This is a genomic window from Micromonospora sp. SD12 (assembly GCF_052068495.1).
In the GTDB taxonomy this organism is placed as follows: Bacteria; Actinomycetota; Actinomycetes; order Mycobacteriales; family Micromonosporaceae; genus Micromonospora; species Micromonospora echinofusca.
The window spans coordinates 340491-453740 of record NZ_JBQHDF010000003.1 but is presented as its reverse complement, the minus strand read 5'-3'; the positions used below and the strand labels follow the sequence as shown (position 1 = coordinate 453740).

The 113250-nt window shown below is 72.1% G+C and carries 108 protein-coding genes and 1 other RNA gene (2 of these 109 running past the window's edge); 63 read left to right on the top strand and 46 right to left on the bottom strand.

What is annotated here, in order from left to right:
- The 5 genes from ACTMS2_RS09055 to ACTMS2_RS09035 all read left to right on the top strand — a co-directional run.
- On the top strand, positions 1 to 754 hold the end of the coding sequence (locus ACTMS2_RS09055; protein ID WP_441174999.1) for a DUF1800 domain-containing protein. 1295 nt of this gene lie to the left of the window's left edge; the window shows 754 of its 2049 coding nt (coding positions 1296-2049); the start codon falls outside the window, past its left edge; it ends in the stop codon at positions 752 to 754.
- Positions 755 to 774: 20 nt separating this feature from the next.
- Positions 775 to 2142, top strand: a complete 1368-nt coding sequence (locus tag ACTMS2_RS09050) for a DUF1501 domain-containing protein (RefSeq protein WP_250100959.1) — start codon at positions 775 to 777, stop codon at positions 2140 to 2142.
- Positions 2143 to 2187: 45 nt separating this feature from the next.
- Positions 2188 to 3516, top strand: a complete 1329-nt coding sequence (locus ACTMS2_RS09045) for a ferredoxin reductase family protein (RefSeq protein WP_441174998.1) — start codon at positions 2188 to 2190, stop codon at positions 3514 to 3516.
- 10 nt (positions 3517 to 3526) lie between these two features.
- Positions 3527 to 4117, top strand: a complete 591-nt coding sequence (locus ACTMS2_RS09040; RefSeq protein ID WP_441174997.1) for an FMN-binding protein — start codon at positions 3527 to 3529, stop codon at positions 4115 to 4117.
- Positions 4118 to 4202: 85 nt separating this feature from the next.
- A complete protein-coding gene (locus ACTMS2_RS09035) occupies positions 4203 to 4925 on the top strand; it encodes an FAD:protein FMN transferase (RefSeq protein WP_441174996.1) in 723 nt (240 codons plus the stop codon).
- Between the two features lie 245 nt (positions 4926 to 5170).
- Here ACTMS2_RS09035 and ACTMS2_RS09030 read toward each other — a convergent pair whose 3' ends face one another.
- Positions 5171 to 5842, bottom strand: a complete 672-nt coding sequence (locus ACTMS2_RS09030; protein WP_441174995.1) for a bifunctional DNA primase/polymerase — start codon at positions 5840 to 5842, stop codon at positions 5171 to 5173.
- Between the two features lie 243 nt (positions 5843 to 6085).
- On the opposite strand from ACTMS2_RS09030, the gene ACTMS2_RS09025 reads away from it, so the two are divergent.
- From ACTMS2_RS09025 to mctP, 7 genes are all read left to right on the top strand, one after another.
- Entirely contained in the window at positions 6086 to 7315 is a 1230-nt protein-coding gene (locus ACTMS2_RS09025; protein WP_441174994.1) for a helix-turn-helix domain-containing protein, read from the top strand.
- Positions 7316 to 7331: 16 nt separating this feature from the next.
- Complete coding sequence (locus ACTMS2_RS09020; RefSeq protein ID WP_441174993.1) at positions 7332 to 7904, top strand: flavoprotein; 573 nt, start codon at positions 7332 to 7334, stop codon at positions 7902 to 7904.
- Positions 7905 to 8040: 136 nt separating this feature from the next.
- On the top strand, positions 8041 to 8907 hold the full coding sequence (locus tag ACTMS2_RS09015) for a Nif3-like dinuclear metal center hexameric protein (RefSeq protein ID WP_441174992.1): 867 nt from the start codon (positions 8041 to 8043) through the stop codon (positions 8905 to 8907).
- A complete protein-coding gene (locus ACTMS2_RS09010) occupies positions 8904 to 9641 on the top strand; it encodes a zinc ribbon domain-containing protein (RefSeq protein WP_441174991.1) in 738 nt (245 codons plus the stop codon). The genes ACTMS2_RS09015 and ACTMS2_RS09010 overlap by 4 nt, the downstream gene beginning before the upstream one ends.
- A gap of 3 nt (positions 9642 to 9644) precedes the next feature.
- On the top strand, positions 9645 to 10865 hold the full coding sequence (locus ACTMS2_RS09005; protein ID WP_441174990.1) for a bifunctional RNase H/acid phosphatase: 1221 nt from the start codon (positions 9645 to 9647) through the stop codon (positions 10863 to 10865).
- Positions 10866 to 11024: 159 nt separating this feature from the next.
- A complete protein-coding gene (locus ACTMS2_RS09000; protein ID WP_441174989.1) occupies positions 11025 to 11306 on the top strand; it encodes a DUF3311 domain-containing protein in 282 nt (93 codons plus the stop codon).
- A complete protein-coding gene (gene mctP, locus ACTMS2_RS08995) occupies positions 11306 to 12961 on the top strand; it encodes a monocarboxylate uptake permease MctP (protein WP_363901193.1) in 1656 nt (551 codons plus the stop codon). Before ACTMS2_RS09000 ends, mctP begins: the two co-directional genes overlap by 1 nt.
- A gap of 255 nt (positions 12962 to 13216) precedes the next feature.
- On the opposite strand, the gene ACTMS2_RS08990 is transcribed toward mctP, so the two are convergent.
- Positions 13217 to 13711 (bottom strand): GyrI-like domain-containing protein, encoded by a 495-nt coding sequence (locus ACTMS2_RS08990; RefSeq protein WP_441174988.1) that lies wholly within the window; start codon positions 13709 to 13711, stop codon positions 13217 to 13219.
- 154 nt (positions 13712 to 13865) lie between these two features.
- Here ACTMS2_RS08990 and ACTMS2_RS08985 point away from each other — a divergent pair, with 154 nt between their 5' ends.
- Positions 13866 to 14675, top strand: coding sequence for a phytanoyl-CoA dioxygenase family protein (locus ACTMS2_RS08985; RefSeq protein WP_441174987.1), 810 nt, complete (start codon positions 13866 to 13868; stop codon positions 14673 to 14675).
- Positions 14676 to 14677: 2 nt separating this feature from the next.
- Positions 14678 to 15496, top strand: a complete 819-nt coding sequence (locus tag ACTMS2_RS08980; RefSeq protein ID WP_441175145.1) for a TrmH family RNA methyltransferase — start codon at positions 14678 to 14680, stop codon at positions 15494 to 15496.
- Between the two features lie 247 nt (positions 15497 to 15743).
- On the opposite strand, the gene ACTMS2_RS08975 is transcribed toward ACTMS2_RS08980, so the two are convergent.
- Entirely contained in the window at positions 15744 to 16505 is a 762-nt protein-coding gene (locus ACTMS2_RS08975) for a sulfite exporter TauE/SafE family protein (RefSeq protein ID WP_441174986.1), read from the bottom strand.
- 103 nt (positions 16506 to 16608) lie between these two features.
- Between ACTMS2_RS08975 and rnpB the strand changes: the two genes are divergently transcribed.
- Positions 16609 to 17025, top strand: an RNA gene (rnpB, locus tag ACTMS2_RS08970) — RNase P RNA component class A.
- 607 nt (positions 17026 to 17632) lie between these two features.
- Here rnpB and ACTMS2_RS08965 read toward each other — a convergent pair.
- Positions 17633 to 19369 carry a DNA methyltransferase gene (locus ACTMS2_RS08965; RefSeq protein ID WP_441174985.1) on the bottom strand — a complete coding sequence of 579 codons (1737 nt, stop codon included), beginning with the start codon at positions 19367 to 19369 and terminating at the stop codon, positions 17633 to 17635.
- Between the two features lie 64 nt (positions 19370 to 19433).
- On the opposite strand from ACTMS2_RS08965, the gene ACTMS2_RS08960 reads away from it, so the two are divergent.
- From ACTMS2_RS08960 to ACTMS2_RS08950, 3 genes are all read left to right on the top strand, one after another.
- The gene (locus tag ACTMS2_RS08960) at positions 19434 to 19676 is read left to right on the top strand and encodes a helix-turn-helix domain-containing protein (RefSeq protein WP_441174984.1); all 243 of its coding nucleotides are present in this window, start codon (positions 19434 to 19436) and stop codon (positions 19674 to 19676) included.
- Positions 19673 to 20326, top strand: a complete 654-nt coding sequence (locus ACTMS2_RS08955; RefSeq protein ID WP_441174983.1) for a hypothetical protein — start codon at positions 19673 to 19675, stop codon at positions 20324 to 20326. Before ACTMS2_RS08960 ends, ACTMS2_RS08955 begins: the two co-directional genes overlap by 4 nt.
- Positions 20327 to 20856: 530 nt before the next feature.
- Complete coding sequence (locus ACTMS2_RS08950) at positions 20857 to 21777, top strand: hypothetical protein (RefSeq protein ID WP_441174982.1); 921 nt, start codon at positions 20857 to 20859, stop codon at positions 21775 to 21777.
- Here ACTMS2_RS08950 and ACTMS2_RS08945 read toward each other — a convergent pair.
- Positions 21764 to 22084 carry a hypothetical protein gene (locus ACTMS2_RS08945; protein WP_441174981.1) on the bottom strand — a complete coding sequence of 107 codons (321 nt, stop codon included), beginning with the start codon at positions 22082 to 22084 and terminating at the stop codon, positions 21764 to 21766. The genes ACTMS2_RS08950 and ACTMS2_RS08945 overlap by 14 nt on opposite strands.
- 393 nt (positions 22085 to 22477) lie before the next feature.
- On the opposite strand from ACTMS2_RS08945, the gene ACTMS2_RS08940 reads away from it, so the two are divergent.
- Positions 22478 to 22672, top strand: a complete 195-nt coding sequence (locus ACTMS2_RS08940) for a helix-turn-helix transcriptional regulator (RefSeq protein WP_244164556.1) — start codon at positions 22478 to 22480, stop codon at positions 22670 to 22672.
- A gap of 101 nt (positions 22673 to 22773) precedes the next feature.
- Here the strand turns inward: ACTMS2_RS08940 and ACTMS2_RS08935 are convergent, their stop codons facing one another.
- Both ACTMS2_RS08935 and ACTMS2_RS08930 read right to left on the bottom strand, forming a co-directional pair.
- Complete coding sequence (locus tag ACTMS2_RS08935; RefSeq protein WP_441174980.1) at positions 22774 to 23463, bottom strand: HAD family hydrolase; 690 nt, start codon at positions 23461 to 23463, stop codon at positions 22774 to 22776.
- Positions 23460 to 24302, bottom strand: coding sequence for a winged helix-turn-helix domain-containing protein (locus ACTMS2_RS08930; protein ID WP_250100972.1), 843 nt, complete (start codon positions 24300 to 24302; stop codon positions 23460 to 23462). The genes ACTMS2_RS08935 and ACTMS2_RS08930 overlap by 4 nt, the downstream gene beginning before the upstream one ends.
- A gap of 136 nt (positions 24303 to 24438) precedes the next feature.
- Here ACTMS2_RS08930 and ACTMS2_RS08925 point away from each other — a divergent pair, with 136 nt between their 5' ends.
- The 9 genes from ACTMS2_RS08925 to ACTMS2_RS08885 all read left to right on the top strand — a co-directional run bounded on the left by ACTMS2_RS08925 (position 24439) and on the right by ACTMS2_RS08885 (position 31806).
- Positions 24439 to 24834 (top strand): transcriptional regulator, encoded by a 396-nt coding sequence (locus tag ACTMS2_RS08925; RefSeq protein ID WP_151453817.1) that lies wholly within the window; start codon positions 24439 to 24441, stop codon positions 24832 to 24834.
- Positions 24835 to 25138: 304 nt separating this feature from the next.
- On the top strand, positions 25139 to 26731 hold the full coding sequence (locus tag ACTMS2_RS08920) for an FtsK/SpoIIIE domain-containing protein (protein ID WP_441174979.1): 1593 nt from the start codon (positions 25139 to 25141) through the stop codon (positions 26729 to 26731).
- Complete coding sequence (locus ACTMS2_RS08915; protein ID WP_441174978.1) at positions 26728 to 26982, top strand: hypothetical protein; 255 nt, start codon at positions 26728 to 26730, stop codon at positions 26980 to 26982. Before ACTMS2_RS08920 ends, ACTMS2_RS08915 begins: the two co-directional genes overlap by 4 nt.
- Before the next feature lie 5 nt (positions 26983 to 26987).
- Entirely contained in the window at positions 26988 to 27179 is a 192-nt protein-coding gene (locus ACTMS2_RS08910; protein ID WP_357562773.1) for a hypothetical protein, read from the top strand.
- A complete protein-coding gene (locus tag ACTMS2_RS08905) occupies positions 27176 to 27733 on the top strand; it encodes a DUF2637 domain-containing protein (RefSeq protein ID WP_441174977.1) in 558 nt (185 codons plus the stop codon). The genes ACTMS2_RS08910 and ACTMS2_RS08905 overlap by 4 nt, the downstream gene beginning before the upstream one ends.
- Complete coding sequence (locus tag ACTMS2_RS08900; protein WP_441174976.1) at positions 27730 to 29484, top strand: replication initiator; 1755 nt, start codon at positions 27730 to 27732, stop codon at positions 29482 to 29484. The genes ACTMS2_RS08905 and ACTMS2_RS08900 overlap by 4 nt, the downstream gene beginning before the upstream one ends.
- Positions 29481 to 29663, top strand: a complete 183-nt coding sequence (locus tag ACTMS2_RS08895) for a helix-turn-helix transcriptional regulator (RefSeq protein ID WP_250100979.1) — start codon at positions 29481 to 29483, stop codon at positions 29661 to 29663. Before ACTMS2_RS08900 ends, ACTMS2_RS08895 begins: the two co-directional genes overlap by 4 nt.
- On the top strand, positions 29663 to 30868 hold the full coding sequence (locus ACTMS2_RS08890; RefSeq protein WP_441174975.1) for a tyrosine-type recombinase/integrase: 1206 nt from the start codon (positions 29663 to 29665) through the stop codon (positions 30866 to 30868). The genes ACTMS2_RS08895 and ACTMS2_RS08890 overlap by 1 nt, the downstream gene beginning before the upstream one ends.
- 131 nt (positions 30869 to 30999) lie before the next feature.
- The gene (locus tag ACTMS2_RS08885; protein WP_441174974.1) at positions 31000 to 31806 is read left to right on the top strand and encodes a hypothetical protein; all 807 of its coding nucleotides are present in this window, start codon (positions 31000 to 31002) and stop codon (positions 31804 to 31806) included.
- A gap of 339 nt (positions 31807 to 32145) precedes the next feature.
- On the opposite strand, the gene ACTMS2_RS08880 is transcribed toward ACTMS2_RS08885, so the two are convergent.
- Complete coding sequence (locus tag ACTMS2_RS08880; protein WP_441174973.1) at positions 32146 to 32619, bottom strand: hypothetical protein; 474 nt, start codon at positions 32617 to 32619, stop codon at positions 32146 to 32148.
- 220 nt (positions 32620 to 32839) lie between these two features.
- Between ACTMS2_RS08880 and ACTMS2_RS08875 the strand changes: the two genes are divergently transcribed.
- Positions 32840 to 33400, top strand: coding sequence for an NUDIX domain-containing protein (locus ACTMS2_RS08875; RefSeq protein WP_441174972.1), 561 nt, complete (start codon positions 32840 to 32842; stop codon positions 33398 to 33400).
- A gap of 85 nt (positions 33401 to 33485) precedes the next feature.
- The gene (locus tag ACTMS2_RS08870; RefSeq protein ID WP_441174971.1) at positions 33486 to 34094 is read left to right on the top strand and encodes a class I SAM-dependent DNA methyltransferase; all 609 of its coding nucleotides are present in this window, start codon (positions 33486 to 33488) and stop codon (positions 34092 to 34094) included.
- 85 nt (positions 34095 to 34179) lie between these two features.
- On the opposite strand, the gene ACTMS2_RS08865 is transcribed toward ACTMS2_RS08870, so the two are convergent.
- The gene (locus tag ACTMS2_RS08865) at positions 34180 to 34446 is read right to left on the bottom strand and encodes a helix-turn-helix domain-containing protein (protein ID WP_357659457.1); all 267 of its coding nucleotides are present in this window, start codon (positions 34444 to 34446) and stop codon (positions 34180 to 34182) included.
- Between the two features lie 89 nt (positions 34447 to 34535).
- On the opposite strand from ACTMS2_RS08865, the gene map reads away from it, so the two are divergent.
- From map to ACTMS2_RS08845, 4 genes are all read left to right on the top strand, one after another.
- Positions 34536 to 35354, top strand: coding sequence for a type I methionyl aminopeptidase (map, locus tag ACTMS2_RS08860; protein WP_441174970.1), 819 nt, complete (start codon positions 34536 to 34538; stop codon positions 35352 to 35354).
- A 169-nt stretch (positions 35355 to 35523) separates the two neighbouring features.
- Positions 35524 to 36198: a phosphotransferase gene (locus ACTMS2_RS08855; RefSeq protein WP_441174969.1), complete on the top strand. Its 675-nt coding sequence runs from the start codon at positions 35524 to 35526 to the stop codon at positions 36196 to 36198.
- Between the two features lie 142 nt (positions 36199 to 36340).
- On the top strand, positions 36341 to 36802 hold the full coding sequence (locus tag ACTMS2_RS08850; RefSeq protein WP_441174968.1) for a hypothetical protein: 462 nt from the start codon (positions 36341 to 36343) through the stop codon (positions 36800 to 36802).
- A 167-nt stretch (positions 36803 to 36969) separates the two neighbouring features.
- The gene (locus ACTMS2_RS08845) at positions 36970 to 37836 is read left to right on the top strand and encodes an AraC family transcriptional regulator (protein WP_088999097.1); all 867 of its coding nucleotides are present in this window, start codon (positions 36970 to 36972) and stop codon (positions 37834 to 37836) included.
- Here ACTMS2_RS08845 and ACTMS2_RS08840 read toward each other — a convergent pair.
- The 3 genes from ACTMS2_RS08840 to ACTMS2_RS08830 all read right to left on the bottom strand — a co-directional run bounded on the left by ACTMS2_RS08840 (position 37826) and on the right by ACTMS2_RS08830 (position 40593).
- Entirely contained in the window at positions 37826 to 38683 is an 858-nt protein-coding gene (locus tag ACTMS2_RS08840) for a nucleotidyltransferase domain-containing protein (RefSeq protein ID WP_441174967.1), read from the bottom strand. The genes ACTMS2_RS08845 and ACTMS2_RS08840 overlap by 11 nt on opposite strands.
- A complete protein-coding gene (locus ACTMS2_RS08835) occupies positions 38676 to 39173 on the bottom strand; it encodes an NUDIX hydrolase (RefSeq protein ID WP_441174966.1) in 498 nt (165 codons plus the stop codon). The genes ACTMS2_RS08840 and ACTMS2_RS08835 overlap by 8 nt, the downstream gene beginning before the upstream one ends.
- 361 nt (positions 39174 to 39534) lie before the next feature.
- Positions 39535 to 40593, bottom strand: a complete 1059-nt coding sequence (locus tag ACTMS2_RS08830) for a hypothetical protein (RefSeq protein ID WP_441174965.1) — start codon at positions 40591 to 40593, stop codon at positions 39535 to 39537.
- A gap of 74 nt (positions 40594 to 40667) precedes the next feature.
- Between ACTMS2_RS08830 and ACTMS2_RS08825 the strand changes: the two genes are divergently transcribed.
- Both ACTMS2_RS08825 and npdG read left to right on the top strand, forming a co-directional pair.
- The gene (locus ACTMS2_RS08825; protein ID WP_441174964.1) at positions 40668 to 42101 is read left to right on the top strand and encodes an RNB domain-containing ribonuclease; all 1434 of its coding nucleotides are present in this window, start codon (positions 40668 to 40670) and stop codon (positions 42099 to 42101) included.
- A 196-nt stretch (positions 42102 to 42297) separates the two neighbouring features.
- The gene (gene npdG, locus ACTMS2_RS08820) at positions 42298 to 42996 is read left to right on the top strand and encodes an NADPH-dependent F420 reductase (RefSeq protein ID WP_441174963.1); all 699 of its coding nucleotides are present in this window, start codon (positions 42298 to 42300) and stop codon (positions 42994 to 42996) included.
- Positions 42997 to 43130: 134 nt separating this feature from the next.
- Here the strand turns inward: npdG and panB are convergent, their stop codons facing one another.
- Positions 43131 to 43976 (bottom strand): 3-methyl-2-oxobutanoate hydroxymethyltransferase, encoded by an 846-nt coding sequence (panB, locus tag ACTMS2_RS08815; RefSeq protein WP_441174962.1) that lies wholly within the window; start codon positions 43974 to 43976, stop codon positions 43131 to 43133.
- A gap of 135 nt (positions 43977 to 44111) precedes the next feature.
- Entirely contained in the window at positions 44112 to 45872 is a 1761-nt protein-coding gene (locus ACTMS2_RS08810; protein WP_441174961.1) for an NAD+ synthase, read from the bottom strand.
- 188 nt (positions 45873 to 46060) lie between these two features.
- Here ACTMS2_RS08810 and glnA (ACTMS2_RS08805) point away from each other — a divergent pair, with 188 nt between their 5' ends.
- The 5 genes from glnA (ACTMS2_RS08805) to ACTMS2_RS08785 all read left to right on the top strand — a co-directional run bounded on the left by glnA (ACTMS2_RS08805) (position 46061) and on the right by ACTMS2_RS08785 (position 52538).
- Positions 46061 to 47410, top strand: coding sequence for a type I glutamate--ammonia ligase (gene glnA / locus ACTMS2_RS08805; protein ID WP_357723539.1), 1350 nt, complete (start codon positions 46061 to 46063; stop codon positions 47408 to 47410).
- A gap of 89 nt (positions 47411 to 47499) precedes the next feature.
- Positions 47500 to 47925 carry a DUF350 domain-containing protein gene (locus ACTMS2_RS08800; protein ID WP_101412099.1) on the top strand — a complete coding sequence of 142 codons (426 nt, stop codon included), beginning with the start codon at positions 47500 to 47502 and terminating at the stop codon, positions 47923 to 47925.
- Positions 47926 to 47961: 36 nt separating this feature from the next.
- The gene (locus ACTMS2_RS08795) at positions 47962 to 48657 is read left to right on the top strand and encodes a helix-turn-helix transcriptional regulator (RefSeq protein ID WP_441174960.1); all 696 of its coding nucleotides are present in this window, start codon (positions 47962 to 47964) and stop codon (positions 48655 to 48657) included.
- Between the two features lie 71 nt (positions 48658 to 48728).
- A complete protein-coding gene (locus ACTMS2_RS08790; RefSeq protein ID WP_441174959.1) occupies positions 48729 to 52118 on the top strand; it encodes an NACHT domain-containing protein in 3390 nt (1129 codons plus the stop codon).
- A gap of 42 nt (positions 52119 to 52160) precedes the next feature.
- A complete protein-coding gene (locus ACTMS2_RS08785; protein WP_363625676.1) occupies positions 52161 to 52538 on the top strand; it encodes a VOC family protein in 378 nt (125 codons plus the stop codon).
- Between the two features lie 58 nt (positions 52539 to 52596).
- Here the strand turns inward: ACTMS2_RS08785 and ACTMS2_RS08780 are convergent, their stop codons facing one another.
- A complete protein-coding gene (locus tag ACTMS2_RS08780) occupies positions 52597 to 53073 on the bottom strand; it encodes a hypothetical protein (RefSeq protein ID WP_441174958.1) in 477 nt (158 codons plus the stop codon).
- A gap of 208 nt (positions 53074 to 53281) precedes the next feature.
- On the opposite strand from ACTMS2_RS08780, the gene ACTMS2_RS08775 reads away from it, so the two are divergent.
- Positions 53282 to 54166, top strand: a complete 885-nt coding sequence (locus tag ACTMS2_RS08775) for a Vgb family protein (RefSeq protein WP_441174957.1) — start codon at positions 53282 to 53284, stop codon at positions 54164 to 54166.
- An 18-nt stretch (positions 54167 to 54184) separates the two neighbouring features.
- Here the strand turns inward: ACTMS2_RS08775 and ACTMS2_RS08770 are convergent, their stop codons facing one another.
- Positions 54185 to 55060 (bottom strand): S66 peptidase family protein, encoded by an 876-nt coding sequence (locus tag ACTMS2_RS08770; protein WP_441175144.1) that lies wholly within the window; start codon positions 55058 to 55060, stop codon positions 54185 to 54187.
- 299 nt (positions 55061 to 55359) lie between these two features.
- On the opposite strand from ACTMS2_RS08770, the gene ACTMS2_RS08765 reads away from it, so the two are divergent.
- Positions 55360 to 56127, top strand: coding sequence for a type 1 glutamine amidotransferase (locus tag ACTMS2_RS08765; RefSeq protein ID WP_441174956.1), 768 nt, complete (start codon positions 55360 to 55362; stop codon positions 56125 to 56127).
- Positions 56127 to 59213, top strand: coding sequence for a bifunctional [glutamine synthetase] adenylyltransferase/[glutamine synthetase]-adenylyl-L-tyrosine phosphorylase (locus tag ACTMS2_RS08760; RefSeq protein ID WP_441174955.1), 3087 nt, complete (start codon positions 56127 to 56129; stop codon positions 59211 to 59213). Before ACTMS2_RS08765 ends, ACTMS2_RS08760 begins: the two co-directional genes overlap by 1 nt.
- Before the next feature lie 21 nt (positions 59214 to 59234).
- Here ACTMS2_RS08760 and ACTMS2_RS08755 read toward each other — a convergent pair whose 3' ends face one another.
- A complete protein-coding gene (locus ACTMS2_RS08755; protein ID WP_441174954.1) occupies positions 59235 to 59936 on the bottom strand; it encodes an SAM-dependent methyltransferase in 702 nt (233 codons plus the stop codon).
- A gap of 159 nt (positions 59937 to 60095) precedes the next feature.
- Here ACTMS2_RS08755 and ACTMS2_RS08750 point away from each other — a divergent pair, with 159 nt between their 5' ends.
- From ACTMS2_RS08750 to ACTMS2_RS08735, 4 genes are all read left to right on the top strand, one after another.
- Complete coding sequence (locus ACTMS2_RS08750; RefSeq protein WP_441174953.1) at positions 60096 to 61790, top strand: hypothetical protein; 1695 nt, start codon at positions 60096 to 60098, stop codon at positions 61788 to 61790.
- Between the two features lie 86 nt (positions 61791 to 61876).
- The gene (gene mptB, locus ACTMS2_RS08745) at positions 61877 to 63277 is read left to right on the top strand and encodes a polyprenol phosphomannose-dependent alpha 1,6 mannosyltransferase MptB (RefSeq protein WP_441174952.1); all 1401 of its coding nucleotides are present in this window, start codon (positions 61877 to 61879) and stop codon (positions 63275 to 63277) included.
- 152 nt (positions 63278 to 63429) lie between these two features.
- Positions 63430 to 64839 carry a polyprenol phosphomannose-dependent alpha 1,6 mannosyltransferase MptB gene (gene mptB, locus ACTMS2_RS08740; RefSeq protein ID WP_441175143.1) on the top strand — a complete coding sequence of 470 codons (1410 nt, stop codon included), beginning with the start codon at positions 63430 to 63432 and terminating at the stop codon, positions 64837 to 64839.
- 118 nt (positions 64840 to 64957) lie between these two features.
- A complete protein-coding gene (locus ACTMS2_RS08735) occupies positions 64958 to 65707 on the top strand; it encodes a phosphotransferase (RefSeq protein WP_441174951.1) in 750 nt (249 codons plus the stop codon).
- Here ACTMS2_RS08735 and ACTMS2_RS08730 read toward each other — a convergent pair.
- From ACTMS2_RS08730 to glnA (ACTMS2_RS08720), 3 genes are all read right to left on the bottom strand, one after another.
- Positions 65699 to 66769, bottom strand: a complete 1071-nt coding sequence (locus ACTMS2_RS08730) for a hypothetical protein (protein WP_441174950.1) — start codon at positions 66767 to 66769, stop codon at positions 65699 to 65701. The genes ACTMS2_RS08735 and ACTMS2_RS08730 overlap by 9 nt on opposite strands.
- Positions 66766 to 67125: a PadR family transcriptional regulator gene (locus ACTMS2_RS08725; RefSeq protein ID WP_441174949.1), complete on the bottom strand. Its 360-nt coding sequence runs from the start codon at positions 67123 to 67125 to the stop codon at positions 66766 to 66768. Before ACTMS2_RS08725 ends, ACTMS2_RS08730 begins: the two co-directional genes overlap by 4 nt.
- A 290-nt stretch (positions 67126 to 67415) precedes the next feature.
- Entirely contained in the window at positions 67416 to 68840 is a 1425-nt protein-coding gene (glnA, locus tag ACTMS2_RS08720) for a type I glutamate--ammonia ligase (RefSeq protein ID WP_088999117.1), read from the bottom strand.
- Positions 68841 to 69141: 301 nt separating this feature from the next.
- On the opposite strand from glnA (ACTMS2_RS08720), the gene ACTMS2_RS08715 reads away from it, so the two are divergent.
- Entirely contained in the window at positions 69142 to 69543 is a 402-nt protein-coding gene (locus tag ACTMS2_RS08715; protein ID WP_392567291.1) for an RDD family protein, read from the top strand.
- 59 nt (positions 69544 to 69602) lie between these two features.
- On the opposite strand, the gene ACTMS2_RS08710 is transcribed toward ACTMS2_RS08715, so the two are convergent.
- The gene (locus tag ACTMS2_RS08710) at positions 69603 to 70292 is read right to left on the bottom strand and encodes a DUF4191 domain-containing protein (RefSeq protein ID WP_101412071.1); all 690 of its coding nucleotides are present in this window, start codon (positions 70290 to 70292) and stop codon (positions 69603 to 69605) included.
- Between the two features lie 1280 nt (positions 70293 to 71572).
- Complete coding sequence (gene lipA, locus ACTMS2_RS08705) at positions 71573 to 72628, bottom strand: lipoyl synthase (protein ID WP_441174948.1); 1056 nt, start codon at positions 72626 to 72628, stop codon at positions 71573 to 71575.
- A gap of 386 nt (positions 72629 to 73014) precedes the next feature.
- Here lipA and aspS point away from each other — a divergent pair, with 386 nt between their 5' ends.
- Positions 73015 to 74301 (top strand): aspartate--tRNA(Asn) ligase, encoded by a 1287-nt coding sequence (aspS, locus tag ACTMS2_RS08700; RefSeq protein ID WP_250100991.1) that lies wholly within the window; start codon positions 73015 to 73017, stop codon positions 74299 to 74301.
- A gap of 41 nt (positions 74302 to 74342) precedes the next feature.
- Here aspS and ACTMS2_RS08695 read toward each other — a convergent pair whose 3' ends face one another.
- The 3 genes from ACTMS2_RS08695 to ACTMS2_RS08685 all read right to left on the bottom strand — a co-directional run bounded on the left by ACTMS2_RS08695 (position 74343) and on the right by ACTMS2_RS08685 (position 77296).
- On the bottom strand, positions 74343 to 74741 hold the full coding sequence (locus tag ACTMS2_RS08695; protein WP_441174947.1) for a VOC family protein: 399 nt from the start codon (positions 74739 to 74741) through the stop codon (positions 74343 to 74345).
- A gap of 3 nt (positions 74742 to 74744) precedes the next feature.
- The gene (gene lipB / locus ACTMS2_RS08690) at positions 74745 to 75386 is read right to left on the bottom strand and encodes a lipoyl(octanoyl) transferase LipB (RefSeq protein WP_441174946.1); all 642 of its coding nucleotides are present in this window, start codon (positions 75384 to 75386) and stop codon (positions 74745 to 74747) included.
- An 89-nt stretch (positions 75387 to 75475) separates the two neighbouring features.
- Positions 75476 to 77296 carry a DUF3488 domain-containing protein gene (locus ACTMS2_RS08685; protein ID WP_441174945.1) on the bottom strand — a complete coding sequence of 607 codons (1821 nt, stop codon included), beginning with the start codon at positions 77294 to 77296 and terminating at the stop codon, positions 75476 to 75478.
- 162 nt (positions 77297 to 77458) lie between these two features.
- Here ACTMS2_RS08685 and ACTMS2_RS08680 point away from each other — a divergent pair, with 162 nt between their 5' ends.
- Positions 77459 to 78688: an extracellular catalytic domain type 1 short-chain-length polyhydroxyalkanoate depolymerase gene (locus ACTMS2_RS08680; protein WP_441174944.1), complete on the top strand. Its 1230-nt coding sequence runs from the start codon at positions 77459 to 77461 to the stop codon at positions 78686 to 78688.
- Between the two features lie 4 nt (positions 78689 to 78692).
- Here the strand turns inward: ACTMS2_RS08680 and ACTMS2_RS08675 are convergent, their stop codons facing one another.
- Positions 78693 to 79703: a helix-turn-helix transcriptional regulator gene (locus ACTMS2_RS08675; protein WP_441174943.1), complete on the bottom strand. Its 1011-nt coding sequence runs from the start codon at positions 79701 to 79703 to the stop codon at positions 78693 to 78695.
- A 63-nt stretch (positions 79704 to 79766) separates the two neighbouring features.
- On the opposite strand from ACTMS2_RS08675, the gene ACTMS2_RS08670 reads away from it, so the two are divergent.
- Together ACTMS2_RS08670 and ACTMS2_RS08665 are read left to right on the top strand one after the other, a co-directional pair.
- Positions 79767 to 80885 (top strand): epoxide hydrolase family protein, encoded by a 1119-nt coding sequence (locus tag ACTMS2_RS08670; protein ID WP_441174942.1) that lies wholly within the window; start codon positions 79767 to 79769, stop codon positions 80883 to 80885.
- Positions 80882 to 82057, top strand: coding sequence for a winged helix DNA-binding domain-containing protein (locus ACTMS2_RS08665; protein ID WP_441174941.1), 1176 nt, complete (start codon positions 80882 to 80884; stop codon positions 82055 to 82057). The genes ACTMS2_RS08670 and ACTMS2_RS08665 overlap by 4 nt, the downstream gene beginning before the upstream one ends.
- Positions 82058 to 82104: 47 nt before the next feature.
- On the opposite strand, the gene ACTMS2_RS08660 is transcribed toward ACTMS2_RS08665, so the two are convergent.
- The 3 genes from ACTMS2_RS08660 to ACTMS2_RS08650 all read right to left on the bottom strand — a co-directional run bounded on the left by ACTMS2_RS08660 (position 82105) and on the right by ACTMS2_RS08650 (position 87145).
- Positions 82105 to 83004, bottom strand: coding sequence for a TIGR01777 family oxidoreductase (locus ACTMS2_RS08660; protein WP_441174940.1), 900 nt, complete (start codon positions 83002 to 83004; stop codon positions 82105 to 82107).
- Positions 83005 to 83111: 107 nt separating this feature from the next.
- Positions 83112 to 83627, bottom strand: a complete 516-nt coding sequence (locus tag ACTMS2_RS08655) for a M23 family metallopeptidase (protein WP_441174939.1) — start codon at positions 83625 to 83627, stop codon at positions 83112 to 83114.
- Positions 83628 to 83731: 104 nt separating this feature from the next.
- On the bottom strand, positions 83732 to 87145 hold the full coding sequence (locus ACTMS2_RS08650) for a DEAD/DEAH box helicase family protein (RefSeq protein ID WP_441174938.1): 3414 nt from the start codon (positions 87143 to 87145) through the stop codon (positions 83732 to 83734).
- 362 nt (positions 87146 to 87507) lie between these two features.
- Between ACTMS2_RS08650 and ACTMS2_RS08645 the strand changes: the two genes are divergently transcribed.
- From ACTMS2_RS08645 to ACTMS2_RS08635, 3 genes are all read left to right on the top strand, one after another.
- Positions 87508 to 88035 (top strand): DUF6244 family protein, encoded by a 528-nt coding sequence (locus ACTMS2_RS08645; RefSeq protein ID WP_441174937.1) that lies wholly within the window; start codon positions 87508 to 87510, stop codon positions 88033 to 88035.
- Positions 88036 to 88211: 176 nt separating this feature from the next.
- On the top strand, positions 88212 to 88622 hold the full coding sequence (locus ACTMS2_RS08640; protein ID WP_441174936.1) for a hypothetical protein: 411 nt from the start codon (positions 88212 to 88214) through the stop codon (positions 88620 to 88622).
- An 11-nt stretch (positions 88623 to 88633) separates the two neighbouring features.
- Positions 88634 to 89086, top strand: coding sequence for a SitI3 family protein (locus ACTMS2_RS08635; RefSeq protein WP_441174935.1), 453 nt, complete (start codon positions 88634 to 88636; stop codon positions 89084 to 89086).
- Positions 89087 to 89210: 124 nt separating this feature from the next.
- Here ACTMS2_RS08635 and ACTMS2_RS08630 read toward each other — a convergent pair whose 3' ends face one another.
- Both ACTMS2_RS08630 and ACTMS2_RS08625 read right to left on the bottom strand, forming a co-directional pair.
- Positions 89211 to 89459, bottom strand: coding sequence for a flavin reductase (locus ACTMS2_RS08630; RefSeq protein WP_088999129.1), 249 nt, complete (start codon positions 89457 to 89459; stop codon positions 89211 to 89213).
- Complete coding sequence (locus ACTMS2_RS08625) at positions 89456 to 89752, bottom strand: hypothetical protein (RefSeq protein ID WP_441174934.1); 297 nt, start codon at positions 89750 to 89752, stop codon at positions 89456 to 89458. The genes ACTMS2_RS08630 and ACTMS2_RS08625 overlap by 4 nt, the downstream gene beginning before the upstream one ends.
- 384 nt (positions 89753 to 90136) lie before the next feature.
- Between ACTMS2_RS08625 and ACTMS2_RS08620 the strand changes: the two genes are divergently transcribed.
- Positions 90137 to 90901, top strand: a complete 765-nt coding sequence (locus ACTMS2_RS08620) for a DUF5753 domain-containing protein (protein WP_441174933.1) — start codon at positions 90137 to 90139, stop codon at positions 90899 to 90901.
- Positions 90892 to 91083 (top strand): DUF397 domain-containing protein, encoded by a 192-nt coding sequence (locus ACTMS2_RS08615; RefSeq protein WP_441174932.1) that lies wholly within the window; start codon positions 90892 to 90894, stop codon positions 91081 to 91083. Before ACTMS2_RS08620 ends, ACTMS2_RS08615 begins: the two co-directional genes overlap by 10 nt.
- A gap of 193 nt (positions 91084 to 91276) precedes the next feature.
- Here ACTMS2_RS08615 and ACTMS2_RS08610 read toward each other — a convergent pair whose 3' ends face one another.
- A complete protein-coding gene (locus tag ACTMS2_RS08610; RefSeq protein ID WP_441174931.1) occupies positions 91277 to 92488 on the bottom strand; it encodes a restriction endonuclease subunit S in 1212 nt (403 codons plus the stop codon).
- Positions 92485 to 94023, bottom strand: a complete 1539-nt coding sequence (locus ACTMS2_RS08605) for a type I restriction-modification system subunit M (protein ID WP_441174930.1) — start codon at positions 94021 to 94023, stop codon at positions 92485 to 92487. The genes ACTMS2_RS08610 and ACTMS2_RS08605 overlap by 4 nt, the downstream gene beginning before the upstream one ends.
- Before the next feature lie 188 nt (positions 94024 to 94211).
- Here ACTMS2_RS08605 and ACTMS2_RS08600 point away from each other — a divergent pair, with 188 nt between their 5' ends.
- Positions 94212 to 95180, top strand: a complete 969-nt coding sequence (locus tag ACTMS2_RS08600) for a restriction endonuclease (RefSeq protein WP_441174929.1) — start codon at positions 94212 to 94214, stop codon at positions 95178 to 95180.
- Positions 95181 to 95195: 15 nt separating this feature from the next.
- Here ACTMS2_RS08600 and ACTMS2_RS08595 read toward each other — a convergent pair whose 3' ends face one another.
- From ACTMS2_RS08595 to lpdA, 7 genes are all read right to left on the bottom strand, one after another.
- Positions 95196 to 96113, bottom strand: coding sequence for an LLM class flavin-dependent oxidoreductase (locus ACTMS2_RS08595; protein ID WP_441174928.1), 918 nt, complete (start codon positions 96111 to 96113; stop codon positions 95196 to 95198).
- 67 nt (positions 96114 to 96180) lie between these two features.
- On the bottom strand, positions 96181 to 96663 hold the full coding sequence (locus tag ACTMS2_RS08590) for a hemerythrin domain-containing protein (RefSeq protein ID WP_441174927.1): 483 nt from the start codon (positions 96661 to 96663) through the stop codon (positions 96181 to 96183).
- Between the two features lie 108 nt (positions 96664 to 96771).
- Positions 96772 to 97188, bottom strand: coding sequence for a type II toxin-antitoxin system VapC family toxin (locus ACTMS2_RS08585; RefSeq protein WP_441174926.1), 417 nt, complete (start codon positions 97186 to 97188; stop codon positions 96772 to 96774).
- A complete protein-coding gene (locus ACTMS2_RS08580) occupies positions 97178 to 97447 on the bottom strand; it encodes a type II toxin-antitoxin system Phd/YefM family antitoxin (protein ID WP_366641959.1) in 270 nt (89 codons plus the stop codon). Before ACTMS2_RS08580 ends, ACTMS2_RS08585 begins: the two co-directional genes overlap by 11 nt.
- A 73-nt stretch (positions 97448 to 97520) precedes the next feature.
- Positions 97521 to 98852 carry a low temperature requirement protein A gene (locus ACTMS2_RS08575; protein WP_441174925.1) on the bottom strand — a complete coding sequence of 444 codons (1332 nt, stop codon included), beginning with the start codon at positions 98850 to 98852 and terminating at the stop codon, positions 97521 to 97523.
- A gap of 277 nt (positions 98853 to 99129) precedes the next feature.
- On the bottom strand, positions 99130 to 100965 hold the full coding sequence (sucB, locus tag ACTMS2_RS08570) for a 2-oxoglutarate dehydrogenase, E2 component, dihydrolipoamide succinyltransferase (RefSeq protein WP_441174924.1): 1836 nt from the start codon (positions 100963 to 100965) through the stop codon (positions 99130 to 99132).
- Between the two features lie 66 nt (positions 100966 to 101031).
- On the bottom strand, positions 101032 to 102462 hold the full coding sequence (gene lpdA, locus ACTMS2_RS08565) for a dihydrolipoyl dehydrogenase (protein WP_441174923.1): 1431 nt from the start codon (positions 102460 to 102462) through the stop codon (positions 101032 to 101034).
- A 141-nt stretch (positions 102463 to 102603) separates the two neighbouring features.
- On the opposite strand from lpdA, the gene ACTMS2_RS08560 reads away from it, so the two are divergent.
- Complete coding sequence (locus ACTMS2_RS08560; RefSeq protein ID WP_088999141.1) at positions 102604 to 102933, top strand: hypothetical protein; 330 nt, start codon at positions 102604 to 102606, stop codon at positions 102931 to 102933.
- A gap of 73 nt (positions 102934 to 103006) precedes the next feature.
- Here ACTMS2_RS08560 and ACTMS2_RS08555 read toward each other — a convergent pair whose 3' ends face one another.
- Positions 103007 to 104578 carry a leucyl aminopeptidase gene (locus ACTMS2_RS08555; protein ID WP_088999142.1) on the bottom strand — a complete coding sequence of 524 codons (1572 nt, stop codon included), beginning with the start codon at positions 104576 to 104578 and terminating at the stop codon, positions 103007 to 103009.
- A gap of 161 nt (positions 104579 to 104739) precedes the next feature.
- On the opposite strand from ACTMS2_RS08555, the gene gcvT reads away from it, so the two are divergent.
- Entirely contained in the window at positions 104740 to 105864 is a 1125-nt protein-coding gene (gene gcvT, locus ACTMS2_RS08550) for a glycine cleavage system aminomethyltransferase GcvT (RefSeq protein WP_088999143.1), read from the top strand.
- A 138-nt stretch (positions 105865 to 106002) separates the two neighbouring features.
- On the opposite strand, the gene ACTMS2_RS08545 is transcribed toward gcvT, so the two are convergent.
- From ACTMS2_RS08545 to ACTMS2_RS08525, 5 genes are all read right to left on the bottom strand, one after another.
- Entirely contained in the window at positions 106003 to 107298 is a 1296-nt protein-coding gene (locus tag ACTMS2_RS08545; protein WP_088999144.1) for a DUF2314 domain-containing protein, read from the bottom strand.
- Between the two features lie 66 nt (positions 107299 to 107364).
- Positions 107365 to 108138: an adenosylcobinamide-GDP ribazoletransferase gene (gene cobS / locus ACTMS2_RS08540; protein ID WP_088999145.1), complete on the bottom strand. Its 774-nt coding sequence runs from the start codon at positions 108136 to 108138 to the stop codon at positions 107365 to 107367.
- The gene (locus ACTMS2_RS08535; protein ID WP_441174922.1) at positions 108128 to 110083 is read right to left on the bottom strand and encodes a bifunctional adenosylcobinamide kinase/adenosylcobinamide-phosphate guanylyltransferase; all 1956 of its coding nucleotides are present in this window, start codon (positions 110081 to 110083) and stop codon (positions 108128 to 108130) included. Before ACTMS2_RS08535 ends, cobS begins: the two co-directional genes overlap by 11 nt.
- A gap of 98 nt (positions 110084 to 110181) precedes the next feature.
- Positions 110182 to 111966 carry a protein kinase domain-containing protein gene (locus ACTMS2_RS08530; protein ID WP_441174921.1) on the bottom strand — a complete coding sequence of 595 codons (1785 nt, stop codon included), beginning with the start codon at positions 111964 to 111966 and terminating at the stop codon, positions 110182 to 110184.
- Positions 111967 to 112003: 37 nt separating this feature from the next.
- Positions 112004 to 112204, bottom strand: a complete 201-nt coding sequence (locus ACTMS2_RS08525; protein WP_089003310.1) for a hypothetical protein — start codon at positions 112202 to 112204, stop codon at positions 112004 to 112006.
- Positions 112205 to 112404: 200 nt separating this feature from the next.
- Between ACTMS2_RS08525 and ACTMS2_RS08520 the strand changes: the two genes are divergently transcribed.
- Both ACTMS2_RS08520 and ACTMS2_RS08515 read left to right on the top strand, forming a co-directional pair.
- Positions 112405 to 112605 carry a hypothetical protein gene (locus tag ACTMS2_RS08520; protein ID WP_088999148.1) on the top strand — a complete coding sequence of 67 codons (201 nt, stop codon included), beginning with the start codon at positions 112405 to 112407 and terminating at the stop codon, positions 112603 to 112605.
- Positions 112605 to 113250, top strand: the 5' portion of a protein-coding gene (locus ACTMS2_RS08515) for a site-2 protease family protein (protein WP_441174920.1). The gene runs 152 nt beyond the window's last position; only the first 646 of its 798 coding nucleotides appear in the window; its start codon is at positions 112605 to 112607; its stop codon lies off the right edge, out of view. The genes ACTMS2_RS08520 and ACTMS2_RS08515 overlap by 1 nt, the downstream gene beginning before the upstream one ends.

The following is a 113250-nucleotide window of genomic DNA, read 5'->3' as shown; positions in this document are numbered from 1 at the left end:
CAACTCGAAGGACCCGAAGAAGGCCGAGGCGGCCATCGACGCGTACCTGACGTACATCGCGCTGCACCCGTCGACCGCGAAGTACGTGGCGCAGAGCCTGGCCACCCGGTTCGTGTCGGACACCCCGCCGAAGTCCCTGGTGGAGCGGCTGGCGAAGTCGTACAGCATGAACAAGGGCATGATCAAGCCGGTGCTGATGACGCTGTTCAGCTCCTCGGAGTTCTGGGCGGCGGTGGGCCAGAAGGTACGCCGGCCGATGGAGTACCTGGTCGCCACGTACCGGGCCCTGGGCGTGTCCCCGGAGGCGTCGCCGAGGCACGACAACGGCGACAGCAAGCGCACCCCGTACGCCCGGGGGCTGCGGCAGGTCCACGACAAGATGCGCGAGCTGGGCCAGTACCCGATGGGCCAGCCCACCCCCGACGGCTACCCGGACGTCTATGTGGCCTGGACCTCCGCCGGCACCATGGTCAACGGCTGGAACGAGGCGGGCGAACTGCTCGCCGGCCGGCGTACCGTCTTCACCTACACCCCGCCGGAGAAGCTGGTGGCCCGGCCGCCCGCCACCGCCGGCGCGTACGTGGACGCGCTGGCCCTGCGGCTGGTGGGTCAGAAGCTGAGCGCCAGGGAGCGGTCCCTGATCCTCGGCGTGGCCGGCGTGTCGGCCGGCGACAGGGTCGACGCCACGTTCGACGGGGCCGTCACCGCCGTAGCGCGGGCGATCCTCGCTTCCCCCCAGCACCACCTCCGGTGAGGCACCCGATGGAGAAGACTGTGCACACGTTTCCCCTGCACCCCGAATGCCCCGACCTGCGGCGACTGGCCGACGACCCGGCCGAGGCGCTGCTGCGGGCCGAGGCCGACATCGTCGCTGCCGAGAACGCCGCCGAGGCCGACCGCTACCGGCGGCTGGAGGACCTGGAGGAGGCCCAGCAGGACGGTCGCGGCGTGACCCGGCGGACGTTCGTGGCCGGCGCCGCCGCCACCGCCACCGCCCTCGCGACGGCACAGTTCGTCACCACCTCGGCCTCGTTCGCCGCCACCAAGACCGGCACGCTGATCCACGTCTTCCTCTACGGCGGGCTGGACGGGCTGAGCCTGGTCGCCCCGGCGGACGACCCGGTGCTCGCCAAGGCCCGCCCCGACCTGCTGCTCGGCGACGACTCCCTGGCGGTGGGGCGCGGCTTCAAGCTGACCAGCGCGTTCAAGCCGCTGGAGAAGTGGCTGAAGAGCGGCAACCTCGGCTTCGTCCCGGCGGTCTCCGACGAGCGGCTCTCGCGCAGCCACTTCCAGGCCGCGGACGCCTGCAACCTCGGCGGCCTGCCCGGCGAGACCGGCGGCCGGGGCTGGCTGGACAGCCTGGTCGACGCGCTCGGCACGGGCACCGCGTTCCGCAGCGTCGGCATCGGCAGCACGCTGCCCCGCTCGCTGGTCGGCAACAACGGCGCGCTCTCCCTCAACAACGTCGGATCGCTGCGGCTCAACGGCGACGACCGGTACCGGGCCGCGACCGAGAAGGCGATCAAGGGGCTCTTCACCGGGATCAACCACCCCGTGCAGGAGGCCGTGCAGGACGGCCTGGGGGCGCTGGCCACCGCGCAGCGTCTCGCCGCGAAGCCGTACCAGGCGGCCGAGGGCGTCGAGTACAAGGGCGTCGGCAACGCGTTCCAGCAGCTCGCCCAGCTCATCAAGGGCGGGGCGAACGTCCGGGTCGCCACCGTCGGAATGGGCGGCTACGACACCCACGAGAACCAGGGCACCCGCGACGGCGGTCAGCTGCACCGGCGGCTCAACGAGCTGGCCAGCGCCATGGCGGCGTTCTTCACCGACCTCGGGGAGAAGTCGGCCGACGTGACCATCATGGTCTCCAGCGAGTTCGGCCGGCGGGTCGCCTCGAACGGCGGCGGCACCGACCACGGCCACGGCGGCGTGGTCACCGTGCTCTCCGGCCGCAAGCTCGCCGGCTCGCTGCTGGGCACCTGGAACGGCCTGGACGACCTGGACTCCGGCGACGTGCCCGAGTACAACAACATGTTCAACGTCTACGGGGCCGTCGCGCAGGGCCGCTTCGGGCTCACCAATGCGGAGGTGGACAAGATCTTCCCCCGGCAGAAGTACCGCCCGATGAAGCTGTACGCGTGACGTACCCGCGCACCCACGCCGCCGGCCGCGGACGTACGCCCGCTGGTGCCGCCGCGACGCGGACCCGGCGGCCGGCGGCTGCTGGCCGCGTTGCTCGTCGTCGGCCTGCTCGCCAGCGTGCTGCCCTGGTGGCTGGACACCCCGCCCGGATCGCTGCGCACGACGGCCGCCACCCTCACCGCCGCCGGCCGGATCACCGGACTGGTCGCCGGCTACCTGCTGCTCGTGCAGGTGCTGATGATGAGCCGGCTGCCGATCCTGGAGCGGTGGGCCGGCGGCGAACGCATCGCCCGCTGGCACCGCGACGTCGGGGCCACCCTGCTGGTCGCCGTGCTCGCGCACGCGTCGCTGATCCTCGTCGGCTACGCCGACCTGGAGGACAACCCGGTGCTCACCGAGGCCGGCGTGCTGCTGCGCGACTACGAGGACATGGTCTCCGCGTTCGCCGCCGCCGGGATCCTGGTGCTGGTCGGCCTCACCAGCGTGCGGGCGATCCGGAGCGCGCTGCCCTACGAGCTGTGGCACGCCCTGCACCTGTCGAGCTACGCGGTGCTGCTGCTCGGCTTCGCCCACCAGTTCAGCAACGGCGCGCAGCTGTTCCGGCCCGGTCCGGTCCGCACCGGTTGGATCGCGATGTACGCGCTGGTGCTCGCCGCCCTGCTCTGGGGCCGGGTGCTCGCGCCGGTGGCGTTCAACCTGCGGCACCGGCTGCGGGTCGCCGACGTGGTCGCCGAGAGCCCGGACACGATCTCGATCTACCTGACGGGGGAGCGGCTGGAGCGGCTGGAGCTACTGGGTGGGCAGTTCTTCCGCTGGCGCTTCCTCGCCCGGGGCTGCTGGTGGCAGGCGCACCCGTTCTCGGTCTCCGCCGCCGTCAACGACCGCTGGCTGCGGCTCACCGTCAAGGTGGTCGGCAGGCACACCGCCGACCTGCGCGATCTCGAACCGGGCACCCGGGTCTGGGCGGAGGGCCCGTCGGGCACCTTCACCGCCGCCCACCGCACCCGCGAACGGGCCCTGCTGATCGCCGGCGGCAGCGGGATCACCCCGATCCGGGCGATGCTGGAGGAGTTGCCGCCCGGCGCCGCGCTGATCTACCGCGCCCGTACGCCGGCCGACGTGCTGCTGCACCGCGAGTTGGACTGGCTCGCCGAGGCCCGGGACACCGCGATCTGGTACGTCGTCGGTTCCCGCCACGACCCTGGCCCCCGCCAGGTCATGAGCCCGGACGGGCTGCGCCGGCTGGTCCCGGACGTCGCCCGGCGCGACGTCTACCTCTGCGGGCCGCCCGGCCTGGTCGAGCAGTCGCTGCGGGTGCTCCGCGAGGCCGGCGTGCCCCGCCGGCAGATCCACCTCGCCACGTTCGAGCTGTAGGAAGGCTGCCATGCGTCGCGCCCTGCTCGCCATCACCGGCCTGGCGGCCGGCACCACCGCGATGGTGGTGCTGAAGGGCTCGCCGGGCACCAGCCCGGTCGCCCAGGACCTGCCGGCGGCGCCCGTGCCGGTGACCCCCGCGCCGGCCGGCCCGGCCCCGACCGGCGGCGAGGTCTCCGCCGCGCCGTCGCCCAGCCGCACCGTCGCGTCCCCCCGGCCCGGCCGCACCGTCACCCGGCCCCCGGCGAGCCGGCCGAGTCCCACCACCCGGGCGCCCTCCGCGCCGCGCACCACCACCAAGCCGCCGCCCGCGTCGACCACCCGCACCGTCACGGGGCCGGTCGTGGAGAACGAGTACGGCAACGTCCAGGTGCAGATCACCCTGCGCGGGACGCGGATCGTCGACGTGGTGGCCCTGGAGCTGCCCGAGGAGACCGCCCAGTCCGACCAGCGCAGCGAGCAGGTCGACGGCCGCTACAGCGGCACCTCGGGGCTGGTGGTGCAGCGGCAGAGCGCCGACGTGGACACCGTGTCCGGGGCGACCGCCACCAGCACCTCCTACCGGCAGTCGTTGCAGGCCGCGATCGACCGGGCGAACTGACGTGCCGGTGTCGGCGGCGGGGTGGCGCGGGCCGGGCGGGTGTCCACCGGCGACCAGGCCGGGGCTGCGCCGGGTCGAGCAGGTCATGGGTACCGCCATCAGCCTCGACCTCGCCGACGACCTGCCCGTCGCCGAGCTGGACGGGCTGGCCGGGGACGCGTTCGCCTGGCTGCGCGAGGTCGACGCCCGGTTCAGCACGTACCGGGCCGACAGCGAGGTGTGCCGCCTCGACCGGGGCGAGCTGCCGCTCTCCGCGGCCGGCGCCGACCTGCGGGACGTGCTGGCGCGCTGCGCCGAGCTGTGGAGGGTCACCGACGGCTTCTTCGACGCGTACGCCACCGGGCGGCTCGACCCGTCCGGCTACGTCAAGGGCTGGGCGGTGCAGGTCGCCTCGGACCGGCTGCTCGCGGCCGGGGCGGCGAACCACTGCCTGAACGCCGGCGGCGACGTGCGGGTACGCGGCCGCTCCCACACCGGGCGACCCTGGCGGATCGGCGTGCGGCACCCGTGGGACGCGATGTCCACCTGTCTCGTGCTGACCGGCACCGACCTGGCCGTTGCCACGTCCGGCGTCTACGAGCGCGGCCACCACGTGCTCGACCCGCGCCGGGGTGTGCCGGCCCGGGGGCTGCGTTCGGTCACCGTGGTCGGGCCGGATCTCGGGCTGGCCGACGCGTACGCCACCGCGGCCGTCGCGATGGGTCCGGCCGGCGTCGGCTGGCTGGACGGCCTGCCCGGCCACCAGCACGCGGTCGTCACCGACGACGCACGGCTGCTGCACTCCACCGCCCTGCCCCTGGCCGGCTGAGGGTCAGCGGAAGGGGCGGGTGGTGGCGGGTCGGGAGCCGAGGGGCCGGGGGCGGCCCGGTCGGGAGCCGGCGGGCCGGGTGACCGGCCAGCGGCGGTGCGGCCGGTGGTGCCGTGGTGGCGGCTCCGTGCCGTCCGGCTGGCGCGCGGTGTCGTCGGTGGACATGTAACCCCCGCTCCCGGCGCGGGTGCGCCGTCGCCGTACCCAACGAGCGCCGGCCCTCCGGCGTCGCTGTCGAGCCGCCGTCACATGCCCCGGCGCGGCAGCGGCAGGTGCCCGGGGATCAGGTCGGAGGTAACCGTGACGCCGGTGGCCCGCAGGGCCTCGATCAGCGCGTTCTGCACCAGGTAGGAGTCGGGCAGTTGCCAGCGGGCCTGTTCGGGCGCGACCGCCCAGCGCACGGTGCCCTCCGGCAGCCGGGTCGGCGGGGCGGGGATCCACGAGCCCGGGCCGTGCCGGACCACGTGGAAGCAGTGGTCGAGTTCGGGGCGCAGCGGGTCGCCGGGGCGGACCAGGAACATCCAGCGGCCGGTCGGGGTCACCAGCACCGGCCCGCGTACGCCGACGCCGGCCGGGTGCGTGCGGACCGCGTCCAGCACGTGCCGGCCGAGGTGCGTGGGCACCTCCAGCACGTCGAACGCCCGCCCGGTGGGCAGCAGCACGCCGTGGGGTCGGGTGCGCCACCAGGTCGCGACGCGCGCCGGGTCGGCGCTGGCCGCGTGCTCCCAGTTCTCCAGCGCGGGATGGCAGCCGACCGTGGGGCAGCCGGCCCGCCCGCACACGAAGCGGCTACGGGCCAGGCAGGCGCCGGGGGTGACGGCCCAGCCGTGCAGGGCGTACCGCACGGCCACCCGCCGCAGCCGCACCCGCTCCAACGGGGACAATTGAACGACGCGCGGCGCGACATTTCCCCACATGTGCCATCTCCCCTCGCCGGACCCCGGCCGGTGCCCAGGTCGCATGTCGAGCACCGTCACTGCCGTAACCCGCGATCGTTGAGCTGACGAACGGCTGATGCAACTTGCACGAAAACTACGAGGACTGGCTGTATGGCTGACGCACACGCTGTGCGACCAGCGAAACCTGAGGCGTACGGATCGCCACGCCGGGCGACCGGCCGGCACGCCCGCTCGAGCAGGCACAAGGGGAGGCACGGGTAGATGGACGAATTACCCATCGGGCGACGGGTGGCCTACTGGCGGGGGCGGCGCAAGATGTCGCAGCAGGTCTTCGCGGACCGCCTGGGCAAGTCGAAGAGTTGGGTGGACAAGGTCGAGCGCGGGGTGCGCCGGCTGGACAAGTTCTCCGTCCTCTACGAGATCGCCGACATCCTCCAGGTCGACGTGCAGCTGCTGCTCGGCAAGGACCCGGAGCGGCGTACGGACGCGCTGAACTGCATCGACCAGGTGGAGGTGCAGGAGATCCGGGCGGCACTGGAGCGGTACGACTCGATGAGCGCGTACTTCGACGCCGCCCCGTACCCGCCGCCCCTGGCCGACATGCGCAAGGCCGTCAACCACGCCTGGCTCACCTACCAGTACGGCCGGTACGGGATGCTCACCCGGGCGCTGCCGAAGCTGCTGCGCGACGCCCAGGCCGCCGACGCCGGTCACGCCGGCGATCCGGCCCGCGAGGCGGCCCACCTGCTCGGGCAGGTCTACCAGATCGCCTCGTCGGTGCTGCGCAAGCTGGGCGAGTGCGAGCTGGCCTGGCTGGCCGCCGACCGCTCGATGGCGGTCGCCCAGCGCGCCGACGACCCGCTGCTGGCCGGCATCGCCACCACCCGGGTCTGCAACGCGCTGGTGGCCATGGGCCGGCCCCGCCCCGCCCTCGAACTGAACGTCACCATCGCCAACCGGCTCGCCCCCGGCGGCGGCAACGAGGCGTCCCCGGCCCTGCTGTCGGTGTACGGGATGCTGCTGCTCCAGGGGGCGATGGCCGCCGCCCGGATCGGCGACTGCGCCACCGTCGACGACCTGATCAACGGCGCGCAGGAGGCGGCCACCCTGCTCGGTGGCGACCACAACCACTACTGGACCTCGTTCGGGCCGACCAACGTGGAGCTGCACCGGGCCGCGGCGGCGGTCGAGCTGGGCGACGGCGGCCGGGCGGTGGAGGTCCACCGGAACCGGATCCAGGAGCCGGCGTTCAACGCGCTGCTGCCGGAGCGCCGGGCCCACCACCTGCTCGACATCGCCCGGGGCTTCGCCCACGTCGGCGACGTGGCCAACGCCGGCGAGATGCTGCTGCGCGGCGACCGCCTCGCCCCGTCCGAGATCCGGTGCCGGCCGATCGCCCACGAGGTGATGTCGGACATCCTGCGTCGCACACGTGGTGCGCCGCCTTCTCCGATTGCGGAGTTGGCTGAGCACATGGGAGTAGGGGTATGAGCGCGGAGCCGGCCTGATGACCGGCCCGCACCCGAGCAGCGAGCGCCGCGAGGTGCTCTACGTCATCGCCTGCGGTTCGCCGCTGGCCCGCCACGTCGGCCGGCTCGTCGAGCTGGCCCACCAGGACGGCTGGGACGTCTGCGTGGTCACCACGCCGGACGGCGCCAAGTTCGTCGACCGGGCCGCGCTGGCCCGGCAGACCGGCCATCCGGTCCGCACCCATTACAAGAACCCGGGCGACCTCGACGTGCTGCCGCAGGCGGACGCGATGATCGTCTGCCCGGCGACGGTCAACACCGTCAACAAGTGGGCGGCCGGCATCACCGACACACTGGCCCTCGGGCTGCTGGTGGAGGCGCAGGGCATGGGCGTGCCGGTGGTGGCGGTGCCGTACACGAACGTGGCGATGGCGGCCCACCCGGCCTTCCAGGCCGGCATCGCCCGGCTCGCCGAGTGGGGGGTGACGGTGCTGTTCGGCGATCACGTCATCCCGTTGCACCCGCCCGGCACCGGCGAACGGCACGTGGCCGCCTTCCCGTGGGCCCTGGGCCTGGCGGCCGTACGGGAGCGGCTCTGCCCCGTCGCCTGACGCGCGCCGGAAGGTCCCGGGTCGACGCACGGCGTCGGCACGGGACCCTCCGGCGCGCCCGGGGAGCGGCGGGACACGCCGCCGCGTCGGTGGGGGAGGGCCCCGGCCACGTCCCGCGCCGGTAAGCTGGCCCGCCGTGAGCACCAACGCAGCCCCGCCGACCGTCGCCGACGTCGTCGCCGAGCTGGAGCGGCGCTATCCGCCGGCCTGGGCCGAGGACTGGGACCGCGTCGGGCTGGTGCTCGGCGAGCCGTGTGCCCCGGTACGCCGGGTCCTCTGCGTGGTCGACGTGGTGCCGGAGACGGTCGCCGAGGCGCTCGACGCCGGCGTCGACATGATCGTCGCCCACCATCCGCTGCTGCTGCGCGGTGTCTCCTCGGTGGCCCCCACGACCTACAAGGGCCGCATCGTCCACCGGCTCATCAAGTCCGACGTGGCGCTCTACGTCGCGCACACCAACGCCGACGTGGCCGCCCCGGGCGTCTCCGACGCCCTCGCCGCCCGGTTCGGGCTGACCGGGCTGCGCCCGCTGCACCGTCCCGCACCCGGCTCGCCCGCGCAGGGCGACGGCCGGGGGATCGGCCGCATCGGCGAACTGCCGGAGCCGATGACGCTCGCGGAGCTGACCCGGCACGCCGCCGCCGTGCTGCCCGCCACCACCTGGGGAGTTCGCGCCGCCGGGGATCCCGGGCGTATGGTTCGTACCCTCGCGGTCAGCGGCGGCGCGGGGGACGGCTTCCTCGCCGACGCGACCGCGGCCGGGGTGGACGCGTACCTCACCGCAGACCTGCGTCACCACCCGGCCGGCGAGCACCTGGCCGCCGACGGCCCGGCCCTGCTCGACGCCGCCCACTGGGCGACGGAACGACCGTGGCTGGACGACCTGGCCGCTCTCCTCCGGGAGGCGACGGGTGTCGAGACGCTGGTGTCCGACCTGGCCACCGACCCGTGGACCGTACACGCCGCCCCACCTGCGGTGGACGACAAGGAGCCCCGACCGTGAAGGCTGACCCCAAGGTCCAGCGCCGCCTGCTCGACCTCCAGGCCATCGACACCTCCCTCGCCCAGCTCGCCCACCGCCGCCGCGCGCTGCCCGAGCGGGCCGAGCTGGACGCGCTGGCCCGGGAGCTGTCCGCGCTGGAGGACGAGCGGGTCCGCGCCCAGGTGGCTGTCGACGACCTGGACCGGGACATCGCCCGCATGGAGAAGGACGTCGACCAGGTGCGGGCCCGCAAGGCCAAGAACGAGGCCCGGCTGGCCGCCGGCACCGGCCCGGCCCGCGAGCTGGAGGCCCTCCAGCACGAGCTGGTCTCGCTCAACCGCCGCCAGGGCGACCTGGAGGACGCCGAGCTGGAGCTGATGGAGCAGCGGGAGACGGCCCAGGGCGTGCTGGACGGCGTGGAGAAGCGGCTCGCCGAGGTGCGGGAGAAGCGTGACGACGCCGAGCGCCGCCGCGACGAGAGCCTGGCCGAGATCGCCAAGGAGGAGGAGTTCAAGCGCGGCGCCCGCCAGCCGCTCGCGGCCGACCTCCCGACCGACCTGCTGGGGCTGTACGACAAGATCCGCGAGGACACCGGGCTCGGCGCGGCGCTGCTGACCGCCGGGCGCTGCGGCGGCTGCCGCCTGGAGCTGTCCGGCGCCGACGTGGCCCGCATCCGCAAGACCGACCCGGACGAGGTCGTCCGGTGCGAGGACTGCCGTCGGATCATGGTCCGCACCAACGAGTCCGGTCTCTAGCCCGTGGCGCCGCGCGTGGTCGTCGTCGAGGCCGACGGCGGGTCCCGGGGCAACCCCGGCCCGGCCGGCTACGGCGCGGTGGTCCGCGACCAGGACACCGGTGAGGTGCTGGCCGAGCGGAGCGAGTCGATCGGCGTCGCCACCAACAACGTCGCCGAGTACCGGGGGCTGATCGCCGGGCTGGAGGCCGCCGCCGAGCTGGGCGCCGCCGAGGTCGAGGCCAGGATGGACTCGAAGCTGGTGGTCGAGCAGATGTGCGGCCGCTGGCAGATCAAGCACCCCGGGCTGCGCCCGCTCGCCGCGCAGGCCGCCGGGCTGGCGAGCCGCTTCGCCGCCGTCCGCTACCAGTGGATTCCCCGCGACCGCAACCGGCACGCCGACGCCCTCGCCAACGCCGCCATGGACGCCGCCGCCGGCAAGGCGCCGGCCCGGGCCGCCGTCGCGCCGCCGCGCGTCGTGGAGCCGCCGCGTGAGGTCGCCGCCCCCGACTCGCCGGCCCGGGCGAGGGCCCGCGAGGTGGCGGCCCGCGCCGCGTCGGCGACGACCACCGGCACCGACCCGGCCACCGCGCCCGCCTCCTGGGAGCCGCGGCCGAGCTTCACCGCCACCCGGCTCGTCCTGGTGCGGCACGGCGAGACCGCGTACACCGAGCAGCGCCGCTACTCCGGCCGCGGCGACGTGCCGCTGTCGGAGCGCGGCCGGGCCCAGGTCCGGGCCACGGCCGCCCGGGTGGCCCGGCTGGCCCCGACCGTCGCGGCCGTGGTCAGCTCGCCCCTGTCCCGGTGTACGGCGACCGCCGAGGCGATCGCCGGTGCGCTCGGCGGTGTGCCGGTGCGCCGCGAGGACGACCTCGTCGAGTGCGACTTCGGGGCCTGGGAGGGGCGCACCTTCGCCGAGGTCCGCCAGGAGTGGCCGGGCGAGATGGACGCGTGGCTCGCCTCGACCCGGGTGGCCCCGCCGGGCGGCGAGTCGTTCGCCGACGTCGCCGAGCGCTGCCGTCGCGCCGTCGACGGGCTGTGCCGGGCGTACCCCGGGGAGACCGTGGTGGTGGTCTCGCACGTCTCGCCGATCAAGCTGGTGCTGCGCGACGCCCTCGCGGCCGGTGACGGCTTCCTGCACCGGCTCTTCCTGGATGCGGCCGGCATCTCGGTGCTCGACACGTGGCCCGACGGCGGCGTCGCCGTCCGTGCGGTCAACGACACCGCCCACCTCGCCGAGATCTGAGCCCGGAGCCGTCCGTCCGGCCGCCCGGCGCGGCCGTTCGGCGCATCCCGTCCGCCGTTCGGCGCAGCATCCTCCTCCCATCGAACGTGACCCCCGTCACAGGGTCGTAGCCTCCGGCCGTCATCAGTGCCGATCTACGACACGCGGAGGTATGTCGCCATGGCCGCACCCGAACCGGAGGCGCCCACCGCGGCGCGGTCCCGGGCGAAGGACCACAGCCCCTGGAACTGGTTGCTCTTCATCCCCATCGTGGTGCCCCTGATCCCCGTCTTCTTCAACGCGGACTCGCCCCGGTTCCTCGGCTTCCCGCGCTTCTACTGGCTCCAGCTCGCCTACATCCTGCTCGGCGTGGCCACCACCACGCTGGTGTACCAGATGACGAAGAAGCGGGCCGACGGCCCGTCGGAGGAGCCGGCCGGTACGGATGCGGGTGGCCGCTGATGTGGCGCGACCACCTCACCGAGATCATCGTCTTCTCGGTGCTCTTCCTGCTGGTCAGCGCGATGGGGTTCGTGGCGGCCCGGTGGCGGGCCCCGAAGGACATGGCCCACCTGGACGAGTGGGGACTGGGCGGGCGCAACTTCGGCGGCTGGATCACCTGGTTCCTGGTCGGCGGTGACCTCTACACCGCGTACACCTTCGTGGCGGTGCCGGCGCTGATGTTCGGTGCCGGCGCGGCCGGCTTCTTCGCCGTCCCGTACACCATCGTCATCTACCCGCTGGTGTTCCTGGTGCTGTGCCGGCTCTGGTCGGTCTCGCACCGGCACGGCTTCGTCACCCCGGCGGACTTCGTCCGCAAGCGGTTCGACTCGCCGGTGCTGGCGCTGCTCGTGGCGATCACCGGCATCGTGGCGACGATGCCGTACATCGCGTTGCAACTGGTCGGCATCGAGGCGGTGCTCAAGACCATGGGGGTGACCGGCGAGAGCACCCTGGCCCGGCACCTGCCGATCATCGTGGCGTTCGCGATCCTCGCCGCGTACACGTACCAGTCGGGGCTGCGCGCGCCGGCGCTGATCGCGTTCGTCAAGGACACGCTGATCTACATCGTGATCCTGGTGGCGGTGCTCTACCTGCCGTACAAGCTGGGTGGCTGGGGCGAGATCTTCGACGCGGCGGACGCGAAGTTCGACGCGTCACCGAACCCCAACGACGGGGTGCTGCTGAACGCCAACAACCAGCTCCAGTACGTCACGCTGGCGTTCGGCTCGGCGCTGGCGCTGTTCCTCTACCCGCACAGCATCACCGGGGTGCTGGCCAGCCGGAACCGCGACGTGATCAAGCGGAACATGTCGGCGCTGCCCGCGTACAGCCTGCTGCTCGGGCTCATCGCGCTGCTCGGCTTCATGGCCATCGCCGCCGGGGTGAAGCCGCTGCCCGGGTCGAAGGAGGGCACCGTGGACAGCAACACGGTGGTGCCGGTCCTGTTCGACCAGCAGTTCCCCGACTGGTTCGCCGGCGTCGCGTACGCGGCCATCGGCATCGGCGCGTTGGTGCCGGCGGCGATCATGTCGATCGCGGCGGCGAACCTGTTCACCCGCAACATCTACAAGGAGTACCTGAAGCGCGACGCCAGCCCCGCGCAGGAGGCGAACGTCTCCAAGATCACTTCGCTGGTGGTGAAGGTCGGCGCGGTCGCCTGCATCGTCTTCCTCGACCCGCAGTTCTCCATCGACCTCCAGCTCATCGGCGGCGTGATCATCCTCCAGACGCTGCCGGCGGTCGCCCTGGGCCTCTACACCCGCTGGTTCCACCGGGGCGCGCTGATCGGCGGCTGGATCGCGGGCATGGGGCTGGGCATGTGGATGCTCTACCAGATCCCGAACGCCGCGACCGGCCGCAAGCACTTCGGCGGCTCGGCGTTCCCGCTGGCCGACTTCGGCTTCGACACCCCGAAGACGATCTACGTCGGAATCGTGGCCGTGCTGGTCAACCTCGCGGTCGCGGCGCTGCTCACGGTGGTGCTGCGGGCGGCGAAGGTGCGCGACGGCGGCGACGGCACCACGTCGGACGACTACTTCGCCGACGAGGGCGACCCGCGCGTCGTGCCCGGCCCGCGCCGCGACGCCGACGCCGCCCCGGAACCGGTCGCCTGAGCCCATCGGGGACCGCGTCGCCCCCGGCCCCCTGCGGCCGGGGGGCGACGCGGGGTACGTTCCCTCTCGGGCGAGCCGTGCGGCCGCGCGCCGGTGGCTACACAGCCGGGCGTACGACGGGGCGAACCCGGCCACGCGGTGGCGGACCGCCTTCCTGGACGTCGAGCACCGGACGCTCTTCTTCACGCGACCGGATCCGGACGGGTACGGGCCTGCCACCGTCGGGCCTGGGCACCCGGATATTCCACCCCGTCGCTACGCCGGCTCGACGGGCAGCCAGAGCTCGCGGGTCGCGGTGCTGAGGTCGTCCGTCGGCTCGGGCACCGCGACGATCTCCGGGCCCGGCCGCAGCCGCCACGGGTTGAAGGGAAACCACTCGGCTGCGGCTGCGGACCAGGTCTTCTGCAGGGTCTGCGGATGCGGCCCCACGGCCCGGATGACCACCCAGCGGCCCGCCGGGACCTCGATGACCTCGAGATCGCCTCGGACCGGCGTGCTCGGGGACACGGCGACCCCGTGCAGGTAGGTCAGCTCGCTGCCTTCGTCGTAGTCCGCGTCGAAGCCATCGAAGACCGCGAGCAGGCCGCTCGGCTCAGTGTCGCCGAGTGCCTTCAGGCGCAGGTGCTCCTCTGCCGGCAGCGCGGCGATGTGCTGCTGGATGTACGGGTTGACGCCCTCGTGGATCAGTGGAACCCGGGCAGCGTGCCCCACGAGCCGGAACGCGGGACGGTCGACGATGCGGGTTTCCATGCGTTCGCTCCCTTCGGCAGTTGGGCGGAACCTGAATCTGAAGTGCTGTGCGACAGTGCCTCCGTATCGTGACCGGCTCTGTTGCGGCACACCCGACGGAAGCGGAGCGGAAAGTGTCGGGTGATCGGGATCGGTGCCGCCACACGATGGGGGCATGGACGACACGACACTGGTATCCCGCTTCCTTCGCGACGGCTTCGTGAAGTTGGCGGGCGCCGTCGCACCGCGCGTGGCCGCGGACTGCGCGCGGCTGCTGTGGCGGGAGACGGGCTGCGACCCGGACGACCCAGCCACCTGGACGCAGCCCGTGCACTGGGTGCCCGGCATGGCGCAGGGGCCGTTCGCCGCCGCACCCAATTCACCGTTCCTCCACCACGCGTACGACCTGCTCGTCGGCGCGGGACGCTGGGAGCCGCGTTACTCGCTGGGCACGTTCCCGTTGCGCTTCCCGCACCAGGACGAGCCGGACGACGTGGGCTGGCATATCGAGGGCAGCTATCTACCGGAGGGTGCAAGCTGGTACTTCACGAATGTTCGCTCCCGGGGCAGGGCGCTGCTGTTGCTGTTCCTGTTCAGCGAGGTCGGTGCGGAGGACGCCCCGACCCGGATCCGGGTCGGCTCACACCTCGACGTGCCGAAGGTGCTGGAGAAGTACGGGGAGGACGGGGCGAGCGGGCTGGACCTCGCGCCCGAGTTGGTGGCGGCGTCCGACCACCGGCCACTCGCCCTGGCCACCGGGTCCCCGGGCGATGTCTTCCTGTGCCATCCGTTCCTGGTGCACGCGGCGCAACCGCACCACGGGACGCGGCCGCGCTTCATGGCCCAGCCGCCGCTGATGCCGGCCGCGCCGTACGAACTGGAACGGGCCGACGGTGCGTACTCGCCCGTGGAGATCGCGATTCGCCGAGGACTCGGGCAGGACACCCTCGTTCCTGAGGTACGGGGGAGACGGGGACAACGGTGAGGGTGCGGGTGAGTGGCCGCAATGCGCGATTCCAGCAGTGGGAGGCTCTGCTCCGCAATCGGACCAAGCGGCAGCGTCGCGGCGAGTTCCTCGTACAGGGCGTGCGCCCGATCGCCATGGCCATCGAACACGGCTGGCAGGTCCGAGAGCTGCTCTACGACGCCGACGTCCAGCTGTCCGGCTGGGCACGCAAGGCCCTGGACACCGTCAGGGCCGAGAGGTTCGCCGTCTCCCGTGAACTGATGCACGAGCTGGGCGGCAAGGCGGACACGGTTCCGGAGCTGCTGGCCGTGGTCGCGCTGCCGGAGGACGACCTGTGCCGCATCCCGGCCGGGCCGACCATGCTCACCGTCGTGTTCGACCGGCCCACCAGCCCTGGCAACATCGGAACGCTCATCCGGTCTGCAGACGCCTTCGGCGCGTCCGGCGTCATCGTTACCGGCCATGCCGCCGATGTGTACGACCCGAAGACGGTGCGGGCGAGCACCGGCTCGCTGTTCTCTCTGCCCGTGGTCCGGGCGCCCTCACACCAGGCCGTGCTGTCCTGGGTCGCCGACGTGCGCGCCGACGGCGTCGGCATCGGCATCGTGGGTGCCGATGAGCACGGCGCACTGGATGCCGCCGAGTACGACTTCACGCAACCCACGCTGACCCTGATCGGCAACGAGACCACCGGTCTCAGCGTCGGCTGGCGTGAGGCCTGCGACCAGCTCGTCCGGGTCCCGATGTCCGGGGCCGCCAGCTCGCTGAACGCGGCGGCCGCCGCGACCGTCGTGCTCTACGAGTCGGCACGTCAGCGCAGCGCTGCCGCCCGCCGGTAGCGCACTGATCACACTGGTGGGCTGATCACCCTGGGCCGCGTTTCAGAGGCTGGGCGGCGCGGTGACAGCCCGCAGTTCATCCCCGTGCTGGCCGGTATCCGGGTGCCCAGGCCCGACGGTGGCAGGCCGCGTACCCGACCATCCCGACCAAGGCCGATCAGGCGGCCAGCCGGCGGAGGAAGGGTTCCAAGGGCGGCCGGCCCCCGGTCTTCGACCCGATCACCTACCCGCAGAGGCGCGCCGTGGCTCAGCGCAGCGCGCGCCAGAGCAGGTAGAGCCCGATCGACGTGCCGAAGACCACGATCAGCACCTTGAGCACCACCGACGGCAGCCGGCGCACCAGCCGCGCGCCGGCGTACCCGCCGACCAGCGTCGCCGGCGCGACCACCGCGACGGCCGCCCAGTTCACCGGCCCGAACAGCGCGAACACCACGAGGGTGGTCAGCCCGACCAGGGCGGAGAGCAGGTTCTTGAGCGCGGTCACCCGCGCCAGCGTCGCGTCCAGCACCAGGGCCAGTCCCGCCACCAGCATCACCCCGAGCGCCGCGCCGAAGTAGCCGCCGTACACCGCGCCGACTGCGACCATGGCCTGCACGGTGACCGTACGGCGGCGCGGCGGCAGGTCGCGCGGATGCCCGACCAGCCGGCGCAGCGGATCCTGGAACGCCAGCACCGCCGTGGCCCCGAGCACCAGGAACGGCACCACCAGCTCGAACGCCCGGGCCGGGGTGGCCAGCAGCAGCAGGGCGCCGGCGATCGTACCGACGATGGCGGTGGGCACCAGCGCCGCCAGCGTCCGCCGGGGCGGCAGATCCTGCCGACTGCCCGCCACGCTCGCCACGTACCCCGGGAAGACCGCCACCGAATTGCTCACGTTGGCCGGCACCGGCGGCAGGCCCACGGCGATCATCGCCGGGAACGTGATGAGGGACCCTCCGCCGGCCACCGCGTTGACCGTGCCCGCGGCGAGCCCGGCGGCGAGCAGCAGCGCGGCGTCGGAGACATCCATGGTCACCAGAGGCTAGTACGCGCCCACGGCGCGACGGGTGGCCGGTCGGCCCGGGGCGGCAATAGACGCGGCCGTGGCGTCGTTAGGATGGGTGCGCGACGGACGAGTCGACCGGGCGGTCGCGTCGGCGGGCCCCGGCCCGCCGCCGAGGAACGTCCGGACTCCACAGGGCAGGGTGGTTGCTAACGGCAACCCGGGGCGACCCGCGGGACAGTGCCACAGAAAACAGACCGCCGGCCCCATCGGGGACGGTAAGGGTGAAACGGTGGGGTAAGAGCCCACCAGCACCCCGGGTGACCGGGGTGGCTCGGTAAACCCCACCCGGAGCAAGGCCAAGAAAGGGCCGTCGACCAGCAGGACGACGACCCGCGCAGACGCTTGAGGGCGGCCCGCCCGATGTCTGCGGGTAGGCCGCTCGAGCCTGCCGGCAACGGCAGGCCTAGATGGATGGCCGCCGCCGGCGCGAGCCCCTCGGGGCGCGTGCCGGTCACAGAATCCGGCGTACAGGTCGACTCGTCCGTCGCCCACCAGCTCAGAGCCCCGATCAAGGCTCTGAGCTGGTTCTATGTCCGGGTGTCGATGGTCGTTCTTGGTCAACTTTGGCCGACGTTTGACGCCCTGCGGACGCCCCGACGCCCTGGAGACGCCCTGAGTGCGGGCTCAGTTGACCTTCTTCGGACCGGGCCGGCTGTGCCGTCGTGGGGGCCTTTCCGGGGTTGGCGTTCGGGTCCGGAATGGGGCCGGCGGTTGCGGGGGGAAGGTCGGGCACGTCCTGGCGGTGGAGCTGGTGCCGCGACCCGGTGACCCGGTGGCAAGCCAGTCCTGGGGTTGGACTGGCGCGGCAGTCGGAAGCCCCGACCACTCGACCAGGTCGACCCGTCGGCTTCCGTCACGGCCTTGCTGGGGCTGGTTCCTAAGGTCTGGTGGGGGGCGGGGTCCCGGCGGCCGTCGGTGGCTTCCCGCCCCGGCGCCGAAGGCGACCGGGGCGGCTTGCCGCCGGCCGGGCTTGCCGCCCCGCACCGCGCGGAGCGCGGTGCCTTGATCCAAAAGAGAGTAGTTCGGCAGCAGGTGTGATTAGGGCAGTGTGATTAGGGCACTCTCCGGCTAGGGCGCCGCGGCTAAGGAGTTCACCAAAGCTCACCACCTGCGACTGCATCGCCCCTGCTTAGGCGTCCAGTTTTGGGATCGATATCCCAGCCGTCCGCAATTAGGGCTGCGGTGACGTCGCGCAGGTCAAGCTTGTCGAGTTCCCAGCCATCCCGGATACCGGTACGAAGAAGTTCAAGATAGAGATGGCTCGGCGTGGCCGGGCTGACGTTCGCCAGCTTCTGAATCGTTGCGGCAACAGTTTTCCTGTCAACCGCCTTGAGCGTCGCTGGAACGCCGCCGTCCGCGTTGCGCATCGTGATCACGAGGTCAAGGGTTGCAACGTCCTCAAAGCCTGACGCCAACCCTTTGACCGAGCGCTGCCCCTTGTTCAGGACGACGAGCTTGTCCGGATCAATCATAAGTCCCGCGTTCGCAATGGATCGCTGGATCAGCGCCCATACGCTGCCCGAGGAGTTGCCGAAAACCATGCTGATGTGACCACCGGAGCGCAAGACGCGATTGCACTCGCGAAGGGCATTGGTTAGCAAAGCCTCGTATCGCTCCGCAGTCCGCTTGCCGCTCTTGCTGCGATCGATTACCGCTTCTTGATCGACATCAGTAAAACCATCCAACCATGCTTCCTGAAACAGCGCCATATCTGCATAGAAGAGGTTTGAGCCAAAGGGCGGGTCGGTGAAGATGTAGTCGACACTGCCTGTCTCAAGGGCGATGTCGTCGGCGCTCCCAATGCTGTACTTGACGTCCGGAGCATCTAGGTCCGCCAGTGCAACGCGACTCCTGCGAGCTGTCCGGACGTAGTTGTCTGACTTCAGTACAGCCTTGATCTTCCGGGAGAAGAGGTCATAGACGTTCCACTCGTAGAACACGGCGGCGACGTAGTAGTTAGCGTTGGCCGCATTGAGCGGGCGCTGTCGAGACCATTGGTAGCGCTTTGATGCACGGGTAAGACAAGCAGTGAAGGCAAACAGGAGCTTGCTGCGAATCGCTGGATCCTCGACCTTGGCGATGTGCTTGCGCAGGGTGGCAAGGACGGCAAGGTTCCGATCTGAATAAAACGAAGCAATCGTGGTTAAGCCGCTTTTGCCCAAGGCTGACGCCTTGTACATCTGACGATCTGGCGTAATTTCAACCCTCGGGTAATCAATCTTTGCCAAATCGATATGAGTCAACCTCGCCGTTGGCTCCTGGTCGCGCTGGGTGGCGGTGCATTGCGAGCTGATGGAATCGAGCACCGGCTCCTCGCCAACACGCCGATTGCGGCTACTGACGGGGGTCTGACATTTGTCGCAGATCATGTCAGGCTTCCGCCATCCGGCGGCCTCCATCGACCGGTAGTAGTTGACCGGCTGAGTGCATCCCGGACACTCGACAACGATGGACCAGACGGTTTTGGCTAGGGTTCCTTCATGGCCGCAAGCGGTGCATTCGACGGCGTAGACGTCGCCTAGATCAGCCTGGGTCGCACGAACAACTTCTTCGGCATGCTTTGCGAACTGTTCTGGATTGACTAGGTTCACGAAGTTTCGGCCGATGTGTTGACCGAGCACGCTGATGTCGGAGAGGTGTGCTTTACGGCCCATCATGGCGGCGGCGACCCCCGTCATGCCAGATCCCGCGAAGGGATCGGCCACAACGCCGCCAGGGGGCGAGTAGGCATCGATGAAGGGCTGGATCGCAGGCACCGGCACTTTGGTCAGGTAGGCGTGTGCCATGTAGGCGGGATCGCCACGTCCGACACTGAGCTCTTCGGGCACCTGGTCGATGTTACTCATAGTCTGTAGCCCCATAGTCTGCGTCCATCCTAGCGTCGTCGTCATCATGCCCGAGCGGAACGACGGCGAGCTGCGCGCCCAGCATCTCAGGTTCGGCCAGCGTGTCCGAGATCTCCGCCAGGCGCGCCGGCTGTCTCAGGAAGAGCTGGCGGAGTTGGCGGGCGTCCACCGCACCTATGTGTCGAGCCTGGAGCGCGGGCAGCGCAACGTAGGACTGGACAACATCCTGGCGATCGCTGCCGCTCTCGGCGTTCCCGCGTCCAAGCTCTTCACGGAGGAGACCCCGTGACGCTCTTCGATGCCAACGATCCGGCGCTCTTTGGTGAGCGGGGCCTGCCGCTACCTGAGCCGGACATCGGCCGAGGGGTCTCGCCGGACGGGACGCATCTTCCTGTCCTTGAGCCGACCGGCGATATCGATCACCTGCTGGCGCAGGGCACCGAGATCCAGGCGGCAGCAACCCTCCGAGGTATTCACAACGTCTTTGATGACGGTGGGTACAAGGAGCTGCTTATGCTCAGCCTCTTCAACCTGCGAAAGCTCCACCGTGAGGGCGACGACGCTGAGGACGCGGAGGGCCGCCGCTACGAGATGAAGACGGTTGCACGCGTCAGCTCCTCGGGCAAGCGCAAGACAAGCCTGTCCGTCACGACTGAGCACACTCTTACTCAAGCCAATATCGAGCGTTACAGAGCAACGTTCCTTTGGATTGTCGCTGTATTTGACCAGTCGGTTCCAGAGGTAATTTACGAGATTCCACCTGCGAAGCTGGAACCCTATTTTGCTTCTTGGGAGGCCAAGCTTGCTTCGCAAGGCCAGTTACCTGGTGGGGCACCTAACCATCTAAATAACCCGAAAATTCCGCTTAAATGGATCGCTCTTCATGGCGCTCAAGTGTGGCCTAAGATTGGTCGGGCGAACCTGGTTGGCGGTTGGTAGTGGGGCTTAAGGAAGATGCTAAGTTTGTTCGAAACATAACCATGGGTGCGCTTGGTGCGCGCCGGGTGGCTGAGGATCTCTCTGAACGCGGGCATGAAATAATTGAATTAGAGCGCTACGCCATGGCGAATAAGCGGTGGGCCACACGAATTAAGCGTCTTCGGCTGGTGGATTTGCTTTGCGTCTCCTGTGGGCGGCGGTTTGAGTCTAAGGCTAAGGCCAAGATGCAGGTAGTGTTGAGCGATAGCAAGCAAGCGGGCCGCGGATGGAGTGACGGTATGCGGCCTGATGATGTATTTGCATTTCTCGCGGTAAAGCTAGATGGCGCCGGCTTGCCGTTGGAAATTGGTAATCCAATTTATCTAGAGACAGCTTCCCTTTCTCGGGTTACTCCGAATCCTGGTCAGCTAAAGAGTGCTAGAGATGGGTCAGAGCGTGACGTTTTTTGGCCGATTTCGGTTGCGACTTGCCCCGGCCGTGTAACCCAGGTTCGAGGAGGCAGGGTAACGATTAAGCCAGAGGGTGCGCGGGTGCGCACGCTGGGTTCTGAAAAATATAGCTCGCTGGTCAGCGAGGGTGACTGGGTCGAAGAAGGTGCAGTCCTCGCTTCGGCTGCGGCCACGGCTCGCGAAATAAAGTGCGCTGGCCCTGTGTGGGATCTCCACGAAGCCATTCGCAGCGACGATCAAGTCGAAGTTTTCGGCGCAGTCAAGGCGGCTGGCATTCTGGGAGAAGGGAGCATGGGCGGCGAGATTCGGGCCATTGTCGATGACGATCTACGAGACATGCGGTTGCGAGTTGAGGCGCTGGGTGCTCTCGCACGGCTTGGCGACCGAGGCGCTGTCGGCCGGCTGGCAGACCTAGATGATGGCGACGGCGAGCTTGAGATGCAGATGGAGCGCGTCCTCGTGCTGTCCGAGCTTGTTGAACTAAAGGCTGCGACCGTTTCTCTTGCCCAGATCGCCCGAGAAATGAGTCGTCCAGACGAAATCCGTGCAGCGGCCGTCTGGGGACTAGGTGCTACGTGGCACAATCAGTTCAGCGAGTGCTGGTCGTTCGCATTCGACGAGAGTGAAAATGTTCGACGCCACGCCCAGGCTGGCCTCGGAAGTCCCGGCCCGGCGCAGTTTCCCCTCTTGGTGGCGGGGCTAGGGAAGGCGGATCAGGCCCCACTTGCAGCCGCAGTGCTAGCGCGTACCGGATCTGTCCCAGAGCTAATCGCGGCTCTGTCTGAGGTCCATAGTCGTGACTGGGCACTTCAGGCGCTGGGTCAAATTGATCCGGCCGAAGTGATGCCATTGCTTGCTGAAGTTTCCGCCGAAGATGCAGGGGTGCTTGACGCCCTTTGGAGGCGGAACTTTTATGACTTTTACAATGAGCCGGAGAACTTGACCGAAATTCGGTTTATTGCTCGTCAATCGTTGCGAGCGCCTGAACTTATTTCCGACTGATTTTTAGCGGGGCCTTCGTTGCGGTGCGTTGGGGTCGTGTGCGTAGAATGCCTGCCTTAAATACGAATAGTTCTCTGCGGCTGGTGGCTTCGCCTTTCCCGTCGAGCTGGTAGCCGTCCAGCCATGTCCAGCCGTCATAAGTGTGGAGGTCTGCGCGGACCTTGATGAGGCGGAAGAATATCGGCCGTGCGAACTGAGGGCTTGCCGCGCGGGTCAGATGCAGCACGTCACCGGCCTTCACGTCGGCTCTTCCTGTCTCGCCAGGCGCGTAGGGTCTCGCCGGCCGCCAATAGGCGCGGGCATCCATCGTCCGAGCACTGCGAGCAGGTAGCGCGGTTGTGGAAGTCGACGACGTTGCCGGCCATCAGGACGAGGAACGGGGGCTCTGGCTGCCACTGCGGGATCGACATGGCCTACCTCTGGTCGAAGCGTGTCGTGGCGTTCCTGGAGCGCCAGAGGCCTGCCTTGGTCGTCAGGGGAGGCTCTGGTGCGGGGACGGCGGCGCGACCGGTCCATCTCTGCGGCTCCCGGTCGCGCCTGGACGGCGCAGGCTTGCCGGCTACGTAGTCGACAGGTTGGTCGGGGCGTTGGAACCACTTGAACCTAGTCATGCGTAAAGGGTAAACGACTAGTGGCAGCGCTAACTAGGTGTCCAGCAACTTGACTCACGCCTAGTCGGCGTGTGCCTAGCGTCAGCGTCATGGGCAGGAAGCTGCGGTTGGTGGGTTCGGGGGAGATCCGGACCATGCTCGGTGGCGTCTCGCGCCAGCGCGTCTACCAGATCACCAACCGGCGCGACTTCCCTGAGCCCGTAGCCACGCTCCAGATGGGCAACGTCTGGCTTGCCGAAGACGTGGAGGCGTGGATCGCTGCCAAGCGCGGGGACCTGGACTAGCTCCAGGGTGGCTCCACCGCGACCTCGGTCGGGGGTGAACAGACGACACGAGAAACGCCCCGGTGACGATCTCCCGGGGCGCTCGTGTGCGAAGTGTGGTGCTACAGCTCGTCGACGGCGAAGGCAGTCACCAGTTCGGCCATGCTGTCGATGACGACATCGGCGGCGGCGAACCGTTCGCGCTTGCCGGGCTTGTTGGCGTATCCGATGGCGGCGACTCCGGCGGCGTGGGCGGCCTCGATGTCGCTGACCGAGTCACCGACCAGGACGCATTCCGCCGGCTCGGCGCCCAGCTCCCGCACGGCAGCCAGCACTGGGAACGGGTCCGGCTTCATCCGCTCGGGCGCGGCTTCGGGGCGGCCGATGACCGGGTGCACGTACGAGGTGAGTCGGCGGGCGCTCAGGTAGGCGTGGACGGAGTTGGCCGAGTTGTTCGACACCACGGCGACCCGGCGGCCGGTCTGCTGGGCGGCGACGATGACTTCCCGGCCGTACGGGGTCGGTTCAGCGGTGCGGGCCGCGGTGACTTCCTCGCGGGTCATGGCCTCGTCGACGAGGCGGACGACGGTGGGGCGCCCAAGGGTGGCGGTGAAGCGGAGCACGGCAAGCGGGTCGCGTTCGGCCAGGATCTCGGGCGGCAGGGTGACGGCCTGGTCGACGAGCAGCCGCCGCAACGCATGGGCGACGGTGGACGCGGAATGTTGGGCGAAGATGCTGCACACGGGGCCGTCGAAGTCGAGCAGGATCACTCGGGCGCGGTCGATCACCTTGGCCAGGCCGGCGGCGGTCACGAGGCGTACTCGCGGGCGATGGTGCCCCACATGCTGTCGAACCAGGCGCGGGCCTGCTCGACGTAGAGGGCGTCGTTGCTGGCGTCTTCGTCGCTGGGTGTGAACGGGAAGAGGATCGCGTCCTTGCCCATCGCGTCGTAGATCGCCATCGGCTTGCCGTCGACGGAGACGGTGTGCTCGACGACCGGGTAGAAGCCGAAGAAGGCTTCCTGCTCGTTGATGATGAAGAGCTTGAACAGCGGTGCGGCTCGGTGGACGCGTACCTCGGTGGTGGCGGTCTTGACCAACCCGAGGTCGGCAAGTTCCTGGACGGCGTCGGTGAGGGCGTGGATCGAGCGGTCGGTGATGCGGCGGGCTCGGGCGCGGATGCCGGGGTCGTCGGCCTGGTCCTCGGCGCGGCAGGGGATCGCCATCGGTGCGGTCATGTCGGAGATCAGGACGCGGACCCGGATCGACTCCGGGGTGAGGCGCCCGATGCGGACCTTGTCCAGGGTCTCCTGGATCGCGTTGTACATCGTCTCTCCGGAGAAGCCGGCGAAGTCGATGGTGACGTTCGTGGCCTCAAAGGCTCGTTCGATGTGGGGCCGGAGTCCGACCGGGCGTTCCGTGTTGGCGCGGACGAAGGTGCCGCTGCCCTGACGGGTGACGATCAGGCGCTCATCTTGCAGCTTCCGTAGGGCTGCCTTGATCGTCTCGCGGGCGACGCTGAACCGCTCGACGAGGTCGTGTTGCGACGGCAACTTCTCGCCCGGCGCGAACTTCCCTGTCTTGATCTCTGCGCGAAGTGTGGCCGCGATCTGTTGCGACGGCGTGCGCGGGTCGTCTGGGTCAAGAGCCATGAAGGGACGGTACCGCTGACTAGCCAGGCTAGGAAAGTTTCGACACTGTCGTTGACATGACTAGCCAAGCCGGCCTACCTTTGATCCACACCACCTGACTAGTCAGGACAGTCAGGTGAAGTCAGGAGGTCGAGCTATGGCTCTGCGTGGCGGTACGAGGTTCGCCGTGCGTTGTGAGGACGTGTTCCCGGCGGGGTGCGCGTTGGTGCCCGAGTCGCTGGGTGAGGTGGAGGACTACGACGAGAAGACGGGGCGGCGCTCGCCGGCGAAGGACAAGCTGACCGGCCAGCGGGTGTGGCAGGTCCGCGTGATGGATCTGGACCCGGAACTCGGGAAGCGGTCGCGGGAGACGACGGTGAAGATCTCGGCGGACTACCAGCCGGTGCCGCCGACGGGTGCCCCGTTCGAGGCGGTGGAGTTCGAGGGCATGACGGTCACGCCGTACGTGTCGAACAACGGTCGGATGGCGTACTCGCTGCGGGCGACCGGGATGCGTGCCCCGGCGGGCGTGGCCGGTAAGGCGGCGGCGTAGCTGCTTCGAGTGTGGGCGGGGCTGTCTGATCTTGGCGGACGGCAGCCCCGCCCTTCTCTGTCTCTTCCCCCTGCTCTGTCGAGAGAGGTAGTGACGTGTCCAAGGGTAGGCGTCGGGCTGGCCGTGGCTGGCCCCGGTGTGGTGTGTGTCAGGTCCGATTCGATCCGGTCAGCGGTGCTGACGGCCGCTGTGATCTCTGCGTCGGGCAGCTCGTTCTTCCGTTCCCTCCGGTCCGTGACGCGTCGGGACGGTTCGTGTCGCTGCGGGGTGCCAAGTGATCGGTCGGCCTCGCGGTGAAGTGGTGATGACCTCGGCCGGGGATTTGCTGGTGATCCGGCCCAAGCGGTTCGAGTTGCCAGTCTGGGCGGCGCTGCTCTGGCTGGTGCTGCGTTGGTCCGGGCGGGTGCTCTGGTGGTGCCTGCGTCACCCGGTGGCCACCGTCTCGGCCGTGCTGGCGCTCTGGCTGTACGCCGAGTTCGGCTGGTCCGGCCTGGTGGTGCCGCTCGTCGTGGCGTCGGCGGCCTCGGCGGTATGGCGCTGGCGGGACGAGTCGTCCTGGTGGGCCTGGTTGGCGGGTCCACTGCTCGGTTCGTTCCGGCGGGTGTTCGTCTACCGGCGGGTCTGGCGTGAGGCCATGACGCTGTGCGGGCTCGCCGAGACGTACGACCACCGAAAGGTTCTGCCCGAACTGCTGCGGGTCCGCTCGGACCAGGCGCTAGACGTGCTGACCGTCCGCATGGTGCGGGGGCAGACGCCGGAGCAGTTCCAGAAGGCGAGTGCCCACCTGGCGTACGCCTTCGGCCGGCGGCACGCCCGGGTCTACGCGGAACGTCCCGACGAGGCGCCGACCCGGACCGGTCGGGGTGCCTGGCTGCTTCGGCTCGTCGACCGGGTGCGGTACCGGGACCGTCCGACCGTCGTCTACCTGGCGTTGGTGCGTACCGATGCGCTGCGCACGGTGGTTCCGCCGTTCCCGGTCCCGGCTGTGCCGGAGTTCACCGCGCTGCCGCTGGCCCGGCGGGAAGACCTGCGTACCTGGTCGCTTCACCTGCTCGCGACTCACGTCCTGGTCGGCGGTGCCACCCGGTCGGGAAAGGGCTCGGTGCTCTGGTCGCTCGTCCGGGTCCTCGGCGGCGGGATCGCCTCCGGACTGGTGCGGCTCTGGGTGATCGACCCCAAGGGCGGGATGGAGTTCGCGCTTGGTCGGCCGATGTTTGCCCGGTTCGCCTGCAAGTCGTTCGAGGCCATGGCGGATCTGCTCGACGAGGCCGTGACCGTCCTGCGTGAGCGTCAGACCCGGTTGGCCGGAACGGTCCGGGTGCACACCCCGACTGAGGCTGACCCCCTGGTCGTGGTCGTCGTCGACGAGATGGCGGCGTTGACGGCGTACCTCCAGGATGTCGACCTGCGAAAGCGCATCGCGTCCTCGCTGGGGCTGCTGCTGTCGCAGGGTGCCGGCGTCGGGGTCCTGGTCGTGGCGGCGTTGCAGGACCCGCGCAAGGAGGTGCTGCCGTTCCGGGACCTGTTTCCGACCCGCATCGCGCTCGGGCTCACTGAGGCGTCGCAAGTCGACCTGGTCCTTGGCGACGGTGCCCGCAACCGGGGCGCGCTGGCCGACCAGATGCCCCGATGGGCCAAGGGCGTCGGGTACGTGATCCTCGACGGCACCCCCGACCCGATGCGGGTCCGGTTCTCGTACATCAGCGACGACGACATCCGCGACATGGCGCGGCAGTACCCGGCGCCGGTCGACGCGTCGGACATCCTCGCCCAGGTCGGTCGGGAAACCGCCCCCGAACCGGTACGCCTTCCGCTGCCCCGCAAGCCGTCCGGGCCGCTGCTGCCTGATGCGCTGCGGAACCTGCTCGACCGTGACGGCGGGGGTGATCCGCGGTGACCGCCATCCCGAACGGCCGCCGGTTCTACCGGCTCCGTACCCCCGAACCGACTACCGCCGTCTCCGTCCGGGTCGACCCCGAACGGCCTGACCCGTACCCGGTCTATCTGGCGGTCGGTGCGGGCCGGCGGCGGATGTCCCTGACCCCGGACGAGGCGTGGGCGCTGTGGCGCTGCCTCTCCGAAGCGGTCGCCGCGCTCGGCACCCCTCCCGACTACATCCGCACCGACATCCGACCGGCTCGGAGGTAACCGCCGTGACCCCCCTCATCCGCCTGACCAACCGCCTTCGGCGTCCGCTCCACATCCAGCTCGTCGGGCCGGCCGACCAGACCGCCGCCGCGCTGCGCGGGCTCGCGCACTTCATCAACCGTCGCCGCGACATGGACGGCCGGCGCATCCGGATCGACGTGACCATCCGCGAGAAGCCGAAGGGGGAGCAGCGATGAGCCAACGAACCGAGTCCGCCGTACGCCTGGTGATCCTGCTCGCCATCGGCACGATGGCCGGCGCCGCCGCCTTCACCCACGTTCACGACCTCTCCGTGGCCCACGGCCAACCGCACTGGATCGGCTGGGCCAACGCCGTAGCGGTCGAGCTGATGGCGATCTACCTCGGCCTGGAGATCCGCGCCCGGCGGCGTGCCAATCGGCCCGTCGGCCTGGTCGGCTCGCTCCTGGTGGCGTTCGCGCTGCTGTCGCTCGCGGCCCAGGTTGCGGAAGCCGAGCCGTCGGTGTGGGGCTGGATCGTGGCAGCGGTGCCGTCGCTGGCATTCCTTGCCCTGGTGAAGGTTGTCCTGTCCAACGCTCCGGTTACCCCGCAGGCTCCCGAGCCGGACCAGCCAACCGCGTACCAGTACGAGGAAACAACGCCTGCGACCGAGGTCGAACCGATTCGCCCGGCTAACCCGACGCCGTCCGTCGTCCCCGCCCCGGCGGCGATCCTGCCTCCGCGTGGCGTCGTCCAGTCCAACCGGCCGCACGTTGTCGGGATCATTCGATGACTGCGCCGACCCTGCCCGGCCTCGCGCCGGCCGCCCCGACTCCGATTGCTCCTCGGCCGGGGTCGCGGGCGGCCCGCATGGCGCTTCCTCGCTCGGTCGACGTGCTGAAGGAGATCGCGGCCGAGTACGGCGTCTGCGTCCGGCCGCTCGCCATGCGGCGTACGGATCTCGACACCGGCCGTACCGAGGTCATCGACCTGCCCTGCGGCGCGACGCGGGAGGACAAGTGCGCGCCGTGCGCCAAAAAGAATCGGCGGCTGCGGCAGGCCCAGATCCGCGAGGGATGGCACCGAGACGACGAGCCGCTACCGCCCCCCGAACCCGCGACCGAGGAACAGAAGGCGCTGATCTTGCTGCGCGGGCACCTGGAATTCTCCCGCGACGAGGCGTCTCGTGCGTGCGAGTGGGACCAGGTCGCCGACCTCGACGAGGCGATCTCGGAGGTGGAAGAGGCGATTACGGCTGAAGGTCTGCGGGGCCGGGTCGCGCCGCCGCACTCGATCGATGACGAGGACCAGGGCGACGAGGACAACGGCCGGCGGCGCAAGCGGTCAACGAAGCGGCGTCAGGACGCCCCGGACCTGCCTCGGCGCACGGTCGAGCGGCGCACGGTCGGCAAGACGTACACCGCCCCGGACGGGTCGACCTACCGGCCGTCGATGTGGCTGACGCTGACGCTCGACTCGTACGGGCCGGTCCGTCCCGACGGCACTCCGGTCAACCCTGACCGGTACGACTACCGGCGGGCCGCCAGGGATGCGGTGCACTTCCCCCGGCTGCTCGACCGGTTCTGGCAGAACCTGCGGCGGTGTGAGGGCTGGAACGTCCAGTACGCGGGCTGCGTCGAGCCTCAGCGCCGTCTCGCCCCACACGCTCACTTCGCCATCCGGGGCACCATCCCCCGGGACATCCTGCGCACCGTTGCGGCGGCGACGTACCACCAGGTGTGGTGGCCCTCGGTCGACGTCCAGCAGTACACCGCCGACCGGCCGCCGCTATGGGACGAGGACGCTTCGGCGTGGGTCGACCCGGACACCCGCCAGCCGTTGACCACCTGGACGGAAGCGCTCGACGCGATTGATGAGGACCCGGACGCCGAACCGGTGCACGTGGTCCGCTTCGGCGCCCAGGTCGACGCGCGCGGTGTCATGCCCGGCACCGAGGACGCGGAACGCACGATCAGGTACGTCACGAAGTACATCACCAAGCACACCGGCGACTGCCACAAGGCGACTACCTCCCGGCAGCGTGCCCACCTCGACCGGCTGTGGCAGGAACTGCGCGTCACCCCGTGCACCGATCGCTGCGCGAACTGGCTGCTTTACGGAGTCCAGCCGAAGAAGGCACACGCCAAGCTCAGGCCGGGCCGCTGCAAGGGCAAGGTGCACCAGCGCGACACCCTCGGCATCGGCGGCCGGCGCATCCTCATCTCGCGTGACTGGTCGGGCAAGACGCTGACCGACCACAAGCACGACGTACGGGCCTGGGTGCGGGCGCTGCTCGGCGTCACCGTCGGCCTGGATGGCGTCGACGACCAGGGCGCCACCGCCGAACCGGTCCGGCACGCCTGGGAACTCGCCCGGCCCGACGATCCCGACGTGCCTGCCATGGCGCACCGGCTCCTGCGGTCGATCAGCGAACGCGCCCGCTGGCGTTCCGAGCTGCTCGCCGCGAAGGACCGGGCCGCACAGCCGCCGTCGAGCACAACACCGGACGGAACGATGCACGACACGGGGGAGGGGCAGCAATGAAGACGGTCGACGAGCTGTGGACGATCCGGGACGTGTCGGCGTACCTGCGGGTGCCCGCTGAGACGCTGTACCGCTGGCGCAAGGTCAAGTACGGTCCGCCGGCGGCTCGGGTCGGTCGACACCTGCGGTACGAACCGGATTCGGTCCGGGCGTGGGTACGTGAGCAGGCGGCGGCCTGATGGGGCACGTAGAAGATCGCTGGTACAAGACGCTGCGCCATCCGAACGGTCGGCCGGAGCGAGTCAAGACGGAACTGTTCGGCAAAGGGCTGCGCTACCGCGTGCGCTACATCGGGCCGGACGGCAGGGAACGCAAGAAGTCCTTCCCGGACCGGGCCAAGCGTGATGCTGAGGCGTTTCTTGTCTCGACGGAGACGGACAAGCTTCGAGGTTCCTACGTCGACCCGCTCGCCGGCCGGATGACTTTCGCCGAGTACGCCGAAACCTGGCTTCGCACACGCTCCTTCGACGAGTCGACCCGGGAGAGCACGGAGTTTCGGGTACGGAAACACCTGCTCCCGTTCTTCGGCTCTCAGCAACTGGCGTCGATCAAGCCGGGCCACATCCGGGAGTGGGACGCCGCGATGGTCGGCAAGCTGGCTCCGGCGACCCGGGCCGTCGTGTTCGCGCACCTGCGGACGATCCTCGGCGCGGCGGTCGACGACGAACGGATTGCAAAGAACCCTTGTTCGGCAAAGTCGGTCAAGCCGCCGCGACCGGTCCAACGTCGGGTGGTGCCGTGGCGGTACGACCAGGTTTCGGCAATCCGCGGTAGCCTCGCCCAGCGGTACCGCCCGATGGTCGACCTCGGCGCGGGGTGCGGGCTGCGGCAGGGGGAGATCCTTGGGCTCGGCGTCGACGACATCGACTTCGACGCGGGCTGGGTGCATGTCTCGCGTCAGGTCAAGCTCGTCCGGTCCCGGCTGGTCTTCGGGCTACCCAAGAACGACCGTGACCGCCGGGTGCCGCTGCCTGACTCCGTGGCCCTGGTGCTGCGGCAGCACGTCGACGACTTCGCCCCGATGTCGCTCACCCTGCCGTGGGAGAACCCGGCCAGCGACGAACGGGTCACGGTTCCGCTGCTGTTCACCACCACCCGGCGGGGTGCGATCAACCGGCGCACCTTCGACAACAAGAGTTGGCGACCGGCTGTCATGGCGGCCGGCATCACGCCGACCCGGGCCACCGGGATGCACGCGCTTCGCCACTTCTACGCCTCGTCGCTGCTCGACGCAGGGGAGAGCATCAAGGCCCTCGCGTCGTACCTCGGACACGCCGACCCCGGCTTCACGCTCCGGGTTTACACGCACCTGATGCCGGCCAGCGAGGAACGCACCCGCAACGCGATCGACGACCTATACCGCAGCGGAACAGCCAAGCCGTGACTAGCCACGCGGGCCTCCCAGTCGGAGTGGCGGGCCGTGAGTGTGGCTCGCATGAGGTACACAGTCGACTGAAGCGGCGTCGTCGGCCAGAAGACGGCTTGGCCGCAGGGGTCATTGGAAAGGTTTGATGAATGGGTGAGCGCGGAGAGTCCACTCGGTATGCGTACTGGTCTAATCGACGAGTTCGCGCTATTGCGGATGAAGAGGGTATCAGTATCGCCGCTCGGTGGCGCTCAAGGTTTGTGCTTAGCCTCCCTTTTCTGCCTTTCGAGTGGGAGTTTGGGCGGGAGCCGCGTTCCCTATACAAGAACGAGATTGTAGAGAGGGTCGAGCGCTCCATCGGAAGTCTTGCCGTTGAGGACTTCGTCACGCCTCCGCGGGTTCGGTATGCGAAAGGGATTGGGCGAGTGGAGTTCTCCCACTTCGTAACCTATGAGGATGGTCGGGTCGTCCTCGGCGCGCGCTCCATTGCGTCGGACGGCACTCGCGTCGCCGTTTGCCTTTTTGGTAGCAAAGACAATGTTGCCGGCTTTATGGGGCCGAATGATCCTGTGGCGGTGGGGTGGAGTTCCTCCGCCATGGTTTCGATCAGCGAGTGGCTGGCGACTAGATGCGTAGAAAACAACTCGCAGTGGGATGACCCGCAGTCGATCTCTGTTGAAGCCATGAAAATTGCATTCGAGCAAGGGCTTACGAGGGAGTCCAGCGAAAGTCCCGATCGGCCATGGAGGCGGGGCTACACGTTCGGTGATACTTCCGATTCAGAGTGGTTTGCGGAGATTTACAGTGATGTGGTTCTTGATCAAGAGCGATGGGATCTGGACGAGCCCGTAGATCGGATCCTTGTCGGTGCGCCTGTGTGGGTGAGAACTCCTAGGGCTGCTGCACGGAGGTACATCGACTATCGGAGGGATATGAACGTCCGGCGTTACCGGTGACCACAGTTGGCCGTGTCGTCACCGAGCAGATGGGGGCTACGAAGCCCTGACGCCCTGGCGACGCCCTGAGCGGGTGTCAGGCGAACGAAACGCCTGCTCAGGGCGCGAATCAACTTCATAATCCGGCGTACAGGTCGCCTCGTCCGTCGCCCACCAGCTCAGAGCCGCGATCAGGCTCTGATCTGGTTCTACGTCCGGCTGTCGATGGTCGTCATAAATCAATTTGGCCGGCGTGCTAACTCGCACTGAGGGCCTGGACGGCGGATTCGCGGGCTTCTGCGCGGTGCCATCGGCTGTTGCGACCCGTCGGCTTCCATGCCGCCGTGCCATCGACTGCCTTCAGCGCAGGTAGGCCAGTTCATCGATGATCTGGGGTGGTTCGGTCAGGAAGATCTCGACAGGCACGGGACCATGGGCGATGTTCAGCGTGTCCAGGCGATAGAGCCAGTCTCCGGTGCAGTGACTGGTGAAGCGGTAGTTGATCTGCCAGCGCACCCACTGGCCTCGGGCGAGGCGTACGGCTGGAGGGCGGCGGTGTCGGCGGGGCATGCCCCAAGCCGTCGGGACCAGCTCGACGCGGACCCGCTCTTCGGCGTAACGGAGCTGGACGGCTTCACAGGAAGGTGCACCGACGCGCAGGGAGGGGCGTGGTTGGAACCCGTCGCGCTCGTGCATCGTGACTTCGTGGGTGAGGGGTAAGCGGTTCTCTGGCAGCGCGAACGCCATAGGCAGGGCGTTGCGGCGGGCGGCGTGGGGGCCTCCACGTGACTGCTTGGTCCAGGAGACGCGGACCCACTGAGCGACGATGTCCACCCGGTGGATGCTTCAGGCCGCCTGATCGCCTGGCAATCCGATACCGCTTCCTCAGGGAACCAGCCCTCACGGTCGGCGACACGAGCGCGTAGCGCGGCCTGGCCGAGCCGCCGGCGATGGGCTGCCACGCCGCGTAGCGGTTGGATCGCGGCAGATCCGGACGTCTGCGCGTCCCCTTCGGCTTGTCGAGCTTGTCCTATCCCTGTGCTCTACTCCCGTCATGCAGGTTGTCGTCACGGGCGCACTCGTTGAAAACGGCGCGGTCCTGCTGGTGCACCGCAGGCCGACCAAACGGGTATACCCAGATGTCTGGGATCTGCCCGGGGGGCTGGTCGAAGCGGGTGAGTCGGAACTACAAGCCCTCGCGCGTGAGATGCACGAGGAGCTCGGTGTTCACATCGCGGCGGAGTCCGCTTCACGGTTGGGCGTCTTGCATACCGGCAGTGGTGAGGATGCCGTTCACGTGGGCGTCTGGCACATCGGAGACTGGGTTGGCTCTCCGACCAACCGTGCACCTGACGAGCATGACGACATCGCATGGGTCGGGATCAGCGAGTTGGGCGGCCTTCCCCTCGTGCATGGCGTCTTGGCGGCAATGGTCCGTTCTCTGCCTGAGTTTGAGCACCGAGGAGTCAAGGCTGGCTGTCGTGCATGTACTGGGACGGATTCGTCAAGCATCAGGCACGCCGACCCCGGGACCGCGCCGGTGTCGTGCGGCTACGCGACGAACCGGCCGGTGCTGCCAAGCCCCGCAACTCGATCGGATCGGTCATGGTCGTGACGGTAGTGCCGCTGACGGCCACGCGCGGCCCGGCCGCCGGTCCCGAGCTTGCTTCTCCACACCCGAGAGCTCATATAGTCGTGCGGTGAACGTCGAGCAGGTTCGTCAGGCGTACGGCTCGGTCGCGGAGCTCTACATCGAGCTGTTCGGCACGAGTCAGCAGGTGGACCCCGGCGACCTGGCCTTCATCGGCCGGCATCTGGCCGGCCGGCCCGGCCCGGTGCTCGATCTGGGCTGCGGGCCCGGCCACATCACCGGCTACCTGCGTTCGCTGGGCGTCGACGCGACGGGCATCGACATCGTCCCCGAGTTCATCGCCCACGCGCGGGCGGCCCACCCGGACGGTCGGTATCGGCTCGGGTCGATGCGCGACCTCGACGTCGTCGACCACTCCGTCGCCGGCATCCTGGCCTGGTACTCGGTGATCCACGTACCGCCGCAGGATCTCGACGGCGTGCTCGCCGACTTCCGGCGGGCGATGTCCCCGGCCGGGACGTTGGTGCTCGGCTTCTTCGACGGCGAAGAGGTGGCCGCGTTCGACCACAAGGTCGTGACCGCCTACCGGTGGCCCGTCGACGAGGTCTCCGAGCGACTGACGCGAGCCGGCTTCAAGGAGGTCGAGCGCGTACGGCGGCCCAGCGATGGCACTCATCGGCCGCACGCCGCCATCGCGGCAACCGCCACCGAAGGGTGAGCGCACCCGTGCTCGATCGGCGGCGTGACCGCTGCCCGTCGGCTGAGAGGCGCGTACCGAAGCGCCTGCCCTGGGCGGCTGGCCCCTAGGACGCCTGGCGGACGGGCGTGTCGGCCAGCCAGACGTCGGCCAGGTCGCTGAGGGGAATGTCGAGGGCCTGGCTGAGGCCGACCACGGTGCCGAACGCCGGTGCGGGGAGGCGGCCCGCCTCGATCTTGCGCAGAGTCTCGGGGGAGATGCCGGCTGCCAGGGCCACCTCGACGAGGCTGCGGCCGGCCCGCGCGGCCCGCAGGGCGCCTCCGAGGCGCTGGCCCGCGGCGATCTGTTCGGCGGTGAGTGGTTGGCGAACCATGCCAGCAGGATATCCCTCCGGGACGCCCCGACCAGGCGTGGTATAAAAATACCGGTATAGAAATACCGTACGTGGAGGGGGAGGCTGTCGTGATCGAGCTCAAGTCCGCCGAGGAGATCGGCCGGATGGCGGTGGCCGGCCAGTTCGTCGGCGAGTTGCTCGCCGAGTTGGGTGGTGTCGCCGCGGTTGGCGTCAACCTGATGGACCTTGAACACCACGCCCGTCGCCGGATCGCCGAGCGCGGCGCCGAATCCTGCTACTGGGACTACGCGCCGTCGTTCGGCCGGGGCCCGTTCCGCAACGTGCTGTGCCTGTCGGTCAACGACGCGGTGCTGCACGGCCTGCCGCACGACTACGTGCTGCGCGACGGCGACCTGCTCAGCATCGACATGGCGCTCGGCATCGACGGCTGGAACGCCGACTCCGCGCTCTCCGTCGTCGTCGGCACCCCCGACCCGGCCGACCTGAAGCTGATCGAGGCCACCGAGGTTGCCCTGGAGGCCGGCATCGCCGCCGCCCAGCCCGGCGGCCGCCTCGGCGACATCTCCGCCGCGATCGGCGCGGTCGCCCACTCCTACGGCTACAGCGTCAACGGCGAGTTCGGCGGCCACGGCATCGGGCGCACCATGCACGAGGCCCCGCACGTCGCCAACAGCGGCCGCGCCGGCCGTGGCATGAAACTGCAACCCGGCCTCACCGTCGCCATCGAGCCCTGGTTCTGCCGCTCCACCAACAAGATCAAGTTCGACGGGGACGGCTGGACGATCCGCTCCGCCGACGGCTCCCGCACCGCCCACTCCGAACACACGGTCGCCGTCACCGCCTCCGGCCCCCAGGTCCTGACCCGCCGTCCCACTGACGGCGGCACCCCGGCCGACCCCACCATGAGGCCGGCCTCAGCCTGCTGACCACTGCCTGCCGTCGGGGCGACTCAGGGCATTCCGGGCCTGCCTTGGCCGAGAAGGGTGCGCGGATCATGACGGCGGCGCGCAACGTCGGCTCGCTGCCGCGCCAGCTTCCGGTTCCGCCCCCGGCCCGCAGCCCCGATCAAGAGCGTCGCCGGATTCGAGATCCCTGATGACTGGGTACTGTCGCGGTATGGAATCGGCCCCTCTGGCGTCGGGTCGAGACGCTGACGTCTTCGTCATCGACGATCGACGCGTCCTCCGCCGTTACCGCGAGGGTGGGGACGTTGCGGCTGAGGCCGTAGTCATGGCGTACGTGGCGAGTCTTGGCTTCCCTGTGCCCACGGTCCACCGGGCACAAGGGGCCGATCTCGTCATGGAACGACTGGACGGGCCCACCATGCTGTCGGCATTCCTCGCCGGCGAGCTCGACGCCGTGGAAACGGCCAGTTGCCTGGCGGATCTGCATCACCGACTGCACGCGTTGCCGCCCCGGCTCAGCGACGGCGGGGACGTCCGGATCCTGCACCTCGACCTGCACCCGGAGAACGTCATGCTGACGTCACGCGGGCCGGTCGTGATCGACTGGCGCAACGCGGCCGAGGGGCCGGCAGACCTCGACGTCGCGCTCACCGCGGTCATCCTCGCCCAGGTGGCCGTCGAGGGGGCGCATCCTCTGGCGTCGTCGGCCGCGACCCTGCTGGACGCCTTCCTGGAATGCGTCGGCGGCAGTGCGCTGACCGCGCTGGACCAGGCCGTAGCCAGACGGCGGACCGATCCGGCACTCACCGGCACTGAGCGGGAGCGGCTCGACGCCGCTGCCGCTCTCATCACTGGTCGCCGGTGAAGCCGGCAGCCGAGAGGCGCTGACGGGCAGCGCCGGAAGCTGCCGCGAGCAACGGGAGGGCGCCGCCGACGAGGCGTACGGTCGCACGTCCGCCTGCGATCGGTCGCCGCACCCCGGTCGGTCGGGAGCATAGGATCCGGCAATGATCGACGAGTCGTTGGATCACGGCGCGCCGCCCGATGGGCGGGAGCCGCTGCGACGGCCGCCCGCGATCGTCGTGAGCACGCTGCTGCTGGCGTTCTGGTGGGCGTACACGCTCGCCGTGGACGTCGCGCTGCTCGGCGAGGTCGGTGGCGTCGGGAACTGGTTCGCCCTGGTCTGTTGCACCGGTGCGGTCGCAGTCGTGCTCCGTGGGCTCTGGCGCGGCGGCCCGACGGCGTGGCGGGTGGTGCACAGGTTCGCCGCGCCGGTCGCCCTCGCGTTCCTGACCGGGGCCGGAATCATGCTGCTCTTCGGACCGCGCCTCGGGTCGCTGATCACGGCTCCGGTCGATCCGGCCCTCATCGCGGCGCTGGCGGGCGGGCTGTTGGCGGTACTGGCGCTGGCGGCGAGCGGACTCCTGGTCCGCACCACGCCGGCCCGTGCCTGGTGCGGCCGCCGCTGAGGCCTCGAACCGCGTAGCGACGTCGCCCCTCAGGCGCACCGTCACGGTCAGTCCCGGCGGGGCCCGTCCGGACGGCCGGCGGGACCGACCGATCCGGGCACAGCATGTCGGGTCGGGCACCCTCCCGCGCGCCTAGCGTTGCTGATCGGAAAGGGAAGGAGAACCGGGTGCTGGAGCGGCTCAACCAGGCCATGGAGCACATCGAGCGGCACCTCGACCAGCAGATCGAGGTGGCCGAGCTGGCGCGGATCGCGGTGACGTCGGAGTACCACTTCCGCCGGCTCTTCTCCGCGCTGGCAGGCGTGGGCCTGTCCGAGTACGTCCGGCGTCGGCGGCTCACCGTCGCCGGCGGGGAGGTGCTCGCGGGAAGACGGACGCTGCTCGACATCGCCGTCCGCTACGGCTACGGCTCCACCGAGGCGTTCGCCCGGGCGTTCCACGCCGTGCACGGCGTGGGCCCCGGCGAGGCCAGGCGTACGGGGGCGGCGCTGCGCTCCCAGCCCCGGATGTCCTTCCGACTCGTCGTCGAAGGGAGCAGCAGCATGCGATACCGGATCGTGCAGAAGGACGGGTTCCAGCTGGTGGGCCGCAAGGCCCGGGTGCCGCTGGTGCACGAGGGGATGAACCCGGCGATCGTCGCCTTCGTCAAGGGCATCCCCCCGGAGACCGTACGCCGGATCGAGGCCCTGTCCGACCAGGAGCCGCAGGGCATCGTCAACGTCAGCGCCAACGTGGCCGACGGTCGGGCGGAGGGCACCGAGCTGGACTACTGGTACGGCGTGGTGACGGGCGCGGACGCGCCGGAGGACCTGGACGCGCTGGCCGTGCCGGCGGGCGCCTGGGCGGTCTTCGAGACCTCCGGGGCGTTCCCGCAGGCGGTGCAGTACCTGTGGCGCGACGTGTTCACCCAGTGGTTCCCGTCCAACCCGTACCGCAGCCGGCCGGGGCCGGAGATCTCCCGCACCCGCCTGTCGGCGGACGGCACGGAGGCCGACGCGGAACTCTGGATCCCGGTGGAGCCCGTCACCGGCTGATCTCGTCCAGCACCCGGCGCTGGAAGGCGCGGGCCTCGGGTCCGCTCGGCGGGGGCCCGCCGGCCCGCGCCGCGATCGACCGTTCGATCACGCCCACGGCCCCGCCGTCACCGATCACGCCCACGGCCCCGCCGTCACCGGCCGCGTAGGCGGGTTGCCCGGCGGCGGTCGGTGCGGCCAGCCGGGCGTCGGCGACCAGCCGGCGGCCGGCGTCGACCTTCGACAGCCAGACGCCGTGGCGGACCCTGACCAGGGAGCGGCAGGCACCGAGCACCGCGTCCTCGGCCCCCGGGGCGGGACCGTCGCCGGGCGGGGTCGGCAGCGCCAGCCACCAGCGCAGCGCGTCGGTCAGCAGGCGACGCAGGTCGGCGGGGGAGAGGTCGGCGAAGGCCTCGGCCGCAGGCGGCCCGAGCAGGGCGAGCCCGCTCTGGTGCAGGATGCTGCGGTCCAGGCCGTACCAGAACAGGCCGTCCTCGACGGGCCGGTCGGCGGCGGCCCACGTCGCCCGGAACGGCATCCGCGCGCCGGTGTTCAGCTCGACCTCGAAACCAGGCTCCGGCGTGCCGGAGCGGGCGACCTCCCGTCGGTAGACGACCAGCTCCAGCCCACGCGCGGGGCAGGGCAGCGCCTCGTGCCGCAGCCGTGCCACCAGCTCCCGCCTGCGCCCGGCGTCGAGGGCGTCGGCGCAGACCAGCGCGACGTCGACGTCGCTGCGCCCCGGTTGGTACGCGCCCAGCCCGACCGAGCCGGCCGCGTACGCCCCGACGAGGTCGTCGCCGAGGACGTCGCGGGCGGCGGCGACCAGGTCGGTGAGGTAGCGGCGCAGGGGCGGGTCGAGGTCATTCATCGGACTCGGCCCAGGCCGTCCCGGCGGGCAGGAACCAGGCGGTCGGCTCCGCGTCGAGGGCGTGCGCGACGGTCAGCCGGGCGTGCCGGTCCAGCGGGGGCAGCCGGTCCGGGTGGAACCACTCCACGGCCACCGACTCGTCGTCGTTGACCCGGGCGGTGCCGGCGACCAGCCGGCAGTGGAAGCCGAGGTTGAAGAACTCGCAGCGGTCGCCGTTGGGATAGGTGTGCGGATGCGACACGACGCTGCTCAGGCGGACCGGCTCGACCTCCAGGCCCGTCTCCTCCCGCACCTCGCGCACCACCGCCGTGGCCGGCTGCTCGCCCGGCTCGACGATGCCGCTGACCACCGACCAGCGCCCGTCGTCGGCGCGCCTGCCGAGCAGCAGTTCGCCGGCGTCGTTGCGCACCACCGCGCTCACGCTCGGCAACAGCAGCAGGTCGTGGCCGACGCGTTCGCGCAGCCGCAGGATGTGGTCCGGAACGCCCATCCGGCGACCCTAACCGGCCCCGGGACGGCGGAGCGGGCCGCGTCGCCCCGACAGGCTGATCTCCCGGGCCGCCCGCGCGTACTCCTTCGCCAGCTCGGCGTCGACGCGGGCCCCCCGGGGTGCTCGGCAGGCACCGGCGACCCTGTTTCCGCAGTTCCAGCCCCTGCCGGCGGGAGCACGTCTACTGTGGAGAACATCGGCGACTTGTGGTGTTCCGGTGGCGGCCGGGTGGTTCGCGGTGCACAGTGATCCCATGAGCGACAGCGGAAACGGTGGGCACTTCTACTGGTGCACCCGTCACCACCGGGTCGAGACCGATGCCGACGTGTGCCCCGCCAGGCACGTTCTCGGGCCGTACGCCTCAGCCGCCGACGCGGAGAACGCCCTGCAGACGGTGCGGGAGCGCAACGAAGCGTGGGAGGCCGAGGACGCCCGCTGGGCCGGGGAGGACAGATAGTCGGCGCGGGACGGCCCGCGCCGAGGTACGCGGTGCTCCGCGAGCGCGAGAGCACGTCCCCAGGAAGGGAACCGAGATGGCCGAAGCACAGCAGGCCACCACCCGCCCGGCCGCCAGACGCACGACCGCCAGGAAGACCGCCGCGGCGGAGCGGACCGCGGGTACGACGCGGACCGCGCGCCCGGCCGCCACGTCCACGGCGGCGAAGAAGGCGCCCGCGACGAAGGCGGCGGGCGGTGCGGGGCGGGCCCCGGCGAAGAAGACCACCGCCGCGAAGGCGCCCGCGAAGAAGGCGCCCGCGAAGAAGGCGCCCGCGAAGAAGGCGGCGAGCAGGACCGCCACGGCGGCGAAGAAGACGACGGCCGCGGCGAAGAAGGCGACCACCAACGCCGCGAAGAAGGCCCCCGCCGCGGCGAAGCGGACGACGGCGGCGGCCAGGAGCACGACGGCGAAGAAGACGACGTCGGCGAAGACGCCCGCCCGGCAGGCGGCGACGAAGGCCGCGACCACGGCGAGGAAGACCACCGCGCCGGCGAAGAAGGCCCCCGCCAGGACCACCGGCAAGGTCGCCTCGGCGACGAAGAAGACCACCACGGCGGCGAAGGCCCCCGCGAAGAAGGCCACGACCGCCGCGAAGGCCCCCGCGAAGAAGGCCACGACGGCGGCGAAGGCCCCCGCGAAGAAGGCCACCGCCAAGAAGACGACGCCGGCCAGGAAAACGGCCACCACCCGGCCCACCGGCGGCGCCCGCAAGGCCGCCGCGACGAAGGCCCCCGCCAGGAAGGCCACGGCGACCTCCTCGGCGACCACCCGCAAGGCGGCGGCGAAGAAGGCCCCGGCGAAGCAGACGACCGTCGCCAAGGCGCCGGCCAAGAAGGTCACCGCCCGCAAGGCACCCGCCCCGGCGACCCCGGCGCGGGCCACCGCCCCCCGGGGCGTACGGGCGAGCGCGCGCCGGGCCACCGGCTGACCGTGACGCGGGACGGGCGGCGCTCGTCGGGAAGCGGATCATCCGCCACACTGTCAGGATTGACCCCGTGGTGATCCGACGCGTACTCGCACCCCGCATCGACTTCGGCGCGCTGCGCCGCGAACTGGGTCTGCCCGAGGGGTTCCCAGCCGCGGCGCAGCGCGAGGCCGACGCCGCGGCGGCCACGCCGCCCCGGCCCGCCGCCGACCGCACCGAGGTGCCGTTCGTCACCCTCGACCCCGAGGGCTCCCGCGACCTCGACCAGGCCATGCACCTCGCCCGCCGCCCCGGTGGCGGCTTCCGGGTGACGTACGCCATCGCCGACGTCGCCGCGCACGTGCGCCCCGGCGGGGCGCTGGAGGAGGAGACCTGGCGGCGCGGGCAGACCGTCTACCTGCCCGACGGCACCGTGCCGTTGCATCCCGAGACCCTCAGCGAGGGCGCGGCGAGCCTCCTGCCGGACGTCGACCGCGCCGCCGTCGTGTGGACCGTCGACCTGGACGGCGACGGCGGCACCGTCGGGGTCACGCTGGAACGCGCGCTGGTCCGCAGCCGGGCCAAGCTGGACTACATCGGCGTGCAGGCGGCCGCCGACGCCGGCCGGCTGCCCGACCCGATCGCCCTGCTGCCCGAGATCGGGGCCCTGCTCACCGCCCGTGGCCTGCGCCGGGGCGCCATCAACCTGCCGCTGCCCGAGCAGGACGTGGAGGCCGAGGGCGACGGCTGGCGGCTGGTGCTGCGCGGGCCGGTGCCGATGGAGGAGCACAACGCCCAGATCTCGCTGCTGACCGGGATGGCCGCCGCCGACATCATGCTGGCCGGGGGGATCGGTCTGCTGCGTACGATGCCGGCGCCGAAGCCCGAGGCGGTGGCGCGGCTGCGGGCCGCCGCCGCCCCGCTGGGCGTGCGCTGGCCGGACGGCGCCGGCCCCGGCGAGGTGATCGCCGGGCTGGACCCGTCGCAGCCCCGGGCCGCCGCCTTCGTCGACCAGGCCGCCGAGCTGATGCGGGGCGCCGCGTACACGGCCTTCGACGGCTCGCCGCCCGAGCAGCGGGAGCACGGCGGGGTCGCGGCCGCGTACGCCCATGTCACGGCGCCGCTGCGGCGACTGGCCGACCGGTACGCCACGGAGGTCTGCCTGGCCCTGCACGAGGGCCGTGCGGTGCCCGACTGGGCCCGCGCGGCGCTGCCCCGGCTGCCGGAGGTGATGGCCACGACCGACCGGGTGGCGTCGACGGCCACCCGGGGCGCGATCGAGCTGGCCGAGGCGGTGCTGCTGGAGCACCGGGTGGGCGAGACCTTCGACGCGGCGGTGCTCGACGTCGACGCGTCCCCGGACGGCAAGGCCCGCCCGGGCCGCCGGCCCGGTGGCACCGTGGCGCTGGACGACCCGCCGGTGCGCGCCCGCTGCCTCGGCGACCTGCCGCTCGGTGAACGGGTCCGGGTCCGCCTGGTCACCGCCGACCCCGCCACCCGCGCGGTGGCCTTCGAACTGGCCTGATCCCGCCGGCCCGCTCGCCCCCTGCGCGGGTGGCTGCCAGGCGGGGCCCGATCCCGGGGCCCGCTCGCCCCCTGCGTGGTGGCCGCCGGGCTGGTCCGGTTCCCGCCGATGGCGGCTGCCCGGCACTGCTGCGGCAGCGGGGATTGTCACAGCGCCCGCCGCTGCCGCCGGCCTGCGGGTTTGCGAGGATGACGGCATGGCTTACGACGCGAGCACGCTGCCCGACGTGTCCGGGCTGACCGTCGGCATCATCGGCGGCACCGGCGACCAGGGGAGGGGCCTCGCCTACCGGTTCGCCCGGGCCGGCCAGTCCGTGCTGATCGGGTCCCGTACCGCCGATCGGGCCGTCCAGTCCGCCCAGGAGATCGCGGCCCTGCCCGGCGTGCCCGCCGAAGCCCGGGTGACCGGCGCCGGCAACGAGGAGGTGGCCCGGCGCAGCGACGTGGTCATCATCGCGGTGCCGTGGGACGGGCACGCCGCCACCGTCGCCGCCCTCGCCGAGCCGCTCGCCGGCAAGATCGTCGTCGACTGCGTCAACCCGCTCGGCTTCGACAAGCAGGGCCCGTACGCCCTCGCCGTGCCGGAGGGCAGCGCCGTGCAGCAGGCCGCCGGGCTGCTGCCCGACTCGCGGGTCTGCGCCGCGTTCAACCACGTCAGCGCCCCGCTGCTGGCCGACCCGGAGATCGACCGGATCGACCTCGACGTGCTGATCTGCACCGAGGACCGCGAGCTGGTCGGCGTGGTCGCCGCGCTCGCCGCGCGGATCCCCGGCATGCGCGGCATCTACGCCGGCCGGCTGCGCAACGCCCACCAGATCGAGGCGTTCACCGCCAACCTGATCGCCATCAACAAGCGCTACAAGGCGCACGCGGGCATCCGCGTCACCGACCTCTGACGACACCCGCCTGCCCGCACGCCTCGCCTCGCCTCGCCTCGCCTCGCCTCGCCCGAGATCTTGGTAGGAAACGGCCCCCTGAGGGGCCATCCCATACCAAGATCTCGGGCGAGTGGGGCCGCCCGTCGAGCGGCTCAGAAGGTGTGCTCGGCGGCGGGGAAGTCGCCGCCCCGGACCTCGTCGGCGAAGCGCCGGGTCGCGTCGGTCAGGGCACCCGCCAGGTCGGCGTAGCGCTTCACGAAGCGCGGCGCCCTGCCGGTACGCAGGCCGGCCATGTCCTGCCAGACCAGCACCTGCGCGTCGGTGTCGGCGCCGGCGCCGATGCCCACGGTCGGGATCGGCAGCTCCGCCGTGATCCGCTTGGCCACCTGCCCTGGCACCATCTCCAGCACCACGGCGAACGCGCCCGCCTCGGCGACCGCGTGGGCGTCGGCGATCACGTCGTCGGCCGTGTCGCCGCGCCCCTGCACCCGGTAGCCGCCGATGGCGTGCTCGCTCTGCGGGGTGAAGCCGACGTGCGCCATCACCGGGATGCCCGCGCCGGTGATGGCGGCGATCTGCGCCGCGCAGCGCCGGCCGCCCTCCAGCTTCACCGCGTGGCAGCCACCCTCCTTCATGAACCGCACGGCGGTACGCAGCGCCTGCGTGGGGCCCTCCTCGTACGAGCCGAACGGCAGGTCGCCGACGACCAGCGCGTGCCGGGTCGCCCGGACCACCGCGCGCACCAGCGGGAGCAGTTCCTCGGCGGTCACCGGCACCGTCGTCTCGTAGCCGAAGACGTTGTTCGCCGCCGAGTCGCCGACCAGCAGCACCGGGATGCCGGCCTGGTCGAAGATCGAGGCGGTGTACTGGTCGTACGAGGTCAGCATCGGCCACCGCTCGCCGCGCTCCTTGGCGGCGATCAGGTCGCGGGTGCGTACCCGCCGGGTGGCCGGGCCGCCGTAGAGGGCGGTCACCTCGGACGGGGTGGACTCCACCATGACTCTCTCCTTCCTCGAGGCCGCGTACGCGGTCCCCGGGTTCCGCCGCGATCGTCGCACCCGACGACCGGCCGGCGGCAGAGCGCAGTGGAGGATGTCACTCCCGGGCCGCCGCCGGCCCGGGAGCGACCCGGCTCAGCCGTCCTCGCGCCACCGGTTCGTGATCGGCAGCCGCCGGTCCCGCCCGAAGGCCTTCATCGAGATCTTCGCGCCCGGCGCGGACTGGCGGCGCTTGTACTCGGCGGTATCCACCATCCGCAGCACCCGGTCGACGACGGCCGGGTCGTGGCCGGAGGCGACCAGCCCGTCGCGGCCCAGGTCGCCGTCGACGTAGCCGATCAGGATCGGGTCCAGCACGTCGTAGTCGGGCAGCGTGTCGCTGTCGAGTTGGCCCGGGCTCAGCTCGGCGCTCGGCGGCTTGCCGATGGAGTTCTCCGGGATCGGCGGGGTCTCGCCCCGGCGGGCAGCATCCGCGTTGCGCCACTTCGCCAGCCGCCACACCAGCGTCTTCCAGACGTCCTTGACCGGGTTGAAGCCGCCGACCGAGTCGCCGTAGAGGGTGGAGTAGCCGACCGCCAGCTCGCTCTTGTTGCCGGTGGTCAGCACCAGGTGCCCCTCCTGGTTCGACAGCGCCATCAGGATCACCCCGCGTACCCGCGCCTGGAGGTTCTCCACGGAGACCCCGGAGAGCGACATGTTCGCCAGGAAGGTGTCCACCATCGGCTGGATCGGCTCGACCCGGTAGTCCAGCCCGGTCCGCTTCGCCAGGTCGGCCGCGTCCTCCCGGCTGTGCTCCGAGGAGTGCTGGCTGGGCAGCGACACGCCGACCACCCGGTCGGGCCCGAGCGCGTCGACGGCCAGCGCGGCCACCACCGCCGAGTCGATGCCGCCGGAGAGGCCCAGCACCACCGAGGGGAACCGGTTCTTGTTCACGTAGTCGCGCAGGCCCAGCACGAGCGCCTGCCACACCTCGGCCTCGTCGGCGACCGGGGCGATCGTCCCGCCGGTGACGGCGGGCCCGGTGGGCGCGGGCGGGATGTCGCCGGCCTCGGCGCGGACCACCCGCATCCCGTCCGCCAGCACCTGCTCCGGGGCGCCCTGCTCCCCGGCCGCGGGCAGCTCCACGTCGTGCACCAGCAGGTGCTCGACGAACTGCGGGGCCCGCGCCAGCAGTTCGCCGTCGGCGGCCACGATCATCGAGTCGCCCTCGAAGACCAGCTCGTCCTGGCCGCCGACCATGTTGACGTACGCGATCGTCGCCCCGGCCTCGGCGGCCCGGCGCTGGACCAGCGGCAGCCGGACGTCGTCCTTGTTCAGCTCGTACGGCGAGCCGTTGACGCACAGGACCAGGCCGACGCCGGCCTGACGGGCGGCGGCGAACGGACCGCCGGCCTGCCACAGGTCCTCACAGATGGTCAGCGCCACGTCAACCCCGCCCACGCGCGCGACGCTCAGGGCGTCGCCGGAGACGAAGTAGCGGTCCTCGTCGAAGACGCCGTAGTTGGGCAGGTGGTGCTTGAAGTAGGTGGCGACGATCCGACCGTGGTGCAGCAGGGCAGCCGCGTTGCGGGCCCCGCGTCCGGGCTCGGCGTCGCCGCTGACCTGCGGCGGGCCGTCGGCGTCGAGGTAGCCGACCAGCACCGGCAGCGCGCCCAGCCCGTCGGCGTCGAGATCGGCGGCGAGGCGCTCCAGCGCGGCCTTCGACGCGGCGACGAAGGACCGGCGGAAGACCAGGTCCTCGACCGGATAGCCGGTCAGCATCATCTCCGGGAACGCGACGATCTGGGCGCTGGCGTCGGCGGCCCGGCGGGTCCAGTCACGGACCAGGCCGGAATTGCCGGCGAGGTCGCCGACGGTCGGGTTGACCTGGCACAGGGCGAGACGCAGGGTGGGCATGTCCTCATCTTGCCCCAGCCGGTCGGACCCGACACGGCGGGCGGCGTGCCACGGCGGGAGCCGCGGGACAGGACGGGACGCCGGCCGGCCGGTCGCGTAACGTCGGCGTAACGAGGCGGGTGGACACTGGTCGGTCAGGCCGGGTCAGCCCCGGCCGCAGGTGCGCAACGGTGTCGCGAGGGGTGGAAGTGGACCGTCAGCAGGAGTTCGTCCTCCGTACGCTGGAAGAGCGGGACATCCGGTTCGTCCGGCTGTGGTTCACCGACGTGCTGGGCACGCTCAAGAGCGTGTCGGTGGCCCCCGCCGAGCTGGAGGCGGCCTTCGAGGAGGGCATCGGGTTCGACGGCTCGGCGATCGAGGGCTTCGCCCGGGTCTTCGAGTCCGACATGGTGGCCATGCCCGACCCGACCACCTTCCAGGTCTTCCCGTTCGAGGGCGGGGTCAGCGGCGAGAGCGCCCGGATGTTCTGCGACATCCTGCTGCCCGACGGCGGCCCGTCCTGGGCCGACCCGCGCCACGTGCTACGCCGGGCGCTGTCGAAGGCCGCCGAGAAGGGCTTCACCTTCTACACCCACCCCGAGATCGAGTTCTTCCTGCTCGAGAACGGTCCGCTGGACGGCTCGGTGCCGGTCCCGGTCGACACCGGCGGCTACTTCGAGCACACGACCCACGCCGTGGCACGCGACTTCCGCCGCCAGGCCGTGCTGGCGCTGGAGCGCATCGGCATCTCGGTGGAGTTCAGCCACCACGAGGTGGCCCCCGGGCAGCAGGAGATCGACCTGCGCTACGCCGACGCGCTCACCACGGCCGACAACATCATGACGTTCCGGCACGTGGTCAAGGAGGTGGCGCTCTCCACCGGCGTGCAGGCCACCTTCATGCCGAAGCCGTTCACCGACCAGCCGGGCAGCGGCATGCACACCCACCTGTCGCTGTTCGAGGGGGAGCGCAACGCGTTCCACGACGCCGGCGACCCGATGAAGCTGTCCAAGGTGGCGCGGGCGTTCATCGCCGGGCTGCTGGTGCACGCCCGGGAGTACACGGCCGTCACCAACCAATGGGTCAACTCCTACAAGCGGCTGTTCCCGCAGGCGCTGCCGGACCGGGTGACCGAGAGCCCCGCGTACGTCTGCTGGGGTCACCTGAACCGGTCGGCGCTGGTCCGGGTCCCCGCCTACGGCAAGCCGAACTCGGCCCGGGTGGAGGTCCGCTCGCCGGACTCGGCGGCGAACCCCTACCTGGCCTTCGCGGTGCTGCTCGGCGCCGGGATGAAGGGCATCGAGGAGGGCTACGAGCTGCCGCCGGGCGCGGAGGACGACGTGTGGTCGCTGACCAGCGCCGAGCGTCGGGCGATGGGCTACGAGCCGCTGCCGGAGAACCTCGCCGAGGCGATCGACGTGATGGCCGGCTCCGAGCTGGTCGCCGAGGTGCTCGGCGAGCACGTCTTCGACTTCTTCCTGCGCAACAAGCGGGCCGAGTGGGAGCAGTACCGCCGCGAGGTCACCCCCTACGAGCGGCAGCGCTACCTGTCGCTGTAGGGCGAGGGCTGCCGTGCTGGCGCGGTGCCGCTATCGTCTCGGTCACCGCGCCGGCATCCCCGCCGGGCGCAGAGTTCGGGAGGCAGTCGGTGCTGGAAGACCTGCTCAGCGGAGCATGGCAGAGCGTGGTGTTCGGGGTCGTCGGGGTGGCCCTGATGGCGGCCGGGTTCGGGCTGGTCGACATGCTCACTCCGGGCCGGCTGCGGGAGCTGATCTGGGTACGCCGTAACGGCAACGCCGCGCTGCTGCTCGCCGCCAACCAGCTCGGCATCGCCGGGATCGTGTTCACCGCGATCCTGACCAGCTACAGCGACTTCGCCAAGGGCCTCGCCTCGACGGTGGTCTTCGGCCTGGTCGGCCTGGCCATCATGGCACTGGCGTTCTTCGTGCTGGACCTGCTGACCCCGGGCAAGCTCGGCGAGATCATCTGCTCGGACGAGCCGCACCCGGCGGCCCGGGTCAGCGCCGCCACGCACTTCGGCGCCGCGCTGATCGTCTGCGCCTGCATCGCCTGAGCCGCTCCCGTCACACCCGCGTCGTAGGTTGCGGGGGTGAACCGGACGGACCGTCTCTACGCCCTGGTCGAGGAGCTGCGCGCCGTGTCACCACGGCCGCGCAGCGCCCGCTGGCTCGCCGACCGCTTCGAGGTGAGCACCCGCACGATCGAGCGTGACATCGGCGCCCTCCAGGAGTCGGGCGTGCCGATCTGGGCCGAGCCGGGCCGCACCGGCGGCTACGCGCTCGACCGGGCCCGCACCCTGCCACCGGTCAACCTCACCCCCGTCGAGGCGGTCGCCATGGCGGTGGCGTTGCACCGGATGCGCGGCACGCCGTTCGCCGCCGCGACCGGCACCGCCCTGCGCAAGCTGATCTCCGTGATGCCCGCTGCCGACGCCGCCGAGGCGCACCGGCTCGCCGCCCGGGTGCACCTGATCGGCGATGGGCCGGTGGCACCCGTCCCGGCCGCCGTCGCCGACGCGGTGCGTGCGCGCCGCGTGCTGCGCATCCGCTACGCCGACCGCGCGGGCGCCGGCTCGCTGCGCGACGTGGAACCGCTGGGCTACCTCGGCAACCCTCGGCACTGGTACCTGCTGGGCTGGTGCCGGCTGCGCGACGGCATCCGCGCCTTCCGCACCGACCGGATCACCTCGGTCACGACGCTGGCGGAGAGGGTGCCGGAACGCGAGCTGGCCGCCGACGACATCGACATCCCCACGGAGCGGGTCCGCCGGCTCAGCCTGGTCTGACCATGGGACAGCGCGGCCCTCCCGCGCACGGCATGCTGTCCCTTCCGCATGTTCCCGCAGGAGGTCACCACGTGCCCGACGCGCTCAGCTACGCCGACGCCGTACGCCTGCTCGGCGGGGAGAAGAGCAGGGTCGTCGACTGGTTCGACAAGCTGACTGGAGGGGCCCTGCTGGCCGCCTCGGTGCCGGTGCCGGCGCTGCTGGGGATCTTCGACGCGAAGGCGGAGTTCGTCCGGCTCGGCCACGAGCTGGTACGCGGCGTGTCCGAGAAGCGCTCCGGGCTGTCCCGGTACCACCGCACGCAGCGCCTGGAGGCGGCGCACGCCGTCATCGCGGTGACCGCCTTCTTCGAGGTGATGAGCGAGATCGACCTGCCCTTCGACGTAGCGAGCGCCCGGATCAGCAAGGCCGAGCAGTTGTCGTTGGCCGGCTCAGGAGCGGTGCACGAGGCGGCCCTCACCGACGCGTTCTTCGCCACCGCGGCGCCGCTGCCCGGCCCGCAACTGCCCTATCCCGCGTTCCGCCATTCCCTGGTCGCCTACTACGGCGGGCTCGTCGGCCGGCTGCTGCACCTCCTACGCGGCCTGGCCGCGTGGGAGGCCGTCGAAGAATGGCGGCGACAGGCGACGGAGGAGATGCTGCTCCGGCTGCCCAGGACCGCCGCCGACCGGCACCGCGACCTGCTGACCCAGCTCGCGGTGGACTACGTCGAGGTGGCGTTCTGGATCGGCCTGCACGAGCACGAGGCGACCCGGACGCAGGTGCGCGCCCTCTCGGTGGGGCTGGACGAGATGCGGCAGGCCCTGGTCGCCCTCTCCGCGGGGAGCCCGCCCGACGGCCGTCGGGCGGCGCTCGCCGTGGCGTACAGCGCGGAGCTGGGACGGCCGATCATCTCGTCCGGGGACGTGCCGACCGGGCTGACGGTGCCGACGCTCGGCGAGGCGTACGTGCCGCCGCTGTGCCGGATCGAGGAGTTGCCCGCCCACGCGCGACCGAGTGACGAGGCGTGGTGGGACGGGCGGCCGTTGCGTGACGACCTGTGGCAGTCCCTGGTCGTGCACCTCACCTCGCCGAACGCCACCCGCGCCCCGCTGCTGGTGCTCGGCCAGCCGGGCTCCGGCAAGTCGGTGCTGACCCGGGTCCTCGCCGCGCAGCTGCCGGCTGCCGACTTCATGGTGGTGCGGGTGGTGCTGCGAGACGTCCACGCCGCCGGGGAGCTCCAGGACCAGATCGAGCAGGCGGTCCGTAACGACACCGGGGAGCGGGTGGACTGGCCCGGCCTGTCCAGGTCGGCCGGTGACGCCCTGCCGGTCGTGCTGCTCGACGGCTTCGACGAGTTGCTCCAGGCCACCGGGGTCAGCCAGACCGACTACCTGCGCCGGGTGGCGGCCTTCCAACGGCGCGAGGCCGATCAGGGACGGCCGGTGGCGGTGCTGGTGACCAGCCGTACCAGCGTCGCCGACCGGGCGCAGCCGCCGCCCGGCACGGTGGCGGTGCGGCTGGAGCCGTTCGACGGCGAGCGGGTACGGGCCTGGACTGCCACCTGGAACCGGGTCAACGCCGGGGCGTTCCGCGCGCTCGGCGTACAGCCGCTGGAGCCGGCGACGGTGCTGGCCCACCGTGAGCTGGCCGAACAGCCGCTGTTGCTGCTGATGCTGGCGCTCTACGACGCCGAGGGCAACGACCTGCGATCGGCCGGCGAGCTGGGCCGGGGCGAGCTCTACGAGCGCCTGCTGCGCAGCTTCGCCCGCCGCGAGGTCATGAAGCACCGGCCGGGCCTGTCCGAGCGGGACCTGGACCGGGCGACGGAGGACGAGCTGCGCAGGTTGTCGATCGTGGCGTTCGGCATGTTCAACCGGGGCGTCCAGTGGGTCACCGAGAACGGCTTCGAGTCGGATCTCGCCGCGCTGCCGTTCCTGGGCAGCCGTCCGGCGGCAGTCGCGACCGACGGACACCTGCGTACCCCGCTGCGACCTGCCGAGATCGTCCTGGGCCGCTTCTTCTTCGTGCACCGCTCACAGGCGATGCGAGACGAGAGCCGGGCCAGCACCTACGAGTTCCTGCACGCCACCTTCGGTGAGTTCCTGATCGCCCGGACGACCGCGCTGGTGCTGGACGACCTGGCGGCCCGGGAGGCGAGCGCCCTGCTGGGGGCCACGCCGACGGACGACGATCCGCTCCACGCCCTGCTGTCCTTCGCGACACTGACCGGACGCACCCCGATCGTCACCTTCCTCACCGAGATCCTGACGTCGTGGGGCGAAAGCCGGCGGGACGCCGTCGTCGACCTGCTGCTGCGCCTGTTCCGGGCGGCGCCCGACCGGCGACCGGCTCGCCGCTTCGAGTCGTATGAGCCTCGGCAGTTGTCGGTTCCGGCACGCCACGCGGTGTACGGCGTGAACCTGCTCGTGCTGCTGCTCGCCGCACGCGGTCAACTGCGGGCAAGCGAACTCCACCCGGACAGCGGCGACGTGGCGTCCGGGTGGAACCGACTGGCTCTCTTCTGGCGTTCCCAGCTCAGCGACAGCGAGTACGCCGGCCTGTTGGGCGTCGTGCGGGTCGAGCGGGCGTGGACGGGAACGCGACGGGATCTGCTCCTCTCCATCGGAGAAGGTCGGGACGAGTCGCCGCCACCGACGGGCGACCCCGGTTGGTTCGTCACCGGCTCCAGGGACGACAGCCATTCGGAGGTAGACGCGGCGAGCTACTACCTGACGACCGGAACTGACTTCGCCCTGTTCGCTCGGACCGCGCACTTCGAGTGCGACCCGGATCTCGACACGGCGCTGCACGCGCTGGGACCGCTGGGCCATCCGCTCGACGCGCTCGGCGGCTTCTGGACCTTCCCGGACGGCGACCGGTCGGAAGCCCGGCTCCTGCTCGACGTGTCGCTTCTGCCGATCCTCGGCGCGGGGGCTCGGGAGCGGGAGCGGGCCTACCAACGCCTGCTGGCCATCGTGGAGGAGCCGGACGAGACACCGCAACTGCCGGTGGCGGAGTTCGTGCTGGATCGGATCTCGACCGACCCCGGGTTGTCCGCCGCGTTCGTCGCCGATGTGCTGTGTCTTCTCCAAGAGGACGTGACGCTCGTCGGCTCCCTGCTGGCGTCGGCCGCCCGTTGCGTTCTTACCTTCCTCGGCCGCGACCGGGAGACCGACGTCAGGCTGGCTGAGCAGGCCGACCGCCTGATCGCCGGCGCACAGTGGTTTGCCGCCGCTGGCGGCAGTCCGCTCGACTGGCTCGACACCGACACCGCGGAGTTGGTCGCCCGCACGTACGAGGCGGGCGTGCGGCGGTATCCGGTGTCGGTGGCCGAAGCGGCGAGTTTCCGCGCCCGCCACGGATCGCGTCGCCCCGACCTGGTCCACCGGTTGATTCCGCTCACCGCCCCGTCCGAGGAGCGGTCCGGTCGCAAACACCGACAGGACGGTGTCGCGGACGGGGCGGAGGCTGACTCCTGACGGCGCCGGCCGAACGGCCGGCGCGCGAACGGGAGGCGACACATGTCCACGATCACCAGCGGGGTCAACTGGTTCGAGGTCGGCACGGACCGGCCGGAGGAGACCGGGCGCTTCTACACCGACCTGTTCGGCTGGGCGTTCGGCGAGCAGGGGACGCCGGAGGCGTCGTACCGGGTGACGGAGCCGGGGCCGGAGGGATCCATCCAGGGCGCGGTCCGGGACACCGGCGGAACGAGCCCGAACTACGCCATCTTCTACGTGCAGGTGGCCGACGTGGCCGACGCCGCCCGACGGGCGGAGGCGGCAGGCGGCAAGGTGCTGGTGCCGCCGAGGTCCAACGACAACGGGCTCACCTTCGCCCACCTGGCCGACCCGGTCGGCAACCACTTCGGCGTCTACGCCCCGCCGCCGCAGGCCTGAGCAGACCCGGCCGGGTCGCCGTCCGCCCCGGCCGGGTCGCCGGGACGGACGGCGTACGTCACCTGCCGGCCGGTCCGCCGTGCCCGCCCCGGCCGCCCGGTCCGGGCAGGACGCCCGCCTCGGCGGCGGCGGTGACGGCGTCGGCCTGCTCCTGGGTGAGCTTGCCGTCCTCGACGGCCTGCGCCAGGCGCTCCTTCATCGCGGCCTGCCGGTCGGGGGAGTCGCCCTTGCCGGGCCCGTCGCCCTTCTCGGGCCGGTCGGCCGGCTTGTGCTCCTCGCGTAGCTTCTCCAGCGCGGCCGTCACCTTGTCGGTGTCGACGCCCAGCTCCGCGGCCAGCTTCTCGGCGAACTCAGCCTGCCGGTCGGTGCGCTGCCGCTCGCGGTCGCCGTCCCCGGTGGCGCCGGTGCTGGCGCTCGGCGTCGGGGTGGCACCGTCGGCGGCGAACGCGACCGTCGGGGCGGCGAGGCCCACGCCGAGTACGCCCGCCGCGGCCAGCCCGGCCAGCAGGTGCTTCTTCCTCATGGTGCGGGACATGTCGTCCTCCAGCTCGTCGATGGGTGGTGCGATGACCTCACCGACAGTGACCAGCCGGGCTGGGCGGGAGCCGTGGCGACCCTGTCAGCGAGCTGGCAATCCGGCGGCGCGACCGGACAAACGGGTTGCACCGGCGCGCGGGGGCGGCAAGGGTGTGCGGTCGGTAGGGCCCCCGCCGGGGCGGAGCAGGTGACGGAAGGTGACCCTCTTGACGACGTCCGCGAAGATCCGGGAAGTCCCCCTGACCGGGGCCGGCACCGGCCCGTACGGCATCACGGCCGGCCCCGACGGCGCGCTGTGGCTGACGCTGGTCCACGCCGGCGGGATCGCCCGGGTGGGCGCGGACGGCGAGTTGCGCACGTGGCCGGTGGCGCCCGACAGCCGACCGTTGATCATCACGCCGGGCCCCGACGGCGCCCTCTGGTTCACCCGCTCCGGCGACGACCGGATCGGCCGGATCACCACCGGCGGCGAGCTGAGCGCCGTCGAGCTGCCGGCCGGAACCGGCCCCTGCGGCATCGCCGCCGGGCCCGACGGGGCCCTCTGGTACGCGGCGATGAACGCCGACGCGATCGGTCGGGTCACCGTCGACGGGGAGCGGACGCGGTTCCCGCTGCCGGTGAGCGGCGCGTTCGCCTCGATGGTCGCCGCCGGGCCCGACGAGGCCGTGTGGTTCACGCTCAACCAGGCGAACGCGGTGGGCCGGATCGACATGGCCGGCGAGGTGACCCTGCACGCGCTGCCGACCGAGGGGGCCGCGCCGGTGGGCATCACCGCCGGCGTCGACGGGGCGCTCTGGTTCGTCGAGATCGGCGCCGGTCAGCTCGGCCGGATCACCCCGGACGGGCGGATCACCGAGTACCCGCTGCCGGACCGGTCCGCCCGGCCGCACGCGATCGTCGCCGACCCGGCCGGCGGCTGCTGGTACACGGAGTGGGGCGGCAACCGTATCGGCCACGTCGCCCCGGACGGCACGATCATCACCCACGACCTGCCGACCCCGGCCTCCGAACCCCACGGCCTCACGGTCACCCCGGATGCCGCGGTCTGGGTCGCCCTGGAGACGGGCGCCCTGGCCCACCTGACCCCCTGACGGGGCCGAGTGGGTGGGTCAGCGTACGGCGGGGGTGGCCGTGAGGGTGCCGGTTTCCGTGTCGAGGGTGGCCTCGGTGCCGATCGGGACGCTGAGCTGGCCTGGGCCGTGACCGATCGGGAGACCGCCGAGGACGGGGACGCCGAGGTCGCCGAGGCGCTCGGAGAGCACGTCGGCGACGCCGACCGACCAGCCGTCCGCGCAGTCGGTGAACTGGCCCACCGCCACGCCGGCCAGCCCGTCGAGGGCACCGGCGCGGCGGAGCTGGGTGAGCATCCGGTCGACCTTGTAGGGCGGCTCCTGGACGTCCTCGACGAGCAGGATCGCGCCGGTCAGGTCCGGCATGTCCGGCGTGCCCAGCGACGCCACGATCAGGCAGAGGTTGCCGCCCAGCAGCGGACCGGTGGCCCGCCCGGGTACGCGTACCGCGAAGGTCTCCTCCTCGGCGGCGGCGCTGACCGTGACCGGCTCGGTGGTCATCAGGGCGGCGTGCAGCGACTCGGCCGAACGCAGCGGCGTGCGCTCGGGCGACCACGCCGCCCCCGGGCCGTGCACGCCGGCCAGCCGGGCGCCCCGCCAGAGCGCGAACTGCAACGCGGTGATGTCGGAGAAGCCGGCGACCACCTTCGGGTCCCGGCGTACGGCGGCCATGTCGATCGCGTCGACGACGCGTTGGGCGCCGTAGCCACCCCGGGTGCAGATCACCCCGCGCACCCCCGGATCGGCGAACGCGGTGTTCAGGTCGGCGGCGCGCAGCTCGTCGGCGCCCGCGAGGTAGCCCTGCCGGGCGTACGCGTTCGGCGCCAGCACCGGCCGCAGTCCCCAGCCGGTGAGCAGCTCGACGCCCCGGGCCACCCGTTCCGGCCGGGTCGGCCCGGACGGCGACACCAGCATCACCGTGTCGCCGGGCCGCAGCACCGGCGGTCGTACGGCGGTGGCGGGGCTCGTGCGGGCGTGGTCGGACACAGCGGCTGAGCCTAGTCGCGGCGGGTCAGGCGCCCACGTACCGGTCGGCCCGGTCCGCCGACGGTGCGACGGGTGTGATGACGACGAGCGACCCGGCCGCTCTGGCGGACACCCGCGCCGCCCTGTCCCGGATGCTCGACGCGCTGCGCGCCCCCTGAGCCGAACACCCGCCGCGCCCGGCGGAGGCGTTCCGGGGTGCGTCGGGGGCACCGGCTAGCCTCGACGTCGTGGCTACCGCGCTGGTGATCGAGAACGACCCGACCGACGACGTCCGCCGGCTGGGGGAGTGGCTGACGGAAGCCGGCCTCGACCTGTGGGTGGTACGCGCCCACGCCGGTGACGAGATCCCGGCCGACCTGGCGGGATACTCCGCGCTGGTGGTGCTCGGCGGCGCGCTGGCGCCGTACCCGCTGCCCGACGGGTCGCCCGGCGCGCCCTGGCTGCTGGCGCTGGAGGGGCTGCTGCGCAAGGCCGTCCGGCACCGGGTGCCGACCCTCGGCATCTGCCTCGGCGCGCAGCTGCTGGCCACCGCGCACGCCGGCGAGGTCGTACGCAGCCCGAGCGGCCCGGAGGTCGGGCCCTGCGTGGTCGGCAAGCGGGACGCCGCCGACACCGACCCGCTCTTCCGCTACGTTCCGCTGATGCCCGACGTGTTCCAGTGGCACGCCGACGAGATCACCGAGCTGCCCCGGGGCGCCACCCTGCTGGCCGCCTCCACCCGCTATCCCCACCAGGCGTTTCGCCTCGGCGACCGGGCCTGGGGGTTGCAGTTCCACATCGAGTGCGACACCGCGATGATCGCCGACTGGGCCGCCGACTCGACCCTGCTCGCCGAGCTCGATTACGACCCCGACCTGGTGGTGGCGGCCTGCCACGACGTGATGGTCGACGTCGAGGAGGTCTGGCAGCCGTTCGCCGCCCGGTTCGCCGCCCTGGCCCTGGGCGAGCTGGACGACGCCACGCCCCGCCGTAGCCTGCCCCTGCTCGGGCAGTGATGAGCCGGCCGGCCAGGGCCGCGGGACGGCTCGCCCGCTACGGCTTCGGCACCGACGCCACCCGCACCGCCGACCTGCTCGGACCGGACGGGCTCGGGCTGTGGCGGCCGGACGCGCAGGAACCCGCCGACGACCGCGCGGCGGAGCTGCTCGCCGCGCTCTCCCGGGCCGCCGACCCGGACCTGGCGCTGCGCCAGCTGCACCGCCTCGTCGAGGCCGAGCGCCGGGTGGCCGCGAACGGCACCGGCCGCGCCGTCGGTCGTCCCCGGGGGAAGGCCCACGCCGGGACGCCGATCGAGGCCGAGCCTCGGGTGGCCCCGGAGCAGGCGCCCTCGGCGCTGCTGGCGGCGCTCGCCGACGACGCCGGCCTGCGCCGCCGGCTGATCGCCGTCCTCGGCGCCTCCTCCGCGCTCGGCGACCACCTGGTCGCCAACCCCGACCAGTGGCCGGCCCTGCGCACCGCTCCGGACGGGCTGGCGCCGACCGCCGAGGGACGGCTCGACCTGTCCGGCGAGGGGCAGCCGGTGGCGGTGCTGCGCAAGGCGTACCGGCTGGCGCTGCTGCGGATCGCGGCGGCCGACCTGACTGGCGGCCGGGGCCTGGAGCAGACGATGGCGGCGCTCTCCGCGCTGGCCGACGCGACCCTGGCGGCGGCGTACGAGATCGCGGTCGGGGAGCTGCCGGAGGGCACCCCCCGGCCCCGGCTCGCCGTCGTGGCGATGGGCAAGTGCGGTGGCGACGAGCTAAACTACGTCTCCGACGTCGACGTGATCTTCGTGGCTGCCGAGGACGACGACCTCGCGGCGGCCACCACGGTCGCGACCCGGCTGATCCACGTCTGCGGGCTGGTCGCCTGGCCGGTGGACGCGGCGCTGCGCCCGGAGGGCAACCGGGGGCCGCTGGTGCGGACGCTGGCCAGTCACCTCGCCTACTACCGGCGCTGGGCGCGCACCTGGGAGTTCCAGGCGCTGCTCAAGGCGCGGCCGGCGGCCGGCGACCTGGCGCTGGGCCGGGAGTGGATCGACCAGCTCGCCCCGCTGGTGTGGCGGGCCGCCGAGCGGCCCGAGGCGGTCGAGGACGTGCGCGCCATGCGGCGCAGGATCATCGACAACATCCCGCCGAAGGAGCTGGAGCGCGAGATCAAGCGCGGCCCGGGCGGGCTGCGCGACATCGAGTTCGCCGTGCAACTGCTGCAACTGGTGCACGGCCGGGGCGACGAGTCGCTGCGGGTACCGGGCACGATCCCGGCGCTGCGCGCGCTGGTCGCCGGCGGCTACGTCGGGCGGGCCGACGGCGAGGCGCTGCTGCGCGGCTACCGCTTCCTGCGCGGCGTCGAGCACCGCCTCCAGCTCCAGGGGCTGCGCCGCACCCACACCGTGCCGACCGAGCCCGCCGCGCTGCGCTGGCTGGCCGCCGCGCTGGGCCACACCGCCACGCCGGGCCGCAGCGCCGTCGAGGAGTTCCGCGCCGAGTGGGTCACCCACGCGGCCGAGGTACGCCGACTGCACGCCAAGCTGCTCTACCGGCCGCTGCTGGAGTCGGTGGCCCGGGTGCCGGCCGACGGGCTGCGGCTGACCCCCGAGGCGGCCCGGCACCGGTTGGAGATCCTCGGCTTCGCCGACCCCGCCGGGGCGCTGCGTCACCTCCAGGCCCTCACCGGCGGGGTGAGTCGCACCGCCGCCATCCAGCGCACCCTGCTGCCGGTGCTGCTCAGCGAGTTCGCCGACGCCCCCGAGCCCGACCGGGGCCTGCTCAACTACCGGCAGGTCTCCGACAAACTCGGCAGCACGCCCTGGTACCTGCGCCTGCTGCGCGACTCCGGGCCGGTGGCCCGCCGGCTGGCCCGGGTGCTCTCCTCCTCCCGGTACGCCGCCGACCTGCTGGCCCGCGAGCCGGAGGCGCTGCGGCTGCTGGCCGAGGAGAGCGAGCTGACCCCCCGGCCCCGCGCGGTCCTCTGCGAGGGCTTCGCCGCCGCGGCGGCCCGGCACGCCGACCCGGTCGAGGCCACCCGGGCGATCCGCGCGCTGCGCCGCCGGGAACTCGTCCGGATCGCCTGCGCCGACCTGCTGAGCCGGGCCGGCTCGCTGGCCCCGTCGCCGCCCCGGCCCGACGGCGCACGGGCGGCGCTGGGCCTCGCCGACGTGACCGCCGTCGGCACCGCCCTGGCGGACGTCACCGACGCCACCCTGGCCGCCGCGCTGCGGGCCGCCCGGGTCGCCCAACCGCCCGTGCCGGGGCTGCGCTTCGCCGTGATCGGCGTGGGCCGCCTCGGCGGGTACGAGTCGAACTACCTCTCCGACGCCGACGTGCTCTTCGTCTACGACGCGCCGGCCGACGCGGGCGATCGCGCGGCCGGCGCCGCCCGCGCGATCGCCGAGGAGCTGCGCCGGCTGCTCGGCATGCCCGCGCCCGACCCGCCGCTGGGCGTGGACGCCGACCTGCGCCCGGAGGGCCGGCAGGGCCCGCTGGTGCGCAGCCTCGCCGCGTACGCGCAGTACTACGCCCGCTGGTCGAAGGTGTGGGAGGCGCAGGCGCTGCTGCGCGCCCGGTTCGTCTGCGGCGACGCCGATCTCGGCGCCGAGTTCGAGGCGATGGTCGACCCGGTGCGCTACCCGGCCGACGGGCTGAGCCGCGAGCAGGTGGTGGAGATCCGCCGGATCAAGGCGCGGGTGGAGCACGAGCGGCTGCCCCGGGGGGCCGACCCGGCCACCCACACCAAGCTGGGGCGGGGTGGCCTCGCCGACGTCGAGTGGGCGGTGCAGCTGCTCCAGCTCCGGCACGCGGGGGCGATCCCGGCGCTGCGCGGCACGCGTACGCTCGACGCCCTCGCGGCGGCCCGGGACGCGGGCCTGGTCGATCCGACGGACGCCACGGAGATGGCGGCCGGGTGGACGCTGGCCGCGCAGGTCCGCAACGCGCTGATGCTGGTCCGGGGCCGGGAGGGCGACCAGCTGCCCCGGCACGGCGTCGAGTTGGCCGGGGTGGTCCGGCTGCTGGGCCGCGACGACCCCGGCGAGTTCCTCGACGAATATCTGCGCACCTGCCGCCGCTCCCGGACGGCGATGGAACGCGTGCTCGACTCCTGAGCCCGCCGGACGGCCGGATCCTCAGCGGCGGCGGACCAGCACCACGTGGTCGACGAGTTCGCCGGTCTCGCCGTTCGGGCCGGTGGCCTGGCGGCGCGGGGCGTCGAGCCGCTCGGTGTCCCACCGCTCGGGGTCGAGGTCGAGCGCGGCCAGGGTCTCCTGCGGCGTGGAGAAGCGCACGTGCGCGTGGTCGTGCCGTCCCCACGGCGGGACCTCGCCGTGCTCGACGATCAGCAGCCGGCCCCCGGGTGCCACGGCCCGGGCCGCCGAGCGGAGCAGTTCCGCCCGGGGAAACTCCAGCGGCGACTGGAGGAACTGCGCGGAGACCAGGTCGTACTCGCCCGGCGGGAAGGTGCGGGTGAGGTCGTGCCGGCGGAACTCGATGCGGGACGCGACCCCGGCGGAGCTCGCCTCCTCGGCCGCGCGGGCGAGGGCGGTCTCGGAGACGTCGACGGCGGTCACCCGCCAGCCCCGCCCGGCCAGCCAGAGCGCGTCGCCGCCCTCCCCGCAGCCGAGATCCAGCACGGTGCCGGCCGGCAGCGAGCCGGCGACGTCGACCAGGATCGGGTTCGCCCGGCCGCTCCAGACCCGCTCGTGCCGCCCGTAGTGCTCCTCCCAGAACCGCGCGGTCTCCTGGTCCACGTCCGGGTGCCGCCCGCCCTGACCGGTGGTCGTTGGGGTGTCGTCGTGCCGGTGCTGCCCGGCCGTCGTGTCGTGGTGCACGTCTCGTCCTCCTGCTGCGCTGCCTCGTGACCTGCTGTCCCGATCGTGCGCGCCGGCGGCGGAAGGAGCAAGCAATGTTGCCGGAACGGCAACAATGGCCGAGGCGGTGTCCGTCGCCCCGGCCCGGCCGTCGGCCGGCTGACGTGGTAGGACTGCTCGGTGCCGACCAACCGGGGCAGTTCCCCGACGAACACCGCCGAACCGCCCGCCACCCCCGGGCGGCGGGTGGACGTGGCCGCGACGCGAGACGCCCGGCGCACCCTGCTCGGCACACTCGGGGTGTCGGTCGTGCTGGCCGGGGCGTTCCTGCTCGCGCCGCCCATGGGCACCGACCTGGCGGCGCAGGCCGCCCGCGCCGGGTTCGCCGCCCGCCACGGCTTCGCGCCCATCGACTTCTCGTGGTACGGCGGCGTCAACCAGTTCGGCTACAGCCTCTACACCCAGACGCTCGGCGCGGCGGTCGGGACACGGCAGGTCGGCGCGGTCGCAGCCGTCGTCTCCGCCGTGGCGCTGGCCTGGTTGCTGCTGCGGGGGCGGGCCCCCAGGCCCCTGCTCGGGGGCGTGCTCGGCGCCGTGGTGCTGGTGGGAAACCTGGCCAGCGGCCGGATCACCTTCGCGGTCGGCCTGATGCTCGGCCTGCTGGGGCTCTGCGCCGTCGCGACCCACCGCGGCCCCCGCTGGGCGCGCCTGGTGCTGGCCGGGGCGCTGGGAGCGCTCGCGACCTGGGGCAGCCCGGTCGCCGGCCTGTTCACCGGGCTGGCCGGGGGAGCCCTCCTGGTCACCGACGTGTGGCGCGCTGCCGCACACCAGCGCGGTGATCACCAACCGTGGGCGCGGTCGCTGCGCGCGCTCCGGGCGGAGGGCCTGGTGCTGTGTCTGGCCCCGCTGGCCGCGATCGGGCCGATGGCGCTCATGTTCGGCAACGGTGGCCGGCAACCCTTCACCGCCGAGTCCATGCGGATCAACGTCGCGCTCGCCGTCGTGGTGCTCGCGCTGGTGCCGCTCCGGGTGCTGCGCGTGGGGGCGGCGCTCAGCGCGCTGCTGCTCGTGGCGGCCTACTACCTGCCCACCCCGATCGGGTCGAACGCGCTGCGCCTGCCGATGCTCTTCGCGCTGCCGGTCGTCGCCGCGTTCGTCGTGCTCGGCCCGCGGTGGCTGGCCGCCCTGCTGGCTGCCCTGCTCTGGTGGCAGTCGCCGGTGATGACCAGCGACCTGGCCCGGATGGGGTCGGCACCCGTGCACGCCGCGTTCTATGAACCGTTGCTGGACGAGCTGCGCCGGCGGGCACCGGTCGGTCGGGTCGAGGTCGTGCCGCTGCGCGACCACTGGGAGAGCGCGTACGTGGCGGAGGCCGTACCGGTGGCGCGCGGCTGGGAGCGGCAGGTCGACGTGGACCGCAACCCGCTGTTCTACGGCTCCGGGCCCGACGCCGCCGAGTACGGCGACTGGCTGCGGCGTAACGCGGTCAGCCTCGTGGCGGTGGCGCCCGAGGACGTCCCCGACCGGTACGCGCGCGGCGAGGCGGCTCTCGTGCTCACCGGGCAGCCGTACCTGCGCGAGGTGGCGCGGCCGGGCCGCTGGCGGCTCTACGAGGTGGTGGATCCCGCGCCGCTGGTCAGCCCGCCGGCCAGCCTCGTCGAGTCCACCGCGGCCGGCGTGCGGTTCACCGTCGACACCCCCGCCGACGTCCTGGTACGCGTGCGCTGGTCCCGCTGGCTGTCACTGCCGGACGCCGAGGGTTGCCTGCGCCCCGGTGCGGACGGCTGGACCACCGTGCGGGCGCGGGTCGCCGGCACGTACCGGGTCACCAGCAGCCTCTCCCCGGCGGGGCACTGCGGCCCGACCGGCTCGTGACGCGACGCCGCCCGGGGCCACCGGGGAGATCGGCTGGCAGTGCCCACCCGTCGGTCCCCGGCCGCCGTGCTGGCAGCATGTCGGGCGTGCCTCACCACCTCGCGCGCTGGCTCGGCCTCGCCGGCTCGACGCTGCTCGCCGTGGCCGCGTTCCTCGGCGGAGCGTTCCCCCACGGCAACCTGCGCCCAACCCCGGTCAGCATCTGGCAGGGCCCGTACGGCCCGCTGATCATCGCCACCTGGGCGGTCGGCACCGGCGCGATGGCGTACGCCTGGTGGACGCTGCGTGACCGCGTGCCGTCGACCCGCTGGGCGCTGGTCACCGTCGGGCTGTGGCTGCTGCCGCTGCTGGTCACGCCGCCGCTGGGCAGCCGGGACGTGTACGCGTACGCCTGCCAGGGGGCCAGCTACGCCGCCGGTCTGAACCCGTACGAGCAGGGCGTCTCGGCGCTGCCCTGCCCGTGGCTGGACACCGTGTCCTACATCTGGCGGGACACCTCGGCCCCGTACGGGCCGCTGTTCGTGCTGCTCGCCGGTGCGGTGGTGGAGGCGACCGGGTCGCTGGTCGGCAGCATCGTGCTGTTCCGGCTGCTCGCCGTGGCCGGCATCGGGCTGACGGCGGCCAGCCTGCCGGCGCTGGCCCGCCGCTGCGGCGTACCGGCCGGCCGGGCCGTCTGGCTGGCGCTGGGCTCGCCGGTGATCGGGGTGCACCTGGTCTCGGGGGCGCATAACGACGCGCTGATGGTGGGGCTGCTCGTCGCCGGGCTGGCGGTGGTGGTGTCCCGGCCGGGCCGCCCCGGGCCGCTGCTCGGCGGGGGAGTGCTGCTCGGGCTCGCCGCCGCCATCAAGGTGACCGCGCTGGTCGTGGTGCCGTTCGCGGCGCTGGCCGCGATCGTCGGGGCGTACTCGATCAGGGCGCTGGTGCGCGACGGCGGGTGGGTGGTCGGCGGTTCGGTCGCCGCCGTGGTCGGCGCGACCCTCGCCACCGGCCTGGGCTTCGGCTGGGTGACCGGGCTGGAACAGGGCGGCCTGGTGGTCGCCTGGACCTCGCCGTCGACGGCGGTGGGCCAGACCGTCGGCTACCTCGCCGCGCCGTTCGGCTGGCACGGTGATCCGCTGCCGGTCACCCGGGGGATCGGCATGGCGGTGCTGGCGCTGGTGCTGCTCTGGCTGTGGTGGCGGGCGCGGCACCGGGAGCCGATCTGGCACGCCGGCCTGGCACTGGCCGCCACGGTCGCGCTCGCGCCGCTCTACCACCCCTGGTACTGGGTGTGGCCGCTGGCGGTGCTCGCGGCCACGGCCCGGCGCACCGGGTGGTTCGCGGTCGTCGCGATCGTCTCGTCGTTCCTGGTGCTCGCCGACGGTACGGGGCTGCCCCGGTACACCAAGACCGTCGGGGCGCCGCTGATGACGCTGTTCGTGATCGTGGTGGTGGTCCGCTTGGTACGGTCGGCTCGGGCGGCACGTCGGCCGGCCGTCGTGGACTGAGGAGAGGTACGCCGGTGGCCACTCCCGGCGCTCCGCCGGCCTCGCCCGGCATCCCGCAGCCGCCCGGATCCCCGCCGCCGCCCCAGGGCCCGCCGCCATCCGGGCCCCCGCCGCCGTCGCCCGGCGCCGCCCGGTCCGCCCGCTGGGCCGGCCTGGCCGGGGCGGTGCTGCTGACCGTCGCCGGCTGGCTCGGCGGCGCGCTGCCCCGGGCCACCCCTGTGTCGGGCCCCGCCGACGAGCCGTGGACCGTCGCGCTGTGGCTGGGCGGCACCGGGCTGATGGTCGGCGCCTGGTGGGCGCTGCGCGGTGGCGCGCCGTCGATGCGGTGGGCGTACCTGACCGCCGGGCTGTGGGCGCTGCCGCTGCTGGCGGCCCCGCCGCTGGGCAGCCGGGACGTCTACTCGTACGCCTGCCAGGGCTGGGCGTACGCGCACGGCGTCGACCCGTACGCCACCGGCGTGGCCGAGGCCGGCTGCCCCTGGGTGGACGCGGTCGCGCCGATCTGGCGGGACACACCGGCGCCGTACGGGCCGGTCTTCATGCTGCTCGCCGCGCTCGCCGTGGCCCTCGGCGGTGGCCTGGTGGGCGCGGTCGTGGCGTTCCGCCTGCTCGCGGTCGCCGGGGTGCTGCTGGCCGCCGGGTGCCTGCCGGGGCTGGCCCGGGCCACCGGCGTGCCCACCCGCCGGGCGGCCTGGCTGGCGCTGGCCAGCCCGCTGGTCGGGGTGCACCTGGTGGCCGGCGCGCACAACGACGCCGTGATGCTCGGCCTGCTCCTGCCGGGCCTGCTGGTGCTGGTCCGTCGGCCCGGCAGGCCGGGGCCGCTGCTGCTGGCCGGGGCGCTGCTCGGGCTGGCGGTGACCGTCAAGGCGACCGCCGTGGTGGTGCTCCCGTTCGCGGTGCTGGCGGCGGTCCTCGGCCGCTACACCCTGCGGGCGCTGCTGCGCGACGGCGGCTGGCTGGCCGGCGGGGTGATCGGCGCGGTGGCGGCCACCTCGCTGCTGTCCGGCCTCGGCCTCGGCTGGGTCGGCGGGCTGACCCGCAGCGGCGACTCCGAGCAGTGGACCTCCCCGCCCACGGCGCTCGGCTTCGTCGTCGACTACGCGGGCGGGCTCGCCGGCCGGGAACCGGGCGCGGTGCCGGTCACCCGCGCGGTGGCTCTGCTGCTGCTAGCGGTGGCGGTGGCGGCGCTGTGGTGGCGCGCGTGGTCGGGTCTGCGCCGGCTGAACGACGTCCGGCAACGGGCGGCCCGCCTGGACGCCGCCCGCCCCCGGGCCGCCCTGCTCGGGGCCGGACTGGCGCTGGCCGCCACGGTCGTGCTGGCGCCGGTCTTCCACCCCTGGTACGCCACCTGGCCCCTAGCGGTGCTCGCGGTCGCTGCGGCGCGGACGACCTGGTTCGTGGCGCCCTGCGCGGCGGCGGCCTTCCTCACCCTGCCCGACGGCACCAACCTGGCCCGGTTCAGCAAGGCCCCGGGCGCGCTGGCGATGACCGCGCTGGCGCTCGGACTCACGGTGTGGGGCCTGCTCCGACTCCGCCGGACCGGTGCCGCGCATCCGGGCTGAGGAGCCCGTCCCGGCGGCGGCGGGGCCGTGCGGGGTGCTTCGGACGGCGGGGCCGTGCCGCCTGCTTCGGACGGCGGGCCGTGCGGCGTGCTTCGGCCGGCGGGTCCATGATCGGGGGATGAGCGCAACCGAGGAACCGTTGCCGGGCAACGCCACCGCCGGCGTGGTGCGCGTCGGCGACACCGTGCGCCGCCCGGTCGGCCCCTGGACCGACGCGGTGGACGCGCTGCTGGAACACCTGCACGCGGTGGGGTTCTCCGGCGCACCCCGACCGCTGGGCCGGGACGCGCAGGGCCGGCAGGTGCTGGAGTACGTCCCCGGCGAGGTCGGCGCGGCGTCGGGCACGTACCCGGTGGCGGACCTGTTCGCGATCGGCCGGATGCTGGCCGAGCTGCACGAGGCGCTGGCCGGTTTCATCCCGCCGGCCGGGGCGGCGTGGCAGCGGCTCATCCCGCCGGACCGGGAGGAACTCGTGTGCCACAACGACGTGGCCCCGTGGAACCTGATCAGGGCGGACCGGGGCTGGGTGCTGATCGACTGGGACGCCGCCGCGCCGGGCTCCCGGCTCTGGGACGTCGCGTACGCCGCGCAGAGCATGGGCGGCCTGCGCCCGGACCGGCCGGTGGCCGAGTCGGCGGCCCGGCTGCGCGCCTTCGCCGACGGCTACCGCCTGGACGAGGCGTCCCGTCCGGCCCTGGCCGCCACGCTGGGCCGTCGCGCCCGGGCCATGTACGACCTGCTGCGCGAGGGCGCGGAGCAGCGGCGCGAGCCGTGGGCCCGGATCTGGACCGAGGACGGCCCGTACTGGCTGGCCACCGCCGATCACCTCGACGCCCACGTCGACGCATGGGAGGCCGCCCTACGCTGACCGCCCTTTGCCGCCGCGAGCGGACCTCGCGCGGGTGCCGCTGCCGCTGGTCCAAGGGGCCCGCTCGGCGGTGCGTCCGCAGGTCGGGCAGCGGTCGCCGGTCCCGACCGGCCCAGCTCCACGCAGGCGCGTGCGCAGGGCGATCGCCAGCGGCAGCAGCGCGGGGCCGGCCAGGCCCACCACGACGGCCGTCGCGGCGAGCGCGTCCCAGCCGGGGTTGGGGGCGCCGCGCATGTTGCCGTCGAGCGCGCCGGCCAGCGGCTGAAGGAAGAGCAGGCCGAGCGGGGTCAGCAGCACCAGCAGCGCCCAGCCGCCCCGATGGTCGGCCCGCAGGGCCAACCCCGCGCCGAGCAGCAGCACCACGACGAGCAGCGTCACGGCGGCGCCGGGCAGGATTCCGCTCGCCGTCCAGCCGTGGTAGCTGACGTAGGAGTCGTAGCGGGGCAGCAGGTTGACACTCGTGAGGTTGGCGGCGGCGACCGCGAGCAGGGGCGCCGCCCGGATCAGCGCCGGCGGCCGTTCGGGCAGGCCCAGCGCCACCAGCCCCAGCCCGACCTGTGGCAACAGCACGAACAGCGGCGGTCGGGGCAGGCCGGCGAGGGTCGTGACCGGCACGACCGCGACGGTGAACAGCAGGGCGAGAGCCACGGCACGGCGGGTCCAGCGACCCGGTGCCGCCGCGTACACGGCCGCGGCGAGCAGCCAGGCGGCCCACACCCCGATCCCGAGCGAGACGAACGGCCCGGCGTGCGGCACGCCCCACTGCGCCATCGGCGGGTGCAGCTCCAGCCCCGACCAGGCCCCGGCCAGCGCCGTCGCGGTGAGGAAGGCGAGGACGGCGGCGAGGCGTACGCCCGGGATCAGGTCGGCGGCCCCGGCGGCCCGCAGCCGCTGGCGCAGGCCGCCGCGCAGCAGGTCCGCGGCGTCCGCCGGCGAGGGCCAGCGCCGCTCCGGGCCGGCCAGGTCGAGGTACGTGCCGACGATCTCCGCGCCGCGCGCCCGCCGGTATTCGGCCGGGTACGCCCGCAGCAGGCGGTGGTAGCGCCGCTCCAGCTCGCTCATGCCAGACCCCCGGCGGTACGCGGGGCGAGCGGCCGGGCCGCGCGGGCGCGCAGCCGGGCGGTGGCCGCCTCGACGTTGCGGCGCAGGCGCTCGGTCTCGGCGGCCAGCGTGGCGTCGCCGGCAGGGGAGAGGCGGTAGTAGCGGCGCAGCCGGCTGTCCACCACCTCCTCGCGGTCGACCTCGACCAGGCCGGCGTCGGTCAGCCGGTCGAGCGCCCCGTAGAGGGTGCCGGGGCGCAGCGACACGCGCCCGTCGGAGAGGGCGGCGACCTCGCCGATCAATCCGTAGCCGTGCATCGGCTCGCCGGCCAGCGCGGTGAGGATCAGGAAGGTGGGTTCGCGCAGCGGTGTGTCCACGCCCCGCAATATATCGGACGCGAAGGTATGCGGTGGCCCGTTACGTGCTGAACCTGCTCCGGCCGCGCCGTCCGGTCGTGCCGGCTGACTGGGCGCCGATGGCGCGTCGAGTGGAACACCACGGGTGTCAAAGCCCACCGGTGACACCCGTGGTGTTCCACCGGCCGGGTCGCGGAGCCGGTCGGGTCGGGGTGCGGGTGGGCCGGACGGGGCAGGCGCGTGCCCGTAGGGGGCGACACGCAGGAAGGCCCCGGGCGGACCCGGGGCCTTCCTGCGTGTCGCTGACTGCGTCAGCAGTCGAAGTACATGGCGAACTCGTGCGGGGTCGGGCGCAGGCGCACCGGGTCGACCTCGTTGGTGCGCTTCCACTCGATCCAGGTGGAGATCAGGTCGGGGGTGAAGACGCCGCCGTCGAGCAGGTAGTCGTGATCGGCCTCGAGGGAGTCGAGTACCGCCGACAGCGAGCCGGGGACCTGCTTGACGTCGCCCCACTCCTCCGGCGGGAGGTCGTAGAGGTCCTTGTCGATCGGCGCCGGCGGCTCGATCTTGCTCTTGATGCCGTCCAGGCCGGCCATCATCATCGCCGAGAAGGCGAGGTAGACGTTGGCCGACGGGTCCGGTACGCGGAACTCGACCCGCTTGGCCTTCGGGTTGTTGCCCGTGACGGGGATGCGGGTGCAGGCGGAGCGGTTGCGCTGGGAGTAGACCAGGTTGACCGGCGCCTCGAAGCCCGGCACCAGCCGGCGGTACGAGTTGATGGTCGGGTTCGTGAAGGCCAGCAGCGACGGGGCGTGGTGCAGCAGACCGCCGATGTACCAGCGGGCCATGTCGGACAGGCCGGCGTAGCCGGTCTCGTCGTAGAACAGCGGCTCGCCGTTGAGCCAGAGGCTCTGGTGGGTGTGCATGCCGGAGCCGTTGTCGCCGAAGAGCGGCTTCGGCATGAAGGTCGCGGTCTTGCCGTTGGCCCAGGTCTCGTTCTTCACGATGTACTTGAAGAGCTGGAGCTGGTCGGCGGCGTGCAGCAGCGTCGAGAACCGGTAGTTGATCTCGGACTGGCCGGCGGTGCCCACCTCGTGGTGCGAGCGCTCCACGGTGAACCCGCTGTCGACGAGGCGGCGCACGATGCTGTCGCGCAGGTCGGCGTAGTGGTCGACCGGCGGGACCGGGAAGTAGCCGCCCTTGTAGGGGGTCTTGTAGCCGCGGTTGCCGCCCGGCTCCTCACGCCCGCTGTTCCAGGCGCCCTCGACGGAGTCGATGTAGTAGAACGACTGGTGGGCCGAGGTCTCGTGGCGGATGGAGTCGAAGATGTAGAACTCCGCCTCCGCGCCGAAGTAGGCGGTGTCGGCGATGCCGCTGGCGGCCAGGTAGGCCTCGGCCTTCTTCGCCACGTTGCGCGGGTCCCGGCTGTAGGCCTCGCGGGTGAACGGGTCGTGGATGAAGAAGTTGAGCGCGAGGGTCTTCTGCGCCCGGAAGGGGTCGATGAAGGCGGTGGCGACGTCCGGGAGCAGGAGCATGTCCGACTCGTGGATCGCCTGGAAACCGCGGATCGACGAACCGTCGAAGGCCAGGCCCTCGGTGAAGAAGGCATCGTCGACAGACTCGACCGGCAGGTTGAAGTGCTGCATCACGCCGGGCAGGTCACAGAAACGTACGTCGACGAACTTCACGTCCTCGTTCTTGAGGTATCGCAGGAGTTCCTCGGGATTGGCGAACACACGTCCTCCTGGCACGTCCACGGGTGGCTAGGCTCCTGGCGACGCTATGGCCGCGCGGTTGCCCGGCCATGTCTTGAGTGTTTCTGCCGTGTTACGTCCCTCGCGGAGCGTCATCCGCGCCGCTCGGACGGGCCGAACCGGGCGGCCGGACGTCATCGGCTGTGCCATTCTATTGACAGTTGCTCGCCTTCGCCCCTTTTTGCCGCCCGCCCGCCCACCCGGGCAGGCGCACGGCGCACGCCCACCCCGCTACGGGCGGTCGTCCCGATCCGTCCATGCGACCTGGATACCCTTGACCGCTGTGACCAACCCGCATGATCGCCCCGTACCGCCCGCGTCGGATCCCGCCTTCACCCCGCCCAGCCTGGGCCGCCGGTTCGGCGCGCTGGTGATCGACTGGGTGCTCTGCCTCCTCGCCGCCAGGGGCTTCGCCGACCCGGTCCGCGACGGGTGGGCGCCCGTGCTGGTGCTGATCGTCGAGTACGGCTTCTTCCTCGGGCTCTTCGCGCAGACGCCGGGCATGTTCATCACGAAGATCCGCTGCGTCGCCTGGGCCGACGGCGGCCGCATCGGGGTCGCCCGGGCCCTGCTGCGTGGTCTGCTGCTCGCCCTGGTCGTTCCGGCCCTGCTGATGGACGGCCACCGCCGCGGCCTGCACGACCGCCTGACGGGCTCCGTCGTCACCGACGCCCCCCGCTCCTGACACAGGCGAAGAGCCGGGCCCTGCGAGAAGGCCCGGCTCTTTCGCGTACGCGTCGTGGGTCAGCGACCGCGCGTCTGGCGGAACGCGCCCCGCGCGGGCCGCATGTTCTTCGGGATCGCGCCCTTGGGCATCTGCGGGCGGGCGGTGAGCGCCTTGAGCCGCTTGTCCAGCGAGTTGACGTCCTTGCCGCTGAGGCTGCGCGGCAGCCGCATGAGCGTCATCCGCAGCTTGCGGATGGGCAGCTCGCCCTCCTCCTGGCCGATCACGTAGTCGAAGAGCGGCGCGGAGCCGATCACCTTCGCCAGCCGCCGCTTCTCCTGGCCGAGCAGGCCGCGTACCCGCTGCGGGTTGCCCTCCGCCAGCAGGATCACCCCGGGTCGGCCGATGACCAGGTGGACCATGTCCATCTGCGTGGTGGAGCTGACCGCCGGGGTGACCCGCCAGTCGCCGCGCATGTTCTCCATGATCTGGGCCGCCGCGCCGGGCTGCCCCTCGGCGGCGTTCATCATCGCCCGGTTGGAGCGCAGGTTGAGCACGATCAGCAGGCAGAGCAGGGCGAACAGAATGCCCAGCGGCAGCCAGATCCAGCCCCAGAGCATGACCGCGACCACGGTGAGCGCGAGCGGGATCAGCACCGCGCCGGCGGCCATCGGCGCGAACCACCGGTCCTGCTTGGCGGTGAACTTGAACACCATCCCGATCTGCTTCAGCCGCTGGCCGAACGAGACCTTCTCCTGGGGCTTTGCCATGCCGCAGAGTCTAGTGGTCGCCGCACGTCGCCCTGTCCGCGGCCGGGCTGAGTACCTTACGCCGCCCCGGCGCCCCGGCGGCCCGGGGTAAGGAGGGGCGCCGGGCGAAGATCAGGAGTGATACCCCTGCTTCTCCAGAGCGTCAGGCCGGCGTGCAGCGAGGGGGATCGCCTCGCTGAGATCCTTCTAGCGGCGAATTTGTTCGGCGCGATCCCGTAGATGAGTGCCCCTGACCAGTTCCGGGTGACCGGGCTGTGTACCTCGGTCAACGCGGTTTTGGCGCCGGCCCCATTGCAAATGTTGCGTAGTGGGGTCAGTTGTTGGTCGAGGCGGGCCTCTGGTCAAGCTGGATATCTATCTCCGCGTCGTGGTTCATCCTGCGAAGGGGCGACATTCTATTTAGTGGGCGCATCCAGGTCAAGCGCAATTCTCTAGGCGGTTTGTGAGGTGGACGGAGCGGGGGAGGTCGATGTTCTCGGGGTCTTGCCTCCGACTAGTGCATCTGGTTGTATCGATGGAGAAATATTGACCGAAGCGGGGGAGGGTGCAGTGAGAAGGCCTATTCTTAGTGCGGGGCGGGGATTCGTTGCCTTAGTTATGGCCGCCGGGGGGATAGTGGGAGTGCAGGTGGCGGCGACTGCCCCGGCGCAAGCCGCTGAACGGTGCGTCTCGGGAGCTTGGAATGCGCTGGGGGACGGCGAGGTGCTCCGCAGCGGTACGACCGGAGATACGCGTTATCCTGCGACCCTGCATGGGAAGACCGTGCGCCTCTACAGCAACCGCGCCAACGCGTCAGTGATCGCGAAGGTCGAGAACGCCTCTTCGGGGGACGTTGTCTCTATCGACAGGTCCAATTTCTCCGTGACTGGTACGGCGGAGCACTACTGGAAGACGACCAGCCAAATTCAGGCGTTGGGGACCTGGGACTACTGTCAAAAGACGGCAAGCTCGAGTGGCACCCTTACGTCACAGCGAATTGATGGCGCTCACCGCTACGTGCGGGTCTGCCTTCGTCGATCCGGCGCCCTGCAATGTACGAACGTCTGGTATGGCGACAACGATGACGATGCTGGCGATGTGACCCGTCAACCTTGATGGCGAGTCAATAGAGATCGAGGTTTGCGTAGTCTGTGATCCCTTGGCTGGGACGGTGTAGCGTTTTCCTGGCCAAGGGATCAACCTTGGTTGAACTGCCACGAAACCGGGTCAGCGCCTACGGCAAATCATTGCACGATCGCCTGAAGGCGGTAGCGACCAACGCCTAGCGGCGTACGCAGCAGCTATTGGACCCTGTCCTCAGCAAGAAGCATGCCGCGGGCCTCGAGCGCCTGCCGGTAGAGCCGCCCGGCCCGGTACGACGAGCGCACCAGCGGCCCGCTCATCACGCCCGCGAAGCCGATCTCCTCGGCCTCCTCGCGCAGCTCGACGAACTCCTCCGGCTTCACCCAGCGGGTGACGGGGTGGTGCCGGGGGGTGGGGCGCAGGTACTGCGTGATGGTGATCAGCTCGCACCCGGCGTCATGCAGGTCGCGCAGCGCCTGGGAGACCTCGGCGCGCTCCTCGCCCATGCCCAGGATCAGGTTGGACTTGGTGACCAGCCCGTCGGCGCGGGCCTGCCGGATCACGTCCAGCGACCGCTCGTAGCGGAACGCCGGCCGGATCCGCTTGAAGATCCGCGGCACGGTCTCCACGTTGTGCGCCAGCACCTCCGGCCGGGCGCCGAAGACCTCGGCGAGCTGCTCGGGGACCGCGTTGAAGTCGGGGATCAGCAGCTCGACGCCGCAGCCGGGCTGGAGGGCGTGGATCTGCCGGACGGTCTCGGCGTAGAGCCAGGCGCCGCCGTCGGGCAGGTCGTCGCGGGCCACGCCGGTGATGGTCGCGTAGCGCAGGCCCATCGAGACCACCGACTCGGCGACGCGGCGCGGCTCGTCGGCATCGAACTCGGCCGGCTTGCCCGTGTCGATCTGGCAGAAGTCGCAGCGCCGGGTGCACTGGTCGCCACCGATGAGGAAGGTGGCCTCCCGGTCCTCCCAGCACTCGTAGATGTTGGGGCAGCCGGCCTCCTGGCAGACCGTGTGCAGCCCTTCGCGCGTCACGAGCCCGCGCAGCTGGGTGTACTCCGGCCCCATCTTGGCCTTGACCTTGATCCACGGCGGTTTGCGCTCGATCGGCGTCTCGGCGTTGCGCGCCTCGATCCGCAGGAGGCGCCGCCCCTCGGGGGCGGGCGTCGTCGTGCGCGCTGCCTGGCCGGTCGTCGGCGCGGAGTGCTCGATCGTCACGAAACCGAGCCTACGCCCGACGGTCGCCGTCGATGTAGCGCGGGCGACGGGCGTCACCCCGGGAACCTTGTGACGCCGGCCACCGGGGCAGGGGAAATCCCGTCACAGGAGCGTCGGCGGGGGTGCTAGCGTGCCCGGCAGAGCTGTGACGGAGCCGAGTAGCGCCCCGACCCGCCAGTTGAAGAGAGCCGCCGGTTGCTGTGAGGCGGTCTGGCACCGGGCGCGTGAAGACCCTCCCGAGCTGCGGGAAGAACGGCGGGTGGCCGACGCCGCGCGACTGCGCGGACGGCACCCCGCCCAGTAGAGCCCGCCCGGCTGGCCCCGGTGAAAAGGCGACGAACGAGGCCCCCGCCAGCGGGGGCGAAGGTGTGGTGGCACCGCGAGGTTTCCCGCTCGCCCACACCTCCCGGGGATCGCGTTGCGATTATCGAGGAGGTACCGCCGTGCAACGCATCCTTTCCACCCAGCTCTCCGCCCATGTCGGCGTGCCCGTCCGGATCGCCGGCTGGGTGCACCGCCGCCGCCTGCTCAAGTCGGTGGCCTTCCTGATCGTGCGGGACGCCGCCGGCCTCGCCCAGGTGGTGGTCGCCGACCCGGCCGTGCGCGCCGAGGTGGAGGCACTCACCGAGGAGACGGTCGTCGAGGTCACCGGCACGGTGGTCGCGAACCCGACGGCCCCCGCCGGGGTCGAGCTGACCGCGCCGACGGTACGACCGCTCGGTCCGCCCGCCGTACCGCCGCCGTTCGACCTGTACCGGCCGGCGCTCACCGCGAGCCTGCCCACCCAGCTCGACCACGCTCCGGTGGCCCTGCGCCACCCGACCCGCGCGGCCGCGCTGCGCGTCTCGGCGGCGGCGGTGGCCGGCTTCCGGGCCGCGCTCGACGCCCGCGACTTCGTGGAGATCCACACCCCGAAGGTGGTCGGCTCGTCCACCGAGAGCGGGGCGAACGTCTTCGCGCTGGACTGGTTCGGCCGGCCCGCGTACCTGGCCCAGTCGCCGCAGTTCTACAAGCAGCTCATGGTCGGCGTCTTCGAGCGCGTCTACGAGGTCGGGCCGGTGTTCCGGGCCGAGCCGCACGACACCGTCCGGCACCTGGCGCAGTACACCTCGCTCGACGCCGAGCTGGGCTTCGTCACCGACCACCGGGACGTGATGGTCGTGCTGCGCGACACGCTGGCCGGGATGCTGGGCAGCGTCACCGAGCGGGCCGGTGCCGCGCTGGCCACGCTGGGCGTCACCGCCCCGGACGTGCCGGCGGAGATCCCGGCCGTGCACTTCACCGAGGCGCTCCGGATCGCGGGCGCGCCGGCCGACGAGCCGGACCTGGCCCCGGCGCACGAGCGGGCGCTGGGCGAGTGGGCGCGGCGGGAGCACGGCTCGGAGTTCCTCTTCGTCACCGGCTACCCGATGGCGAAGCGACCCTTCTACACCCATCCGGACCCGGCGCGGCCCGCGTACTCCAACGGGTTCGACCTGCTCTTCCGGGGCCTGGAGCTGGTGACGGGCGGGCAGCGGCTGCACCGGCACGCCGACTACCTGGCGGCGCTCGCCGCCCGGGGCGAGCCGGTCGAGCCGTACGCCGGCTACGTCGACGCGTTCCGGCACGGGATGCCCCCGCACGGCGGCTTCGCCATCGGGCTGGAACGTTTCGTGGCCCGCCTCACCGGCGCAACCAACGTCCGCGAGGTCACGGCCTTCCCCCGCGACCTCCACCGCCTGACCCCGTAACGCCCCCGACCCCCGGCCCACCGCGGTGGGCCGGGGTGGGGTCAGGGGCGGGGTGGGCCGAGGAGGTCCCAGAGGTTGCCGGCGATGTCGCGGAAGACGGCGACCCGGCCGTACGGCTCGGCGCGCGGCGGCTTCACGAACTCGACGCCCGCCTCGACCATCCGCCGGTGGACGGCGTCGAAGTCGTCGACCTGGAGGAAGAAGCCGACCCGGCCGGCGACCTGGTCGCCGACCGATCGGGCCTGCCGGTCGCCGTCGGCGCGGGCCAGCAGCAGCCCGGTCTGCGCCCCCGGCGGGCGGACGACGACCCAGCGCTTCGGCCGGCCGTCGTTGGTCAGCGACGGGGAGTCCTCCACCAGTTCGAAGCCGAGCACCTCGGTGAAGAAGTCGATGGCCGGGTCGTACTCGGCCACGACGATCGTGACCAGGTCGATCCGCACCGGTCAGGCCGTGACGAGGGTGGGCAGGTGACGCTCGACGACCGGCAGCACGTCGGCGACGGTGACCGGGTGGCCCAGCTCGGCCGTCAGGGAGGTGACGCCGGCGTCGCGGATGCCGCAGGGCACGATCCGGTCGAAGTGCCCGAGGTCGCAGTCGCAGTTGATGGAGAAGCCGTGCAGGGTCACCCCGCGGGCGACACGGATGCCGATGGCGGCCACCTTGCGGGCCGGCCCCCGGTCGTCCTCGGGCACCCAGACCCCGCTGCGCCCCTCGACCCGGCCGGCGGTCAGCCCGAACTCGGCGCAGACGTCGATCAGCAACTGCTCGGTGCGGCGGACGTAGGCCACCACGTCGACCGGGTCGGGCAGCCGGACGATGGGGTAGCCGACCAACTGCCCCGGGCCGTGCCAGGTGATCTTGCCGCCCCGGTCCACGTCGACGACCGGGGTGCCGTCCATGGGGCGGTCCCACGGCTCCGTGCGCTTGCCGGCGGTGTAGACGCTCGGGTGCTCCAGCAGCAGCACGGTGTCACCGCGTTCGCCGGCCACCACCGACTCGTGCAGGCGGCGCTGCTCGTCCCAGGCGGCCTGGTAGTCGAGGACACCGGCGCGGACGGCCGTGAGGCCGGGGGTCGTCGTGGTCACGCCGCCAAGCCTAGACCCGTACCGGCCGGTCACCATCGGTGACGCGGCTCACGAGGAGGACCGGCGGCGGGCGGCCCGGGCGGCCCGGCTCAGCCCTGCGGGACCCGCCACAGCCACACGTCGTCCACCCGCTCGGGCGGGCCGAGCAGCGCGGTCACCGTACGCCGGATCGCCTCCTCGTCGACCGGCCACTTCGCCCCGTGCACCTCGTCGGCCAGCACGACCGTCTCGATGCGCCAGTGCCGCAGGTCGGCGCGGACCTCCTGGATGCTGCCCTCGGTGATGATCGGCGCCAGCCCGCTCCGGCCGGCCTGGTCCACCAGCGCGCCGAACGGGCGCGGCGTCGGGCCGATGCGCCCCCGGCCGTCGGGGCCGCCGGGGCCGAGGAAGAAGCCGGAGGGGATCGCGAACTCGCCCTGCCGGTGCGCCAGGGCGTACGCCTGCCAGCGCTGGCCGTCGGGATAGACGTCGAGGGTCAGCGGCACCGGGGTCAGCACCCCGCCGGGGGAGACGTACTCCCGCCACGTCCCGGCGGTGATGAAGCGCGGGATCGGCTCGCGCTCGATGGTCAGCAGCGGGGTGGGCACCAGCGGCAGCAGTGCCAGCGCGAACCCCGCCCACCAGGCCAGCCGCGTCCGGCGGCGCCGGGGTGGGGCGGCCCGGAGCTCCTCGACGGCGTACGCGAGCAGCACTCCGATCACCGGCGCCACGATCAGCGCCAGCCGGGCCGGCAGGGCGGCGTTGACCACCGGCAGGTGCCCGAGCAGGTCGAACGGCATCGGCAGGTCGACGCGCCGCCCGTCGACCTTGGCCACGGGGCCGAACGACAGCACCGTGAAGACGGCGGCGGTCACGCCCAGCGCCCAGAGCGTCGCCCGGCGGCCCGCGTCGGCCCGGCGCCACAGCGCCACGAAGCAGGCGGCGGTGAGCAGCAGCAGCGGAATGCCGAAGAAGGAGTTCTCCTCGGTCGGGTTGGGCGCGAGCTGGGTGCCCAGCCCCGCCTCCCCGGCGAGCGAGCGGCGCGGGTACGCCGCGTAGGCGACGACGTCCTCGGAGTGGATGACGGCGTCGAAGCCGGTGCCGTGGAAGCGCTGCGGGCCGGCGAAGTGCAGCCACAGCGGGTACGCCAGCAGCACGCCCGCGACGACGGCGGTGACGCCGAGGCCGCGCAGGAAGGTCGGCAGCACCGCGCGGGCCTCGGCGCGGTGGGCCGGGTGCAGCGCCCAGACGGCGACGAAGACGCCGAGCGCCAGCGCCGTGAAGAAGAGCCCCTCGGCGGCGATGGAGAAGGCGACGGCCACGACCGCGCCGAGGATCGCGCCGTCGCGCAGCGGGTGGCGGGAGCGGCGCAGCGCGAAGGTCCGCCAGATCAGCAGCGGTACGAGCCAGCCCGCCGTCCAGTTCAGGTGGGCGTTGGCGTGCGAGACCATGCCGGGGGAGAAGCCGATGAACAGCCCGCCGACGGCTGCGGCGAGCGGGCTGCGGAGCAGGTGCCGGGAGAGCAGCCAGTACCAGGCCAGCGCGGTGGCGGCCAGGTTGAGGGTGAGGATCACCAGGAACGTGGCCGGCGGCCCGATGAGGTACGTCAGCGGCGCGAAGAGCACCGCGTAGACGGTGATCGAGGTGTTGACCGCGAGGTTCACCCCGTCGGGCACGTTGACCAGGTAGGTGAAGAGCGGGTTGTCGCCGTGGGTCACCGCGTGGCCGCCGAAGGCCAGCAGCCACTCGAAGAGCGCCTGGTCGCTGGAGTTGACCGTGATGGTGCGGGTGTTCGGGTCCCGCCACAGCCCGCTTGTCACCCAGACGGCGAGCGCCAGCGCGACCAGCGCCACGGTCAGGTCGGCCCGCCGGTGGCGGACGACGCGGGGCGGCGGGGCCGGCGAAGGCGCCAGGGACGGGGAGGTCGGCACGCAGCGGACGTTACCAACCGCACCGGGGCAGGCCGGTCAGGACGCACATCCCTCGGGACGGGAATGTGTGAGCGTGCCCCATGTCACAACATCGACGCATCGACGTAACGTCGCGGCAATTCGCGGGTGACCCAGTTCACACCCCGTCCCCAGGAGGCCCCCGTGCGCCGCTCCCCGTCCCTGCTCGCCCGGCTGACCGGCGTGGTCGCCGGGGCCGTCCTCGCCGCCGCCGCGGTGACGGCCGTCGCCGCCCCCGCCCAGGCCGCCACCCTGACCCAGGTCACCAACTTCGGCTCCAACCCCGGCAACCTCGCCATGTACGCGTACCGGCCCGACAACCTGCCGGCGGGGGCCCCGGCCGTCGTACTGCTGCACGGCTGCACCCAGAACGCGGCCGGCTACTTCGCCAACTCGGGCTGGCAGAAGTTCGCCGACCAGTGGAAGTTCGCCCTCATCGTGCCGCAGCAGTCCAGCGCCAACCAGCCGCTGAGCTGCTTCAACTGGTTCGTGGAGCAGGACATCACCCGCGGCTCGGGCGAGGCGCTGTCGATCAAGCAGATGGTCGACCACGCCCGCAACAACTACGGCACCGACGCCCGCCGGGTCTTCGTCAGTGGGCTCTCCGCCGGCGGGGGGATGAGCGCGGTCATGCTCGCCACCTACCCGGACGTCTTCGCCGCCGGCTCGGTCGTGGCCGGCCTGCCGTACCGCTGCTCCCCGCCCGCCTCCACCAGCACCTGCCAGTACAGCGGGGTGAACAAGACCCCGCAGGAGTGGGGCAACCTCGTGCGGGCCGCGTATCCCGGGCACACGGGCCCGCGCCCCCGGGTCGCCGTCTGGCACGGCACCTCGGACTCCACGGTGGTACCGGCCAACGCCACCGAGCTGCGCGACCAGTGGACCAACGTCCGGGGTGTCCCGCAGACCCCCACCCGCACCGCGTCGCTGCCCGCCAACACCGCCCTGGAGGTGTACGGCAACGACGACGTGCGCGTCTACCGGGTCTCCGGCATGGGCCACGGCACCCCGGTCGACCCGGGTCCCGGAGCCGAGCAGTGCGGCACCGCCGGGGCGTACCTGCTGGACACCATCTGCTCGGCGTACCACGACGCGGTCTTCTTCGGCCTGAACGGGAACCCCGGCCCGAGCCCCACCGCGACGCCGACGGCGACCCCCACCACGACCCCCACGGCCACCCCGACCGCCTCCCCGACGGCGTCCCCGACCTGCGTCACGGCCAGCAACTACGCCCACGTCACCGCCGGCCGCGCCTACCACTCCGGCGGCTACGCCTACGCCAACGGCTCCAACCAGCGGATGGGCCTCTACAACACCTTCTACACCAGCACCCTCAAGCAGACCGGCCCCAACCACTGGGTGATCGGCTGCTGATCCGCTACGCGCTGCCCTTCCCGACCTCGGGCGGCGTGTGCCCGGCTCCCATGGGGGCCGGGCCCGCCGCCCGGGCGGCCCGGCCGCCGATCTCACGCAGGTACGCGACGAGTTCCGGCGGCTCGTGCACCTCGAACTCGCAGCCGAGCGTCAGCAGCCGCCAGGCCAGCCATTCCAGGGTGTCGGTGTGCCCGCTCAGCCGGCAGCTGCCGGCGTCGATCGGCACGAGATCGCCGGGCGCGTCGCCGACCCGGCCGGCCACCGCCTCGACGGGGGCGTGCAGGGTCGCCACCGCACGGTGCACCGGGGTCCGTTCGAGTAGCTTCTCCGTCACGTACGCGGCGGCGTCCGGGGCGGGCAGTTGCCGTGGCGCGGCGCGCACCCCGATGGAGACCGGCTCGCCGATCCGGTCCACCCGGAAGATCCGCCAGTCGTCCCGGTCGTTGTCATAGCCGACGAGGTACCACCGGCGTCCCGCCGACACCAGCCGGTGCGGCTCCACGCGGCGCTCGGCGGCCACGCCGTCGTGCCGACGGTAGGTGAACCGCAGCCGCTCGCGGTTGGCGATGGCGGCGGCGAGCCCGGTCAACTGCTCCGGACCCACCGTCGGCCGGCTCCAGGTCAGCATGGGCTCGGTGGCGGCGCCCAGCGCACCGACGCGGTGCCGCAGCCGGGCGGGCAGCACCTGCTCCAGCTTCGCCAGCGCCCGGACCGACGCCTCCTCGATGCCGGTCACCGCGTGCCCGGCGGCGGTCCGCAGGCCCACCGCGATCGCCACGGCCTCCTCGTCGTCGAGCAGCAGCGGCGGCATGGCCCGGCCCGCGACCAGCCGGTAGCCGCCGACCGCGCCCATCGTGGCGCGCACCGGGTAGCCCAGCTCGCGTAGGCGCTCCACGTCGCGGCGGATGGTCCGCGGGCTGACGCCGAGCCGCGCGGCCAGCTCGCTGCCGGGCCACTCGCGAGGGGTCTGCAACAGCGACAGCAGGGTCAGCAGTCGGCCGGGGGTGTCGGGCACGGCGCCGAGAATGCCAGCGATGTGTGACAGAAGCTGACCTACATGGCTCCTAGCGTGGTCGGCATGACGCCCTTCCGGATCGACATCCCGCAAGCGGACCTCGACGACCTGCGCGACCGGCTCACCCGCACCCGGTGGCCCCGGCAACTGCCGGGCGACGGCTGGAGCCGCGGGGTGCCACTGGACTACCTGCGCGACCTGGCCGGGTACTGGGCGACCGGCTACGACTGGCGGGCGCAGGAGGCGCGGCTGAACGCGTTCCCGCAGTTCGTCACCGCGATCGACGGGCTGGACGTGCACTTCCTGCACGTCCGCTCGCCGGAGCCGGACGCGCTGCCGCTGATCCTCACCCACGGGTGGCCGAACTCGTTCGTGGAGTTCACCGAGCTGATCGGGCCGCTGACCGATCCCCGGGCGTACGGGGCCGACCCGGCACACGCCTTCCACGTGGTGGTGCCGTCGGTGCCGGGCTTCGGGTTCTCCCAGGCACCGCCGCAGACCGGCTGCACGGTCGGCCGGGTCGCCCGGACGTGGGCCGAGCTGATGCGTCGCCTCGGCTACGACCGGTACGGCACCCAGGGCGGTGACCTCGGCGCCTACGTGGCGCCGGAGGTGGCCCTGGCCGACCCGGAACACGTCGTCGGGGTCCACGTCGACGGCGGGCTCGGCTTTCCCACCGAAGCCGACGTGCCGGACATGAGCGACGAGGAGCGTGCCCTCTACGCCGAGATGCAGCAGTGGATGAGCGGCGGCGTGGACCACCACGCGCTGCTGCGGGCGGCGCCGCAGACCTTCGCGTACGCCTGGAACGACTCGCCGGTCGGGCTGCTGGCCTGGCTGGTCCAGAAGTTCAAGGAGTTCACCCTCACCGCGCCCACGCCCGAGCAGGCCATCGCCCGCGACCTGATCCTGACGAACGCGACCCTGTACTGGTTGACCGGCACCGCCGGTACCTCGTCCTGGTTCATGTACGACAGCACCCGATTCGCCTGGCCGAAGGGGCAGGCGCTGGTGCCCAGCGGCGTCTACGGCGGTGGCCCGCCGCTGTTCCGCCGCCTCGCCGAGCGGCACAACAAGATCATCCACTGGCCGGCGGGGAACCCGGGCGGCCACTTCGTCGCGATGGAGGAACCGCAGGCCCACGCGGCCGACATCCGGGCGTTCTTCGGCGGCCTGCGGTGACCGGCCTGACCTGGCCCCGGGTGCACGCCCGGCGGCTGGAGCGGCACGCGCTCTCAGCCCCCGGGGCGTTCGTCGCGGGTGCCACCCGGAGCGCTCCGGCGGCGGACCCGGTGGCCCGGGTGGTGTCCGCGATCTGCGGCGCGCACGCCCAGGTGGCCTCGGCCGCCGAGCTCTCCGTCGGGCTGCGGGTCGCCGGGGCCACCCGGACGACGGTCCGTCAGGCGCTGTGGGCGGACCGCACCCTGGTCAAGACGCGCGGGCCGCGCGGCACCGTGCACCTGCTCGCCGCCGCCGACCTGCCGATGTGGATCGGCGCGCTGTCCGCGATGCCGGTCCCGCCGCACGGGCAGAACCGCGATCTGCTCACTCCCGCGCAGGCCGAGCAGGTGGTGGCGGCCGTCGCCGACGCGCTGCGCGACGCCGAGCTGACCACCGAGGAGCTGACCGAGCAGGTCGTGGCCCGCACCGGCCCGTGGGCCGGCGACCGGGTGATGGAGGCATTCCAGGACAGGTGGCCGCGCTGGATGGCCGCGATGGCGGCGGCGACCCGGCGTGGGGCGATGTGTTCCGGCCCGAACCGGGGCCGCGTCACCACCCACACCAGCCCGGCGCGCTGGCTGCCCGGGTTCGCCCCGATGGCCGGCCCGGCCGCCCTCGCCGAGCTGGCACGCGGCTACCTGTACGCGTACGGCCCGGCCACCCCGGCGCACTTCGCCCAGTGGCTGGCGGTGCCCCGGCGGTGGGCGACCGAGCTGTTCGGGTCGCTGGACCTGGAACAGGTCACCGTCGAGGGCACCCGGGCGTGGGTGGCGGCCGGTGACACCGACTTCCCGCCCGACGGCCCCACCGGGGTGTGGCTGCTGCCGTACTTCGACGCCTACCAGGTCGGCTGCCACCCGCGCGAGCTGCTGTTCCCCGGCGCCGCCGGCTCACGTGCCCTGGCCGGCGGCCAGGCCGGGAACTATCCGGTGCTGCTGGTGGACGGGACGGTCGCCGGGGTGTGGCACCAGCGCCGCTCCGGTCGCAGGATCCACGTCACCGTGGAACCGCTGACCGAGCTGCGCGCCGACCGGCGGCGGGCACTGGACGCGCAGGTCGAGCGGGTCGGTCAGATCCTGGAGGGCACGCCGTCGCTGACCGTCGGTCCGATCAGCGTCGGCGCACACGCCTAGCCCGGCCGCGCGAGCTGTTCGGCCAGCCGGTCACCCCGCCCGCCGCGCTAATCGGTGAGGGCCGCGTGCAGGGCGGTGGCCAGGGTGGGGTGGCGGTAGGTGAAGCCGGCCCCCGTGAGCACGCCGGGGAGGACGCGGGTGCTGGTCAGCGCCTCGTGCGCGAAGCCGCCCAGCACCACCTTCAACGCCAGCGCCGGGATCGGGACGATCGCCGGTCGGCGCAGCTGCCGGGCCAGCTCCCGGGTGAACTCGGCGTTGGTCACCGGGGCCGGCCCGACCAGGTTGACCGGCCCCACCAGGTCGTCGCGGTCCAGGACGAACCGGGTGGCGTCCAGCCAGTCCGCCATGGAGATCCACGGCAGCCACTGCCGGCCACTGCCGAGCCGGCCGGCGATGCCCAGCCGGAACGGCAGCAGCTGCGGCTTGAGCAGTCCGCCGTCGCGGTGCAGCGGCAGCCCGATGCGCAGCCGCACGACGCGTACGCCCGCGTCCTCGGCCGGCCGGGTCGCGGCCTCCCAGACCCGGCAGACGTCGGCCAGGAAGCCCTCGCCCGCCGGAGCGTCCTCCTCGACGGCCCGGTCGCCGGTGTCGCCGTACCAGCCGACCGCCGAGGAGTTCAGCAGCGCCCCGGGCCGGTCGGCCTGGGACAGGCCGGCGATGGTGATCGCCAGCGTGGTGGTGGTGTCGACCCGGCTGGAACGGATCAGCTGCCGGTACTCGTCGTTCCACCGCTTGTCGCCCACGCCCGCCCCGGCCAGGTTGACCACCGCGTCCGCCTCCGCCACCACCGCCGGGTCGAGCTGCGCGGCGGAGGGGTTCCACTGCCGCTCGTCGGCGGTGCGCGGCGGCCGGCGGACCAGCCGGGTTACCTGGTGGCCGTCCGCCGTGAGCCGGTCGACCAGCCGGGTGCCGAGGAAGCCGGACGCGCCGGCGATGAGGATCCGCATGCTCCCATCTTCGGGCACGGAGGGCCGATCGGATGCGCTGAGGCGGTCGCGCACCCCCACCGGGCGCGACCGCCGACCGGACGGTCGGCGCGCCGCGTCCCGGTGGATCAGCAGCCGGCGGTACGCGTGTAGTTGCGCGTCCCGAAGTAGAGCGCCAGGTTGCCGCTGAAGCGCACCTTGATGTCGCTGCCGTTCAGGCGCTGCTCGTAGTGCAGGTGCGAGCCGGCGGAGCCGCCGCTGTTGCCCACGTACCCGATGGTGGTGCTGTAACCGACGGACTGGCCGACCGAGACGTTGAATCCGCTCAGGTGGGCGTAGTAGGTGGTGTACCCGTTGCCGTGGTTGATCCGCACGTACCGGCCGTAGCTGGTGTCGCCGAGGTTGGCGACGACGTCCACCGTGCCCGGGGCGCTGGCCTTGACCGGATCGCCGTGGTCGTTGGCCCGGTTGAAGTCGATCGCGTACTGCGGGCTGTGCCCGGTGCGGGTCTCACCGGACCACGTCTGGTTGCACGGGAACGGCGTGCGGAACGACGGCGCGGCGGCGGCGGGCGACGCCGGCACCAGGAACGCGGCGGTGGCCAGCAGGGCGACGCTGAGGGAACTCGTCAGACGGGTACGCATCCGAACCTCCACGGTCATAACCTTCGATGTATCTGCCGGATGATGTCAGAAAGCTCCGAGGACCGGAAGCGGTCGAAGGCTATTGATGCGCTGGCTCCGGGCGGCTATGCCACCTCGTGAGCCGGCGCGGCGGTGGCGCGTACGGACTTGAGGATCGAGACGATGCGGTCCACGTCGTCGGAGGCGAAGAGCGACTCCGGCCCGTGCGGGGCGATTTCGGTGAACGGCGACTCGTAGAGCCGGTCGACCTCCATCATCCCGTTCTGCGTCAGGTGACCGATGATCATGTGGATGAAGTGCATTTGGTTCTTCGTGGGGCTCCGCCCGACGAGGAACTCGTCGAACGCCTCCACGGCCGCGGCCCGGTCCAGGCCGACCAGCGACCGGATGAACAGCCCGAGTCCGTCCGTCGTCTGCCGGGCGTGCTCGACGTCCTCGGCGGCACCGGCGCCGCTCTCGGTCAGCATCCGCTCCAGCTCCGCCAGGTCGGCGGGGGAGAGCTGCCGGTTTCGCCGCAGCTTCTGCAACGCCAGGTGATCCTCGTGGGAGCGCAGGTAGGCGCGGGCCTTGATCCGGAACCGCTCGTGGTCGGTGCCGATCCTCGCCCGCGGGATGGTGACCTCGGTCAGTTCGCCGAGTTGGTCGGCGAAGTCGGTGTAGACGATGGTGCGCCGGGAGCGTTCGATCAGCCGGACCAGCGACCGGACGCGGCGACGCAGCCGTTCCAGCATCGGCAGGGTGACGTCCTGCCACCACTCGTCGCCGGCCACCTCGTCCAGGAGCTCCTGCTGTTCGCGGATCGCCGGGATGCTGGTCTGCTCCAGCAGGGCCGACGCGATCTCCTGCACCTGCCTGCGCAGCCGTTCGTCGGCCGGTTTCCCGTCGAGCTGGCCGAGCTGGAGCCGCAGGATCATCAGGTCGAAGCGCTTGGCGGTCTCGTCGTCGTCCCTGACCGCGCTCGGCAGCCCGGCGAGGTGGCGCCCCATCTCGTCGTACGCCTGCGGCGTCAGCCGGTGCCAGTTGGCGAAGTCGACGTAGAACTGCACGGCGCGGCGCTTGGGGCGTACGACGAAGTTCTCCGGGTTGATGCCGGCGACGCGCTCGTGCAGGTGGTGGGCGACGTCCCAGCGCAGGCCGGCCTCGCTGCGGGTGCCGTCGGTCTCGGGCTCGGCCTCGGCCGGCAGGCGCTGGTCGAGCCGGTAGACCAGTTCGAGCCGCGCCCTGAACAGCCGCTCGGTGAGCGACTGGCCGAGCGACCCTTCGGTGACCGGCACGTCCTGGCTGAAGTATTCGAAGTTGCGGCAGCAGTCGAAGACGTAGAAGTCCTGCTTGTGCTGGCCCGGCCCGTACAGGTCGGGGCAGAGACGGGTGCCGCGGCCGATCATCTGCCAGAACTTCGACTTGGACCGTACGACCTTGAAGAAAACCAGGTTGACGACCTCGGGCACGTCGATGCCGGTGTCGAGCATGTCCACCGAGATCGCGATGTGCGGGGCCTTTTCCTTGACGGAGAAGTCGTCGATGAGCTTCTGGGCGTAGTCGACCTGGTGGGTGATGACCTGGGCGAAGTGACCCGCCAGGTGGGGGTAGGCGAGGTCGAAGCGGTCCCGGATGAAGTTGGCGTGGTCCTTGTTCTTGGCGAAGATGATCGTCTTGCCGAGCCGGTCCCCGCCGGCGACCTTGTGCCCGTGGGTCACCAGGGTCTGCAACACCTTGTCGACCGTGTCGGTGTTGAATAGCCACTTGTTGACCCCGTCCGGGTCGACCCCGTCCGGCGGGCCGTCCTCGCCCCAGTCCAGGGCGTCCCACCGCTCCTTGTCGTCCTCGCTGAGGTCGTCGTAGCGGATGCCGTCCCACTGGAACTTCAGCGGCACGGACACCGCGCGCGGGGGAACCAGGTACTTCTCCTCGACCGCCTCGTCCAGGTCGTAGTGGTCGGTGGGCACGCCGTCCTCCAGGCGGAAGAGGCTGTAGGTGTTGCGGTCGATCTCGTTGCGCGGGGTCGCGGTGAGGCCGACCAACAGCGCGTCGAACCAGGAGAAGATCGCCCGGTACTTCTGGTAGACCGAGCGGTGCGCCTCGTCGATGACGACCAGGTCGAAATAGCCGGGGCCGAAGCGCCGCACGCCACCCACGGTCTCGTCGATCAGGCCCATCATGGTCGGGTACGTCGACACGTACACCCGGCCGTCCGTGTTCCTCTCGGTGACCAGGTTGACCGTGGCCACCTCGGGCAGGTGCGCCTTGAAGGCGTTGACGGCCTGCTTGACCAGGGCGGTGCGGTCGGCGAGGAAGAGCACCCGCTTGACCCAGTTGGCCCGCATGAGCTGCTCGACGAGGGCGATGACCGTGCGCGTCTTGCCCGCCCCGGTCGCCATGACCAGCAGGGCCTGGCGCTGCCGGTGCAGTTCGAACGCCTCACCGACCGCCCCGATGGCCCGCTTCTGGTAGTGCCGCTCGACGATCCGCTCGTTGATCTCCGACCCGACGAGCGGCCGGCGGGTCTCCCGCCGCTGCACGAGCAGGTGCAGCTCAGCCTTCGTGTAGAAGCCCTGTACGGGGCGGGGCGGGTAGGCGGTGTCGTCCCAGAGCCAGTGCTCGTAGCCGTTGGTGCAGAAGATCACGGGGCGCTGCCCGTACGTCTGCTCCAGGCAGTCGGCGTAGAGCTTGGCCTGCTGCTGGCCCGCGGTGGCGTCGCGGCGGGCCCGCTTGGCCTCCACCACGGCGAGCGGTTTGCCGTCGTCCCCCCAGAGCACGTAGTCGACAACGCCCGCGCCGCTGCCGTTGGGCATGCCGATCACCGGGAACTCCCGGTCACGCGGCTGGTCGAGCGCCCAGCCGGCCTCCTTGAGGAGCACGTCGACGAAGAGATCGCGGGTCTGCGCCTCGTCGTAGTCGTGGTCGTCGGGCCGAGCCTCGTTCGCGGCCTTCGCGGCGGCGACCTGGGCACGCAGCTTCGCCAGTTCGGCGTCGAGGCTGGCGTTCTTCTCCCGCTCGGCGGCGAGCGTCGCGTCCTGGGCGGCGAGCTTGTCGGCCAGCGCCTTGAGGTCGGCCTGGCTGGTCTGCTGCGGGCTGCCGTGCGCCGGCCGGGGGATGATCGTCTCGTCGAAGGCGAGCGCGCTCGGCGGCACCTGCGACTGGTCGCGGGTGTAGCGGCGGGCCACCCAGTAGAGGACGTGGAACAGCTCGCGCACGACCGGCAGGGAATCGGTCGACTTGACCGGGGCGCTCTTGTGCACCGCCCAGTTGCCCTGCTTGCGGATGATCTCCATCTTGGCGTGCAGCGCCGGCCCGACCAGGTGTCGCAGCGTCGGCTCGTGGATCATCGCCGCCAGGTCTTTCTTGTACGGCGGAGCGAGCGTGCGGTCGGCCTCCAACAGCCACGTGAGGGTGTGCTCCAACGTGCGACGGGCATAGAAACAGGCGGTACGCGGATCGAGCACCGTGTTCCGCTCGGCCTTGGCGGCTTCCCGGAACAGGTCGGGCCACTCGGCACGCAGGAAGAGAAAATTGCTCATGTAGCGCCAACCCCCACAGTCGACAGCAGCCCCTGATCTTCTCACGCCAGCGCCGCACACTTCCGGCCCGGATGTCGAGATGGTCGTGGATCCGACTGAGCGTCTACGGGGCCTTGTGGGCCGCTCCGCGTACGTGCTGCGCTGTGGTGATGACAATCCGCACGTCTGAACCAAGGAACACGATTGTTGTGAAGGTGGAGATCGTCGCGGACTTCGGGGACGAACGGCTCGCGCTGAGCTGAAAAGCGCAGAACGACCACGAAAGGGGCGCCCGGCCGGTGCTCCTTTCGTCCTAGCGGCGGGCAGGGTGAATGCCCAGGTTGCAGGCTCCGGAATCCGTTCTCGGTCGGGATGGCTGGTACGTGTCGAGTATCGAAGAGATCACCGGTGAACTGCATGCCCTGGCAGCGGCTGTTGAACGGGCCCAGCGCCTCGCGGCTGCGGTTGACAACCAGGCCCGGGAGATCGCCGTGCGGGCTGCCGGCACGGGGTTCGCCGGGGTCGCTGCCGGAATAGCCCGGGTACGGGCCGCCGTCTCCACCATCCAGGCCGGGCTGAGTAGTGCTGCTACTGCGGTCGGGGAGGCGAACAGCGCCGCCGCGTCCGTGCCACGGCAGGCAACTCCGCAGGAGACCGTCGCCGGACTGGCGCCGGTCCAGCAGGGTGTCGCCAGGGCGCGCGAGACCACCACCACGGTAATAGCGCAGGTCGACAACGCCCGACAAATCGTCAGCGTGGTCCTGCATGGCGGACAACCCGGTCCGCTCCTGGGGGCCCTCGATGCCGTCAAGCAGGTGTCGGTGCTCCTCGTGCAGCGCAGTGGCAGCGCCCAGCAGGCCGTCGAAGCGGCGACCAACCAGGCTCGACAGCTGGGGTCGTCGGGAAATTGATCGGGGCTGTCCGTCGCCCAGCGGCCAGCCCCGCCCCGACCACCAGTAACGAGCCGCCGCCTGTCGAATCTGATGAGGTGCGGGACAACCACGACGAGTTCCCGCCGTGGAGCAGGCAACCCACGGGAGTCAGGAACGGCAGACCGACCGGATCGCGTACCAGGATCGGCCCCAGAGTGGACGCCAGCACCCGACGAGCGCTGGAGCTGGAGAACGAGTGTGCCGACACCGTGGCAGGCAGGGGTTACCGGATACACCAGAATCCGACCCGGCAGGAAGTTGGTGACGCCCGCCTTCGCACCGGCGACAGCGGCAACGCTGACGAGGATCCGGACTACCTCGTCGAAGGTCATGTCTTCGACTGCTACTCACCGACAGCTCGTACGTCGGTGCGCAACGTCTGGAGCCAGGTGCGGGAAAAGGTGGATGACGAACAGACCCAGCGGGTGGTGGTGCACCTCAAGGACTGGAAGGGTGACATGACGGCTCTGCGGCGCCAGTTCGACGACTGGTCCATCGACGGGCTGAAGGAACTGGTCGTGGTGAAACCCGACGGTACGATCCAACAGATCATCCGGCGCGACTGAGAGGGGCAGACATGGCCGTCGAGTTCCGTCTGATCCTGGCCGGTGATCCGCCCGTCGACGAGATCGCCGTCCTGACTGCCGCCGATCCCCGCGAGGATCCACAACCGACGTCGGATCGGCGCTTGTTCACCGCCCGCCTGTACGACCAACGCGGCTATGCCATCACCCTCCGCTCCGGCACGCACGGCTATTACGAGGCCGACACCGACGGCGACTCTCGTTGGGAATGGGAACCCGAGACGTACGTCAACGTCACCTTCTCCATGCACGCCGACGACCTGGTCGACAAGGGCATCCCCAACATGGTGACGACGGTGGCCAGAGTGCTGGCCGGTCGGAACGAGGACGCGGCCCTGATCCAGGATGGCAACTACCTCCTCCTGACCCGCACCAACGGCGTCATCCGTACACACCGCACAAGCTGGTGGAATCACTACCACCTGGAGCACCTCATCACCGGTTGATGGGGGTGCTGACCTGGTCGGTGGGACCCTGCGCAAGCACAATGTGGCCCTGTGGCCCGATGAGGCATTCGACAACGTTGTCCCGGGTGCGTGAGTTGAAGGCGTCCGTGGTGGCTGCCCACGGCTACCGGGCGCGAGCCCAGGCGGTGAAGCGCTCGGCTAGGTTGTCCGGCGGCGTGCCGCCATCCAGCTCGGCCAGCTGTTGCGCGGCCTCGACCTGAAGCGTCGCCAGGTAGACGAGCAGGGCCGTCCGGCTCTCCCGGTACTCGCCGAGGAGGCGGAGTTTCGCCGACGAGCAGGGCCAGGCGATGCCGCAGGCCGAGCAGCGCCAGGTGGGCCGGCTCGGCAGGTGGTCGCGGCTGCGGCGGCTCACCGGGTGCCTGCCCGTGCGGGAACGGGCGGAACCGAAGTGCGGCGGCCAGCCGGAACGCCGTGGTTGGCCCTGCTCAGCCAGCGGATGCCGGCGCGTAGGGCGTACAGCTCGCGTTGCTGGACCGCCGCGCCGCGCCGGTTCAGCTCGTAGCCCTCGAACCAGAACCAGCCGGCGTACGGGTGCCGGTCGGTCAGCTCGCGGATCACGCGCACGGTCAGCGGACGGGTGAACTGGGGCGACGCCTCGCGGGTCAGCAGGACGACGTCCCCGGCGCGCAGCGGGCCGGCGCTCACCAGCGGCCCCCGTTAGCCCGCCACTGTTGTGCCGGAGTCAGTGTCCCCGCGCGGCCGGGTTGGACGGTGGGGATCGGCTGGGTCGGCGCGAACAGGGCGGCTGGCAGGTTCGTCCCCCCGACGGGCGGCCGAGGCGGCGGGGGCGGGGCGGGCTTGCGGCGCCAGAAGCGCATCACGGCGGGGCCTCCTTCGCGGATTGGAAGGGGCCGCCCCGGGCGCTCGCTCAGGGGCGGCCCCGACAACGCGACCGGCGGGCTCGGGTCCTCCACCGGCACACGCCGTCTGCAAAGCACCTTGCCGAGGGTTGCCGGCCGACTACACCACGTAGGACTATCGCTCGTAGACGTTCGGAACGTTCCTGGGCCTGCTTGGAGGTATCTGAGGATGAACCATGCGGTTGTCGCGGCGATGGCCGAGGTGGGTGCGACTGCCGACAGCCTGGCTGCTCAGGTGGGCGTCGACCCAAAGACGGCGGCGAAGTGGGCAAGCCGGGGACGAATTCCACAGACGCGGCACCGCGCCAAGGTCGCTGCGATCCTAGACAAGGAGGTCGGGGAACTCTGGCCGGACGTTCTGAAGCGCCGAGAGCCGGCCTGGTTCCGACCATGGGCAGACATCGAACGCGAGGCGGTCGCGCTGCGCTGGTTCGAGCTGGCCTGGGTCCCGGGCCTGCTCCAGACGGAGGCGTACGCGCGCGCGACCCTGGCCGGGGAGACGCTGACGGCCGAGGAGATCGACGATCTCGTGTCAGCGCGAATGCAGCGTCAGGCAGTCCTCCGTCGCGAGGTCCCACTGCTGATCACGGTCATAGACGAGCTGGTCCTTCGCCGTCCCGTGTACGGAAACCGAGAGTTGATGCGCGAGCAGTGCGCACACCTGGCGGTCTGCGCGGAGCTGCCAGCGGTGTCGGTGCACATCGTCCCGGCCACAGTGGGGATGTATCCCGGGCTCGGTGGGCCGTTCATCCTCGCTGAGCTGGACAGCGGGGCGACGGTCGCTCACGTGGATGGTCAGGCGAAGGCGCAAATCATCGAGGCTGCTGCGGAAGTTGCTACGCTCAATCGACGGTGGGAACGCATTCGCGGGGAAGCCCTCTCGCGGACGCAGTCCCTAGAGATGCTCAGGGAAGCGGCAAGATCATGGACCTGACCGGCGCGCAGTGGCGCAAGAGCACGAAGAGCGGCAACAACGGCGGCGCGTGCGTGGAGGTCGCCGACAACCTGCCCGGAGTCGTGGGGGTCCGGGACTCTAAGGACCCGACCGGTCCAGCGCTGATCTTCGCGCCGCTCGCTTGGCGGGCGTTCGTCGCCCACGTCGCCGAGCACAGCTGACCGACCGCAGACACACAGAAGCGCTCGCCCCGATGCAGTGGCGAGCGCTTCTGCGCGCAGAGGATGTGCCGACTGCGGCACCCGGTATGGGTGAGTTATCTCGGTCCGATTATCAACGGAATTCCAGGGCTCCGTTACTTGTACGTGCGACTGTAGGACAATCGAGTTCTCCCCTATCCGCCGAGTCGCCGAATCACAGCGAACCCCGGAAAGCCCGATCCTGCAACGCTGCGAACAGCGCGTCCAACTCTGCAAGGCTCGCGCGCTGAACCGCCCTGGCGACATCAATGCTGGCCGTTCGATGGACGAAGTTCAACTGTTTAGCGAGTGGTGGCACTGGGACCGGCACGGAGCCTAAATTCTCAACGTTCAGATTGAACTGCCCCGCTGAAGTCTTGCACCTATCGCGAAGGGCTGCCCTGCCTGCGGCTCCAGCCATAAAAGCCTGTGCGTATGTTGGATGGATGCGTAGCTTATTGACCCGCGCTCGGATTAGGTAGGAAGCGTAAATAAAGCTGTTTGGCTGAAATCCTGTTCCTTGGGTTAAGCGTTCATCGAATACTGCACAACGTCCAACGTAGTCAGGATTGCCGTTTGTTCGAACGAAGAGAATGTCACCGTCGACGAGTCTGAGTCGATCGAACTCGGCGGGGGTTGTCGGAACCGTCTTGATGTCCTTTAAGCTGAGAGTCCCGTTGATCACGTTCGGAATTCGGAGAGCCGGGCTTCCTGTATTGCTGGACTTGCTCGACGTCCCGTATCTGAATTCGTCGACCATGGTCCCGAATGCTACAACGGGCAGGCCCTGTGGATTCAATCGCGGATCCCCGAACATGTCGAGGAAGACGGATTGGGCGAGGCTGTCGAGGTGGGCGAGGGCTTGACGACGCTTGACGCGCAGCTCGTCTGCCCGGCCCAGAATCTCGGCGATTCTCCGCTGCTCCTCGACCGGCGGCAGTGGGAGGGGTATTGGCGCGAGATCCCGCTTATTCAGTTGAGGAACCGAACTGCCGCTCGCGATTGAGGCGAGATCAAACGTCGTGAGCCAGTGGTATAGGAATCCCAGGTCGACCTTGTCTGACTGTGGTCGGATTGCCATCAGGTTCGGGTCTAGCACGGACGGCCTGGTGATGATGCGCTTTTTGTTGGTTCCGATGGCGCCGCCCCTCTTGGGGATGACCACGGCGCCTGCTGGACACGTAGCGGACCGCGCGCCGGGAAACTTGCTCCAGGAATTGCAGCGTAGGATCGCAGTTCCATTGCCTGGAAGGTTCATGTCTGAAACCTTCATCAGGAAATAGCCGTCGTCTTGCCCTTCGTACGGCTGACCTTCGGGAAGACTTCCGCCCGCGTAGAAAGTAACTAAACGGCCCAGGGGTATCGTTTCCCACTCGATGGCACTCACCGCAGCATAGCCTTGAGGTCAGACATGCCCTGCTGGATCTCGGATTCCAGGCGTTCCAGGTCTTCGAGGATTTCCAGCGGTGGGCGGTGTTCGGTCTCCTCGTGGACGACTTCTTTGTAGCGGTTGAGACTGAGGTCGTAGCCCTGGGCGACGATGTTGGCCTTGGGGACGCAGAAGCTCTGCTCGGTGCGCGCCCGCTGCAACTCGTCATCGTCACGGCGGAACCAGCGTGCCAGCGCGTCGGGCAGGTTGTTCTTGGCGTGCTCGTCCTCGGTCAGCGCCACTTCGGGTGCCGGCCCGAGCTTCTCCGCTGACAGCAGGGGTGTGCGCTTGTCGTCCAGGCTCCAGCCATCCGCCGTCACCTCGTAGAACCAGACGTTGTCGGTGCCGCCGCTGTCGGTCTTGGTGAACAGCAGGATCGCGGTCGAAACCCCCGAGTAGGGCTTGAACGTGCCGCTGGGCAGCTTCACCACGCCGTCGAGCTTCTGCTCCTCGACCAGGATCCGCCGCAGCTCCTTGTGGGCCTTGGTGGAGCCGAAGAGCACACCGTCCGGCACGATGACCGCCGCCCGGCCACCCGGCTTGAGGAGCCGCAGGAACAGCGCGAGGAAGAGCAGTTCGGTCTTCTTGGTCTTGACGACCCGCTGGAGGTCCTTCGACGTGCTCTCGTAGTCGAGGCTGCCGGCGAAGGGCGGGTTGGCGAGGATCAGGGAATACTTCTCCGACTCGCCGCTGACGCTCTCGGCGAGGGAGTCGCGATAGCGGATGTCTGGCTTTTCCACGCCGTGCAGCAGCATGTTCATGCTGCCGATGCGCAGCATGGTGCCGTCGAAGTCGAAGCCGTGGAACATGCGCTTGTGGAAGTGCTCCCGCAGTTCCGCATCGTGCAGGGCGTCCGGGTGGTGGTCGCGGACGTACTCTCCGGCCTCGACCAGGAAGCCCGCGCTGCCGCAGGCCGGGTCGCAGATCTCGTCGGTGGGCGTCGGCTTGGTCATCTCGACCATGAGCTGGATGATGTGCCGCGAGGTGCGGAACTGTCCGTTGTGCCCGGCCGTGGCGATCTTGCTGAGCATGTACTCGTAGAGATCGCCCTTGGTGTCCCGATCCTCCATCGGGATGCCGTCGAGCATGTCGACGACCCGCGACAGCAGCGCCGGGTTGGGGATGGTGAACCGGGCGTCCTTCATGTGGTCGGAGTAGGTCGACCCGTCGCCGCCGAGCGTGCGAAGGAACGGGAAGACCCGCTCACCGACGGTCTCGTACATCTCCTTCGGTTCGGCGCTCCTGAACCGCGACCAGCGCAGGTCGTCGTACTTGCGCCATTGTTCGTCGCAGCCCTCCGGGAAGATCCGGCGCGTCATCGGCTTGCCGGTGCGCGCGGCCTTGCGCTCTTCGAGGGTGTGCAGGTCGTCCAGGCGCTTGATGAACAGCAGGTAGGTGATCTGCTCGATCACCTCCAGGGGGTTGGAGATCCCACCCGACCAGAAGGCGTCCCAGATGCGGTCGATCCTGCTCTTCAGCTCACCGGTGATCACGTAGCTTCGGTCCCCATGCCGTCGGCCATGTCCAGTTGACCTTCGCAGCGTAGTCCGGCCACCGGGATTCCCGGCATGAGGCGTTGGGGCGATTCGCCGGGGGTGGCGGACGATGGCGCAACGAGAGGGGCGTCCGGGACCATCGGCCTCCTGCTACGGTTCCCACCCGCGCAGGAGGAGGACGGGGAATGCAGGGGCGACCGGAAGGCGCGCCGCCACCGCGAAAGGTCGAGGACTGGGCCGCTGCCGAGGCGAACGCCGTGGCGTGGATGCAGTGGCTCGGCCACCGCGACGCCCGTCAGACGAAACGGGGTGCCGACGGAGGCATCGACGTCATCGCGATGGGTGCCTTCGCCCAGGTCAAGTGGTATGGAAAAGCGATCGGTCCACGGCCGCTACGCGAGCTGGCGGGTGCGCGAGCCAACCGTCCGGGCACGCTCTACTTCTTCGTGAACAGCCGCTACACGGAAGCCGCGTTGGATTACGCCGGCGAGGTGGGCATGGCTGCCTTCGTCTACTCGCCGGCCGACGGGCTGATCACGCCTGTCAGTAGCGCGGCTTGGCGGATCTTCCAGTCGGCCGCAGACGGCAGCCGCACGGATGAGCGGCGCTCCCGTCCCGCAGCGGATCCGACAGCGCCGCCACGGCAGCGGCAACAACGCCGGAGCACCGGGCCATCGGCGACGGCGGGGACCAGACCGGCAAGCCGTCCCGGCGAACGGCCCGGACAGGATCCGGTCGGGAGCCGGCAGCACCGAAGCGCCTGGGGCAACCCGTCGCCGTCAGCCGCCGAGTATGTGTCTTCGGAGCATCCCCTTACCCACGAGCAGGTTGGCGAGATGCTCCGGCACCTGCGACAGAAGGGGGACGCGCGGGTCGGAGCAGACCCCGAGCCGCCCGAACCGTCAGTGGTCGACGAGCGGCGCGATCCGCCGATGCGACAGCCGACCGTCGTGGCCGGCCAGCCCGAACCGTCCGCCTCGGGTTGCTTCGGGACCGTCGGCCTCGGGGCGCTTGCTCTGGCCGTGTGCGGTTACGGGGCCACCGATGACAGCGTTTGGCCGGTGTGGCTTGCCGTCTGCGGCACCGTTGCCCTGGTTCTCAGCGCTGCTGCCCATGCCGGATCGAAACGCCGCAGCAGAGCCGACAAAGGGTGACAGCGGGTGCGTCGCTCAGGCGGCGAGGCGGGCCAGCACGGGCGTGAGCGGGTCGAGCGCGTCCTCGCGTACGACGAAGCGGGTGACGCCCCAGCGGCGCCGGTGCCCGGCGATCGCGGCGACGATCTCGTCCTCGGTGCCGATGAGCACGAACGGCGTCGCGAGCAGCTCGGGCACGGTCAGCCCGACGTCGGCTGCCGTGGGAGCGGCGGCGGCCTCGGCGTCGTCGGTGACGGCCACGTGCTGCACGAGCGCCTCCAGCACCGGCGGCTCGGCCCGCCCGGCCGCCCCGGCCGCGACGCAGTCGAGCTGCCTGTCGATGTCGGCCTCGCGCCAGCGCACCGTGTGCGCGTAGCCGTCGGGCAGGGTGCGGCCGAGCCCGGACAGCCCGACCACGTCGGCGTGCGCGCCGGCCCAGCGCAGCATCGCGGAGTTCGCCGTGCCGAGGGTGAACGGGATCCGCCGCTGCACCGGGCGCGGAGTGTCCAGCCGCGCGCCCCGAAGCACCAGGTCGGGGGAGTCGACGCTGACCTCCTCGCCGTCGAGCAGGGCTCGGACGGCGTCCGCCACGGCCAGGCAGCGGCGCACCCGCCCGGCGACGTCGGGGCGCTCCCGGCCGATCGCGCGCCACTCGGCCGGGGTGTGGCCGGCGCCGAGGCCGAACCGGGCCCGCCCGCCGGAGAGCAGGTCGAGGGAGGCCACGTCCGAGGCGAGCAGCATCGGCTCCCGGACGCCGGCGTTCGAGACGTACGATCCCAGGCCGATCCGCTCGGTCACCGCCGCGGCGGCGGCCAAAGCGACGAACGGGGACGCGGCGGCCCCGGGATGGTCGGCGGTGGACAGGGCGTCGAAGCCGGCCGCCTCGGTCCGCCGGGCCAGCTCCAGCCAGCTCGGGCCGTCGGACGGGGTCGCCTGGAGGGTGAAGGTCGCCATGGGCCCACCCTGCCGGGCACGGCCCGACCGACCAAGCCCGACGGGGGCGATTCTGCTACCGGCAGACCTACCCGTCCTGCGGCGGCGGGAGGGGCACCCCGAGGAGGCTCTCGGTGCTGCCCTCGGTCAGCCCGTTGAGCGCGCGCACGAGCTTCTTCTCCTCGTAGACGAAGTGTGTCTCGAGCAGCGCGGCGAGAGTGTCCAGCTCGGCCCGCACCTCGTCGGGCGGCGCGGCCCCACCGACCAGTTCCTCGACCCGGCGCAGGGCGTCGGCCACGATGTGGTGGTCGGCCTCCAGCTCGCGCAGCACCGGGGCCAGCTCGGGCACCTGCTCGCCCAGCACCCGGAACGCCCCGGCGTCCTCGCCGGTGTGGTGCCGGGTCAGTGCCGCGCAGAAGGCCAGGCAGTGGGCCCGCAGGTCCCTCGGCCGTACGCCGGGGTCGTCCACCCCCTCGCGCAGGCGGGCCAGCTCCTCGCGGAGCCAGAGGTGGATCTCGACCAGTTGGTTGCCGAAGGCCCTCAGGCGCTCGTGCGGCGTGATGGGGGGCATGTGTGTCCCATGCTGTCCCGCGCCTCCATGCCCTCGGCGGTCTCCTTGCCGGGTGCACCGCGACGCTGCGCCCAGCCTACGACAGCAGGCACGGCGACACGTGCCCGGTCAGGGGCGACGGACCGGCCGGACGGAGACCAACTCCTCCAGCCCGACGAAGTCGGCCGGATTGGTGGTGTAGAGCGACAGCCCGTTCGCGTACGCGATGGAGGCGATCATCAGGTCCGCCAGCCGGCGGCGGGTGGTGCGTCCCGTGGCCAGGACCGCACTGGCGACCAGGCCGAAGGCCCGCGCCGCCTCGGCGTCGAAGGGCAGCGGCTCGAACACGGCCTCGGCGTGCTGGAGGACGCTGGTCCGCCGGGCCCGCTCGGCGCGGTCGTCGGTGTGGTGCGGACCGGCGGAGAGCTCCGCGAGCGTCACGGCGCTGATCACCATCTGCTCGGGCAGGTCCTCCGGGCCGAGGGCGCCGAGATGGATCACGACGTTCGTGTCGATCAGGCCACGGACCGGTGCCTCACCACTCACGGCTGAACGGGTCCTGCTCGACCGATGAATCGATGTCCGCGCGGAACCTCTCGCCGTCGAGTACGGGGGCCGTCGCGAAGGCGGCGAGCACCTCCGCCCGGGGGACGAACGTGCGCCGCCGCAGCGGGATGAGCTTCCCGACGGGGGTGCCGTTGCGGGTGATGACGAAGGACTCGCCGGACTCGACGTGCCGCATGATCGCGCCCGAGTCGTTGCGCAGTTCCCGCTGTGTTATCTCCCGGTGAGCGTGCTCTGCCACGACACGATCCTAGTTCAGGGTGCTACGAAGTGCTACGCACCTGCCGAGGAGGGTGTGCTCCGGTGCCCAACTGTCAGGTCGACGGCTCGTCCGGGGTGGGCTCGCGCCAGCGGGCGCGCCAGGCGGCCTCGTGCGCCTCGTGGGTGGTCTTCTCCTCGAAGACCATCTCGCGCAGGGCACGCCGGGAGTCCGCCATGACCACCGCCTCGACGGCCACCAGACCGACGCAGATCGCGGTGAGCAGGGTGAGGGCGGCCAACCCCGGCAGCCGTTGGCCGACGGGAACGGTGGCGGCCAACAGGAGCACGGCACCGACCCTGGTCCACGAGACGGTGCGCAGGGTGCGCCACTGGAACAGCATGTTCGCGCACAGGTAGCAGGCGACCCCGCCGAACAGCAGCAGGACGCCGGGGCCGTGCGCGGGGTCCGCGACCGGCACCTCGGGGTCGGCGACCTGGTGCACGATCTCCTCGGCGCCGAGGGCGAACAGGATGATCCCGGCGATCATCGGCAGGTGGAGGTAGGCGTACGCGTCGCGGGCCATCGAGACCCGGGGCCGGCCCTCGGCCGCGTGCAGGGCGATCCGGGCGGCCGGTGCGATCACGTCGTAGTGCGCCCACCAGAGCGCGGCCGTGAAGAAGATGCCGAGCACCGCCGCGGCGACCGCCGGCCACGTCGGAGGTTGGCCGAGCAGGTTGCTGCCGACGCCGACGGAGATGACGGACTCGCCCAGGGCGATGATCAGGATGAGGTCGTACCGCTCGGTCCAGTGCTCGGCGGACGTCACCGTCCAGCCCCAGGCGCCCGCGACCAGGCCCATGCCGTACTGGAGCAGGACGACGCTGACCCAGAGCCCGTCGCGCAGCAGCGCCGCCCGCCCCGGGTCGTCGATCTGCGGCGGGATCAGCGCGGCGGCCATGAGCAGCAGGGTGCTGACCGCCATCTCCGGGGAGTACTTCAGCAACAGCCGGCGCTCCCCGGGCCTCTCCCGCGCGACGTGCCAGTACAGCGACAGGTGCACGCCCCGGATCACCACGTAGCTCAGCGCGACCACCATCGGGCCGGCGGCCACGTCGGTCGCGTCGCTGAAGGCCTGGGGGAGCGACAGCGCGAAGCAGAACAGCGCCGCCATGCCGACGACCATCAGCACCGGGACGAAGCCCTCGCCGAGCCTTACGCGGGTGGCGACCACACAGTGCACCACCCAGCACCACCACAGCACGGCGAGCACGAGCATGGCGTGTGCGAGCTGCCAGCCGGAGATGTGGGCGGCGGTGGCCCGGGTGATGATGAAGAACGAGAAGACGAAGACCAGGTCGAAGAAGATCTCGAACCGGTCGACGCGGGCGCCGGGAGCGATCGAGACGGCCGGTCCCAGCCGCCCGCGCCATCGGATGCCGCCCACCCCATCCACTCTGGCAGCGCCCTGTCACCACCGGGCCGGAATCGCGTGAGCCCGCCGAGGGCCCCGGGGCCGCGGTGGACGGGGCGGGCGGGACGGCGCGGCCGGACCGGTCGGGCGGTGGGCCTACCGGGCCGGCGGAGAGGGCCGGCGGTGGCGGGCCGGTGAGGCCGGGCAGGCCGGTCGGGGTGGCGGACCGGTGGGGCCGGGCGGGCCGCCGGAACGGCGACGGGCGCCCCGGTCGGTGACCGGGGCGCCCGTCGTGTGGTCCAGGCGGGAACTACAGGCCGAGCTCGGCCTCGAAGTTGCCGGCCTCCAGCCGCTCCTTGACCGCCACCAGGAAACGGGCGGCGTCCGCGCCGTCGATCAGCCGGTGGTCGTACGACAGGGCCAGGTAGACCATCGACCGGACGGCGACGACCTCGCCCAGCTCCGGGTCGTTGACCACGACCGGACGCTTGACCACGGCACCCGTGCCGAGCATCGCCGACTGCGGCGACGGCACGATCGGGGTGTCGAAGAGGGCGCCCCGGCTGCCGGTGTTGGTCAGCGTGAAGGTCGCCCCGGCGATCTCGTCCGGGCTGATCTTGTTGGTCCGGGTGCGCTCGGCCAGGTCGGCGATGCGCTTGGCGATGCCGCCCAGGTTGAGGTCACCGGCACCGTGGATCACCGGCACCATCAGACCCCGCTCGGTGTCCACGGCGATGCCGAGGTGCTCCGACTCCGGGTAGGTGATCGTGCCGGCGTCGAGGTCCATGCTGGCGTTGACGATCGGGTACGCCTGGAGCGCCTCGACCGCCGCGAGGGCGAAGAACGGCAGGAACGACAGCTTCACGCCGTGCCGCTGCTGGAACGACTCCTTGGCCCGCGCCCGCAGCTTGGCGACCTTGGTGACGTCCACCTCGACCACGGTGGTCAGCTGCGCCATCTCGTGCAGCGACTGCTGCATCCGCTTGGCGATCGTCGCCCGGATCCGGGGGAGCTTCTCGGTGGTGCCGCGCTTGGCGCTCGGCTGCGGCTTGGCGGCCGGCTTGGCCGGGGCCGCCGCGGCGGGCTGCTGCGCCGGGGCCGGCGCGGCCTTGGCCGCCTTCGCCTTCTCCGCCGCCTCCAGCACGTCCTGCTTGCGGATCCGCCCGCCGACACCCGTGCCGTTGACCGAGGAGAGGTCGACGCCGTGCTCGCCGGCCAACTTGCGCACCAGCGGGGTTACGTAGCCGGCAGCCTCCTCGCCGCCACTCGGGGCGGGCGCCGACGGGCGCTGCGTCTGCGGGGCCGAGGGCATGGCCTTCTGCTCGGCCTGCGCGGGCCGCGCCGAGGTCTCGGCCTCCGCCGACGGCTCGTTGTACGACATGCCCGGGGTCGGCTCCTCGACCTTGGGCTCCGGCTTGGCCTCGGCCTTCGGCTCAGGCTTCGGCTCCGGCTTGGCCTCGGGCTTCGGCTCCGCCTTGGGCTCGGGCTTCGGCTCCGGCTTCGCCTCGGCCGGGGCGGCGCCGGCGGCACCGATCACGGCCAGGTCGGCGCCGACGGCGGCGGTCTCGTCCTCGGCGACCTTGATCTCCAGGACCGTGCCGGCCACCGGCGACGGGATCTCGGTGTCGACCTTGTCGGTGGAGACCTCCAGCAGGGGCTCGTCCACCTCGACGGTGTCGCCGACCTGCTTGAGCCAGCGGGTGACGGTGCCCTCGGTGACGCTCTCGCCGAGGGCCGGCATCTTGACCGGGGTGCCCTCGCCCGACGGCGCCGGGGCGGCCTGCTCCTGCGCCGGCTCCTCGACGGCCGGCTGCTCCGCCTCGGCCTGCGGCTCCTCGGCGGCCTCGGCGGCCTGCTCGGCCGGCTCCTCCTGCTGCCCGGCGGCCTCGCCGCCGCCGGTGGACTCGCCCTCGCCCGCGATCACGGCCAGCTCGCTGCCGACCTCGGCGGTCTCGTCCTCGCCGACCACGATCCGGCTCAGCACGCCCGCCGCCGGGGACGGGATCTCGGTGTCGACCTTGTCGGTCGACACCTCGAGCAGGGGCTCGTCGACCTCGACGGTGTCGCCCTCCTGCTTGAGCCAGCGCGTGACGGTGCCCTCGGTGACGCTCTCACCGAGCCGGGGCATGGTGACCGATACCGGCATCTTCAAAGACTCCTTCATTCCCCTGGTGGGATCATCGCCCGTCGCCGGACGCCGCGGTTGTCGTGATCAGGCGTGTGCGTGCAGCGGCTTGCCGGCGAGCGCCAGGTGCGCCTCGCCCAGGGCCTCGTTCTGCGTCGGGTGGGCGTGCACGAGCTGCGCCACCTCGGCCGGGTACGCCTCCCAGTTGTAGATGAGCTGCGCCTCGCCGACCATCTCGCCGACCCGGGCGCCGACCATGTGTACGCCGACCACGGGGCCGTCCTCCACCCGGACGAGCTTGACGAAGCCCGCCGTCTTGAGGATCTGGCTCTTGCCGTTGCCGCCCAGGTTGTAGTTGTAGGTCTTGACCTTGTCGGCGCCGTACTGCTCCTTGGCCTTCGCCTCGGTCAGGCCGACCGACGCCAGCTCCGGGTCGGAGTAGGTGACCCGCGGGATGCCGACCTCGTCGATGACGGCCGGGTTCTGGCCGGCGATCTCCTCGGCGACGAAGATGCCCTGCTGGAAGCCCCGGTGGGCGAGCTGGAGACCGGGCACGATGTCGCCGACGGCGTAGACGTTCGGCACGCTGGTGCGCAGCCGCTCGTCGGTCAGCACGTAGCCGCGGTCCATCTTGACGCCCTGCTCCTCGTAGCCGAGGTCGGCGGTGTTCGGGCCGCGGCCGACCGCGACCAGCAGCAGCTCGGCCTCGACGGTGTCACCGCCGGCGATGGTGACCTTGACGCCCTTGTCGGTCTTCTCGACCTTCTCGAACGGCTTGCCGACCTTGAAGTTGATCTTCCGCTTACGGAACGCCCGCTCCAGCGCCTTCGAGGACTCCTCGTCCTCGGCCGCGACGAGCCGGGGGAGCGCCTCGACGATCGTGACGTCCACCCCGAAGGACTTCCACACGCTGGCGAACTCGACGCCGATCACGCCGCCGCCGAGCACGATCGCCGAGGCGGGGACCCGGTCGAGGGTGAGGGCGTGGTCGCTGGTGATGACCCGCTCGCCGTCGACCTCCAGGCCGGGCAGGCTCTTGGCGTACGAACCGGAGGCCAGCACGACGTTGCGGCCGGTGTAGCGCTTGCCGTCGACCTCGACGACGTTCTTGCCGACCAGCTTGCCGTGACCCTCGACGATGGTGATCGCCTTGTTGCCCTTGAGCATGCCCTGAAGGCCCTTGTAGAGCCGGGAGATCACGCCGTCCTTGTACGCGTTGACCCCCGCCATGTCGATGCCGACCAGTTCGGCCTTCACGCCGAACTGCTCCGACTCGCGGGTCTGGTCGGCGATCTCGGCCGCGTGCAGCAGCGCCTTGGTGGGGATGCAGCCGTTGTGCAGGCAGGTGCCGCCGAGCTTGCCCTTCTCGACCAGCGCGACCTTCAGGCCCAGCTGGACGGCACGCAGGGCGGTCGCGTAGCCGCCGCTGCCACCTCCGAGGATGACGATGTCGAAGGTTGCGTCGTTCGGCTCGCTCACGTCCAACTCCCAGGTCGCGTCACTGCTTCGGGGGGTCACGGCGGGGTAACACGGGCACACCCCACCTCGGTCATCTTGTCACCACCGCCCGCCGCCCGCGTACTGAGGTGCCCAACGACACGTCCGTGACACGTACGCTTGGCACTGGCTTCGATCACGGACCAGAGGGGGAGACGCTCGGTGGGACTGTTCCGGCGACGCAAGAAGACGCGGGCGGTCAGCCTCGACCGGGCCGCCGACCGCGGCGACCTGGAACACCTCGAGGGCTTCGTACGCAGCCGGCGCGGGGTCGAGGCCTACATCGAGCCGCGGACCACCGTCACCGAGACAACGGTCATGCTGATCGCCGACGACGGCGAGTGGACCCGCCGTCGCATCGACGGGCCCGACGGCGCCCGCCGCTTCGCGTACCGGCTGGGCATCCCGGTCTACGACGTGCGGCTGATGGGCTACCCGCAGCGGATGCGCGACTACAACGAGCGCCGAAAGCGCCGCCCCGAGCTGTTCTGAGCCAGCCTCCGCGCCCGGCCGGGTGAAACGCAAGGAGGGCCCCTCGTCGACGAGGGGCCCTCCTTCGCGTACGTCAGCCGTTGGCGGCGACGTCCTCCACCAGCTGGACCAGCGTGCGGACCGGCACGCCCGTGCCGCCCTTGGTCCAGTAGCCGGTCGGCTCGCCCGAGTGGTAGCTCGGGCCGGCGATGTCGATGTGCGCCCAGGCGACGTCGGCGGTGACGAACTCGCGCAGGAAGACCCCACCCTGGAGCATGTGCCCGGCCCGGTCCATGCCGGCGTTGACCTGGGAGATGTCGGCCACGTCGGAGTCCATGCCCTTGCGCACGTCGTCCGGCAGCGGCATCGGCCAGGCCGGCTCGCCGACCGCGTCGCCGGTGGTGCGGACCCGCTCGCACAGCTCGGGGGTGCCCATCACGCCGGCGATGCGCTTGCCCAGCGCGATCACCTGCCCGCCGGTGAGGGTGGACGTCTCGAAGAGGTAGTCGCAGCCGTCCTCGCAGGCCCGCGCCATCGCGTCGGCCAGGATCATCCGGCCCTCGGCGTCGGTGTTGAGCACCTCCACCTTCTTGCCGTTGTACATGCTGATCACGTCACCCGGCCGGTACGAGCGCCCGGACGGCATGTTCTCCGCCATCGGCAGGTACGCCGTCACGGCCACCGACGGCTTGAGCGCGGCGATCGCCAGCATGGTCGCGGCCACCGCGGCGGCGCCACCCATGTCGGACTTCATCTCCCACATGCCCTGCGCGGGCTTGATCGAGATGCCGCCGGTGTCGAAGGTGATGCCCTTGCCGACCAGCGCCACCCGCTTGCCGTTGCCGCCGCCGGCCGGGGTGTAGCTCAGCTTCACCAGCCGCGGCGGGGCCTCCGAGCCCTGCCCGACGGCGATGATGCCGCCGTAGCCGCCGGCGGCCAGGGCCGCCTCGTCGAGCACCTCGACCGTCAGGCCGGCCTCCCGGGCGGCGTCCGCCACCGAGTCGGCGAACGACGGCGGGCGCAGCTCGTTCGGGGCGGTGTTGACCCAGTCCCGGCTGCGCCGGACCGCGCCGCCGACCACCTGGGCGCGGGCGATCTCGGCCTGGGCGCCGGCGTCACCGGCGTCCGGCACGGCGACGAGCACCTCGGCGACCGGCTCGCGCCGGGCCGGCTGGGGCCGGGTCTTGTAGCCGGCGAAGCGGTAGCCGCCGAGCATCGCCCCCTCCGCCACCGCGCGCAGCGCCGCCGGGGCGTCGGCGTCGTCGGGCAGCGGCAGCGCGAGGGCCACCCGGGGCGCGCCCGCGAGGGCCCGTACGGCCGCTCCGGCGGCCCGGCGCAGGGTCTCCGGGGCCGGCGCGGCGCCGGTCGGCTCCGGGCCGAGACCGACGGCGACGACCACCGGGGCGGTCACGGTGCCCAGCGTGGCCAGCTTGATCACCTCGCCGGGGCCACCGGTCGCGCCGAGCAGGGCCAGCGTCTCGGTCAGCTTGCCGTCGAAGGCGGCGGCGATGCTCTCCGCGCCGCTGGCCAGCAGCAGGGTCCCGGCCAGGCCGGTGGTGGTGGCCTGCTCTGCGGTCTGGCTGTGCACGCCGATCACGATCGCGTCGACGGCGAGCTCGGCGGGGTCGGTGTCGACCAGGCTCAGGGTGGTGCTGGGCGATGTCACTGAAGCTACTCCGGGCGGGCCGGGCCGGTCGCGTCGTCGCGTACCGGCGATGGAGGTCTCCGGCGGAACGTACCCGTCGGAGGTCGGGGCTGTCCCGCCGACTGCTCCGACGGGTCCCGCCGATGCTAACCAGCCGTCCAGCTCCCGGTAAGTTCCCACCCATGACCGACGTGACCTCCGACGCCGCCGCGACCCGGCTGCGCCGTTCTCCGCTGCACGAGCGGCACACCGCTCTCGGTGCCAAGTTCGCCCCGTTCGGGGGCTGGGAGATGCCGCTGGAGTACGCCGGGGGCGGAGTGCTGAAGGAGCACGCCTCGGTGCGTACCGGGGTGGGCGTCTTCGACGTCTCCCACCTGGGCAAGGCGCGGGTGACCGGGCCGGGCGCCGCGGGGTTCGTCAACGCCTGCCTCAGCAACGACCTGGGCCGCATCGGGCCGGGCCGGGCGCAGTACACCCTCTGCTGCGACGACGCCACCGGCGGCGTGGTGGACGACATCATCGCCTACCTGCACGGCGACGAACACGTCTTCCTGATCCCGAACGCCGCGAACACCGCCGAGGTGGTGCGCCGGCTGCGCGCCGCCGCGCCGCCGTCGGTCACGGTCACCGACGAGCACGAGGCGTACGCCGTCCTCGCCGTGCAGGGCCCGCGCTCCGTCGAGCTCCTCGACGCGCTGGGCCTGCCGACCGGGCACGACTACATGAGCTTCTCCACCGCCACGCTCAACGGGGTGGAGCTGACGGTGTGCCGCACCGGCTACACCGGCGAGCTGGGCTACGAGCTGGTGGTGCCGGCGGCCGACGCGGTCGCGGTCTGGGACGCACTGTTCGCGGCCGACCCCGAGCTGCGCGCCTGCGGGCTGGCCGCCCGGGACACCCTGCGCACCGAGATGGGGTACCCGCTGCACGGCCAGGACCTGTCGCCGGAGATCACCCCGGTGCAGGCCCGCTCCGGCTGGGCGGTCGGCTGGGACAAGCCGGCCTTCTGGGGCCGCGACGCGCTGCTCACGGAGAAGGCCGCCGGCCCGAGGCGTACGCTGCGCGGCCTGGAGGCGGTCGACCGGGCCATCCCGCGCCCCGGCATGACGGTGCACGTCGGCGACGCGCAGGTCGGCACGATCACCAGCGGCACGTTCTCGCCCACGAAGAAGCAGGGCATCGCCCTGGCGCTGCTGGACACCGCCGCGAAGCTCGCCGACGGCGACCTGGTCGAGGTCGACATCCGCGGCCGCCGCGCCCAGATGCGCGTCACCCGCCCCCCGTTCGTCACCCCCTCGGTCCGCTGACCCCCGCCCCGGCCCCCCGCCCGCCGTCCCCCTTCCCGCCGTTGATCATGAAGTTGTTGTCACCCGGACCGGCGTGTCCCGGCAACAACTTCATGATCAACACGGGAGTGGGGAGGGTGGGGGTGGGGGGAGAGGGGGTCAGAGCGGGGGGTGGGGGCGTTCGCCGGCGTCCAGGACGGCCTGCGTCCAGCCGCCCTCGATGACGCCGGTGCCGTCGAGCACGGCCCAGTCGACGACGTCGGTGGCCTCCACGACGACCGGTGAGCCGATGCGCACGGTCGGGTCGGTGTTGGCGTCGCTGGCGCTGGCGGCCACGATCCGCTCCGGGGCGTCCCACGAGGTCACCCCCGCCCAGACGTACTCGGGGCCGTCGTCGCCGGGCAGGCCGTACTTGACCACGAGCTGCGTCTCCGGGGGCAGTTGGCCGGCGAGGAACCGGGCTCGGATGTCGCCCAGCCCGGCGCGGGCGGTGGCGACCGCCCTGCTCATCGCGTCGCCCGCCCGGGCGTAGCGCACGTCCGGCTGGATGCCGGCGAAGAGGGTGGCGCAGGCGGCGGCGTAGTAGCGGCCGTCCGGCCCCGGATGCCCGGCGGGCGGGCGCAGGCTGAGGAACGAGTCGGCGTCGGGATCGGTGGCCGGATCCAGCTCCAGCCGCAGCAGCACCGGCGCCGTCGCCCCGTGCTGCTCCGGATTGCCGTACGCCACCGCGATGTCGTGCCCGGTCACCGTGGCCAGCACCGGCAGCTGCACGAACGCCGGCACCTCCTCGCCGGAGAGCCCGTCGGTCCAGTCCCGCAGCAGCCGCCGGGCGGCGCCGGTCATCACCGCCCCCCACGCCCGGGTCAGGTGGTCCGGTACGCCCTGGGTCTGCAACTCCAGCAGCCCGAAGCGGCGCAGCCCCTTCGTGGTGAACCAGAGGCCCTCGGCGTCGGAGGAGTAGGGCACCAGCACCCAGTCGACCAGCCGGATCCGCCCCTGGGCGTCCGGCAGCGAGCGCAGCGCCGTCGCCGGGTCGAGGAACTGGAGGCCGAACACGTCCACCACGTCGCCGTCGACGGACTCGGCGACGGCGGCGGCCACCGCCCGGGCCGCCCACTCGTGGGCCGGCGGCCAGCCGGGCCGGTACTCGGCCTGCACCACGACCAGGTGGCTCGCGGCGGCCAGCCGGGCCAACTGCGCCTCGGTGGCGCCGAACGCGGTGAGCAGATCGGGCGGCAGCTCGGGGAACTCGGCGATCGGCCGGGTGTCCACGCTCATCAGCGGGCTGTCGAGCATCTGCCGCGCCAGCCCGTGCACGGGCTCGGCCAGCCGGCCGCTCAGCCGCGCCACGGCGGTCTTCGCGCTCACCTTCGGCAGCCCCGTCATCGGCACCAGGTAGGTCGCGCTCAGCGACTCCGGAACCGGTACGGGCAGGAAGTCGTCCGTGATGAGCATGTCGTCCCCCGGTTGGCCGCGCCGGTGCTGTCGTGGGAGAACGCTACCCGGCGCGGTGTGCCCCGTTCAGCCGGACAGCACCACTCCCAGGTAGACCAGCGTGGTGACCACCTCCACGGTGGCGCCGAGCACGTCGCCGGTGACGCCGCCGAGCCGGCGTACCACGTGGCGCAGCAGCCCCACCGCGACGGCGAGGGCGGCGGCGACGGCGAGCGGCCCCTGCCACGGGCGGCCCGGCACGGCGGCGAGCGCCAGCAGCGCGACGGCGACCGCCCCGGCGGCCAGGGCGACCGGCCCGACGGTGCCCGCGACGAGCGCGCCGAGCCCCTCCGGGCGGGCCGCCGGCACCCCGCGCCGGCAGGCCACCGCCACCCCGAGCCGGCCGGCGGCGCTCGCCGCGACCACCGCCGCGAGCGCCGCCGGCCACGACCGTCCCGCCAGCTCCGCGAGGGCCGCCGTCTGCACCAGGAGTACGACCACCAGCGCGACCACCCCGAACGGGCCCACGTCCGGCTTCTTCATGATCTCCAGCGCGGCCGCCCCCCGCCGGTACGACCCCAGCGCGTCCACGGTGTCGGCCAGCCCGTCCAGGTGCAGCCCCCGGGTGAGCAGCGCCCCGGCGCCGACGGTCACCGCCGCCGCGACCAGCGGGGGCGCGAGCGCACCGGGCAGGAGCAGGATTCCGGCGAGCACGACGCCGAGCAGCGCGCCGACCGCCGGGGCGAGCGCCATCGCCGTCCCCGCCACCGCCCGGTCGATGCGACCGGCGCGTACCGGCAGGGTCGTGAAGGTGGTCAGCGCCAACCGCGCCCCGTCGGCGAGCCGCGACTCAGCCGGCACGCCGGCCGGACGGGTCCACCGGTTCCGACTCCGACCCGGTGCTGGTGGGGCCGGGGCCGGCGGGCTCCGGCTCGCGGAAGTCGGGCTCGGTGCTGGTCGGTCCGGGCCCGGCCGGTTCCGGCTCGCGGAAGTCGGGCTCGTCGGTGTCCTGCTCGTCGTCGCCGCCGAGCGACGGGTGGGCCGGCAGCGCGGCGGCCAGCGCCAGCACCGAGCGCAGCAGCGGTAGCGCGGCCAGCGCGTTCGCGCCCTCGCCCAGGTCGAGCCGCAGGTCGAGCAGCGGCGTCAGGCCGAGCACGTCGGCGCCGAGCCGCACGGCGGGGTGCCCACCGTGGTCGGCCAGCAGGCACCAGTGCCGGGCCTGTCCGGCGAGGTCGCGGGTGACCATGGCGGCGGCCACCCCGACCGGCCCGTCGAGCATGACCGGCAGCCGCCGGGCGGTGGCGCCCAGCAGGACGCCGGTGGCCACGGCGATGTCCCCACCGCCCAGCTCGGCCAGCACGTCCTTGGCGCTGCGCGGCGAGTTCCGGGTCCGGTGCAGGGCGTCGCGCACCGTCGCGCACCGCGTCATCCAGGCCGCGTCGTCGATCTCGCCCGAGCCGGTGAGCACCCGCGGGAGCACCGCGGGCGCCTCCGCGCCCGCCGTCGCCACCAGCACCGCCGCCGCGGCGGCCTCGGTGCCGGCGCCGCACGCCCCGAGCACCAGCAGCCGTACGCCCGCGTCGGCGGCCTCCTCGGCGAGCCGCCAGCCGTAGCGCAGGGCGACCTCGACCTGCTCGCCGGTCAACGCCGGCTCGGCCTCCATCGGTGCGGACGCCGGCGCCTCCACCACCTGGAGTCCGGCGCCGCTCTCGGCGGCGAGCCGGGCCAGCGCCCCCTGCCCGGCGCGGGCCTGCCGGGCGCGGCGCGCCGACTCGCCCTCGACGGTGCCGGCGGCTGCGCCACCGAGGTGGTCGCCGTGCAGCAGCAGCACCCGTACCGAGCCCCACGGGGCCGGGGTGGGGGTGCCCTGGGTGGCGGCGGCGAACCCGACCGCCCGCTCCAGCACGCCCAGCCCCGACCCGGGCACGTCCAGGGTGGCGAGCCGCTCGATCGCCTGCGGCCCGGTGTACTCGTCGGGCATGGGCAGTTCCATGCCGGGCTGGATGACCAGGCCCGTGGCGACCATCGGCAGCGCCATGGTCGGGGCGGCCCAGGCGGTGCCGGTCGGTTCGGCACCGTGCGCCGCGTCCGGGGCGGCCGGCGGCGCGGGGGTGAACACCTCCGGGGAGGGCTCCGACGCGGCCACCGACCCGCGAGCGCCGCCGGGAACGCCCGGCGCGCCGTTCTGCGCCAGCCCGGCCTGCGTGGGCCCGGCCTGCGCGGATCCGGCCTGGGCGGGCACGGTGGCCGGGTGCGGGACGCGCGGCTTGAGCCAGGCGGCCTGGCCGGCGACCACGAGGACGACCGCGTCGCAGGCGTCGGCGACCGCCCGGTTGGCCGCGCCCAGCGCGTCGGTGAAGGCCCGCCCGAGCGGGGTGGTGGGCACCAGGGAGAGCCCGACCTCCGGGCTGACCAGCACCAACCGGGCCGCGCAGGAGCGCACCGCCGCCGCCAGCTCGGCGATGGTGGCGGTGTCGTCCGCCGGCTGGTGGGCCGGGTCGAGCAGCACGGTCACCCAGCCGCCGAGGTCGTCGACGAGCAGCGTCTCGTTCGGCCCGGCGGCGGCGAGCACGTCCGCGAGGCGGCGCGGGTCGGCCGCGGTCTCCTCGGTGGTCCAGGTCTCCGGTCGGCGCTCGCGGTGCGCCGCCAGCCGGGCCGCCCACTCCGCGTCGTCGGCGGGCGCGTCGGCGGCCGTGGCCACGTAGCGGACCGTCGGCGCGTCGGCGACCAGGGACTCGGCGAATTCGGACTTTCCGGACCGGATGCCGCCGAGCACCAGGACCGTGTTCCACCCGTCAACGGACATGCCCGTACTTTAGAGCCAGCACCCGGGTGCGGCCCCCCGGAGGTGCGCTGCGCTCCGTCCCGGCCCGGAGCGGCCGGTCGTCGTCGGGCATGGCGCGCTCAGCCGCAGTGCTCGAACCCGCTGCCGTAGCTGGCCCCGCCGGTGGCGCCGCCCCACTTCACGCAGACCCCGGCGGCCTTCGCCCGTACCGGCCCGGCGTAGTAGGAGAACGACCCGCTGTCGGTGCTGCGCGCCCGGCCGCGCACCTCCAGCCACGCCGAGGCGGTCGTCGCCGTGCCCACCGCGGTCTCCTTCATCGTGACCACGCAGTTGTCGCCGGTGCCGGCGTGGTAGAGCAGGTAGACCCGACCCTGCCGGGTGCCCGAGGCGGTCAGGGCGGCCGAGTCGATCACCTGGTAGCCGCTGCCGCACGCCCCGACCGGCGTGTACGGGTTCGTCCTCGCCGGTCGGCCGGCCGTCGGTTCGGCACCCGGCCGGCCGGAGGCGGTGGGGGTCGGCTCGCCGCCGCCCGCCGTGGGGAGCGGGACGGGCTGGGACGGGGACGCCGACTGCCGGCCGGACGCCGCCGGAGCCGTCGGGCGGGTGGCGCCCGCCGTGGGTTCGACGCGGAGCCTGCCCGTCCCGTCGCCGGCCGCCGCGCCGGGCGAGCCCGCCGGCGCGGATCCGCCCGTCAGCGCCGCCGGCACGTCCCCGCCGGCCGGGCCGTCGTCGGGGACCAGCGCGAGCACCGCCACCCCGACCAGCACCACGGACCCGACGGCCGCCGAGCCGAGCAGCGCGGCCCGGCGCCGCCGTGACGGCGGTGGCGTGACCGGATCCTCCCGGGTGGGCGGGGCCGAAGCCCAGGTGCCGCCGCCGGTGTCCGGTGCCGGGCGGTCGGGCGGGCCGCCCGCGGGCAGCGCTGCGGCGGGGACGGGCGGCAGCGGCGCCCACGGATCCGGCGGTGCGAGCGGCCCGGCGGGGGCCGGCGACAGCGTGGCGCCAGCGGACGCCGCCGAGGTCGGGCCGGCGACGGCCCACGGCGGGCGGGCGGACGTCGGGACCACGGCCAGGGTCGCGTCACGGGCCTCGGCCGCGGCGTCGGCCATCGCCGCCGCGTCGCCGAACCGGTCGCCCGGGTGCTTCGCCATCGCCCGCTGCACCAGCGCGGCCACCGCCGGGGGGACGTCGGGTGGCAGCGGCGGCGGCTCCTCCTGAAGGTGCCGCAGGGCCACCTGGAGCGGGTTGTCACCGTCGAACGGCGGCTGGCCGGTTAGGCAGAAGTACGCCACCGCGCCGAGCGCGTAGATGTCCGTCGCCGGGGAGACCGGCTGGTTCGCGGCCTGCTCCGGCGACATGTACGAGGCGGTGCCCAGCATCACGTTGGCGGCGGTGATGCCCGCCGAGGTGCCCGAGCGGGCGATGCCGAAGTCGACCAGCACCGCCCGGCCGTCGGCCTTCACGAGCAGGTTGCCCGGCTTGACGTCCCGGTGCACGATGCCGGCGACGTGGGCCGTGTGCAGCGCCTCGGCGGCCTGCGCCACCACCGACATGGTCGACGCCGGGTCGAGCCGCCCCGCCCGCCGCAGCCAGGAACTCAACGGCTGGCCGTCGACGTACTCCATCACCAGGTAGTCGGCCTGGCTGCCGTCGGCGAGGACGGCCCGGCCGACGTCGTGCACGGCGACCACACCCGGGTGACGCAGCGCCGCCAGCATCCGCGCCTCCGCCCGGAACCGGGTCGTGAACTCGGGATCCGCGCTCAGCGCCGGCAGCAGCACCTTCACCGCCACCGTGCGTTCCAGCATGACGTCCGTGCACCGCCAGACCGCGCCCATGCCGCCCGTCGCCACCCGGTCGTCCAACCGGTACCGGTCGCTGAGCACCACTCCCCGAGTAAGCACCGCGACACCGTACCGGCCCGGTCGGACGGGGCGGCCCCTACCGGGGGGCCTGGTACTGGAAGTCGTTGGGGTTGACCGCCGCCGGCTTCGGATCCTCCTGCCAGGCGCCCTCCCCGGGCCGGGCCACGAGGGCGTCCAGCAGGTCCTCCCGTTCCATGTGCGCCGCCCCCACGATGCCGCCGCGTACCGCCATGGTCCGCAGCGTCTCGGTGTCCTTGTCGTGCAGCGGTTCGTCCATCGTCGCCTCCTCCGGGCCGCCGGCGGTCCACGACCGCCCGTCGCGCGTCAGGTGGCCCATACCCGGACAGCAGCCGGAAAACCCTGCGCCACCGGGGCGGCTGCCCGCCCGCCGGACGGATGTCGGGCCGCCCCGTGCGCGGACGACTACGCTTGCGGGGGTTCGTCCCACGGGACATCAGCGGCGAGGGGAGACGCGGCATGGCGTGGAGCTGGCGGTACGAGGGCGCGAACGGCGAGGCGGTCGAGGGGCCGGCGGAGTCGTTCAGCAGCCAGGCGGACGCCGAATCCTGGATCGGTCAGGCCTGGCGGGAGCTCGCGGCGTCCGGCGTCACCTCGGTCGCGCTCGTCGAGGACGACCGGGTGGACTACCGCATGAGCCTGCTGCCTCCGGCGGAGTGATGGCCGGCGACCGCCCGGGGGGCGAGCCACTGGTGCTCGGTGTGCCCCGGGCGGCGCTGCGGCCCAGCCCGGTCTTCCTCGCCCTGGTCGCGCTCTTCGTGACCAGCGGGGTGCTCACCTGGAACGGGTTCGGCAACGTCCGGCTCGACGTGTTCCTCTTCGTCGTGTCCGGCTGGCTGGTCTCGCTGTGCCTGCACGAGTACGCCCACGCCGTCGTGGCGTTCCGGGCCGGCGACCGCAGCGTCGCGCACCGGGGCTACCTGACGCTCAACCCGCTGAAGTACAGCCACCCGCTGCTGTCGATCGCGCTGCCGGTGGTGGTCGTGCTGCTCGGCGGCATCGGCCTGCCCGGCGGGGGGGTGTGGGTGGACCGGCATGCCATTCCGGGGCGCCTGCGGCACACGCTGGTCAGCCTCGCCGGCCCCGCCACGAACGTGCTGTTCACGCTGGTCCTGGTGCTCGCCGTACGCCTCGGGGCGCCCGGCGGCGGGCCCGTCGAGTTCTGGGCGGCGGTGGCGCTGCTGGCGTTCCTCCAACTCACCGCGAGCGTGCTCAACCTGCTGCCGGTGCCCGGCCTGGACGGCGGCAACATGATCGAGCCGTGGTTGAACCCGCAGTGGCGCAGGATGTACGACCTGTTCGCCC

Coding starts and splice junctions, on each gene's coding strand:
- ACTMS2_RS09040 (WP_441174997.1), top strand. CDS start 3,527: ATGCGTCGCGCCCTGCTCGCCATCACCGGCCTGGCGGCCGGCACCACC.
- ACTMS2_RS09035 (WP_441174996.1), top strand. CDS start 4,203: ATGGGTACCGCCATCAGCCTCGACCTCGCCGACGACCTGCCCGTCGCC.
- ACTMS2_RS09030 (WP_441174995.1), bottom strand. CDS start 5,842: ATGTGGGGAAATGTCGCGCCGCGCGTCGTTCAATTGTCCCCGTTGGAG.
- ACTMS2_RS09025 (WP_441174994.1), top strand. CDS start 6,086: ATGGACGAATTACCCATCGGGCGACGGGTGGCCTACTGGCGGGGGCGG.
- ACTMS2_RS09020 (WP_441174993.1), top strand. CDS start 7,332: ATGACCGGCCCGCACCCGAGCAGCGAGCGCCGCGAGGTGCTCTACGTC.
- ACTMS2_RS09000 (WP_441174989.1), top strand. CDS start 11,025: ATGGCCGCACCCGAACCGGAGGCGCCCACCGCGGCGCGGTCCCGGGCG.
- mctP (WP_363901193.1), top strand. CDS start 11,306: ATGTGGCGCGACCACCTCACCGAGATCATCGTCTTCTCGGTGCTCTTC.
- ACTMS2_RS08990 (WP_441174988.1), bottom strand. CDS start 13,711: ATGGAAACCCGCATCGTCGACCGTCCCGCGTTCCGGCTCGTGGGGCAC.
- ACTMS2_RS08985 (WP_441174987.1), top strand. CDS start 13,866: ATGGACGACACGACACTGGTATCCCGCTTCCTTCGCGACGGCTTCGTG.
- ACTMS2_RS08975 (WP_441174986.1), bottom strand. CDS start 16,505: ATGGATGTCTCCGACGCCGCGCTGCTGCTCGCCGCCGGGCTCGCCGCG.
- ACTMS2_RS08960 (WP_441174984.1), top strand. CDS start 19,434: ATGCCCGAGCGGAACGACGGCGAGCTGCGCGCCCAGCATCTCAGGTTC.
- ACTMS2_RS08945 (WP_441174981.1), bottom strand. CDS start 22,084: ATGGATGCCCGCGCCTATTGGCGGCCGGCGAGACCCTACGCGCCTGGC.
- ACTMS2_RS08940 (WP_244164556.1), top strand. CDS start 22,478: ATGGGCAGGAAGCTGCGGTTGGTGGGTTCGGGGGAGATCCGGACCATG.
- ACTMS2_RS08930 (WP_250100972.1), bottom strand. CDS start 24,302: ATGGCTCTTGACCCAGACGACCCGCGCACGCCGTCGCAACAGATCGCG.
- ACTMS2_RS08925 (WP_151453817.1), top strand. CDS start 24,439: ATGGCTCTGCGTGGCGGTACGAGGTTCGCCGTGCGTTGTGAGGACGTG.
- ACTMS2_RS08920 (WP_441174979.1), top strand. CDS start 25,139: ATGACCTCGGCCGGGGATTTGCTGGTGATCCGGCCCAAGCGGTTCGAG.
- ACTMS2_RS08905 (WP_441174977.1), top strand. CDS start 27,176: ATGAGCCAACGAACCGAGTCCGCCGTACGCCTGGTGATCCTGCTCGCC.
- ACTMS2_RS08900 (WP_441174976.1), top strand. CDS start 27,730: ATGACTGCGCCGACCCTGCCCGGCCTCGCGCCGGCCGCCCCGACTCCG.
- ACTMS2_RS08895 (WP_250100979.1), top strand. CDS start 29,481: ATGAAGACGGTCGACGAGCTGTGGACGATCCGGGACGTGTCGGCGTAC.
- ACTMS2_RS08890 (WP_441174975.1), top strand. CDS start 29,663: ATGGGGCACGTAGAAGATCGCTGGTACAAGACGCTGCGCCATCCGAAC.
- ACTMS2_RS08885 (WP_441174974.1), top strand. CDS start 31,000: ATGGGTGAGCGCGGAGAGTCCACTCGGTATGCGTACTGGTCTAATCGA.
- ACTMS2_RS08875 (WP_441174972.1), top strand. CDS start 32,840: ATGCAGGTTGTCGTCACGGGCGCACTCGTTGAAAACGGCGCGGTCCTG.
- ACTMS2_RS08865 (WP_357659457.1), bottom strand. CDS start 34,446: ATGGTTCGCCAACCACTCACCGCCGAACAGATCGCCGCGGGCCAGCGC.
- ACTMS2_RS08855 (WP_441174969.1), top strand. CDS start 35,524: ATGACTGGGTACTGTCGCGGTATGGAATCGGCCCCTCTGGCGTCGGGT.
- ACTMS2_RS08850 (WP_441174968.1), top strand. CDS start 36,341: ATGATCGACGAGTCGTTGGATCACGGCGCGCCGCCCGATGGGCGGGAG.
- ACTMS2_RS08840 (WP_441174967.1), bottom strand. CDS start 38,683: ATGAATGACCTCGACCCGCCCCTGCGCCGCTACCTCACCGACCTGGTC.
- ACTMS2_RS08835 (WP_441174966.1), bottom strand. CDS start 39,173: ATGGGCGTTCCGGACCACATCCTGCGGCTGCGCGAACGCGTCGGCCAC.
- npdG (WP_441174963.1), top strand. CDS start 42,298: ATGGCTTACGACGCGAGCACGCTGCCCGACGTGTCCGGGCTGACCGTC.
- panB (WP_441174962.1), bottom strand. CDS start 43,976: ATGGTGGAGTCCACCCCGTCCGAGGTGACCGCCCTCTACGGCGGCCCG.
- ACTMS2_RS08810 (WP_441174961.1), bottom strand. CDS start 45,872: ATGCCCACCCTGCGTCTCGCCCTGTGCCAGGTCAACCCGACCGTCGGC.
- ACTMS2_RS08785 (WP_363625676.1), top strand. CDS start 52,161: ATGTCCACGATCACCAGCGGGGTCAACTGGTTCGAGGTCGGCACGGAC.
- ACTMS2_RS08780 (WP_441174958.1), bottom strand. CDS start 53,073: ATGTCCCGCACCATGAGGAAGAAGCACCTGCTGGCCGGGCTGGCCGCG.
- ACTMS2_RS08770 (WP_441175144.1), bottom strand. CDS start 55,060: ATGCTGGTGTCGCCGTCCGGGCCGACCCGGCCGGAACGGGTGGCCCGG.
- ACTMS2_RS08760 (WP_441174955.1), top strand. CDS start 56,127: ATGAGCCGGCCGGCCAGGGCCGCGGGACGGCTCGCCCGCTACGGCTTC.
- ACTMS2_RS08735 (WP_441174951.1), top strand. CDS start 64,958: ATGAGCGCAACCGAGGAACCGTTGCCGGGCAACGCCACCGCCGGCGTG.
- ACTMS2_RS08730 (WP_441174950.1), bottom strand. CDS start 66,769: ATGAGCGAGCTGGAGCGGCGCTACCACCGCCTGCTGCGGGCGTACCCG.
- ACTMS2_RS08710 (WP_101412071.1), bottom strand. CDS start 70,292: ATGGCAAAGCCCCAGGAGAAGGTCTCGTTCGGCCAGCGGCTGAAGCAG.
- ACTMS2_RS08670 (WP_441174942.1), top strand. CDS start 79,767: ATGACGCCCTTCCGGATCGACATCCCGCAAGCGGACCTCGACGACCTG.
- ACTMS2_RS08660 (WP_441174940.1), bottom strand. CDS start 83,004: ATGCGGATCCTCATCGCCGGCGCGTCCGGCTTCCTCGGCACCCGGCTG.
- ACTMS2_RS08655 (WP_441174939.1), bottom strand. CDS start 83,627: ATGCGTACCCGTCTGACGAGTTCCCTCAGCGTCGCCCTGCTGGCCACC.
- ACTMS2_RS08650 (WP_441174938.1), bottom strand. CDS start 87,145: ATGAGCAATTTTCTCTTCCTGCGTGCCGAGTGGCCCGACCTGTTCCGG.
- ACTMS2_RS08635 (WP_441174935.1), top strand. CDS start 88,634: ATGGCCGTCGAGTTCCGTCTGATCCTGGCCGGTGATCCGCCCGTCGAC.
- ACTMS2_RS08620 (WP_441174933.1), top strand. CDS start 90,137: ATGAACCATGCGGTTGTCGCGGCGATGGCCGAGGTGGGTGCGACTGCC.
- ACTMS2_RS08615 (WP_441174932.1), top strand. CDS start 90,892: ATGGACCTGACCGGCGCGCAGTGGCGCAAGAGCACGAAGAGCGGCAAC.
- ACTMS2_RS08600 (WP_441174929.1), top strand. CDS start 94,212: ATGCAGGGGCGACCGGAAGGCGCGCCGCCACCGCGAAAGGTCGAGGAC.
- ACTMS2_RS08595 (WP_441174928.1), bottom strand. CDS start 96,113: ATGGCGACCTTCACCCTCCAGGCGACCCCGTCCGACGGCCCGAGCTGG.
- ACTMS2_RS08590 (WP_441174927.1), bottom strand. CDS start 96,663: ATGCCCCCCATCACGCCGCACGAGCGCCTGAGGGCCTTCGGCAACCAA.
- sucB (WP_441174924.1), bottom strand. CDS start 100,965: ATGCCGGTATCGGTCACCATGCCCCGGCTCGGTGAGAGCGTCACCGAG.
- gcvT (WP_088999143.1), top strand. CDS start 104,740: ATGACCGACGTGACCTCCGACGCCGCCGCGACCCGGCTGCGCCGTTCT.
- ACTMS2_RS08545 (WP_088999144.1), bottom strand. CDS start 107,298: ATGCTCATCACGGACGACTTCCTGCCCGTACCGGTTCCGGAGTCGCTG.
- ACTMS2_RS08535 (WP_441174922.1), bottom strand. CDS start 110,083: ATGTCCGTTGACGGGTGGAACACGGTCCTGGTGCTCGGCGGCATCCGG.
- ACTMS2_RS08525 (WP_089003310.1), bottom strand. CDS start 112,204: ATGGACGAACCGCTGCACGACAAGGACACCGAGACGCTGCGGACCATG.
- ACTMS2_RS08520 (WP_088999148.1), top strand. CDS start 112,405: ATGGCGTGGAGCTGGCGGTACGAGGGCGCGAACGGCGAGGCGGTCGAG.